Here is a 115343-nt window from a genome sequence, read left to right as displayed (position 1 = left end):
TTTCACATCGCGTCAACAACTTTCCTGCGCAGCTATCAGGTGGTGAACAGCAAAGAGTTGCCATAGCCAGAGCTCTTGCCAAGAATCCTAAGATACTTCTATGCGATGAGCCTACAGGTGCCCTTGACTATGTGACCGGCAAGCAGGTACTTAAGATCCTTCAGGATATGGCAAGAAAGCAGGGGATCACTGTAGTTGTCATAACGCACAACCTTGCTATATGCCCTATGGCTGATCGTGTCATACACATTAGAAACGGTAAGGCTGACAGAATCGATGATAATCTGCATCCTACAGATATAGAGGATATTGAATGGTAATTATAACTGATGCATTTAGAGAGATTAGAAAGTCAATAAAAAGGTTCTTATCACTGCTCCTTCTGGTAATGCTGGCGGCAGCTTTCCTGTCAGGTCTTCGTACTACATCACCTGACATGAAGTATACTGCGTCAAGATATTATAAGGACAGGAAGCTTATGGATATCCGTATGCTTTCTACCCTTGGCTTTATGGAAGAAGACCTTTTAAAGGTGTCTTCGTATGAAGGTGTTGCATATGCAGAAGGCTCAAGACAGGTAGATCTTCTGCTTGGGAATCTTGTAGTATCTGTTTTTTCAAATCCCGGTGATATCAACCTACTGTATCTAAAAGAGGGAAGGTATGCAACCAAGAATGGTGAGTGCGTAATAGACAGTTTACTTGTAGATGAGATGGGCCTTAAGGTTGGAGACGTCATCACGCTGACTGATCCTGATAAGGATGATGAGGATGATGAAGTCACAGAATCTGTGAATGATAATGCAGATACTGCAAAAGACGATCCTGAAATATCAACTGGTGAAAAAGATAAAAATGATAGTGTATCAGAAAATAGCAATACAGAATCCATAGAGACAGACGAAAGCGAAGATACAAACAAGGATGAAGCAAAACCTGCAGATTCAGAAAATGATAATACTATAAACACGGATTTTGATACAGAAGTTGATTCACAGGTAGATACAGATATTGAGGTGGCTTCTACCAGGCTTAATGACTATACCTTTACTATAGTAGGTATAGCGGACAGCCCTTTATTTGTATCTGTTGACAGAGGTACATCCAACATCGGTACAGGTACTATTGCAGCTTTCATATATGTACCGGAGACAGAATATGACTGGGATTACTATACAGCTATATATCTGATGCTGGATAAGACAGCTGATATGGAAGCTTATACTTCCGAATATGAAGACTATACCAAAGATTTTGCCAAGAAGATGGAAAGCTTTGCGGATGGTCTTGTAGAGTCCAGGTATGAATACCTGCATGATAAGAGTCAGAGTATACTTGATGACTGCCAGGCCAAAATTGATGATGGAAGAGTAAGGCTTGATGAAGCCCAGACTCAGATTGACGATGCACAGAGTAAAATAGATGACGGACTAAAAGAACTTGATGACACTCAGAAGATGATCGATGAATCGCCCTATGAGATGCCGGATGTGCAGGAACAGCTTGATGAATCGTATAAAGAGCTGGCAGATGCTCAGGAAGAGGTAGATGATGCCAAAGCAAAGATTGCAGATGCCAAATCAGAAATAGAAGATGGACAGACTAGGATAGACGATGCTCAAAAAGACATAGATGACATGGACACAGGTAAATCCTACGTCCTTTCAAGAAGCGGTAACACAGGATATATGAACTTCAAACAGGATGCTGAGAAGATGGGGGATCTTGCCAAGGTATTCCCTGTTATATTCTATCTTGTAGCAGCCCTGTCATGTCTTACGTCCATGACCAGAATGGTAGAAGATCACAGAGGCGAGATAGGAACACTTAAGGCACTTGGATATGGCTATAGCATGATCTCTATCAAATATATAGGCTATGCTTTCCTTGCAAGTTTTACAGGCGGAATTATAGGACTTATCTGGGGATGTACCCTTCTTCCTGTGCTATGCTTTACTGCATGGAAGGGGCAGTATACACTTCCTGATCTAAAGCTCATAGCACAGCCCGATATCTATATCATGTCTGTAGGTATAGCTGTAGTAGCTGTCACTGGTACTGCCTATCTTGCAAGCCGCGTAGAGCTACAGGCACGTCCTGCCAAGCTTATGAGACCTCGCGCGCCCAAGGCCGGGAAGAGAGTATTTCTTGAAAAAATAGGCTTTATATGGAACCGACTTAAGTTCTCTTCCAAAGTATCTTGCAGAAACCTGTTTAGATATAAGCAGAGATTCTGGATGACAGTAATAGGTATAGCAGGCTGTACATCGCTTCTGGTAGTAGGCCTTGGATTATATGACTCTTTATATACAGTAATAGACAAGCAGTTTGTAGAAGTCACCCATTATGATGCATATCTTGATATATCAGAAGATGTGACAAAAGATGAGCGTAGTGCTATAGACAATGAGATAGAAAACGCAGCTTTAGTAGCTGATCATATGGCTGTATATACCGACATGCCGGCATCAGTATTTGGAGATGACAGCATACTTGGAACATATATCATTGCAGTAAGAGATTATGATGCCTTTAAGAACTTTATCTCCATAGCGCATAGAACTGACAATAAAGAAGTTGTCATGACCAAAGAATCGGCTGATATTCAAAAAGGCACTGCCAAAGCTTTATTTACAGAGAAGCTGGCAGATACCTATGATGCGAAGATTGGAGATGAAGTCGAAGTTGTAATGTCAGATGACAGTGTTGTAAAACTCATTGTGGCTGACATCGTTGAGAACTACGTATACAACTATATATATGTTGATTTTGATGATCTGAATGCCATTACAGATGAGGAACTTTCTGATAACAGATTTATGCTCAAATATAATGAGAATGCCACTGATGAGCAGATTGATGATCTGTCTTCTAAGCTTGTAGCTATGGACGGTGCATCCTCATATACCAGGATCAATTCTGTAGTAGACAGATTCAGTAAATCTCTGGCAGCAGTCAATGTAGCTGTAGGTATCATAATAGTAGCTGCGGCAGCTCTTGCTTTTATAGTTCTTTATAACCTGACCAATATCAATATAACAGAAAGAGTAAGAGAACTTGCAACTCTTAAAGTTCTGGGATTTACTGACAAAGAGACTACCAATTATATATACAGGGAGAACACTGTCATGACTTTGGTAGGAATTGTTATCGGTCTATTCCTTGGAAAATACCTTCTCGTGTGGCTTATGAGTACGGTTGAGAATAATTATATGATGTTCGGAAGAGATGTATCTGTTAGAAGTTATATTCTGGCAGCAGCATTGACCGCAGGCTTTTCACTGTTTGTAAATATCATTGCGCATTTTTCTATACAGAAGATAAATATGGTAGAAAGCCTCAAATCGGTAGAATAAAAAAGCGGGAAGCTATGCTATTGTGCTGCTTCCCGCTTGTATTATTATGCCTCGAGATCCTTGCCTGTAAGGAGTTTATATGCTTCTTTGTATTTCTCGATAGTTTTGTCTATAACATCCTGAGGGAGATTGTAGTCGCTGTCAGGATTGGCCTTGAGCCAGTCACGTACGAACTGCTTGTCAAATGAAGGCTGTGAATGACCTGCTTCATATCCCTCTAAAGGCCAGAAACGGCTTGAATCAGGAGTGAGCATCTCATCTGCAAGAACTACCGCGCCATTTTCATCAAGACCGAATTCGAACTTGGTATCAGCGATGATTATGCCTCTTGTAAGTGCATAGTCAGCGCACTTCTTATAAAGAGCTATTGTATAATCGCGGATCTTCTCGGCGTAGTCTCTGCCATGTCCCGGGAAGTCTCTTTCAAGAACTTCTACGCTTCTTTCGAAATCTATATTCTCGTCATGATCACCGATCTCGGCTTTGGTGGAAGGAGTGTAGATAGGCTCAGGGAGCTTGTCGCATTCCTTAAGTCCTTCAGGGAGCTTTATGCCGCATACTGTGCCGTTTGTCTTATAGCTTTCCCAGCCGCTTCCTGTGATGTAACCACGAACGATACACTCTACAGGGATCATTGTAAGCTTTTTGCAAAGCATGCTGTTGCCTGTAAACTGAGGCTGGTTGAAAAATTCAGGCATATCCTTAACATCAGTACTTATCATATGATTGGCAACTATATCAGATGTATAGTCGAACCAGAACTTGGACATCTGAGTCAGAACAGCACCCTTTTTAACAACCTTGTTTTTGAGAATAACGTCGAAAGCGGAGATACGGTCTGTAGCAACCATAATAAGATTGTCTCCTGTATCGTAGATCTCACGAACCTTGCCTTCCTTAATAGGTGTAAACTCCTTCATTTCATGACCTCTCTTAATATGCTTTATATAGTGGCATATAGCCTTTTTATGTTTCGGTACAAGTATATTACACACCCTTTTCAAAAGTAAACATTCTAGATGTAAAAAATAAATTGAACATTCAGTCAAAAAATTGTGCATGTTTTTTGAAAATATTTTTTGCTCGAAATCGATTTCAATTTCTTCCTGCACACAACATTAACGTGGTGTTCATAATTTCGTCATATTATCAATGTAATATTAAATCATCGGAAGAAGATAAATGATCCGAAGCAACCAATAACTTAACTTTTTCATAATGGGCTGTCTGACTCCCCATCAGATGGCCCTCCTCCCTAAAATCCCCGATGAGATCAGCTCATCGGTTTTTTTGTGACGTATAAAGGGAATGCCTTTTCCTCTTTGAAACTAAACTGATACATGATAAAATAATAATACACACACTTTTTTACGTACATAAAGGAGGAAGACGTATGGCAGAAGATCGTGTTGAACTTATAAATGAGCTTTATAAGAAGACGTTTGGTAAGGAATACAGTAAATATGGCGATATTCTGGAAAGATACGATAAATCTACCGGAACGCTGTACTGTCGTGCGGACAATAGTGAAGTAAAGTATACCCTTGATCAGATTCAGGGAGCTGAGAAATACCTTCGAGAATCTATAGAGAAGGATCAGAATACCGGAAGAGAGACTTATTACAAAATAGCCATGTGTGCAATTAAATTATTGCAGGAGGAAGAACAGCAGGTATAAAAGACGCCGCCGGAAAGGAGCTATCCGTGGAAGTTATCGCAAGCTGCAAAGACTTTTTGGATGATACTGTTAAGTATCAGCTTATAAGGCGATATCAGGACCGTTACTATATACGATTTGAACTTGAAAGCGGATTTATAGCAGAACTTCCGGTTTCTGAGATTCCTACGGGCAAAAATGTTGTAAAGCTTATAACAGACAAGCCGTCTGAGATGATCAAGATAGTGAATGCTTTCAGGCAAAAGGGGGACTGGACAGAGACATCTTATGTGCAGTCAACTATAATAGACTGCTTATTATATAGCGGTGATATGCCCATGACGCAGGCATCCAAAATATGGTCAAAGCTTAGCAGGCACGAAGATCTGGTGCAGGAGATGTACAACATGATAGTGGAAGAAAGTCCCGGCATAAGAAGTGTCAAGGCAGCAGGATTTACAGCCAGAAAGCTCATGGATATAACACAGATGACGCTGATAGGCGCATACCTGTTTATGGTATCACTTCGAGAAGACCCCGAGAAGGCACTTCCGCAGCTCAAAGACATGGTTGTTGATAAACAGACAACCGGATATGACGAAACATAATGCTTTAATAGATAGATATATTAAAAACATCGCAGCAGAAATAATTGGATCAGATAAATAAAAGGAGGCGTCCCACAGCGGGGAGTCTCCTTTTTTGTTGCACAAGACCTACAAATTCATTTGCCGGTCGTAAGAACATGGAGCACTAAGTGCGGAATGTTCGTGTGCGAAATCGAGTAGGAGTCAGCCTACTCGATACAAGATCATACCTGAAAATCCCACTTGGAGATACGGATGAGTCCAAGTGGGAAGGTGTGCATATCACAATACTTCTGTAGGCTCTGATGAGAAATCGCCATAGCCCTTTTCGTAGAGTCCGTTTACAAAATCAATAGCACGCTGGCCTGATTCTTCTATCGGAACTGACTGGCTGTAGATATATTCAAGCATATCGCCGGAAGGTGCAAGTTTGAAGTTGACCTGAGTGCCGATGATCTTGCCATCTCCGATATCCATAGGGACTACTTCTGCTGATATAACTTCCTTTACAACTCCGGGTGCAAATAGAACTCTCATATATACCTCCTTGAGTAAAAATTGGTATCCTTAAAAGAAATATAAATATGCCGATACGTTTATATCCAATTGATGATAATGAATCAGTCCATTAGCTATATCGGAGAGAAAGATAGGTTTGTTAATATCTAAATTCTCACTTGGACGGTGCAGTATCTGATCATTTTCAGTAAGGGCTTTTTCTTTTGACCAAAAAAGATATAGTAATAGATAAGTTTTTTAGAAGCGGTTGATAGTTATCCGCAAATGAAAGGATATAGGATGATCAAAGCAGTAATTTTTGACATGGATGGAACATTATATGATACAGAGGCTGTGTATAGGAAGGCCTGGATCAAGGCAGGAATCCCTGACGAGTTCTATCTTAAGCTTATAGGAAGAAGTCATGTGAGCATAGTGAAGATGCTTGAAGATAATGGATACGACTCAGACAAGATATATGAGCTCAAGAATAAATATACCGAAGAAGAGATAAGTAAGGGTATTCCTGTTAAGGAAGGCACACTTGAAACACTTAAATGGTGCAAAGAAAACGGACTTCTTACAGCTATAGCAACATCTTCTGCCAAGCAGGTTGCACTTAGATATATAAAAGAAACTGGTATGGAAGAGTATTTTGACAAGGTTATAAGCGGCAATCAGCTTGAAAACGGCAAGCCTGCTCCTGATATCTTTATTTATGCAGCAAAGGAGCTTTGTGTAGATACAGATCAGTGCATGGTTGTAGAGGATAGTTTCAACGGAGTAAGAGCAGGCAAGGCTGCTGATATGCTCACAGTAATGGTACCTGATATCATTCCTGCCGATGATGAGATGAATGAACTTGCTGATACAGTTCTTGGAAGCCTTAAGGAGTTTCCTGAATATGCGGAGCAGTTTATAAAAAATTAATCATAGATAATGCAAAAATATGCAAATAACATATTTCATAAATTATAAGCCTATAATATAATTGTTAGGTGCGACTTACAGAACGCAATTAAATTTTGTGACACAAATGTTTTTTTATAATTTAGGAGGAAGAAACAATATGAAGATCGGTATTATTGGTTACGGCAATCTGGGCCGAGGCGTTGAGATAGCTGTTAATGCTGCTCCTGATATGGAGCTTGCAGCAGTATTTACAAGAAGAGATCCAAAGAGCGTATCTATCATCTCTAAGGATGTGCCTGTTGTAAATGTAAGTGAAGTGGCTGACTGGAAAGACAAGATCGATGTTATGGTCATCTGCGGAGGTTCTGCGACAGATCTTCCTGTTCAGACACCTGAGTATGCTAAGCTCTTTAATGTAATTGACAGCTTCGATACACATGCACGTATTCCTGAGCATTTTGCCAATGTTGACAAGGCAGCTAAGGAGTCAGGACATGTTGGACTTATCTCTTGCGGATGGGATCCGGGTCTTTTCTCTCTTAACAGAGTATATGCCAATGCTATCCTTCCTGATGGTAAGGATTATACATTCTGGGGCAAGGGCGTAAGCCAGGGTCACTCAGATGCAGTACGCCGTATCGAGGGTGTTAAGAATGCAAAGCAGTATACTATCCCTGTAGAAGCTGCTCTTGAAGCTGTCAGAAATGGCGAGAATCCGGAGCTTACTACACGTGACAAGCATACAAGAGAAGTCTTCGTTGTAGCTAAGGAAGGTGCTGACAAGGCTCTTATTGAGAAGCAGATCAAAGAGATGCCTAACTACTTCGATGAATACAATACAACTGTACATTTCATAGATGAGGATGAGTTCAACAAGAACCACTCAGGTATGGCTCACGGCGGTTTTGTATTTAGAAGTGGCAGAACAGGCGTTAATAAAGAGAACAATCACATCATCGAGTATAGCTTAAAGCTTGATTCCAATCCGGAATTTACTACAAGTGTACTGGTAGCTTATGCTAGAGCAGTAAAGAGAATGTATGACGAGGGACAGCGCGGATGCAAGACTGTTCTTGATGTTCCTCCTACATATCTTTCTGAAAAGAGCGACGAAGAGCTTAGAAATCACCTTCTTTGATTCTTTCGTTAGATCTGAATTAATAGTATAGACTTATTGCACTTAAACATGACTTCTTGAAAATATTTCAAGGATTTATTAAGGCTTTATATTTATATCCCGGTGTTGTTACATACGAGTACTTATGGTACCGTTTAATTGTGATATGCACCGGGATTTTTTATGCATGGAGGTTTGCTTTTATGAGATTTAAATCCAGAAGCAGCATGGTTATGTTTTTTCTAAGAGGGAGTCTGCATTTCTTTTTTGGCGGAATAGCAGCATCTCTTGTCGTTGCTTTTCTAGATATGATAAACCCCAAGATCATACAGTATACAGTTGACTATTGTATTGGGGATTCCAAGTCCAAGCTCCCCTTTTATATGAGCTTTATCATGAACAGGCTCGGTGGAAGGGAAGTAATAAGACATAACCTTATCTATATCGCTATTGTTATCATTTGTATAGCTTTTATAGCAGCGGTATTCAGATATTTTTCTAAAGTATATAACACTAAGGGTGCTGAGAAGCTTGTTGAGACAATGCGTAATACTTTATTTGAGCATATCTTAAAGCTTCCCTATTCCTGGCATAGTGCCAATCATACAGGTGATATCATACAGAGGTGCACCTCTGATGTAGAGACTATCAAGAACTTCCTTTCAGGACAGCTTGTATCTTTTTTCAGAGTTGTGATCATGATATCTCTGGCCCTTTATTTTATGTTCTCTATTAACGTGAAGCTTTCGCTTATCGCAATGCTTCTTTTCCCGGTACTGATACTCTATTCATTCTTTTTCCATAGGAGGATAGGTGCCACATTTGAAAAGGCTGATGAGCAGGAGGGTAAGCTTTCTGCCATAGCGCAGGAGAACCTTACAGGTGTGCGTATAGTAAGAGCCTTCGGAAGAGAGCAGTACGAGAAGGACAAGTTCGTATCCTATAACGAAGAATATACCAGGATGTGGACCAATCTTATGAAGCTTCTGTCTGCATTCTGGGCTTCCAATGACCTTATATCAGGCCTTCAGGTCATGATCGTAACTGTTATGGGCGCTGTATTCAGCGTAAGGGGACATATAACTGCCGGAGAGTTTATAGCTTTCGTATCCTATAACTCAATGCTCATCTGGCCTGTGAGAATGCTGGGAAGGATCATCTCCGAGATGAGTAAAGCCGGCATATCAATTGACAGGGTCAGATATATCATGAACAGCGAAGAAGAACAGGACGAAGAGGGCGCTCTGGAGTGTCCTATAGACAGGGATATCGTGTTTGATAATGTATCCTATTCTTTTGAACATAAGGACAATGAATCTGACACAGATAGGAATGATGGTGAGCAGATAAAAGAAACAGATTCTGATAAAGAAAAATCTGATAAAGCAAAATCTGATAAAGAAATGTCTGTTAAGGATAACAGATCAGCTAATGAAGTATGCGACAACGAAATATTAAAGAATGTAAGTTTCACCATAAAGAAAGGCTCAACCCTTGGAATCCTGGGCGGTACGGGATCAGGAAAGTCTACTCTTATGTATCTTCTTGACAGACTTTATGACCTTCCTAAGGAAAACGGAACCATCACAATAGGAGGCGTTGACATCAGGAAGATCAAAAGGTCATGGCTTCGCAAGAATCTGGGATTTGTGCTTCAGGAACCGTACCTGTTCTCAAGGACTCTGTCTGAGAATATAGGAATAGCTGCAGATGCTGATGACAAGGGAAGCGTCAGCATGGACAGAATAAGACATGCATCCAAGATCGCAGCGCTGGATGAGTCTGTTGAGAAGTTCCCGTCAGGTTATGATACCTTCGTAGGTGAAAGGGGCGTGACCTTATCAGGTGGTCAGAAACAACGAACTGCCATCGCTCAGATGCTCATAGAAGAGCCGCCTGTAATGATATTTGATGATTCACTTTCGGCAGTTGATACTCAGACAGATGCCCGTATCAGGAAAGCACTGTCTGAAAACATAGATGATGCTACAGTCATACTGATATCCCACAGGATCATGACTCTTATGCATGCTGACAATATCATAGTCCTTGATAAGGGAAGGATCGTAGAGCAGGGAACACATAAAGAGCTTCTTGAAAGGAAAGGCATATATTATACATGTGCAAGGCTGCAGGGCCTTGACGTAGATGCAGTGTGACAACTGACATAGAATTCATGAAGGAATAATATGAATAACAATATTAAAGATAATGAAAATAAAATAAAGACTCTTCCATGGCTTGGCATTCCAAAGCTCCTTCCATATGTCAGGCCTTACAAGAAGATCATAGTTCAGATGGTAACACTTGGAATGCTAAGCTCACTTGCTGACTCTGCATATCCTCTTTTTAACCAGTATGCCATCAACAATTTCATAGGACATGGGACTTTAAAAGGACTCCCTGTATTTATAGCACTTTATGTCATAGTCTTAACCCTTCAGACTATAGACAACTACATAACTGTAGCTATGTGCGGCAAGGTGGAGATGAGCGTTAACAGAGACCTTAGAAATGCATCGTTCTCTCATTTGCAGGAGCTGTCACTTTTTTACTTCAATACCAATAATGTAGGTTATGTCCATGCAAGGGTTATGAGTGATTCCGGCAAAATAGGTGAGATGATTGCTTGGAGATTCATGGATATAGTATGGCAGCTTTCGTATATAATCTTCGTACTTATAATGATGCTGACTATAAACTTAAAGCTGGCACTTATAATCTTCATGCTGATACCTATTGTTGTAATACTTGTTGCTGTATTTCAGAAGAAGCTCCTTGTTATCAACAGGAAGATAAGAGAGATCAATTCCAAGATCACAGGTAACTTCAACGAAGGTATCACAGGAGCTTCATCCATCAAGACTCTTGTAGTAGAAGACAAGATCCAGGAAGACTTTGAGAAAGATACAGGCAAGATGAGAAGTACAGCTGTAAGATCTGTGCGCTACTCAGCATTTTTTACCGCAATAGTAACTCTTGTATCATCACTTGCTCTTGCAATAGTCTTGTGGTACGGCGGATCCCTTTCTGTAGAAGGGCTTATGACTATAGGAACCATCTCTGTATTTGCATCCTATGCTCTTGGCATCATGGAGCCTATACAGAACATAGTAGTTACTATATCTGAGGTTATAGCTATTCAGGTCAATATAGAGAGATTCACCAGGCTTATGGAGACAGAGTCTGACGTATCAGACAGACCTGATGTCATAGAGAAATACGGTGACACTTTTAATCCCAAAAAAGAGAACTGGGAAGAACTTAAAGGTGATATTGAGTTTAAAGATATTACCTTCCGTTATCCTGACGGCGAAGAGAACGTCCTTGAGAATTTCAATCTTAAAGTACCTCAGGGTAAGAGGGTAGCTATAGTAGGAGAGACTGGCGCAGGCAAATCTACACTTGTTAACCTCGTCTGCAGGTTCTATAAGCCTACCAAGGGACAGATTCTGATCGATGGCCACGATGCTGCTGACAGGTCTATAGGCTGGCTACACAATTCTATAGGATATGTGCTGCAGACGCCTCATCTGTTCTCGGGCTCTGTAAGAGAGAACCTTAAATATGGCAAAGAAGATGCAACTGACGAAGAGATCTGGACTGCACTTGACCTTGTGGCAGCAGGAGATGTAGTCAGAAGGATGGAGAAAGGCTTGGACAGTGATGTAGGAGAAGGCGGAAACCTCCTGTCTACAGGTGAGAAGCAGCTATTGTCATTTGCAAGAGCAATCCTTTCAGATCCAAGGATCCTGATCCTGGACGAAGCTACAGCATCTATTGATACTGTTACAGAGAAGAAGATACAAAATGCCATTAAAGTCATGACCAAGGGCCGTACGACTTTTGCTATAGCACACAGACTTTCAACAATCACAGACTATGATGTGATCCTTGTTGTAGATGATGGCAGGATCGTTGAAAGCGGCACCCATGAAGAGCTTATGATAGCCGGCGGAAGGTACTTCGAACTCTTCACAAGACAGTTTAATGACCTCGTTGTTAACAAATCTATAGAAAAAGCACTTGCACATTGACAAGAAAGTATTTACTATAAGAAAAGTTGAAACGTTTGGTCAAAAAATCTTTTTGATTTAAAGAAAAAGGAGTCATATGGAAACATCTGCTAAGTTACCTGAGCTATTCGGAAGCATGGTTTTCAACGAAGAAACCATGAAAGAACGTCTTTCCAGCGCATCATATGAAGCATGGAAAAAATCTGTTACTGACGGAACACCACTTGAGCTGTCAACAGCCAATGAAATTGCGGAAGCTATGAAGCAGTGGGCTGTAGAAAAGGGCGCAACACATTTTACACACTGGTTCCAGCCTATGACAGGTGTTACCGCAGAAAAGCATGACTCTTTTATTGAGCCTGCAGAAGGCGGCAAGATCGTTATGGAATTTTCAGGCAAAGAGCTTGTAAAAGGCGAGCCTGATGCATCAAGCTTCCCTAACGGCGGCATTAGATCAACATTTGAAGCAAGAGGATACACAGCGTGGGATCCCAATTCCTTTGCTTTCATCAAGGACAATTCACTCTATATACCTACAGTATTCCTTTCCTACGGTGGACAGGCTCTTGATAAGAAGACACCTCTTCTTCGTTCTATAGAAAAAGTAAACCAGCAGGCATTAAGGATCCTGCGTCTCTTCGGCGATACTGAGACAAAGAGAGTTATCCCTCAGGTCGGCGCTGAGCAGGAATACTTCCTTATCGACAAGGATGTATATGACAAGAGAGAAGACCTTAGACTTACAGGCCGTACTCTTTTTGGAAATATGCCACCAAGAGGTCAGGAACTTTCTGATCACTATTTCGGTCAGCTTAAGCCTCGTGTATCTGAGTACATGAGAGACCTTGACAATGAACTTTGGAAGGTTGGAGTTCTGTCCAAGACCAAGCACAATGAAGTTGCTCCCGGCCAGCATGAGATGGCTCCTATATACACAGACTGTAACGCATCCTGCGACCAGAACCAGCTTGCAATGGAGCTTATGAAGAAGGTAGCTCTTCGTCATAACCTTGTATGCCTTATCCATGAGAAGCCATTTGCAGGTGTTAACGGATCTGGTAAGCATGATAACTGGTCTCTTGGTACAGATACAGGCAAGAACCTCTTCAAGCCCGGATCAACACCAAGCCAGAACGCTCAGTTCCTTCTGTTCCTTGCAGCATTCATAAAGGGTATCGATGAGTATCAGACAACTCTTAGATGTACTGTTGCAAGCGCAGGCAATGATCACCGTCTTGGAGCTCAGGAGGCACCTCCGGCTGTACTGTCTATCTTCCTTGGAAGTGAGCTTGAGCATGTTATCAAGGCTATCATCAATGGCACACCTTATAAGGACGGCAGCAGGAAGACACTTAAGATCGGTATCGATTCACTTCCTCAGATACGTCAGGATACAACAGACAGAAACCGTACATCACCTATGGCATTTACAGGTAACAAGTTCGAGTTCCGTATGCTGGGAAGTGCTCAGTCTGTATCAGGTCCTAATATTGCACTTAATACTATCATGGCAGAGGAGCTTAAAGAATTCGCAGACAAGCTTGAGAAGAGCAAGAACTTCCAGGCAGATCTTCAGAAGCTCATCAAGAAGACACTTACAGATCATCAGCGTATCATCTTCGAAGGAGACGGATATGACGATGCATGGCTTGTAGAAGCTGAAAAGAGAGGACTTAAGAACTATCCATCTACAGCAGAAGCAATCCCTCACTATGATGATCCTGAGAATATCGCTTTGTATGTTAACAATGACATCTATACAGAAGAAGAGATGCATGCAAGACGCGCTATCCACGAAGAGATCTACAATGCACAGATCTCTATCGAAGCCCGCACTATGAGCGATATGATAAGACGCCAGATCCTTCCTGCAGTATCCGAGTATGCAACAACACTTGCAGATCGTATAGCAGTCAAGAAGGATGCAGGATTCTCAGCAGGATATGAAGCTAAGGTCGGAGCCAAGATCTCTACTCTCTCTGACAAGCTCCAGCTGGCTCAGGAGAAGATCGACAACGATCTTAAGAAGAAACCTGCAGATGCAACAAAGTGCATGAAGTATAGCAGAGATACTATCCTTAAGGATATGAACAAGGCAAGAGAGATCGCAGATCAGCTCGAAGAGCTTACAGATCGTGACTTCTGGCCATTCCCTGTATACTCAGAGATGCTGTTCTCAGAATAAATAAAAATTGTAATTTACTGCACTGTCCAAGTGAGGCATATGTATTACATATGCCTCACTTGTTGAGGAAACTTCCCCCAATCCCCTTGCATCAGATTTTCAATCTGACTGGTAAAGAACAAATGAATTTAGATAGAATCTTTAATATTGCTGTGCTAAGATTAAAGCATGTGTTCTCTTGAAGGGCACATGTTTTCTTTTTTATAAAAAGTGTTGGGAGTTAAATCATTATAATATGCGTATCATTATTTGTGGTTTAAATGGAGCTGGTAAAAGTACTTTGGGGAGAGCATTGGCAAAGCAGCTTCATTATGAATTCAGAGATATCGAAGATTATTATTTCCCGAAAACAGATGATAAATATGAATACAGTGTTCAGAGAACAGAGGAAGAAGTAGCAGCGCTTGGAAAAGTTTGGGATAAGAAAGTACGTAGATGTTATCGTGGCATCAGCAGAAGAAGGTGTTGCAAAGCCAGATAGAAGAATGTTTGAGATTGCTCTTGAAAGAGCCAACTGTTCTGCTAATCAGGCTGTTATGATTGGAGACCGGATAGACTATGATATTGTGCCTGCTAAGAAAATGGGAATGAAAACTATCTGGGTTAAGCAAGGCATGGGGCAATATTGGATTTTCTCTGATGAAAGCGAAAGACCGGATTATGAAATGGATAGTTTATCAGAACTACTGGAGGTACTATGAAAATAGCAGCTTATCAATTTGCAGTATCTGGGAATATCAATGACAATATAGAAACAATTAAAAGAGCTATAGTTGAAGCTTCTGGGCAAAAGGTTGAGCTTATAGTTTTTCCAGAATGCTCTTTGTCAGGTTATCCCCCTCGTGATATTGAAAGTTCGGCAGAGGTGGATGATTGTAAAATACGTGAAATATTAGCTGATTTTCAAAGCATGTCTGAAGGATACGGAATCAGCATTATTATCGGAACAATCGCTTATGAGAACAGCAAATACTATAACAGAGCATATTATTTTTCTCCGGGCAAGCCTATGCAGTGGTACGGCAAAAGAGCTTTGTATGGTTGGGACGCAGATAACTTTAGTGCTGGTGAAGAAGCTGGAATTTTTGATATCGCTGGCCTGCGTGTTGGAGTAAGAATCTGTTATGAAATACGATTTCCAGAATACTTCAGGCAATTGTATTTGGAAAACACAGATTTGAATATATTTCTTTTCTATGATGTTGCTGATAAAGCAGATGATAACAGATATCAGCTTATAAGAAGTCATATTATAACCAGAGCAGTAGAGAATGTAACTCCGTGTTTGACAGTTAATGCAACTTTTCCTAATCAAACTGCACCAACATGTTTTGTAGATGCGTCAGGAAAAGTATGCGCTGAACTTGAACAAGGTAAAGAAGGTATACTTATTTACGGTTTTGAGAAAAAGAAACTTGATTTTGGCGAGCTGGGCCGCAAGAAGTATTCTGATATTCTATTGGGTATATAACACGTAATATATAAAAGGCAAATTATGGTTTATGATGTGGAGTCTGGGAATTTCTGGCTGGGAAAAGATTGTGACCATTTATACTCATATGGCAAATGTGCAATCGAAGATTACAGAGCTGATACCGATCTGCTTGCATATGTAGAAGGCAAGTGGGAGGTTCCGGAATATCAGACTTTTTATGAGTACCTTTGTTCTATGGATTGGCTGTTGTTGATCTAAATGAATATGTGCCAACTGAAGAGTATGATATTGCAATATGCCAGTCTGTACTTAGGCATCTGTCTAATCCTGAAAATATCTTGAAAAATATGGTCGATTCTGTTAAGGAGAATGGATTGGTTATTATCAGAATGATACCTGGAATGTTACTGAAATATATTATTGCTGACTATGAAAGTATAAGACTTGTATCATTGACACCCTACATTGTAGGGTGTATATTGTGATTATGAGATTAGAAGATTATATGTTGAGCAGAACTTTTATAGAAGTTCCCTTATTTACTAAAAGATGGAAAGAAATAGGATTAACGGACAAAGAGCTAACAGCACTTCAATTATGGCTGTTGAAAGATCCGTTATCTGGACCAGTGATGGAAGGTACCGGCGGAATACGTAAAGTAAGATTTCCTTTGGAGAATAGAGGAAAGAGTGGAAGCATAAGGGTATGTTATACAGATTTTGAAGAATATGAAGTGATTTATCTGATCACAGCTTTTACAAAAGATGAGCAGGATAATCTTACACCAAATGAAAAGCAGATTCTGAAGAAACTTGTAAAATCCCTTAAGGAAGAGGCTGCCAAGAACAGGAGGGACAGATCATGAGTTCATTATTTGACGATTTATGTGAAGGATTACAAGAAGCTATAGATTATGAAAAAGGCATTGGTAAGGCTAAGAAGACAGCATTTGTGATCGCTCCTGTAACCAAGTATTCGAATAGTCAGATCAAGAGTATACGTAACAAAGCCGGTATGACACAAACTGTTTTTGCTAATTATATGGGAGTGTCAAAAAAGACGGTCGAGGCTTGGGAACTGGGGCGAACACATCCTACAGGACCAGCTTGTAGACTTTTGAGTATATTAGATAAAGGTGAAGAGTCTGAACTTTCATTTGTTGCTGTTAATGTAGATAAAACATAGGATAATATGTGAATAGATTATCGCAAGACTGGCAAAAAAATGAAATAAAGCGAATAAAATGATTAGGGAGCTGAATCTATATTATGTAGGTTCGGCTCCTTCGAAATTATATAAAAATCTGATATATAACTCTGAATATGGATAAAACTAAGTTTGATCAAAAACAAAAATGCTTTCTTGCTCTTAAAGATGATCAAATCATCTAGTGCGACAGCCCCTTAAAACATTAATCGGAAAGTCTGCCAGGATACTGGTTCTTGAATTCTTCACTAAGCTCATTCTGAAGCATTGTGAAAAACTCAGAATATCGAAGAGCTGTTCCACCTTCATAACGCACTAATTTTACATACAATGAGAGCGGGATTTCTTGTCCATTCCAGGATATAACCTCTTCGTTGTGGCTGATGATCTTTTCGCATATACTTCTTGCATAGTCTTCATCCTTGGAATTTGTCAGGATCACGAATTCATCACCGCCAATTCGAAAAACGATATCCTCGTCGCCGGATGCCTGCTCCATGCGCTTCATGGCAGTTATTATTGCCAGATCTCCTGCTTTATGGGAAATCTCATTTACCGGAATAAGGCTCTTGATATCACCAAGCACCAGATAACAGTCTTTTCTTTCTTTGATGCAATCATAAAGCTTACTTATATCAATCTTTTTCCTATCAGTCATTGTCTTTTCCTCCATTAGCTCCCGGTCAAGTTTGTAACCGGGAAACAGTTCAAATTCAGAGGGATTATTTCTAAACTCTGAAGGTGAGACCTGCCATACGCTGTAGAAAGCTCTTGAAAAGGCTTCATTGCTGCTATAACCATAGTCCAAACCAATATTAAGCAAGGACTTTTCCGGATTATGGACAATCTCTTTTGAGGCCTTACTCATACGCCTTCGAATTATATAATCCCTGATACTGATGTTGTTAATGTACCTGAAAAGCTTCTCAATAGTAGACTTTGAGCAGTACAAATGATCAGCAATAGTATCTGTTTTAAGCGGCTGGGATAGATTGTCTTCTATATATTCCATAGCTTCTATAAGCAGCTGAATATTTTCCATGCTCTTGGTCCTTTCTGTTACGATATCGTAATTTAATTATACAGAAGTATTTGGAGTAGCTCTTGATAAAATGAGTAAAAAACTAAATAGCATAAGCCGGTGTGCTTATAGTTGGGTGCATTGGGAGATGAAAATTCGATGAAGCTTTGAGTCATTACGTATACAAGAAGATATGGGCTGAACAAGATAAGAAATTGTGATGATTTGCGGCAATATATCAAAACGACATGATATATTGCCGCAAAAAGTTTGATATATTACCGTGGAAAATGATATATTGCGGCAAAAATCCTCCAAAACTTGATATATTGCCGCAATATATTTATAATAGTAGTAGAATGTATCGTAAAAACGTCTACTGATTTTGGAGAATATATGAAAACTAGCAAAGAAATCGCAATTGAATGGGGAATATCCGAACGGACAGTTTCATATTTGTGCAATAGAGGCAAGATCCCTGGTGCGTATAAAGAAGGTAGAATTTGGCAGATTCCAGATGATGTTGTTAAGCCGGAAGATAGCAGAGTTAAAACAGGGGAGTACAGGAAAAGTGATAACAAAGCCGTTCTTGTACCAAACACTGATAATTCCACCGCGCCTAATGCTACTATGTTCAGAAAGCCTCTTCCCATCGGAATTTCTGACTATGTTCGTGCTCAATCCGAATACTATTACGTTGATAAAACTTTGCTTATCAAGGATTTTCTCGACAAAAAGCCCTTGGTTTCACTGTTCACCAGACCTAGAAGATTTGGAAAAACTCTCAACATGGATATGCTCAGGGTTTTCTTTGAAATGTCAGAAGAAGACACCAGCATATATTTCAAAGATAAGAGAATATGGGCCTGTGGAGAAGAATATACGAGACATCAGGGTAAATACCCAGTTATATTCTTATCTTTCAAAGATGTAAAGTTTGATTCTTGGGAAGCTACTTTATCAAAATTGTCAGCTCTCCTTCAGACTGAATATGGCAGGCATGACAAGCTGGCTGATAGTCCTAAATTGGCGGATTATGAAAAGGCTTATTACAACAAGATAGTAAATGGCTCTGCAAACGAGGTGGAACTATCCGCAGCTTTGGAGAATCTTTCCAGAATGTTATATAAGCACTACGAAACGAATGCCATAATAATCGTAGATGAGTATGATACGCCAATTCAGGAAGGCTATTCCAAAAATTTCTATGACGAAATAATAGGATTTATGCGTAATCTGTTTTCCGGAGGATTCAAAGATAACAAGTATCTTGCATATGGCTTCCTTACAGGAATTCTTAGCATAGCTCAGGAGAGCATTTTCAGTGGACTTAATAATCTTTCAGTCAATACCGTACTAGACGATGATTTCGAAAGCTTCTTTGGATTTACCTATCCAGAAGTACATCAGATGCTGGAATACTATGGATGTACTCATAAGGAAAAAGAGCTGCAGCAATGGTACGATGGATATATTTTTGGTAATCAGGAAATCTATAACCCATGGTCTGTTATCAATTACATATCAAAAGATTGCAATCCCCAGGCATATTGGGTTAATGCGGGTAGAAATGAAATCATAGAAGATGTTATGAAGGTATCTTCTGATGATGTTTATGAAAGGCTACTTGCTTTAATGCAGGGCGAAAAAGTAGTGGCAAGGATCAACCAGACAACTGTTTACAGATCCCTGTCTGATGATCCAGCAAATATATACAGCATACTTCTTGTTGCAGGCTATTTAAAACCAGTTAAAAAACAGTTGCAGGCAGATGGAAGTTATCTGTGTGAAATAGCAATTCCAAATAATGAAATCTTTGCAGTTTATAAAAGCGAGATATTGTCATACTATACAACAATTGGAGTTATCAAAGATGCTACTTCCAATATTATCGCAGAGAGTCTTTATTCAAATGATAAAGACAGACTTCAGAAGGCAGTTGGCGAATACATGACCAAATCTATAAGCTTCTACGATGCCGGAGCAGAAGGATTTTATCATGGACTTGTTCTTGGCCTGATTGCTCTAATGGATAACCAGTACAAGATCAAATCAAATCGTGAGTCTGGAGATGGTAGATATGATGTCAGTCTTTTCCCAAAAGATAAAAACCATGCCGGGATAATTATAGAAATAAAATGGGAAAAAGATATGGAGCAAAACGCATTATCTAAACTCGCTGATAAAGCTCTGAAACAAATAGATAACAAGCACTATGACTCTGAAATGGTACAAGCTGGGATTCATGATATCATCAAGCTGGGTATGGCATTTTCCGGAAAAGAAGTAGCGATAAAGACTAAGTGAACATTTTTAGATCAGAATCCACAACATGTGCGATTTGCCGATTTTTTTATTTGTCTTTTTACAATAACATGACAGGATGTGTTATTATTATATTAGATAACTTGAATTTAATAAAAACCAGTAGAACCGCTCGTATTGTGGTTTTGACAGATTATTATGTGGGAGTAGAAATAGCTAAAACTTTTTGATATTCCTAGGAAGGGGAAGGTTTCTATGGATTATTTGTCTTCTAATACATATTTAAAGATTACCCGTGCTGACAAGAGTGAAGAAGTCATAAGAAAAGGCATCCTTGTAGCCTTAGAAGAGCCCGCAAGTGCAGGCCGATTTACAATAGATGCTGTAGGAGTCAGTAAGTCCAAGCTTCCCTTTATGCTTATAGTAGATACCAAGTATATGGTAGCTATATTAAATGCATGTATTCATAACATGAAAGATTCTCGTGCGATATCCCAGAATATATGCTATTCACAGACTGCATCAAGATGTAGTGGTGATGAGGTATTTACCTATGACAAAGCTATAGTCCTTGATGATGAGAATGGTAAGATGTGGTTTGCTTCAGTTGCAGATGATACTAATATACTTACTATGTTCCGTGATTTTATTTCCAATCTTTCATCCAATACCAATATTGCAAGCCTTGATGCTATCAAGGCTATCCTTGATGAGGCCGGAAGTGAGTATAATCCCTCACGAGGAATAGACAAGGATGATAACAGAGCCTGGGATGAAGGTTTTGATTATGCCAAGAATCATATACTCCCTATGCTTGAAAGCGGGGCTATGGCTGTTATGTATACAGAAGAGGAGATTCCTGCGATCAACAGATTCTCTAAGCTCTTTGGGCTGTCTACAGAGAGACTTGAAAGAGATATGTACTATTATTATCATTACATCTATCTTCAGGGCAAGTGCTGGATACCGGCGACAGAATCTGACGGAAACTGGGACCGTATCATAAGCCTTCGCAGCATGCTCAAGAATAACGGAGATGTGGTTCTTCAGTGAAAAAAAGTTAGTTAATAATAAGTGCGCCTCAGTTTGCAAAATGCATTCTGAGGCACTTTTCATTACTAACCCAAGCTTGCCATAGAGCCGGTGCAGTATCCCCAGTAAAGCTTTTGGGGATACTGCACCGACTAAGCAGCAATTCAAGTTATATTGCGCTAAGTGTGAATTCATTTGAGCTTTCGCAGGGATAGAAGCGTACCCTGTATATTTCATGTTTCCAGGTCTTTTGAAGGCGTGGATCAGTTACAGGTATTGCCTCTATCTCGTATCTGCCGGCTCCAGTGACCTTAAAGGTGCATAGATCGCCGATCTTAAAGATTCCGTCTGTACTTGGATCTTCTGATAACTTAACTTCCGGCTTTTCATAAGTCATGAAGTTAAGAATGATATCTTTATTGTCAGCATCATCTTCAAATTCCCAGCTGTCTTTGATGACTAGTTTACATTCAGATATTAAAGATGCATACCTTTTGTATGATCTTAGCTTGCATTCCTGCGGATATGCATCCCGGATATCAAGTTCTATGCTGGTAAGATCATCAGATACGTGTACGTTGCTTGCATGATAATCTACTCCCGGAAGCTGGTCGTATCCTGCAATAGTGGGAAGATTGTGATAACCTGACTGCATAGTCCATATCTCGTAGCGTCTTTCTGAGAAGGTCTTGGCAGTATAACTTTCAACACCGACATCTATTAGAGCAGGTTTGTTCTTGGCATATAAAATAACACTTCCCGTATCATTGTGATTGTGACTGTCATCATTGTCACCTGCTTTGACTGACAGCGCTATATCGCCATGCCTTGTTACAAATACACCGGCGCTTTCATAGTATACATTACCTGCGGGTATCTGATCAGGGTTCTCTTTGGCATAGTTTAGGATCTCTTTTTCATACATTATGGTCAGCAGCCTGTAGGAGAGATTGATCTCATCCTTAAGATAGTGCTCATCTAAGACTTTGACAGTGGCAGAACTATCAGTAGATGACTTTGCATGGCTGTCTAATGAAGCCTTGAAATCCAGCGCAGCATATGACATGAGAGACGGACTGTCAACCATTTTGCCAAGAAGGTATTCTCTTGCGCCGGCAGGCTCTAATATTGGAGCGCAGTCTGCATAGTTAAGATAAAAACTACCATGAATATGAACATTGGAGATATATTCTGCGATATTTTTGATCTTGGCATTCTTCATACAGCCTTTGAAAGCGCCATCTGTCATGAGGTCCAGAAGATAAGTTGTGATATACATGCACAGCCCGGCATGATGATAGTACATAGCCCCTTCATCACAGCATCCGTCATCGCCGTAGTCTTTGAGAAAATAATCTACAGATCCTGCAGCTTTGCTTAGAATGTCTTCTAAAGGTATAGTGGGATCGTCCATCTGGGCAGTAGTAAGAAGGATGTTCTGAGTACACCAGATAGTCCAGTTGCACATAGGCTCGTCTTCCCTGCCCATCCACCAGAAATGTTCATTAAGATATGGCTTTATGATACGCTTTGTAAGCTCGGAATTAATACGATGACAGATCTCCTCAGATACACTGTCAAGTTTATCTTTAAGGACATAGGAGATAGTAGCAAGCTGAGCCCCTGTCTCGCAGGCAAAAAGTTCAATTATAGGCCTGTCAGTATCAGGCAGTATATTCTGAGGAGTATCGCGCTTATATGAGTTATGTGCAGGAAGCTGCCAGGCGCTTTCCTCACATATGCTATAGATCCCGTTTATGATATCATCGACAAAACGCCCCTTATCTTCGCACAATTCACCGAGTACAAGCGAATTAAGCACACGTCTTTTGTTAAAATAAACATCTTCAAAACGCACCCTGTTCCCTGTACGCTTAAAGTCCATAAATAAAGTTGCAGGAATAGGAGCAAAACTATATTCAAGATAATGCTCAGCATCTTTGATAAGATACTTCCTGGCATTTTCTGTAATACTCCCCCTTAAATCATCCCAAAGATCAGTTATTGCATGAACATTACCAGCTCTTGACAGAGCATCCCTATACAAATATTCCATATGTATCCCCCATAGATAATAATATGTGTTTTTTAAGATGAATTATACCATTTCGATAATACCAAAACTATAATGCAAAACCACCTTTTGTCCGAAAAAAGATATAGGCTTTAAGTCCCAAATACGGCCTGTTGAGGTGACAATGAAAAAGCTTGGATTCTTAAAAAGATTCATGCCTTGCCTTGCCCTATGCCTGAGTATTATGGCGGGAATGGGACTTTTTGTCATGCACTCATATGCAATCCCTATGATACAGGCCGGAGTAATATCAGGCGTATATGATGACGAAAAAGAGATAAAAGAAAATGAGTCAGATGTTGATAATACAGAATCAGATATAGATTTAATATCAGATACTGATGAAAAAGAAACTGCACCAAAAGACTCTTATGTGGCCGATGACAAAGAATTTACTTATATGCAGTATGCCCGCGAAGATACCAGGATCAATGTTCTCATATTAAGTTCCTATAGTATGAGAGATACTATAGTCGAGCCTGAAATTCAGGGCATCAATAATATCCTTTCTGAATCAAGTTATAACTTGAGCTTTGAATTCATGGATTCAAGGCGTTATGACTCTGAAGAAGATATCAGGATCTACTATTCCTATCTTTCCAACAAACTTTTAAGTGGCAAAAAATATGATTGCATCATATCCCTTGATGATGCTGCACTTTCTTTTTTGCTAGATCATGATGAACTTATCGATGGCGTGCCTGTAGTATATATGGGAATACAGGATGATGCCAATATAAAGGCTGCTAAGGAGTATGATAATGTTACCGGTATTACAGAAAACTATGACTTTGAGGGCAATGTTAAGGCCATCCACAACATGCTTCCCAAAGTTAAAAAGTTTTATGTAGTGACAGATAACAGTTATATAGGAAGGCTGGATCAGGCAGAATTTATTGAACTGGAAAAGAAATATAGCGAATTTGAATGGATATTTGTCAATATCTCTGAGACAGATATGACCATTGCCTGTGAGCTTCTTAAGAATCTGTCATCTGATAGTGTTGTTATATTAAGTGATGCCTACGAGACAAGTGATGGCATGGTCAACAGCTTTTTGTACAATGCACTGATACTTACACAGAGTTCTTCTGTGCCTGTGTTCTGCTTTGCATATGATCTTACAGATAAGGGAGTTGCAGGCGGAATAGTCTATGATTCAGTCAAGGCAGGAGAGATGGCTGCTATCATGGCAATGCAGATAATAAATGGCAGAGATCCAAGGGATATTACTGTAATAGACAAGACACCGACAATCCCTGTATATGATAAGGATATTCTTGATAGATATGGTATAAAAACGTCTTCACTTCCCAAGTGGAGTACCATAAGGAATGCTCCTCTGTCATTTGCCGAATTCATGAAAGAATACCATAACATCATAATACCTTGCATAGTGATCATTGTAGTAATATTCCTTGAGATAATACTTCAGAGCAGACGCCGCCAGAGATTCCTTTCAAGAGACTATCTGACCGGTCTTCCTAACAGAGGATATCTTGATGATAAGATGCGAGGGATATCTGCCGGCAAAGATCATTATGGGTTCATACTTGTAGATATAGATGACTTTAGATCCATCAATGACCTTTATGGCAATAATGCAGGAGACAAGGTCATCGTTGAGACTGCATCAAGGCTTAAGGCAAGTGCTTCTAAAGATAGCATTATAGGAAGACTTGGAGGCGACGAATTCATAATTTTGTTAAAAGAATCTTCTGTAGACAATATAGAAGAATACTGCCGCAGTATCATCAGATCTTTTGACGAGCCTGTCACACTTGATAGTCAAAGCTTTGCAGTTAATGTTACTGTGGGCGCTACGCTTAGAACTCCTTCCATGGACAGTCTGAGTGCGTTTAATAATGCAAGTGAAGCATTAAGATATGCCAAGGACAAACTTCGACACAATTACTATTTCTTCAATCAGGATCTTGGCAAGGCTCAGGTTAGAAGACGCAAGATCAAAGCAACTATAGAAGAGGCTCTTTCTGATGATGGATTTGAGATCTTCTATCAGCCTCAGTTTATAACGGGAACAGATAAGCTCTTTGGCATGGAGGCTTTGGTACGTCTTAAGAATAATATTGCAGGTCCGGGAGAGTTCATACCTGTTGCAGAAGAGAATATGTCTATCATCAAGATAGACAGGGTAGTTACTCACAAGACCATCAAACAGATAGGTGAGTGGCTTGGAAAAGGTTACAATGTGCCTTCCGTATCCATTAATTTTTCTAATCTTCAGTTAAGTGACAGGGGATATCCCAATTATGTATTTGAAAAGCTCTCTTCATATAATATCGATCCTTCGTATATAGTCATTGAGATAACAGAAAGCTCATTCCTTACAACTTCAAGTGCTACGACAGACTATTTTAACCAGTTTACAGAAGGTGGGATAAGGCTTTCCATAGATGATTACGGGACGGGCTATTCATCCCTTAGCTATCTTAACAGGCTTCCATTCTCGTGCCTCAAGATAGATCAGTCGCTTATAAGAACAGAGCCTACCAAGGAGAACCTGTTCATGATCGAGAAGATCGTAGAGATTGCTCATTCAAGGCATTATAAGGTTGTTGCAGAGGGTGTTGAGACAAGTCAGCAGGAAGAATTCCTTAAGAGCATAGGCTGCGATGCAACCCAGGGCTTTATGAGGGGTAAACCTATGAGAGCAGAGGATATAGAGAAGATTCTTGCAAGGACATAATGCTGTATTGTAATGCGTCATATATTTGAAGTTGTACACGAAGGTAAGGAAAGGGGTAATTTATGGGAAAAAAGAAGTTATCTGTAATAGTGTCTGCTATTATGTCTTTTATTCTACTTATGTTCCTTTTGGCTCCTAATACATCTTTAAATGCAAAAGCCAAAGATGTCATGACTCTTAATGCTTCAAGCAGCATAGATACTGAAGTCAGAGCTGTCTGGTTTTCTTTTCGCGACTGGCAAAAATATCTTCAGGGCAAAGATAAAGATTCTTTTACCAAGGCTTTTGAAACTATAACAGACAATATCCTGGGCGCAGGCTGCAATACGCTGATAATGCATGTAAGATCTCACAATGATGCGGTATATCCTTCCAAGATCTATCCCTGGAGTACAGAGATGCTGATGGGGACAGATCCCGGATATGATCCTCTTAAGATCATGGTAGATATCGCTCATAAAAAGGGGCTGTCCATACATGCCTGGATCAATCCTTACGGATTTAGAAACGGCGAATACTGCGGAGATGCAAGTCTTGCCACACATGATAATATTGTTGCGGGTATCGATGAGATACTTAGAAATTATAAGGTTGATGGGATCCACTTTGATGACTACTTCCCGGTGATGGATGCATCTGTTCATAACAGCCTTGTTGCGGATGTGTATAAGACCTGCCACAAATACGGTAAAGTATTCGGAATAAGCCCTACTGGCAATGTTGACAATAACATTGCAAAGGGGGCAGATATCGTAACCTGGATGTCAGTCCCCGGGTATATCGATTATATAGCTCCACAGATTTACTGGACCAACATGTATTCAAGAGATGGCAGTGTTACGCTTTTTTCAAACAGACTGCTTCAGTGGATCACGCTTAATAAGCTTGGTCTTCCTATGTATGTAGGTCTGGCATTATATATGGCAGAGGTTAAGCCTGCATCAGATCTTGGCTGGAGCTTATCTGATGCCAATATCATGTATCAGGTTATGGAGCTTAGAAACAATAATCAGCCGGGTTTTATACTCTATAGCTATAATAGCCTGTTATCTCCTGCGTGTGCGGCGGAGCTAAATCATCTTAAGGGGCTTTACAATACGCCGCCTTTGTATGGCTTCGATACAGCGGGAGATAAAGCAGATGATAAAGAAGTAGCCTATGAAAATGCTTCTGATAATACTTCTGATAATACAACTGGTAATAATGCTGTTGATAATAATGCAACTGATAATGATGCTGATATAAATGCGACTGAAAACTCTCAAAGCGATAATATCTATAATGCGCACATATATACAATTGCTATAGATCCGGGGCATCAGGCAAGGGGGGATTATGACAAGGAACCTGTAGGACCGGGCTCATCTATTATGAAGACCAAGGTAGCAGGAGGAACCAAAGGCGTATCTACAGGGATTCCTGAATACGAACTTACCCTTGATATAGCATTACTTCTTCGTGACGAGCTGCTATTAAAGGGTTATAATGTTGTCTTGGTGCGCGAATCAAACGATGTCAATATCAGTAATGCCGAAAGAGCCCAATTGGCTAATGCATCATGTGCAGATATATTTATAAGGCTTCATGCAGACGGTAGTGATAATAGCAGTGTTACAGGTGCTACAACTTTATGTCAGAGTCCTTCCAATCCATACAATGCAGACCTGTATCAGAGCAGCAGACTATTATCAGAATGTATCCTGTCAGGATATACGCAGGTAACAGGTATTAAGAGCCGCGGAGTATCAGAGACAGATACCATGACAGGTATCAACTGGTCCAGGGTTCCGGTTACCATAATCGAGATGGGATTTATGACCAATGCATCAGAAGATCAGAAAATGAATGATGATGAGTTCCAAAAGCTTATGGTAGAGGGGCTGATATATGGCATAGATATGTACTTTGCGCAGAATTAAAACTTGGTTACAGAAAGAGAAGGTGTTTATTTTGAAAAAAGTTTTAGGCAGTAATAGTATACTTCGAAGAATCGCTATGATGATGGTACTTGTGATCGCAGTATCGCTTGCATATACCAATACTATAGATTCATCAGCAGAAGGTGCTCCTGAAATAGTGTCTTTTGAAGGGATTTATACCTATGAGCGTATGCTTCTTGATGCGCAGGCACTTAGCACGTATTATCCGGATGTTGTCAGCTATGAACTTAGGGCGCAGACTGCTCTTGGACACCAGATACTTGTGCTTAGACTTGGTAATCCGAGTGCTCCCAGACAGATTCTGGTGCATGCTTCAATCCATGGAAGGGAGTATTATGTAACACCTCTTGTCATGAAGATGGCAGAGTATTACGCAGCTAATGAAAAAGAGCTTCTATCTACAACCTGTTTTACCATAGTACCTATGGTCAATCCTGACGGCGTCTCTATAGCTCAGAGCGGCGCAAATGCAGCATCTGATGCTAATTATCAGGCTTTTATAGGTTTCATAGGTCATTATAGTGCCTGGAAGTCCAATGCTAATGGAGTTGACATCAATCGCAATTTCCCGATTGGTTTCGGACTTGCAGAAACCAGGATGCCTTCCAATTCTTATGCCTTTTATGAAGGAATAGCTCCTTCATCGGAAGTTGAGACTACGGTTTTGGAGCAGCTCCTTTCAGAGAATAGCTTTGACTGTTATCTTGCTTATCATATGAGAGGGAATCTTATCTATTTCTATGCACCTACATGTAGCCCTGAAATGTTTGCTATGTCACAGCTTATAGCTGCAACGGTTCACAACTCTACCGGATATAGGATTGATGTGGATCTGTCTGATACGCATCCAAATGGTTCATTTGCAGACTATGCTCAGATCATGTGCGGTGTTCCGGGATGTACTATAGAGTGTGGCACGACTCTTCCTCCGGCAGGCGCGGATCAGGTTGCGGGATTCTACTCAAGGAATCTTTACAGTTGGAAGAATGTTGCAAATCTCTTTGCCGGCGAGGCTTGAGTAATATAACACATATGCTGATAATAGCAGCTGAGACTTATCTTGTAGTCGAAGCTGCTATTATTGTTTTATGGTATTAATTATTAAAATTCTCGAAAATAAAGAATAAAATTATATAAAGTGATCATTGTAAAGTGCGTAAAATGGCGGTAAAATTTTCTAGCTTATGTTTTTGTGACATGAAAGGATCTTTATTTCGAAGAGATTTTAATTATAAAAAGGGGATAAGAACCATGAAAAACGATGCTTTAAAACCTATGCTGTTCACTACGCTCAAAGATTATAATAAAGCGCAGTTTGTTAAGGATGTTGTTGCAGGTATCATTGTTGCTATTATTGCACTTCCTTTGTCTATCGCACTTGCACTTGCTTCGGGAGTTGGTCCTGAACAGGGTATCTATACTGCCGTTATCGCAGGATTCCTTATTTCATTTCTTGGCGGTAGCAGAGTTCAGATAGCAGGTCCTACAGCTGCATTTGCAACAATAGTAGCAGGTATAGTCCAAAGAGAAGGCATGTCAGGTCTTGCTCTTGCTACAGTGCTTGCAGGTATCATACTTGTCATCATGGGTCTATTAAAACTTGGAAGTCTTATCAAGTTCATTCCATATACTATTACAACAGGATTCACAGCCGGAATCGCGGTTACTATCGTGATCGGACAGATCAAGGATTTTCTGGGACTTACATATCCTAAGGGAACTGTGACTGTAGAAACTGTAGACAAGATAGGAGCTATCGTTTCTAATATAGGAACTGTTAATATTCAGGCGCTTATAGTTGGTATCGTATGCCTGGTGGTTCTGATCGTATGGCCTTATATCAATAAGGTAATACCGGGATCTTTAATAGCTGTTATCGTAGGCGTGATCATGGTCAAGGGATTTGGTATGAAGGTTAATACCATAGGAGATCTGTATACTATAAGTTCAGGACTTCCTTCTTTTACAATGCCTCAGTTCTCACTTGCATCTATCAGAAATATACTTCCGGATGCATTTACGATTGCTATACTTGCAGCGATAGAGTCACTTCTGTCATGTGTTGTTGCTGATGGTATGATAGGCTCTAAGCATAGATCCAATATGGAACTTGTAGCTCAGGGTGTTGGTAACATAGGATCAGCACTCTTTGGAGGAATCCCTGCAACAGGAGCTATCGCAAGAACAGCAGCCAATGTCAAAAACGGTGGTAAGACACCTGTAGCCGGAATGGTTCACGCTATAGTTCTTGTACTTGTTCTTGTAGTACTTATGCCTTATGCGGCACTTATACCTATGCCTACTATTGCAGCTATACTTTTCATGGTTGCCTACAATATGTGTCAGTACAGAGCTTTCATTCACCTTGTAAAGACAGCACCTAAGAGCGATATCATAGTTCTGGTCCTGACATTCGTACTTACTGTAGTATTCGATCTTGTTGTTGCTATTGAGATCGGTATGCTTATATCAGGTCTTCTGTTCGTTAAGAGAATGAGTGAAGAGTCTGAAGTAAGAAGCTGGAAATATGTTGATGATGAAGAGCATGACGCTGACGCCATAAGACTTCGTGAAGTACCAAAGGCTGTAAGTGTATACGAAATAAGCGGTCCTATGTTCTTCGGCGTATCTGATATGCTTGCAGACATAACTGTTAGGGAATCAACCAAATGTCTTATCATCCGTATGAGAGGTGTACCTGCACTTGATGCTACAGCTATGAGAGCTCTCGAGCAGACCTATGATAAGATCACATCAGGCGGAACAACAGTCATATTCTCACATGTCAATGAACAGCCAAGACATACAATGGATAAGGCCGGATTCATTGCCAAGGTTGGAGAAGAGAACTTCTGCAACAATATCGATGCTTCACTTGAAAGAGCAGCGCAGCTGATCAAATAACCTCGATAGCCCCTGGGGGCGGAGTCAAGGAACCACCAAAAACAAAGTTTCTGATGGTCCCTTGACTCCGCCCACAGGGGCTATTTTGGCTACCGGTAATGGTCGATCATCCAAGTATTCGCTTTTTCATGTCTTCATCGGATTCGTAGATAGCTCTTTCGCCGCCGATGTATTTGGGCCTTGTCCTTGCTGCAAGGACATTGGCACTTCCTATTTTGTTATTAGTAAGCTTTACAGGCACAGCGACCCTTTTTAGATTCATTCCTATAAGGGTTCCGCCTATATCGATTCCGGCATCTGCCTGAATCTCTTCAAGAGCAACAGGCTCCTTGAAGGTATAATAAGCACAGGTAGCAAAAGAGCCACCGGCCTTGGGCTGCGGAACTACGCATGCAATATGGTTCTTCATACCAATAGAAACTGCGCACTCTTTTTCTACAATGATAGCCCTGTTAAGGTGTTCACAGCACTGGGATGCAAGATAGATCCCCTTTTGGTTTAGCTCATCATATATTGCGCCAAAGACTGCCTTGGCAACTTCAAGACTTGAATTGGAGCCTATCATATCTCCGCAGATTTCGCTGGTAGAGCATCCTACTACGAATACCTGCCCTTTACTTATACCTGAAGCTTCTACGATTTCATTGATACAGGCTCTTGCCTGAGAAGCTATTTTATCAAGGTCAAGTGTCGTGGTTCTGTAAACATCTTCTTTGTTAGTCATTAAAATCATCCTTCTTTCCCAAAAGTCATAAATAGGCATACATTATTGCGCATATAACCTTGTGACTTATGATACTATAAACTGGAACTATTATAATATCCAGTTTTGGTATTTTGCACAAGACCAGCTTGCGGCAGGTGCAGGAGTGCGGGGAATTTGATAATATTTAAGTTATATCTAGTCTTTAAACGAAGGGAATGATCATGATAGATAAATTTGAAAGAACAAAAATACTTCTTGGTGATGAGTCCATGAAAAGACTTTCAGAATGCCGCGTAGCGGTATTTGGCGTAGGCGGCGTGGGCGGCTATGTATGTGAAGCGCTTGCAAGAAGCGGAATAGGTCAGATCGATCTGATAGACAATGACAGAGTCTGCTATACCAACCTTAACAGGCAGATAATTGCGCTTAACTCCACAATAGGCAGATACAAGGTAGATGTCATGGCAGACAGAATCAGGGATATCAACCCGGATTGCATCGTTAATGTTCATAAGACTTTCTATCTTCCACCTGAAGCCAGAAGCATGAAGCAGCTTAGCGTTTCTGCAAATGCATCTGATACAGATAGAAACAAAGGTCAAACAGAAAATGGAAATGCTTCTGATGATACAGATAAGAAGATAACAGGAGAGAAGTTTGATTTTGCTACTTATGATTATGTTGTTGATGCCATAGATACAGTAACAGGCAAGATAGGACTTATAGTAGAGTGCAGCGAAGCAGGAACACCTATTATAAGCTCCATGGGCGCCGGCAATAAGCTTGATCCTAGCGCATTTGAAGTATCTGATATCTATAAGACATCAGTGGACCCTCTTGCCAGAGTTATGAGAAGAGAACTTAAAAAAAGAGGTATCAGGAAGCTTAAGGTGGTCTATTCCAAAGAAGAACCCGTGGGAACAGGTGCTGAGGGTACCGGAAGAAGGCGTAGAACCCCGGGATCTATAGCTTTTGTGCCATCTGTTTGCGGTCTTATCATCGCCGGCGAAGTTATTCGTGACCTATCGGATAAAAGTTGATATAATAGTACAGCTATTATGCAAAAAAATCTGAAATGCCGCTTTTCAGATTATAGAATACAAGGTAAATGAGTTTTTTGCGGCTTTTTATGAAAGGTTTTTGGTTTTATGAGTAGTACCATTACAATCGAAGAGATGCTTCTGGATACCAGAAATAAGCTTGTTGTCGATGTTAGAAAAAAGGATGACTTTGACAAGGAAACATATCCTGATGCCATTAACATATTCTGGGAAGATTTTATGGAGCATAAGGATGAGCTTCCCAAGGATAGGCCTATTTATCTTTTGTGTTATTCAGGACGCAACTCTGAAGATATAGCAGATATCCTTTCTGAAGAGGGATATGAGATATACAGCGTCGAAGGCGGCTATTATTCATGGCTTCGAATAAAGCTTGAAATGTTCATGAAGGACGGCGAAGCATCCGATAAGCGCTGCAAGGATATAGAGCATAGCATTATCAAGAAGTTCAGAAAAGATATCTGGAGTCAGTTCACCAAGGCAATCAATATATATGACCTTATACAGGATGGTGACAGGATAGCTGTGTGCATCTCCGGTGGCAAGGATTCCATGCTTATGGCCAAGCTCTTTCAGGAGCTTCACAGACATGGCAAGCAGAATTTTGAAGTAGTATATCTTGTAATGAATCCCGGATACAATGATATAAACTATCAGACGATTCTTAATAATGCAAAACTTATGCAGGTTCCTATTACTGTATTTCGTTCTGACATATATAATATTGTTGCTAAGGATGATATAGCCAAGGCAGGAAGCCCCTGTTATCTGTGCGCTCGTATGAGAAGAGGCGCTTTGTATCAGAAGGCAAGGGAGCTTGGATGTAATAAGATAGCACTTGGTCATCATTATGATGATGTAATAGAGACAATCCTTATGGGAATGCTCTATTCCGGACAGGTTCAGACTATGATGCCCAAGCTTCACGCTACCAACTTTGAAGGTATGGAGCTTATAAGACCTCTTTATCTTATAAGAGAAGAGGATATTATAAAGTGGCGTGACTACAATGGACTTCATTTCATCCAGTGTGCATGCAGACTTACAGAGAGCTGCGCCAGCTGCGGCGGAACAGAGCAAGGTTCCAAACGCGGTGAGATCAAAGGTCTTATTAAGGAACTTAGGACAAAGAGTCCATATATTGAGAGCAATATCTTTAAGAGCGTAGAGAATGTACATATCAATGCAATCATGGGATATAAGACTCCTGATGGTGCAAGACACAGTTTCTTTGATGACTATGATAATAAATGAAAAGACGCATTTTCCTCTGTATAGCATATAAAGAATTTATATATATTTGGTAATACCAAGGCAATCTTTGCATGGAAACAACATGGAGATAGCATGGAGAGAACTTACATTGCAATAGATCTTAAATCTTTTTATGCTTCTGTTGAGTGTCAGGAGAGGGGGCTTAATCCTCTTACGGCCAGGCTGGTCGTGGCAGACTCGTCCAGAACCAGTAAGACTATATGTCTTGCGGTATCTCCGGCACTTAAGGCTTATGGGATTCCTGGACGCGCCCGCCTTTTTGAAGTAGAACAGAAGGTAAGTCAGATTCAAAGGTCAACAGGAAAAAAGATAGATTATATTGTAGCTACACCTAGAATGCAGCTGTATATGGACTATAGTGCCAGAATATACAGTATATATCTTAAGTATATAGCGCCCGAGGACATACATGTATATTCTATAGATGAGGTGTTCATGGATGTCACAGGCTATCTTAGAACCTATAAGATGACAGCTCATGAACTTGCCATGACTATGGTAAGGGATGTACTTAAAGAGACTGGTATTACGGCAACAGCCGGTATAGGAACCAACATGTACCTGTGCAAGGTAGCAATGGACATAGTTGCCAAGCATATCCCTGCTGACAAGGACGGAGTCAGGATAGCAGAGCTTGATGAGAAGAGTTATAGATATAAACTTTGGGATCATAGACCGCTTACTGATTTCTGGCGCATAGGAAGAGGGTATGCCAGAAAACTTGAAGCACATGGCATGTATACTATGGGAGATGTAGCAAGATGCGCTATAAGAGATGAGGAGCTTTTATACAAGCTTTTTGGTATAAATGCAGAACTATTGATAGATCATGCTTTTGGAATAGAACCCGCGACTATTGAAGAAATCAAAGCTTATAAACCTGAGAATAATTCTGTATCATCAGGACAGGTGCTTCATTGTCCTTATGATTTTGCAGGAGGCAGGCTCATAGTAAGGGAGATGACAGATCTTCTGGTGCTGGACCTTGTTGACAAAAAACTTGTTACAGACCAGATAGTACTGACTATAGGATATGATATCAGTAACCTTACTGATCCTGATATTCAGAAGAAGTACAAGGGAGCTGTTACAACGGACTATCTGGGAAGGACGATCCCTGAACATGCTCACGGAAGCGCTAATATGCAGGAGTTTACATCTTCTACGGCCAAGATCATGGACGCTGTTATGGCTTTATACGACAGGATTGTCAATAAGGATCTTCTCGTAAGACGTATCAATATTACTGCTAACCATCTCAAGGATGAGAAGGACCTGTTACAGGAAGATTCCTATGAGCAGATGGATCTTTTTACAGACTATAAGGCCGTTGAAGAAGAAAGAGCCAAAGAAAAAAAGATCCGAGAAAGAGAAAGACGTGCTCAGGAAGCAGTCCTTGCCATCAAGAAAAAGTATGGTAAAAACGCTATTCTAAAGGGCATGAACCTTGAAGAGGGTGCGCAGACAATTGCAAGAAACTCTCAGATAGGCGGTCATAAAGCCTGATATATGAGATGACAGGTACATACCAATAGAGCGGGATATATGAGCTTTTATTGTTTTCTTTAGAAAGAAGCATTTTATGGATCATGAACTTACTGAAAAAGAAAAACTAACAATAAAAAAATATTCTGATATAATAGATGCGCAGCGCCCTGTGTCACTAAAGCATCCTGCTATGGACAAGATGAAGAGAGCTGCGCAGTTTTCGCCCTTTGCTGCTCTCACAGGCTATGAGGATACCGTTGAGAGTGCCAGGGATCATTTCGTCAAAGACCTGGAGCTTTTGGGGGAGCATATGGAGAATATTGACGATTAAGATATAAAAAATAACTGATAATAAGGACTGCTTTGATAATTATAGATACTAATACACATTATAAGGAGAACTAAAAAACTATGGGAATGAATCCGGCAATCATGATGAAACTTATGCAGAGGCTTAACATATTTAGGACACAGCATCCTAAATTTCAGGCATTTCTTGGAAGCGTAACACAAGGTGCGATAAGAGAGGGAAGCGTAATAGAGATCAAGGTAACAGATCCTGATGGTGGAGAATATATTTCCAATATAAAACTTACAAGAGAAGATATAGAAACAGTAGACATGCTCAAAAATATCAGAGAATGATTGTATACGACACTCCTTAGGGCAGTGACGTATGTTTGAAAAATGCGAAGCTTCAGATTATAAGATCCTATGACAGTTGCGTTTTTTGATTGAGATATGAATTGTTTTTGAATAGGAAATAGTTTAAAATAGAATATTGTAAGCGCTTACATGGAGGTGATGCGTCAGGGGTATTTTAGTGATAAGGATAGGAGATCGGTATTGTTTTATGTCGTGGGATATCAAAAAAGTTTTTCTTTTTTTTCTTGTAGTCTGTTTTTTTAGCGGTTTTCTTATGAATGATATTCCGGTATTTGCGGATGACAACAAGACTGTACGAGTCGGATATTATGAGAATGAGATATTCCAGGAAGGATCCGGCGAAGGCGTAGTCAAATCAGGCTATGCATATGAGTATTATCGCAAGATGTCCGAGTATACCGGATGGAAATATGAGTATATATATGGAACATACGCAGAGCTTTATAAGCAGCTTATTGATGGTAAGATAGATCTTCTTGCAGGTCTTGCAAGGACCGACGAAAGGGAAGAGATCATAGCCTATCCGGATGCTCCTATGGGAAGCGGTCTTTATAATCTTATCAAGCATGACTTTGATAATAGTGTAACTTCTGATCCGGCATCATTTGAAGGTCGCAAGATCGGAGTTTTGGACAGTATTCTTGTAAATGCTCTTAACGATTATCTTAAGGATCAGGAAGTCAGCGCTGATATTGTCTTATATGATGACTATGTGTCTTTGTTTGAAGATTTTGATAACGGAGAACTTGAGATCATCGCTGTTGAAGGTAATGGCGCATACAGTAGAGAAAATTCGGTGGTACTGTGTACTTTCGGATCTGCTGATTTCTATCTGTGTGTGAGTAAAGACAGACAGGACCTTTTGTTTGAGCTTAATAATGCTCAGACAATGCTTGCAAGCGAGGAACCCAATTATATCACCAATCTTCGTAATAGATATTTCTCTGGAAGTGTTTCAAGCCTTGCTTTTTCTGATACAGAAAAAGAGTGGATTATGGAAAATGACACTCTTGATGTTGGTTATCTTGAAAATCTAATGCCATACTCTGACACGGATGAAGATGGCAATGTTACAGGGCTGGTGAAGGACATGATTCCGCAGCTTTTCAATGATCTTAATATTAATGGAATAAGTATAAGATATCATGGATACAAGTCCTATGATGATATGATACAGGATATGGATGATCAGATCATAGACCTTGCATTTCCGGTAGAAGGAAGCCTTTTTTATTCCGAGGAAAATGGTATGTATCAGTCCAGTACTATACTATCTACCATCAATGAGCTGGTCTACAGGGGTACATATGATAGCACTTCTGAGAATATAATTGCGGTCAACAGAAACTGCGGACTTCAGTATTATTATATTATGGCAGTTCTTCCGGAAGCTAAGATCAAATACTATGATACTATTTTTGAATGCCTTGATGCTGTTATAAGCGGTGAAGCAGATGGTACGGTTCTAAATGGTCTTAGATCATACGATATTCTTAAGAATAGTAAGTATCATGATCTTTCGACAATGAAGATCGGTACTAAGGATGAGATATGCTTTGGTATAGAGATTGGTAATAAGGGACTTCTAAAGCTTGTAAACAGAGGATTAAGTGTAATAGATGAAGATTATGCCCTTAATATGGCATCCCGTTATACTGACAAGCTATATTCATATACGGTTAGTGATTTTCTAAAGGATAATTCAGAGATAGGTGTAACTATCCTTATCATAGCATTTCTTGTGATCCTTTTTATCCTTGTACTAGGGTATCAGCAGAAGATCGAAGAAGAGAAAAATCAAAGGGCATCTATTCAGAAAATATTCGATCAGATGATCATGGCTTTTGCCAAGATGATCGATAAAAAAGATGAATATACTAGCGGACACTCCTTCAGAGTTGCAGATTATTCCAGAAAACTTGCATCCAAGATCGGATACAGCAAGGCTCTTTGCCAGAAAGTCTACAACGTAGCTCTTCTTCATGATATAGGCAAGATAGCTGTGCCTAGCAGGATCCTTCATAAGCCCAATCCGCTTGATGATAAGGAGTATTCGATTGTCAAAGAGCACGCAAGCCTTGGAATGGAGATCCTTCAGGAGATAGATGCGTTTCCGGAGATATCTCTTGGAGCAGGTTACCATCATGAGAAATATGACGGAACCGGTTATCCGGAAGGCCTTAAGGGAGAGGAGATTCCAAAGATAGCACAGATCATATCCGTTGCAGATGCTTTTGATGCTATGTATTCGACAAGGCCTTACAGAAAGAGGATGAAACTTGAGGATTGCCTTGAAGAGATCAGAAAAGGAGAAGGAACTCAGTTCAATCCAAATATAGCAGAGGCTTTCATAGAACTGGTCCATGAAGGAAGGCTTGATGTTGATGAAGAGTCGTACGAAGATGTGCTATGGCGGTGATACTGCATCGGTGCTGCGTTAAATGGTGACGTATGCTTGGTAAGAGCGAAGTTTGATAAATTATAAAAATACTCGGCATAAGATGCTATATATGATAAGATGAAGTCAGGGGTATATGATTATTGCGCCTGACTTTTTTATTACAGATCTATATTCAGGTAATATCCATATCATGATGTATGGAGTATTCTGAATTGATCAATATAGTTCTATGGAGACTGGATATATGGCTTATGTGACACAATTTCTTGATATTGTACATGGATTTTCTTTGCTTGGTATTACAATAAGATTTATATTTGTAACTATAGTTGGTACTGTTGTAGGAATAGACAGAGAGATGAAGAACAGGTCAGCAGGTATCAAGACACATGTTCTTGTATGCATTGGAGCCTGCATGGTCAGTACTACCAGCCAATATGTAAGCATCATGTTTCAGGGAGTAGCCGGAGATATCAACAGACTTGGTGCCCAGGTAATAAGCGGTGTGGGTTTTCTTGGAGTAGGTACCATCCTCATAACAGGTAAGAATCAGGTTAGAGGACTTACAACTGCAGCGGGGTTGTGGGTATGCGCCTGTGTGGGCCTTGCAGCCGGTATGGGTTTTATAGAAGGAGCTACTATCGCTCTTTTATTTATTATTTTCACTCTGAAAATTTTGAATCTTGTAGACAATAAGATCCATATGTATGCCAAGAACTTTGAATTATATATTGAATTTGAGAATACTAAAAGTGTAAGATTCTTTATAGATGATATGCATAAAAAAGATATAAGTATCTATGAACTTAGCGTCAATAAAAGTGATATAAAAGGGCAGGGACCTATCGCTATAGTGAGAGTCGGCGTTAGCAATATCAAAGACAGACCCGCTTTTATAGATAATTTAAGAGAATATGAGTACATAAGTTTTGTTGAGGAACTCTGAAACAATATCATACTAAGATGGGAGAGAGTATATGCATCAGTCAGGAATCAACATGGAGCAGGTCAAGTCTTATAACAGGGCTATGATCATCAAGTACATATGTGAGCACAAGACGGCATCAAGAATTGATATAGCATCTGAATGCGGCCTTACACCTGCTGCAGTAACTCAGATAATAAGTCCTCTTATCAGAGATGAGATCATAGTAGAAGTAGGTACAAGCGGCAAGCAAAAAGGCGCCGGAAGAAGAAAAGTACTTCTTTCCATGAACTATGAGAATATATATTTATATTCGATCAATATAGGCCGCATAGAATCGTCTATAGCTATAACTGATATAAATGGCGATGTGGCAGCAATGACACATATACCTACAGATAACAAGGCTACGCCGGAACAATATCTAAAGGTAATTGCCAATGCTTGTGTCAAGCTTTCGGATGGTGTCAAGGAGCCGATCAGGAACAAGATAAAGGGAGCTAGCGTTGGGATTCCCGGTGTAGTTGATATTGAGAATGGAATAGCTGTAAGGGCATACGGAGTTTGGGAACAAAGCGTTTTAGTAAAACAGATCCTAGCCAAAGAGCTTGGCATGCCGGTTATAATTCAAAATGATGTCAATGCCTTTGCAAGAGCAGAACTCTTATTTGGAGACGGAAGATACAAAGATAATCTTCTTATCGTCAAATGGGGGCAGGGCGTTGGCGGAGCGATAGTCATAGATGGCAATGTATATGGTAATAAAGAGCGTAACACAGCAGAGATAGGTCATATGATAGTCGATCCACAGGGAGATATATGTAGTTGTGGCAAAAGAGGCTGTCTTGAAACAAGGGCTTCTTATAAGAAGCTAAATAGCATTATTCCTTTTGAACTGGAGGATTTTGCAGGTGCTTTTGAAAAAGGAGACGAAAAGCAGAAAAAAGAGCTTGAGGAAGTTATTTCACTTTTTGCCCTTGCTCTTGTGAATGCCTGCGAACTTGCAGCGCCTGAGAAAATAATTCTGTGTGGACCATTATTCAAGGATGAGCTTGTAAGAAATAAATTAAAACAGAGTATGAGCTTGATCGATCCGTCTTTTAAGAACGATAGGCTTATATTCACAAAATTCTATGACAAAGAAGAATATCTGGGACCTGTTGCGGAATTCTTGCATAGAGCGGTATTTGGTTTGAAGTTTTAGTTATTAACAGTTTTATCTGTATTATAAAAGCCCTGCGACAATTGCCGCAGGGCTTTATAGTCGGTGCACCATAAGGCACACGTAGTTGGCATATTCAGATTCTAAGTTCCTGACCATGGTCGTTTAGCCACTTACGATGTTTCTCATAATCAGGCATAACACTTTCGACAGTAGACCAGAAAGCTTTGGAGTGGTCCATATGCGTAAAGTGAGCCAGTTCATGAACCACTACATAGTCAAGAACTTCCGGAGGAGCCATGATAAGTCTCCAGTTGAAAGATAAGGTTCCGCTTGTAGAGCAGGAGCCCCATCTGGTCTTTTGATCTCTTATGGCGATCTTCTTGTGATGAACACCCATGATCTTTTCAAAATGTTGAACACGAAGAGGAAAATATTCTGAAGCGTTCTTTTTATATCTTTTTTCAAGAAGAGCACGTTGAGTATCGGTAAGCTCCGGCATATGCTTCTTAAGAGCTTCTTCCTTGACTTTCATCTCTTTGTGCTTCTCTACGATCCATCTTGCACGTCCTTCAAGCATATCATTGATAGTAGAATCGCTGGTACGAAGTGGTATTCTAAGCTCTGCACTTCCATCTGCGTTGACGATCACTGAGCCGGTCTTCCTCTTAGAGCGGATCACACTTACAGGAAGGCTGTGATGGCCGGATCTGTCAGAGTAATTGATATACTTGGTTACAGCTGCCTCACTATTTTTTTTCATATCCCAATAACCCTTTGAAACTCCTCACTATATGTAATGATAATCTCCCTGCAAGTAGTATAGCATAATGAAAAAATAGGTTAAGGCTTGACTTTTGCAAATCTTTATGAAGAACGAATAACATCGGTATAAGATGCTGAAAAATACAGGAAGATTGCGGGAATAATTCAGAAATGAAAAAATAGTTAAAAACAGTATTGACATCAAAGGAAGGGAAGAGTATTATTTTTTATAATCCTACTGAAAAAGTATGAATAGTATGAAAACAAAAATATTAAATAAATGACGGTCGAAGGGAGAATAGTATTATGGCTAACATCAAGAAATCTGCAACAGAACTTATAGGACACACACCTCTTCTTGAGCTTGTTAATTATCAGAACAGCGAGAATATCAAGGATGCAAAGATCATTGCAAAACTTGAATATCTCAATCCTGCAGGAAGCGTGAAAGATCGTGTAGCATATGCTATGATAGTAGATGCTGAAAAAAGCGGTAAGATCAAACCCGGGGCAACTATCATCGAACCTACATCAGGTAATACCGGTATCGGTATTGCTTCTGTAGCAGCAGCAAGGGGATACAGAGCTATCCTTACACTTCCGGATACAATGAGTGTAGAAAGACGTACTATCCTTCAGGCATATGGCGCTGAGCTTGTACTTACAGATGGCGTTCAGGGTATGAAGGGTGCTATCGCTAAGGCTGAGGAACTTCACAAGGAGATTCCGAATTCTATTATCCTTGCTCAGTTTGATAATCCGGCCAATGCTACAGCTCATAGAACTACTACAGGACCTGAGATCTGGGAAGATACAGACGGACAGGTTGATTATTTTGTAGCAGGTGTTGGTACAGGTGGAACACTTACAGGTGTTGGTGAGTTCTTAAAGAGCAAGAATCCTGATATCAAGATCATTGCTGTTGAGCCTGATACATCAGCTGTTCTTTCAGGTGAGAAGCCCGGACCTCACAAGATCCAGGGTATCGGAGCAGGCTTTGTTCCTTCTGTTCTTAATACAGAGATCTATGATGAGATAATCAGAGTACCTAATGAGAACGCTTTCGAAACAGGCAGAGCTTTTGCTAAAACAGAAGGTATCATGGTAGGTATTTCTTCAGGTGCGGCTTTATGGGCAGCACAGCAGGTTGCATCAAGACCTGAAGCTAAAGGTAAGAACATCGTGGTTCTTCTTCCTGATTCAGGAGACAGATACCTTTCTACACCTCTTTTTGCAGCAAAATAATTCAAGAGATATGATTCGTTATAGCCTCATGACGTGAGTAAAACGAGCGGCTGATGGTTCGGATTGATGGAGCCTTAGACATTAATTCGGGTTTTAAAATGGATCATTTTAAAACTGATCTCTTGAAAAATAATAGATAGGGATGGAATGAATTATGTCAGAATCTTTAATACAGGTCTTGAATGTCAGTAAGACATTTAAGACCAAGGAAGGCTCCGTAGAAGCTTTAAAGAATATAAGCCTTAATATTGAAAAAGGTGATATATTCGGAATCATTGGCATGAGCGGTGCGGGCAAGTCTACACTTGTCAGATGCCTTAATTTTCTGGAGAAGCCTACCGATGGTGATGTCGTTATTGATGGTAAGAGTCTTGGAGGTATGACTGAGAAAGAGCTTCGAAAGCAGAGAACGGACGTAGCTATGATATTCCAGCACTTCAATCTTCTAATGCAGAGTACAGTGCTTGATAATGTCCTTTTTCCTATGCGAATCAATAAAAAGCCTAACAAGAAAAAGGCTATGGAGCTTCTTAAAGAAGTCGGACTTGAAGATAAGGCATCAGCTTATCCGGCGCAGCTTTCCGGTGGTCAGCAGCAAAGAGTTGCTATTGCAAGAGCTCTTGCTAATGATCCGAGGATTCTTTTGTGTGACGAAGCAACAAGTGCGCTTGACCCCAAAACTACGGGTGAGGTGCTGAATCTTCTTAAGAAGATAAATGAAACTCATGGCATTACTATAGTGATCATCACTCACTCAATGTCTGTAGTTCAGGAGATCTGCAACAGAGTAGCAATTATTGACAAGGGACGTGTTGCTGAAGTTGGAGATGTATTAGAAGTATTTAGTAATCCGCAGTCAGAGGCTGCTATGAGACTTGTGCTTTCATCAGGCAATGGTGAGATACCGGAGATGAAAGGCGAGCACCTTGTCAGAATAGTATTTACAGAGAACTCCTCATATGAACCTGTTGTAGCTAACATGGTCTTGAAATTCTCATCACCTGTTAATATTATGTTCACCAATACAAGAGATATAGGCGGAATTGCACAGGGACAGATGGTTTTACAGCTTCCGGATGATGAATCTTTAAGGAATCAGATGATTCAGTATCTCAAAGACAGGAAGCTTGAAGTACAGGAACTGTCTTCTATGAAAGAATTTGAGGAGGCTTTGAATTGATGAGTATTGTAGATTTTTGGAATGAGTATGGTAATCTCCTTTTACAAAATACCGGAGTTACCTTATATATGGTATTTGTATCAACTGTTTTTGCCTATCTTATAGGAGTGCCTATAGGTATAGGTCTTGTGATCACATCAGATAACGGACTTAGACCTAATAAGATAATATATGGAATTCTTGATTTTGTAGTTAATATAGTAAGAAGTATTCCGTTCCTTATCCTGCTTATCCTCATAATGCCTATTACTAAAATGATGGTAGGTAAGACCTGGGGTGCGGAAGCTACTATAGTACCTCTTGTATTTGCAGCAGCTCCATTTATCGCAAGAATGGTTGAGTCTTCTCTTATGGAAGTTGATCATGGAGTTATAGAGGCGGCTCAGAGTATGGGAGCTTCAAACTGGACTATAGTATGGAAAGTAATGGTATCTGAAGCCAGATCTTCTCTGATAGTAGGAGCAACTATAGCACTTGCAACTATACTGGGGTATTCTGCTATGGCAGGATCTGTAGGTGGCGGAGGACTTGGTGACGTAGCTATCCAGTACGGTTATTACAGATATCAGACGGGCGTTATGATCATTACAGTAGTACTTCTTGTAGTAATGGTTCAGGTAATGCAGGGATTTGGCATGTGGCTTAGTAAGCTTCTCGACAAGAGGATCACTAAGTAAAAAGATTGAAAATGTTCCGTTTTCAGAAATTCTATAAAATGAACTGTCAGTAATATATCGTTTTTAGAAAGTATATACAGATTTATGGATTTTTAGTATATACTTTTTGAATAGATTGATACACTTTAAGTATCTGAGGAGAAAAATCTATCATACGAGGAGGACTTTATTATGAAAAAGAAACTGTTTGCAACCCTTTTAACATCAGTACTTGCAGTATCTGCAATCACAGGATGCAGCAAGGATGCATCTAATTCAGAGCCTACTGAGAATACTCAGAATACAGAAGATGCTGCCAAGGAAGGTGACGGCGATCTTGAAGTTATAACTGTAGCAGCTACAGCCGTACCTCATGCTGAGATCCTTGAAAGTGAAGTCGTAACCAGCGCTCTTGCAGCTAAGGGATACAAGGTTGAAGTTACTGTATTTGAAGACTATGTTCAGCCTAATAATGTTGTAGATGCGGGCGAATTTGATGCCAACTACTTCCAGCACATTACATATCTTAATGATTTCAATGACCAGAACGGAACATCACTTGTAAATGCAGGCGGGATCCACTATGAGCCATTTGGAATCTATGGCGGAACCAAGAAGAGCCTTGATGAGATCGCTGACGGAGATACAATCGCTATTCCTAATGATACAACTAACGAGGCAAGAGCACTTCTCCTTCTTGAAGCAAATGAACTTATCAAGCTTGAAGATGGAGTAGGCCTTACAGCTACTGTCAACAATATTGCAGAGAATCCTTATAACCTCAAGATCGTTGAGGTAGAGGCTGCGCAGGTTCCTCATCAGATCGACAGCGTAAGCTATGCAGTCATGAATGGTAACTATGCTATGGAAGCAGGATTTACTGTAGCTACAGATGCTCTTGCATATGAGTCACAGGATTCAGAAGCTGCTGAGAAATATGTTAACGTTATCGCAGTTAAGGAAGGCAATGAATCAAACCCTGGAATCGTAGCACTTGTAGAAGTTCTTAAGTCTGATGAAGTTAAGGCATGGATCGAAGAACAGTATGAAGGTTCAGTAGTTCCTTACGAAGGAAAATAATAATTATTTAAAAAACATACTTGATATTATTGCAGTAAATAGGTATAGTATCATAATATAAAGGCAAGGGCGCCGATGTTTATTCGTGCTCCTTGCCTTTTTTGTTATTAATATCTGTAAACGGTCAGAAAGGAAAGAAGAAATGACTAAGTATACCAGAGAAGATATTTTTCGAATTGTAGAAGATGAGGATGTGGCTTTTATAAGACTGCAGTTCTGTGATATATTTGGCAATCCAAAAAATATTGCGATCACACCTTCGCAGCTTGAAGTGGCTCTTGACAGAGAACTTACATTTGACGGTTCTGCTGTAGAAGGATTTGTTCGCAAAAATGAAAGTGAGATGTATCTGTATCCGGATCTTGACTCTTTTGAAATATATCCCTGGAGACCACAGTCAGGCAAAGTTGCCAGAATGTTCTGCGATGTATACACACTTGACAGAAAGCCTTTCGAGGGAGATCCTCGCAATATCTTAAGACGTGTTCTTCAAAAGGCTGAAGATATGGGGATAACTTTTAAAGTTAATCCCGAGATAGAATTCTTCCTTTTTGGATGTGATGATTCAGGCAATCCTGTTCCTGAAACAAAGGAGACTGCAGGATATTTTGATGTGGCTCCTGCCGATATGGGGGAGAATGTAAGACGTGATATCATTCTCAACCTGGAAGATATGAATTTTAATATTCTTTCATCACATCATGAGATCGCTCCTGCACAGCATGAGATAGATTTTGAAAATGATGAAGCAGGTCGTATCGCAGATATGATACAGACTTTTAAGATGGCTGTTAAGACTATAGCCAAGAAACATGGATATTATGCTACATTTATGCCAAAGCCTTTAGAAGGTGTCAACGGCTCCGGAATGCATATTAGCTTTTCTGCTTTTGATAAGGATGGTACTAATATCTTCACAGACAGCAGTGATGAACTTGGCCTTTCTAAAAAGGCATATTCATTTATTGCAGGTCTTCTGGATCATATGGAAGGCATAAGCCTTGTTACCAATCCTTTGATCAACTCATATAAGCGTCTTGTTCCGGGCTATGATGCACCGGTTAATATGACTTGGACAGCTTCAAGTGCCAATCGTACTTCGCTTATAAGAATTCCTTATAAGAGAGGCAACAAGACCAGAATTGAGCTTAGAAATCCGGACGCAACCTGTAATCCTTATCTTGCACTTGCTCTTTGCATAGCAGCTGGTCTTGACGGTATCGAAGAAGAAATGCTTCCGCCCAAGCAGCTTTCTATGCAGCAAGCTGATGATAATGAGAATGCAGAACGTTTTGATACGCTTCCTCAGACCCTCGGGCAGGCTATTACAGCTTTTACCAAAGATCCGCTTGTTAAAAAAGTCCTTGGAGATGATGTATATGCTAAGTTCCTTGAAGCAAAGGAAAGTGAGTGGAAGAGATTTAGAAGTTGTGTAACACAGTGGGAAATGAAAGAATATCTTGGGAAATACTGATATATGGCCAATGTTGTTGTTGCATTTGCTAAGGATACAGATGCACTGAATTTTAAAAACATATTGGTACGAAGAGGCTTTAATGTAGCAGCTGTATGTAATTCCGGAGCACAGGCTCTATCGGCGATGGAAGATCTTGGCAATGGTGTTATAGTCTGCGGATACAGACTAGGTGACATGATATGCCAAGAGCTTGCCGAGGATCTTCCCTCTTATTTTCAGATGCTGCTTATTGCTTCTCCTGCCAAGCTTGAATCGATAGATCTTCCGGACAATGTGATATCGCTTCAGACTCCCTTACAGACGGATACTTTGATCTCGACTCTTAATATGATGCTTGACGGTGTCAGTAAAAAGAGACGAAAAGCCAGAGATGGTGCAAAGAATAAACGCTCTGACAAAGAGCTTGAAACTATTAAGAAAGCCAAAGAGCTTCTTATGGACAGACATCATATGACTGAACCGGAAGCACATCATTATCTACAGAAGTGTTCCATGGATTCGGGAACAGGTATTGTAGAAGCAGCAGAGATGATCATTTCTCTTAATAGTATATGAAAACTGTGTTGTTTTGTTTCGTACATAGAAATACATCCCTGTATTTCTAAGCATGTACTAGATACATCCTTGTATCCGTACATAGAAATACATCCATGTATTTCTGGACATGTACTAGATACATCCGTGTATCTCAAAGCAATGCAGTTTTTTTTGAGCCTCAAAATATTTATTTGACCCTTTGTTCAAAAAATATTAGGGATTTGCAAACAAATAGTGTGACATTTAGAAATTCTATGATATTATATAAACTGTTTAAGGTCATGTACCTTGTTTAAAACTTAGAAAAAAGAGGATAGTATTCATGATTCAGAAGCTGATATCAGCTATTCAAAGGACAGATGCTCCTATCGTAGTGGGACTGGATCCGAAGCTTTCGATGATTCCGGATCGCATCAAAAACAGATCGTTCGAAGAGTTCGGACAGACACCTGAAGGCGCAGCAGATGCCCTTTGGCAGTTCAATAAGGAACTTATTGATAATATTTATGATGTGATACCTGCTGTTAAGCCGCAGATCGCTATGTATGAGCAGCTTGGTATTGAAGGTCTTATTGCTTTTAAAAAGACCGTTGATTATTGCCATGACAAAGGACTGATCGTCATAGGTGATATTAAAAGAGGCGATATTGGCTCTACTTCAGAGTCCTACGCTATCGGACATTTAGGTAGTGTTACAATTGGTTCTAACAAGTATTCCGGTTTTAATGAAGATTTCGCAACTGTCAACCCTTATTTGGGCAGCGACGGTGTTAAGCCATTTATTGATGTTTGTAATTCTGAAGACAAGGGAATCTTTGTCCTTGTCAAGACATCTAATCCTTCAAGTGGTGAATTCCAAGATAGAATAATAGACGGTAAGCCTTTATATGAGCATGTAGGTGCCAAAGTCGAAGAGTGGGGCATGGGTTCCATGGAAGGTGACTATTCAAATGTTGGAGCAGTAGTTGGTGCTACATATCCTGAAATGGGTGCTAAGCTTCGCAGTATCATGCCACATGCATTTATCCTGGTTCCCGGATATGGAGCTCAGGGCGGTAAGGGAAGCGATCTTAAGGGATTCTTCAATAAAGACGGTCTTGGTGCGATTGTTAACTCTTCAAGAGGAATAATCGCTGCATGGCAGAACGAGAAGTATTCGAAATTTGGCGACAATGTCGGAGAAGCTGCAAGACAAGCTGTATTTGACATGAAGGAAGACATTAACGGCGCTATCAGATAAAATCATAATATACCGCTATAAGCGGAATAAATAAAAAAACAGAGGATGGATTACATGGAAAAGTACAAGGAAGAGTTTATAAATTTCATGGTGGACAGTAATGTCCTGAAATTTGGAGATTTTACACTTAAGAGTGGAAGAAAGTCTCCGTTCTTCATGAATGCAGGAGCATACGTTACAGGAACTCAGCTTAGAAAGCTTGGTGAGTTCTATGCAAGAGCCATTCATGAAACTTTTGGCCTTGAGTTTGATATTTTGTTCGGACCTGCTTATAAGGGAATCCCGCTTGCAGTATCAACATGCGCTGCTATAAGCCAGCTTTATGGAAGAGATATCAAATATTGTTCCAATCGTAAAGAGATCAAAGATCACGGTGATAAGGGAATCCTTCTTGGAAGTAAGATCAAGAACGGAGACAGAGTCCTTATCATTGAAGATGTTACAACATCAGGTAAGTCAATCGAAGAGACTTATCCGATAATCCAGGCTCAGGCAGATGATGTAGATGTAGTAGGTCTTATGGTATCCCTTAACCGTCAGGAGAAGGGACTTGAATCAGATATGTCTGCACTTGACGAAATTCATGAAAAGTATGGTTTTGGTACACATGCAATCGTAACTATGTCAGATGTAGTAGAGTATCTTTACAATAAGCCGATTGATGGCGAAGTGATACTGAACAAAGAGATCAAGAAGAAGATCGATGAGTACTATAAAGAATATGGCGCTGTTAAGGCTTGAATATAAGGAATCACAGTCGTCTTTAAAACTCATTGTTATGTAAATAATAATGTAGGAGGTTTTATACATGGAAGAAAAGACATACAAGCTCATGGGAGGCACGGGAGCTATCAATATCACTTTTGGTATTGTTGCTATCATATCGGGAATAGCTGCAGGAGTTCTGCTTATAGTAAGTGGAGCAAAACTCCTTAGCGGACGTAAGAAGATTTTGTTTTGAAGAATAATAGGATACAGCCGTGGGGTCAAAGACCATGGGAGAAAAATCCTTGGGGGATCAATCCATGGGAGAAGGATACCGAAGAGACCTATCACGCACATAAGAACAAAAAGAAAAAGAAAAAGCACTTCCGTCTTAGAACACTTATCTTTAAAAGACGTTATATCTTTACAGATAATGTGCATCCAAGGAAGGGTATCCTGTCTTTTATACTGGGTGTCATTGCTGCCGTCGCGCTTATCATGTGCGTGAAGGCTGCTTTTGATGCCGGCGGAGTGGCCAATATCAAGTACGGCGTAGCAACGCTTCTTGCATTTGGATATAGTATTGCCGGACTTGTACTTGGCATTCTTGCATTGAAGCAAAAAAAGATTTTCAAAATTTTCCCGGGTCTGGGAATCATCATTAATACTCTAAATATACTGACAGTAATATTTCTGACAGTAATGGGATCTATATAAGAATAATATTTTTAAGGAGCAGTACAGATGGCACAGGTTGGAATTGTAATGGGATCGGATTCTGATATGCCGGTCATGGCTAAAGCAGCGGATATTTTGGAGCAGCTCGGTATTACTTATGAGATGCATATCATATCTGCACACAGAGAACCTCAGGAGTTTTTTGATTATGCAAACAGCGCTGAGGAGAAGGGATATAAGGTTATCATAGCCGGTGCTGGTATGGCAGCTCATCTTCCGGGTATGTGTGCGGCTATTTTTCCGCTTCCTGTAATTGGAATCCCTATGCATACAACATCTCTTGGCGGACGTGATTCGCTCTACTCTATCGTTCAGATGCCAACAGGCATTCCGGTAGCTACAGTTGCAATAAACGGAGGCACCAATGCAGGAATCCTTGCAGCTAAGATACTTGCTACAAGTGATCCTGAGCTTCTTAAGAAGTTAAAAGAATACTCAGCTTCTTTGAAAGAAAGCGTTGTAGCCAAAGACGAGAAACTTTCTAAGGTTGGATACAAGAATTATTCTAATTGATCTGATCAATGGGTGATAATTATTATGATGTAAGGTTCAAATAGTTCTTTTGACACCTGCTTCATTATTATTTATAAAAGGTATATTTTAGGAGGAACAAGAAGTGGCACTGAATTACAAGAATGCAGGCGTAGACATTGAGGCTGGATATGAGTCTGTAGAGTTAATGAAAAAGTATGTTAAGCAGACAACACGTCCTGAGGTTATGGGAGGCATCGGAGGATTCTCCGGAGCATTTGATCTTTCTGCTATCAAGAACATGGAGGATCCGGTTCTTCTGTCAGGTACAGATGGCGTTGGTACTAAGATCAAGTTAGCATTCCTTTTGGATAAACATGATACTGTTGGTATAGATTGTGTTGCCATGTGCGTAAATGATGTTGCCTGTGCAGGCGGCGAGCCACTCTTTTTCCTGGATTATATTGCTTGCGGTAAGAACTATCCTGAAAAGATCGCTACAATAGTTAAGGGCGTTGCAGAGGGATGCAAATTATCTGATTGCGCCCTTGTAGGTGGTGAGACAGCTGAGCACCCGGGTCTTATGCCTGAAGATGAGTATGATCTTGCAGGATTCTCAGTAGGTGTTTGTGAGAAGAAGGATCTTATAGACGGAAGTACTATTAAGGCCGGTGATGTTCTTATTGGAGTTGCTTCCAGCGGCGTTCATTCTAATGGATTCTCACTTGTCCGTAAGATATTCGATATGACCAAGGAAAGCCTAGGTACTTATTATGATGAACTTGGCAAGACTCTTGGCGAAGCTCTTATCGAACCTACACGTATCTATGTCCACATGATGAAATCTGTCAAGAATGCAGGCGTTAAAGTTAAGGGCTGCAGTCATATTACAGGTGGCGGATTCTATGAGAACGTTCCTCGTATGCTTCCTGAAGGTAAGAGAGCAGTCATTGAGAAAAACAGCTATGAGGTTCCTGCTATTTTCAAGCTTATGCAGAAAAAGGGTCAGATTGATGATCAGATGATGTACAACACATATAATATGGGTCTTGGAATGGTTCTTTGTGTTGATCCTGCGGATGTAGATAAGACTCTTGAAGCTGTTAAGGCATCAGGTGAAACACCTTATGTTGTCGGCAAGATCGAAGATGGTGAAAAGGGTGTTACATTATGCTAAAAATTGCAGTATGTGTATCAGGCGGAGGAACAAATCTTCAAGCCATAATTGATGGTATAGAATCAGGGATAATAAAGGATACACAGATCGTATTAGTGTTCTCCAATAATCCCAATGCCTATGCTCTTGAAAGAGCAAAAAAAGCAGGAATTAAAGCTGTATGCAAATCTCCCAAGGAGTATCCTTCAAGGGATGATTTCAACAAGGACTTTCTTGCTACACTTAAAGAGGCAGAGCCTGATCTTGTTGTACTTGCAGGCTGCATGGTTGTTATACCAAAAGAAATAGTAAGAGCATTCCCTAACAGGATCATCAATATCCATCCTGCTCTTATCCCATCTTTCTGCGGACAGGGCTATTATGGACTTCATGTACACGAGAAGGTTCTGGAAAGAGGAGTAAGAGTTACTGGTGCGACAGTTCATTTCGTGGATGAAGGAACTGATACAGGTCCTATCATCTTGCAGAAGCCTGTAATGGTAGAACAGGGGGATACACCTGAAGTTCTCCAAAGGCGTGTAATGGAGCAGGCAGAATGGAAGATCATGCCTATGGCTATTAATCTTATCGCTCAAGGCAAGATCAAAGTTGAAGATCGCAAGGTGATCATAGATGAATATGATCCTATGGGATTATGATATTTAATTTATTAAAGATATATAATGATGCAGGTGTCAAAGATAGTGTTTGACACCTGCGTCATATGATACAAAATAGCATAAAATGTGATGTTTAGTGCATTAATAGCACGAATTGGCATTGTAATATGCCAAGATCACGGATATAATTGATTTGAGCAATCGGAGGAGATTCTAATGAAAGTCCTGGTAGTCGGTGGGGGCGGCCGCGAACATGCGATGGTCGAGGCAATTTCCAGAAGCAAACATGTTGATAAGATTTATTGTGCACCTGGTAATGCAGGTATTGCAAAACTTGCAGAGTGCGTTCCTTTTGGAGTTATGGAGTTTGACAAGATTGGAGAATTTGCCAAGGATAATGGTGTAGATCTTGTTGTATGCAGTCAGGACGATCCGCTTTGCGCAGGTATTGTAGATGCCCTTGAAGAAAAGGGACTTAGAGTATTCGGCACAAGGAAGAATGCGGCTATTATTGAAGGCAGTAAAGCTTTTTCCAAAGATCTTATGAAGAAGTATGGTATCCCTACAGCTTCTTATGAGACATTTACTGATGCCGACAAGGCAAAAGAATATCTTAGAACTAATGCAAAATTCCCTATTGTACTTAAAGCAGACGGACTTGCGCTTGGTAAGGGTGTTCTTATATGCCAGAGTCTTGAAGATGCTATATCAGGCGTTGATGAGATAATGCTTGATAAGAAGTTCGGAAGCGCCGGCAATGAGATGGTCATCGAAGAATTCATGACAGGAAGAGAAGTATCTGTTCTTGCATTTGTTGATGGAAAACATTACAAGCTTATGAGCTCTTCTCAGGATCATAAGAGAGCCGGAGACGGAGATACCGGTCTTAATACAGGCGGAATGGGAACATTCTCTCCAAGTCCTTTTTACACAGATGAGATCAATAAGATCGCTTGCGAAACTATATATCAGAAGACAGTTGATGCTATGGCGGCAGAAGGAAGAGAATTCAAAGGCGTTTTGTATTTTGGCCTTATGATGACTTCAGAAGGACCAAAGGTCGTAGAGTACAATACAAGATTTGGCGATCCTGAAACTCAGGTTGTACTTCCTCGTATGAAAACTGATATAATAGATGTCATGAATGCTGTAATAGATGGCACTCTTGACAAGATAGATCTTGAATTTGAAGACAAAGCAGCCGTTTGTGTTGTACTTGCTTCAGAAGGATATCCTGTCAAATATGAAAAGGGTAAAGTTATTTCAGGACTTGAAGCATTCGATGAGATTGAAGATGGGTACTGCTTCCATGCAGGAACTAAGTTCGATGAACATGGTAATGTTGTAACAAATGGGGGCCGGGTGCTTGGTATTACAGCTAAGGGAAATACACTTAAAGAAGCCAGAGAAAACGCATATAAGCTTACAGAGCTGGTAAGTTTCGATGGTAAATATATGCGTCACGACATCGGTAAGGCACTTGATGAGATCTGAATACTTCTTGGGCCTTATGTATCCGGCAGAAAGAAAGAGGTAAACTATGGAAAAAAATCGTGGGAGAATAACCGCATTGGTAGTTGTGTTTGCAACTATCATTACTCTGGTATTTGGAGGCCGATATATTGCAAGCGCTGAGACTGTAACTTATGCAACAGTTACGGCTTCATCTGCAAAGGTGCGTTCTAATACTGACACTTCTAGTGAAGTAGTAGGAAGTCTTAAGAGCGGAGATCAGGTTCAGATTCTTTCTGAAGTTACAGATGCAAATGGCCAGGTTTGGTACAAGGTCAATGTAGTAGGCGGTACAGGTTATGTAAGAGGAGATCTTGTTACTAAGGGAGAGCCTCAGGAGGTAGATACTACAAATACTACTACAACAACTGAGACTACACCTTCTACAGATGCTAATACTACAACTAATACCGAAACAACCACGGCACAGGATACACAGACAACGGTAGATCTTCCTGATACACAGGTTACAGCTATGGATTCTACATCTGCAACTGTAACAACAAGTAAGGCTAATGTACGTTCAGGCGCCGGTACAGCATATTCTGTAGCAGGAAGTGTTGCAAGCGGAGATGTTGTAACTATAACAGGTACAGCCAATGATTCTGCAGGTAAGCAGTGGTACTATATCACTCTTTCAAATGGCGTTCAGGGCTTTATCCGTGCAGATCTCGTACAGCTTGGTGCTGCTACACCTGCAGATCAGACAGGAGATACAGGTGAACAGACTGATGGCGGCGAGAATACTGAGAACCCGGAGAATCCGGAGAATCCTGATAATACCGAGGGCACAGATACTCAGGAGACTACTGAGCCTGCTCAGGAACAGACCAATACAGGTAATGCTATAGTAGCAACTACATCTAGTGATTCTTATTATGTTTTTATCGATACTGACGGAACATATCAGCTTGTTAAGAATACTGATGGCAGTCCTGTAAAGTACAGCGTTGAAGGCATACTTGCAGCCAACGATTATATCCAGACACATGGAACTCAGAAAGCCTTTGGTCTTCTTGATATAATCCTTATCGTTCTTGTAATAGTCCTTGCAGGAGCTGTTATATTCCTGTTCATCAGACTTAGAAACCTTCTTTATTATGATGATGAAGGCGGCAATTACGAAGATGATAATATGCAGTACGATGAAGAGCCAAGACCACGTAAGGCAGGTTTTTTTGAAAAGCTAAGATCCAAGAAGAATGATGGATATGATGAAGGTTATGAAGATGGCTATCCTGAAGATGGTTATCATGAAGACGGTTATCCGGAGGATGGCTATCCTGAAGACTATCCTGAAGAAGAACCTGCTCCTGATAACGGAAGAGGCTCTGCTGTTAATGGCTCTACAGTAAGACCTGAGAGAGACTCAAGACCGACTCCTCGTAAATCAAGAAATTTTGCAGATGATGATGATTTTGAGTTCGAGTTCCTTGATCTTGACAACGATAATGACGGAAAAAGACGTTGATTATAATAAACGGATTATAATGTTTGACTGTTTTGGTCATCAGAGGGGTTTATCAACAAAACTGTTTGAAATTTCTGGACTTCATATTCAGATTAGTATCTGATAGGTGACATAAGATAAATTCCAAAGACGTTTACTATAGTTTAGAAAACCGGATTGAACAATGACTTTCAATCCGGTTTTTTATACTTTTTTGATTGTTGGAAAAATGGTACCTATCTGAAGTCTTAAGATGGAAGTTCTCAAAATTGGACTGTAAATGGTCTTGTTATATGGATGACATGATCCGATATTTAATAAAAGCTTAATAAAACTTCCAGTCATATTTATTGACACCAATACAGCTACTGTTATACCATTTATATAACAGTGGTTTAGAAACATTAGCCGCTCGCTTTGCTCGCGACATGAGGTTAAATATGACTATAGAAATTGATTTTAACAGTGATGATGCCATATATCTTCAGCTTTGCAATCAGATCATACTAGGTATAGCTACTTCACAGTTTCATGAAGGAGAGCAGCTTCCAAGTGTGAGAACACTTGCAGAAGCAATTGGTATTAATATGCATACGGTCAATAAAGCTTATTCGATATTGCAAAGGGAAGGCTTTGTTAAGATTGACCGTAGAAAAGGTGCTGTGATAGCAGTGGATATAGATAAGCTGCAGGCACTTGAAGAAGCCAAGCAAGGGCTTGAAGTCGTTTTGGCAAGAGCTCTATGCAAGAATATATCAAGAAATGAGATTCATAATCTTATAGATCAGATTTACGATGATTACAGCGGAATCTGATCAGACTACTGAATCATTGTCTTTCGAAATCTACAGTTTGAGCGGATTTCTTAAGATGTATTCAAGAAGTCTTTTTTCTTTTTGATTCAAAAAATAAAGAGCAGGAGGGAATGTAAATATATGAATTCACAGTTTACAGATAAAGCCGAAAACGCGCTTAAAACAGCTCGCAAGGCTTCAAGAAGTCTGAAACTGAACTATGTGGGAACGGAGCATATATTGCTCGGTCTTATCAGAGAAGAAGGAAGTGTCGCATCCAGAATTTTAATAGATAATGGAATAGATGAAAAACGTCTCATGGATCTTGTCAAAGATCTTATAGTCCAGGATGGAAGTGTTACTACTATGGACCGTGACGGTTTTTCACCAAGAGCACAGCAGGTCCTTAATGAAGCTCACCGTCAGGCGGACAGATTCCGTGCGTCCAAGACAGGAACAGAGCATATCCTTCTGGCTCTTATCAAGGATGGCGAGAATGTAGCTGTCAGACTTATCTCTACTCTTAATGTTCCGGTTCAGAAGCTCTATGCAGAGACTCTTGCAGCTATGGGCGAAGATCCTAATCTTGTCAAAGAAGATCTTGGAAAGCGCCAGTCAGGTCGTAAGAAAGGAAGTGCTCTTGCGCAGTACAGCCGTGATCTTACAGCACTTGCAGCTGCAGGTAAGCTCGATCCTGTTATCGGACGTGAGTCTGAGATCAAACGTGTTGTTCAGATTTTGTCCAGAAGGACCAAGAACAATCCGTGTCTGATAGGAGAACCCGGAGTAGGTAAGACTGCAGTTGTTGAAGGTCTTGCGCAGAGTATCGTATCCGGTGATGTTCCGTTTACAGTTCAGAATAAGCGTCTTCTTACTCTTGATTTATCCGGTATGATCGCTGGATCTAAGTATAGAGGCGAGTTCGAGGAACGTATCAAGAAGGTCATCCATGAAGTTGCAGAAGATGGCAATATCATCCTCTTTGTAGATGAGATGCATACACTTATCGGAGCAGGTGGTGCAGAAGGTGCTATTGATGCTTCTAATATTTTAAAGCCATCTCTTGCAAGAGGTGAGATTCAGATAATAGGTGCTACTACTATATCTGAGTATAGGAAATATGTTGAGAAAGATGCTGCATTGGAGCGTCGTTTTCAGCCTGTAACGGTAGAAGAGCCTACGATGGAAGAGACTCTTAATATTTTAAATGGTATACTTTACAAATATGAAGAGCATCACCATGTACGTATTCTTCCTGAAGCTGTTAAGGCTGCTGCAGAACTTTCCAACAGGTATATCAATGATAGAAATCTTCCTGATAAGGCTATTGACCTTATCGATGAAGCTGCATCCGCAGTGAGACTACACTCAATGGGAGATACATCCAAAATGCGTGACCTTGATAGTCAGATCAAGGATCTTGATGATCAGGTTGAGGAAGCTCTTAAGAGTGAAGACTATAGACAGGCAGGAGAGCTTAACAGACAGCAGGCACTTCTTATCAAGAAGTACAACAGGATGAAGGCTGCTAATGAGCGCAAAGAACAGACTGGTTCGATCACTGTTGATGCTAATGATATAGCTGAAGTTGTTGCCCTTTGGACCAAGATCCCTGTTAAGAAGATTGCAGAAAAAGAATCTGAGCGTCTTCTTAAACTTGAATCTACTCTTCATAAGAGAGTAATAGGTCAGGCAGAAGCTGTTCAGGCAGTATCAAAAGCTATAAGAAGAGGACGTGTCGGCCTTCAGGATCCAAATAGACCGATCGGGTCATTCCTCTTCCTTGGACCTACAGGTGTAGGTAAGACAGAGCTTTCCAAGGCTCTTGCAGAAGCTATGTTCGGATCAGAGAACTCTCTTATCCGTGTAGATATGTCCGAATATATGGAACCACATAGTGTGTCCAAGATGATCGGATCACCTCCAGGATATGTAGGATATGATGAAGGCGGTCAGCTTTCTGAGAAAGTAAGAAGAAATCCTTATTCCGTAATCCTTTTTGATGAGATAGAAAAGGCACATCCGGATGTGTTCAATATCCTGCTTCAGGTACTGGATGATGGTCATATTACAGATGCAAAGGGACGTAAAGTAAGCTTCAAGAATACTATCATAATTATGACATCCAATGTTGGTGCCCAGAAGATTGTATCTCCTAAGAGACTTGGCTTTGATACTAAGGTTGATGCCAAGAAAGATTATGAGACAATGAAGAGCGGCGTTATGGATGAAGTTAAGCGTCTGTTCAAACCTGAATTCATCAATAGAATTGATGAGATCATGGTATTCCATCAGCTTTCTAATGAAGAGATGATGCAGATTGTGACACTATTGTCATCCTCTCTTGCAAAGAGATGCAAAGAGCAGCTTAATATTAAGCTTACTATATCATCTGCTGTTAAAAAGCACCTTGTTGACAAGTATTCAGAGCAGAAGATGGGCGCAAGACCGCTTAAGCGTGCTATTCAGACAGTTGTCGAAGATTCGATGGCAGAAGAACTTCTCAAAGGCAATATTAAGCGTGACAGTGAAGTTGTTGTAGGAATTAAAGATGGTACTATTGTCTTTACAAGCAAGGCAGAAAAAGCTGCAAAGGCTGCAAGTAAGGCAAAGTCATCTGCAAACAAGAAGGCTAAAGCAAAGAAAACGCCTGCCAAGAAGACTGCAGAGGCTAAAACTAAAAAGAAGGTCGGAAGACCCAAAAAAGTTGCAACTGTTTAATGTGATTTGATTTTAGAAATGTTTTATTGTTAATCATGGATGTTTAACATATTTTGAATTTTAGTATGGTATAATGGTTATTACCCAAAAGGGATAATGCACTTTGAAAAAAACTTTTTTAACGTACCAATAGGAGGTTCCATATGGCTGTAGTAGAACAGTTGCTGCGGGCAGAAGCTGACGGTACAATCAGCTTTGGTAACTACGAGCTTCCATCTAAGTCGAAGCTTGAAGATTTCAAGCACGGCGGAGATTTGCTCAAGGTCAAGACGTTCAAGGATATCACAAGACTTGAGGCAAATGATATGTTTGTCTACGAATCTGTTCCGGGAACGGCAGTGACTCACTTCAAAGAGACCGAAAAAGGTGTGACATTCATAGTTGAAGGTAACGCAGATGCTCAGATCACATTAGGTATGGAGGACAATACAGAGTACAATGTACTCATAGATGGCTCCAGTGAAGGAAAGATGAAAACTGGTCTTGGCGGTAAGCTGTCAATCAGTGTTGAACTTTCCGGGAAGCCGGTGACAGTAAAGGTCGAAGAAGTTTAAAAATTTAATATTAAGGGCACAGATATACAAAGGAGTATGTCTGTGCTCTTTTGTTATGCGCAAGGCGTGGAGGCAGAGGGCCTATATTTATGTTAGAATTAAAGATAGTTATTGCAATGATCGGGGGACTTTTTTATGCCTGCTAAGATTAAAACAGCATTTTTTTGTCAGAACTGCGGATATGAATCATCTAAGTGGATGGGACAGTGTCCGTCATGTCATGAATGGAATACGATGGTTGAGGAGATGGTCAAGCCTGAGCCCAAGAATAAAAGAGTAGCACTTGGGAGTGGGATGTCTGTTCATGCAGCTTCATCTGTAGATGCTGCTCCAAAATCATTATCTCAGATAGAATTAGGTCAAGAAGACAGAAGTGATACACATATAGGTGAACTTAACAGAGTACTTGGAGGGGGACTTGTAAGAGGTTCCCTTACACTTGTGGGAGGAGATCCGGGAATAGGCAAGTCAACACTTCTTTTGCAGGTTGCCAGGAATATGTCTGATGACGGACATGCTATCTTGTATATATCAGGAGAGGAATCATTAAGGCAGATAAAGCTAAGAGCCAATCGTATCGGAACTTTTACAGATAATCTTAAGTTTTTGTGCGAGACCAACCTTTCTACAATAGAGGCGGTTATCACCAAGGATAAACCTGAGATAGTGATCATAGATTCTATTCAGACTATGTTCAATGAAGATGTATCATCCGCGCCGGGAAGCGTATCACAGGTAAGAGAGACAACGGCAGTTCTTCTTCGTATAGCCAAGAGCATGAATGTATCAATATTTATAGTAGGGCATGTCACCAAGGAAGGAACAGTAGCCGGTCCCAGAGTTCTTGAACATATGGTTGATACTGTGCTTTATTTTGAAGGTGATCGACATGCATCCTATAGGATACTTAGAGGAGTCAAGAACAGGTTCGGTTCGACCAATGAGATAGGTGTATTTGAAATGAGACAGGACGGTCTTGCAGAAGTTGCCAATCCGTCTGAATTCATGCTGGACGGAAGACCAGAAGATGCCAGCGGAAGCATAGTTACATGTTCAGTAGAAGGTACAAGGCCGATACTACTTGAGATACAGGCGCTTGTATGTCGTACAAGTTTTGGATTCCCAAGAAGGCAGGCCAATGGTACAGATTATAACAGAGTAAACCTCCTTATGGCTGTTCTTGAGAAAAGAGTCGGACTTCAGATGGCAGATTGCGATGCATATGTAAATCTTGCAGGAGGAATGAAGCTTCAGGAGCCTGCGCTAGACCTTGGAATATGCCTTGCGGTTATATCAAGCTTTAAGAATAAACCTATAGATTCATCTGTTGTTGCATTTGGTGAAGTGGGACTATCCGGAGAAGTCAGAAGCGTAAGTATGACTGAGCAAAGGGTTATGGAAGCTAAGAAGCTGGGATTTAAAACCATAATCCTTCCTAAAGCTTATGAGAATAAGCTCAAAGATACAAAAGGGCTTGAGATCATAGGCGTAAGATCACTTCAGGATGCAATGAAGATATTCTAACTGACATATGACTGACAATTACCCCTGGGGACGGAGTTAAGAGACTATTTGGCTTATTATTGGAAGTTTAAAAAAAGTCTCTTATCTTAGTCATCAAGGGTTATTTTGTAAAAGAAGAAACGTCATTAAATGTGCATAGAAACGATATAACGATTCTTTGAAAAATCTTCAAAAAACGCTTGCATACAGTAATATGCTTTGCTATAATTACTTTCGTTGACGGCGATAAGTCAGCAGAGCCAAAGGGGAATCATACAATGGCTAGTATCACGGTCTCCAAAACCGTTCATGGGAGTTCGAATCTCTCTTCCCCTGTTTCATAGAGTAACAGGTAAGCATCGGATGTTTCCGATGCTTTTTTATTACCATAAAAGTGCAGTTGTTAGAGAAATTAACTCTGACACCTGCACTTATTTTTATTGCCAAAAGAAGAACTTCATTAACAAAAAACTCTGGGGATGCAGTCTCCAGAGCTTAGAGCTCTATTTATTGACTACATCCTCAGAGGTCTTTTGCTAAATGTCATCTGATCTGTCTGTGCTGCTGGAACTGTGCATATAGTTCGGGATTAGCACTTATAACAGAATCTTTGTCCAAACTGTGGCGCTTTGCAAGTCTTGGCTTTGCAATAGCTGTTGATGATCTTACAGAAAGAGATGGTCTTAGCAGGTTCTTGGAAAGAGATATGTGTTCATTCATAGCTCTTAATATATAGAATCCGCATTTTCCGATTTCAATCCTGTCCTGTTTGACTGTTGTAAGTGGAGGATCAAGGTGCTGCGCCAGAGGAAGATCATCAAAACCAATAACACTTATATCTTCCGGAACTTTATAGCCGCTTCGCTTGCATTCTTCTATAACACCTGAAGCTATAAGGTCATTGCCGCACAGTATCGCTGTAGCGCCAAGATCCAAGAATGTAGGTACATGATAGTGAGCAGCATCCGCTACGAAATATCCATATACAGCAAGATTAGGATCTACCGGTAAGCGGTGACTTGACATGCTATCAAGATAAGCTATCATTCTAAGGTCGGATACCATTGATCCTCTCGAACCATCAAGAAAGGCTATTTTCTCATGCCCTAATTTGGTAAGGTGCTCTATAGCAATGGCGATGCCTTCTTCAGAATCTGTTCCTATATATCCGACATTGGGATTTTTCTCAATGAAGTTATCAAGAAGGACAGTACTAAAAGCTGTAGATTTGATCTGTTCCATCCAGGGATCTTCTAAAGAAAAACCAAGAAGAAACGCTCCCGAAAAACCATTGCCAAGCATGTAGGTATCATAATTTTCACTCACCTGAAATTCATGGCTTACCGGCTGTATTACAACTTCAAACTGTTCCTTATATGCAGCCTGTCTGAATCCGAGTACTATATCATAACCGAAGGTGCCTGTGGATTCATAATCCATGTTTTCTATAAAGATGCACAGACGTTTCTGACTCTGCCTTTTGGTCTTTCGACCGGTATATCCCATCTCGACAGCAGTTTCTAATACTTCCTGCCTTAGAGAAGCGCTGATGTCTTTGGCACCATTCAATCCTTTGGAAACGGTGCTGACTGAAATGCCAAGCTTATTGGCAATATCTTTTATGGTAGCCATGTTATCCTTTCATTTAGCCTATTTTCGCAAATACTTATGTAAAATCTCCAGAATATATAGAATAAAGCATAATACGAAAAACTGCAAATCATCCTTAATTCATCTTTTTACATTATAAGGTTACCAAAGAGCAAAAACAAGATAATACGAAAATAAACGAAAATTTTTTGAAAGATATGCAAAAATGGCGACTTGATAATTTGTATAATATGACGAATAAATAAATAACACGGTGGAAATATTGACAAATATCCACAAAGTGTGTTAAAACATAATTGTCAAACGAAAATTTCGGAAATTTTCGATTTTCTTGGTTTTGGGTATTATGCTTTAGAATTTGAGGTGCATTGGCACTTTAAATAAAAAGTTTAAAAAGGAGAGGAAAACATGAAAAAGAAAGTTTTAACCGTTTTACTGACACAGGCTCTCGTGGCTTCCATGCTTGTTGGTTGTGGTGGTTCAGGTACTGACAACAACGAGGGTGGCACTACAGACAACACACAAAGTACTGATAACTCAACAGATAATACACAGGCAACAGATGGCGATCAGAGCACTGCAGAAGCTCCTGCAATCGATTATGGTTCAGGTGAGATCACAATCTGGGTTGCTGAGAACGTAGTCGATCTTACACAGAAACTTGTTGATGATTTCGTAGCTTCCAACGATGCATATTCAGGATATGCCGGCAATATCACAGTAGAAGCTGTTGGCGAAGGTGATGCTGCTTCTAACATGATCACAGACGTATCCGGCGGTGCTGATATTTATGGATTCGCACAGGATCAGCTTACACGTCTTGTAGCAGCAGGTGCTCTTCAGCCTCTTAATGACAATATGACATCATGGGTTACTTCTAATAATGATGAAGGTGCTATCGGAGCAGCTACATCAGGTGATACTCTTTATGCATTCCCTATGACATCTGATAACGGATATTTCCTGTACTATGATAGCTCAGTAGTTACAGATCCTACATCTCTTGAGCAGATCATCGCTGATTGCGAAGCTGCTGGTAAGGGATTCTATGCTGATCTTGATTCTGCATGGTACAATGCAGCATTCTTCTTCGGTGCAGGATGTACATGTTCTTTTGAAACAGATAAAGACGGTAACTTCACAGGCGTTACAGCAGACTATGCTTCAGATGCTGGTCTTGTAGCTATCAAAGAGATGGCTGAGGTTGCTTCTTCTAAAGCATTTGTTGATGGCTCATCAGCTGGTGAAGCTACAAATGTAGGTGCTATCATCGATGGTACATGGGATAGCGCAGCTCTTGAAGATATGCTTGGTGACAACTATGCATGTGCAGCTCTTCCTTCATTTGAAGGTGTTGATGGACAGACATATCACCTTAGCGGATTCTCAGGCAACAAGCTTCTTGGTGTTAAGCCTCAGACAGAAGGCGGCAAGCTTGCTATGTGCTATGAGATAGCTAAGATGCTCACAGATACAGATGCTCAGCTTGAGAGATTCACAGCTCAGGGTTGGGGACCTTCAAACCTTGCAGCACAGGGTGATAGCAAAGTTCAGGCCAATGTAGCTCTTGCAGCTCTTCAGGAGCAGATGCCTTACATGATCCCTCAGGGTCAGTATCCTGGAGAATGGTGGGATCTTGCAGGTTCTCTTGGAGCAGACGTTGAGAACGGAACTCTTACAGTAGATTCTTCTGACGATGACTTCATGGCAGAGCTTAAGACACACGATGACACATGCGCTACACTTGTACAGTAAATAGCTGAATATTTGTTACAAATATCAGGTTGAATATTCAGGGGAGAGGTTTTCCTCTCCCTTGTTTTTTCGGGAGTGCTTTTATGGAAAAAAACAAAAACAATGTGCTAAGCATTATCGCAGGTAATATCAAAAATATTGGTGTTACTTTTAAAGAGGGAGATTGGAAAACAAGGCTTTCTTTCCTTATCATGGGATTTGGTCCTATTATGAGGAAATCCTTTGCAAGAGGAATCGCTTATCTTCTTATCGAAGTTGCTTTTATCGCATATATGGCAACCTCAGGCATAGCTAATCTGTCTAAATTATCAACACTTGGTACTGAAGAGACACATATGGATCCGAATACTTTCCTTACTACATATGGAGACAATTCGTTCCTTATACTTCTGTATGGTGTGCTTACAGCAGTACTGTGCGTACTTTTTATCACTTTCTGGAGAATGAATATCCAGGAAAATCAAAACGAAGAGAAGATCATTAAAAATGGAGGACATATTCCTACTTCTTCTCAGGATTTAAAATCACTATTGGATCAGAAATTTCATGCAACACTTCTTGCACTTCCCGTGCTGGGCGTTCTTGTATTTATGGTAGTGCCTATTATATTCATGATATGTGTTGCATTTACTAATTATGATTCCACCCATCAGGCTCCAAGTAAGCTCTTTACATGGGTTGGATTTGAGAACTTTACACAGCTTCTTAAATTTGGCGGCAACGGTATGGGATCTACCTTCACAACGATCCTTATCTGGACTCTGGTATGGGCTTTCTTTGCAACATTCTCCACATATTTTGGAGGAATCGCACTTGCTCTTCTTATTAACAAAAAAGGTGTAAAGTTCAAAAAGTTCTGGCGTACTATTTTCGTAATGACTATAGCTATTCCACAGTTTATATCTTTATTGTATGTATCCAAGATGTTTGCAGCTGATGGTCTTATTAATACATATTTTGTAAAATGGGGCATCTTCGAAAGATCTTATAACTTCTGGGCACATCCTATGACAGCCAGAGTCCTTATCATAGTGATCAATCTCTGGATAGGTATCCCTTATGTAATGCTCATGGCAACAGGACTTCTTATGAATATTCCTGCAGATCTTTATGAAAGTGCAAGAATTGACGGAGCAAGTCCATGGCAGATGTTTAGAAAGATCACAATGCCATATATGCTCTTTGTTACAGGACCTTACCTTCTTACATCATTTACAGGCAACCTCAATAACTTCAACGTTATATACCTTCTGTCAGGAGGCGGACCAACATCCATGCAGCTGTATGGAGGATCAGGTTATACCGACCTTCTTGTAACATGGCTTTACAAACTTGTTCTTAACAGCACCAACTACAAACTGGCAGCCTGTGTAGGTATTATTACTTTCGTTGTTGTTGCATTTACATCTCTTATTGCATATAGCAAACTGCCTTCAATTAAAGATGAGGAGGGATTCCAGTAATGGCTGAACCAAAATTACACAAACAACATAACGCTTTAGGTAATGCTATAGCGTATATACTTTTAGTAATACTTAGTATAATATGGCTGTTTCCTTTTGTATGTATCGTATTACAGAGTTTTAGAGCCCCGACTGAAGGCGGCGGAGGAATGGTAGCATATCTTATGCCAAAACAGTTCTCGCTTGACAGTTACAGATGGCTGTTTTCGGCAGATTCTAACTTTGTAAGATGGTTTGGAAACACATTCATCATTGCTTTCTTTATAGCAATCGGTCAGACCTGTTTTGTACTTATGGTTAGTTATGCGCTTTCACGTATAAGATTTGCAGGAAGAACACTTCTTATGAAGTTCTGGCTTATACTTGGAATGTTCCCGGGATTTTTATCCATGATCTGTCTGTATTTCCTTTTGAAAAATATAGGACTTACACAGGCAGGAGCTATTCCCGGCCTCATCCTTGTAGGTGTTGCAAGTTCTGGTATGGGATACTATGTATGCAAAGGATTTTTTGATACTATTCCTAAGACACTTGATGAGGCAGCAAGAATTGACGGAGCATCCCGCGCAAGGATATTCTTCACAATGCTCCTTCCTCTTTCAAAGCCTATCATCATCTATCAGGCACTTATTGCATTCATGGCACCATGGTGTGACTATATCTTCGCTTCATACATTGCCTTTGGTTACAGTAAGAGCTATAACGTAGCAGTTGGTCTCTATGACTGGGTCAACACCAATGACTATCAGGGATACTTCACAAGATTCTGTGCAGGCGGCGTTCTTATAGCAGTTCCTATCACAGCACTGTTCATGTCACTTCAGAAGTATTATGTAGAAGGTGTAACAGGCGGAGCAGTAAAGGGCTGATATTCATCTATATAAGTGAATGTTTTTTCAGCTTATTGATATCGATCCAAGAAGCTGAATACCTTTTGGCTTTTAAAGGCAGAGGCAGAATTATCTGTCTTTGCCTTTTTATTTCTTGAACGTAAATTACAAAAAACGCGCATTTTTTTTTACCGGCTTAGTAAATACAGAGGATTTATATGAAAAATACTTTGAGTATAATAAAGAAATTTTTGATATCAAACATTGTCATAGCACTGGCGGTATCAATGCTTGCAGGGTGTGGCAAAAAAGATGAAAGTGAAAAGCTCAATATCATAGATGATAATTACAGGAATTATTATGAGATATATGTACACTCATTTTATGATTCTAATGGAGATGGTATAGGTGATCTGAACGGGGTGACTCAAAAACTTGACTATCTCAAAGATCTTGGGATCAATGGCATATGGCTTATGCCTATAATGCCATCACCAACTTATCATAAATATGACGTTGTTGATTATATGGATATTGATTCTGAATATGGCACAATGGAGGATTTTGATAAGCTTGTAGAAGAGTGCCATAAAAGAGGAATAAACATTATCATTGATATGGTAATGAATCATTCTTCATCCCAAAATGAGTGGTTTGTAAAAGCCTGCGACTATCTTAGAACACTTAAGGAAGGTGAAGAGCCTGATAAGAACGTATGTCCATATGTATCTTATTACAATTTTTCCAAAGAAAAGAAAAATGAAGCCTGGTATAGCGTAGAAGGAACTGACTGGTACTACGAAGGTGTGTTCTGGTCTGAAATGCCGGATCTTAACCTTGAAGATGATAATCTAAGAAAAGAATTCGAGACTATATCTGATTTCTGGATAGAACATGGAGTTGACGGATACAGAATGGATGCAGCGATGCATTATGAGGATGATGATCAGGGCGCAACTCTTGAGATAATGAACTGGATATATAATTACTGCCTTTCCAAAAAGTCAGACTTTTATATGGTATCAGAAGTCTGGGCCAATAAGGCGACAATTGCAGCTTTTTATAAGAGCATGACTCCCAGTATGTTCAATTTTGCAGCAGCAGGAGCTGAGGGAACGATTGAGAAAGCTGCAAGGGGACAGCTATCTGCTGATGGCCTTGTAAATGCAATGATTGATTATCAGACTACATATTCTGCGTCCAATCCTGATTATATCGATGCTCCTTTTATCACCAATCATGACCAGGTCAGGGTAGCCAACAATCTAAACTGTGATGCGGGTGATATGAAGATGGCTGCAGGAATACTCATGACTATGAGCGGAAGTACTTTTATATATTATGGCGAAGAAATCGGTATGAAGAGTCAGGGCAAGGATGATCCTAACAAAAGACTTCCTATGAACTGGTCCTATACAGATCCTACGGGAGTATGCGATGTCCCTGAAGGCGCTGACAATGATGTAGAGCAGTCGTTTGAGGCAGTAGATGCGCAGCTTGGGGATGAGATGTCCTTACTAAACTACTATAAGAGGGCATTAAAGCTTAGAAACATGAACCCTGAGATTGCCAGAGGAACTATCACAAGAGAAGATGATCTATGCAGCGACTCTTATGCAGCTATAAAGAAGACCTGGACAAGAGATGATGAAACGGGCACGACAGTGACGTCAGCAGTCATAATCTTATATAACACATCAGATGAAGCAGTAGTAGTCGACCTGACAGCTGATGAGTATAAAGAACTGACTATAGCAGGATATCTGACACTTGATGATGCTCCAATATCAATAGACAATGGCAAGGTAACAATGCCGCCCCAGTCTATATGTGTGTTTAGATAAAAAGTTATGATCCATATGTACAACTGATACCATGCGACAATGCGCCGCATATACGCGAAAGGATTAGTTATATATGAAATTAAAATATGACAATTATATTTTTGACTTATATGGAACTTTGATAGATATACACACTGATGAGAGTAGTCCGAAGTTTTGGAAAAAGATTACCGAATTTTATTCATGTTATGGAGCAGATTATACCCCGGAACAGCTGCAGCAGACCTATTTTGATCTTGTAAGACAGCAGGAACATGAACTTGCCTATAAACTGGCAATAAGCTTCCCTGAGATAGAGCTTGAGAGAGTCTTTGTAAAGCTTCTGCTAAAAGCTCCTTTTCATCATGAGACATATAGCTCTGTATATCAAATGAATGAGGAAGAGCTTGTGCATAGTCAGTGGGTTCAGGATCTGTCCAATATGTTCAGGATATTATCAAGAGACAGGCTTAAGGTATATCCGGGAGTTATCGACACTCTAAAGACAATTCAAAAAGAAGGCGGAAGGATATTCCTTTTATCCAATGCCCAGGGCCTTTTTACAAGACCTGAGCTGGAGATAACCGGCCTCGCAGGGTATTTTGATGATATTTATATCTCTTCTGAGAATCAAATGAAAAAGCCCCAGCCCCAGTTTATGAAAAAGCTCCTGGATGAGCAGCAGATCACAGCATCAAGCGCTGTTATGATAGGCAATGATTTTCAAAGTGATATAGGAATTGCTGCAGCCTGCAAAGTTGATAGTATATTCCTTAATACAGATGGCCTTAGCCAGCTTGAGATGCGTGCCAGATTATCAAGAGTAACAGATGACTATTACAAAGGCTATAAACCGGAGATAGTAATGTCCGGCGATATCAGGGAAATTCTTGATATATGCACTGATAATTAATTAACTGATTGAAACTTCGCACTTGCCAAACATCGGCGCTGTCTCAAATGATGGCTCATGTTTGGCAAGTGCGAAGTTTATGCAGCTTTTTGCTCCTCGTATTCTTCTGAGAGAGATCTGAATACAGTCTTACGTCCTATAAATCCTATTATCCTAACTATGATAACTCCGGCTATGATGCCTATGGAATCGATGGCTACATCTCGAAGCTGTGGTGATCTTCCATATGAAAATGACTGATGATACTCGTCGAGGAAAGCGTATAATACACAGAACAAAGTAGCCAGGAAAGATAACTTAAATCCTCTTATCTTATATACATATAGAGGCAGGGAAACTGACATTGCAAGAAGGAAATACTCTGTAATGTGAGCTGCCTTTCTGATATAAAACTGGTTGTTTAAAGCATAGTTTGCAATCTGACTTGATGACAGGTCCAGAGCGAATAGGTTGTTGATTAGATCATAAAAATGAAATCCAACATCATAACTTAAAGAACTTGATTCTGTACCGCTCTGACCTGAAAAAGAATAGATCAGGTACATCATCACAAGTGCAGGAACAAATGATAGTGGTTTAAGTGTGTATCTTAATGTGTATTTGATATACATTCGTAAATATTTCATAGTTAACCTCATTATTATCTGGTGTACTGACTTATTCATATTTGATCAAATATGAATGAGTCAGTACACCAAGGATATAAATATCTATAAATCTTCTTGTAAGATAAGTCAAGTTGGAGATTATCATCCTAAATTACGATCATAACATATTGATATTAAGTATAGATAATCATTATAATCTATAGTATAGGGGCGAAACATAAAACTAACTTAAAATGGGACTTATATTAAGATTGTTTGCTAGCGTTGCCCAGGATATGAGGTTGTACTTGAAAGGCAGTAGGTTTGAAAATGGCAACTTGATGACGTTTTAGAACGTTTGTTCAAAAATATCATCGAAAATGGCAAAATATTTGGAGAATCGCACTCTGTACAATTTGTGACACTGTTGTTATAATTTATCAGAATTGCGGAGTTGCGTTGTTTTGTAACTATCATTACTAAAAAAATGAGGTGAAGAACATGGCAGATGTAACTGAGAATAGCCCGCAGGATATTGTTAACCGTTATCGTGGTATGGTAGAGACTCTATCTAAGTATTTGAAGTGGTTCAAAGAAAATGATAGCAAAGCAGTCGATCAGAAGTATAATGGATCGAATATGGATACTACCATGATATTTCCGGTATATGATTCTACAGTCCTTTCTTTTGTAAAGGATGCGCAGGCTTCCGGTCTTATGGACCGCAATTATGTGTATTTATATAGTAGGAAGAATCTAAAAACCTGGAAAGACGAACTTGAATATATATCAAATGTAGACATTATGCATTTGGACGATGTCAATCGTATTTTATCTAAGTATGTTCTGGGTGGACAGGTCAAAGCCGGAATGTGGTCAGAAGCTGTTCAGCATGGGATCTTTGAACATGCTGTCAGGAAGATGCAGGAACTTATTGAATTGTGGGATCATGAGAACTGATCCCGTAGTAGAACGCTTTTTCATGCGGGGAGAAGTATGGGAGCCAAGGCAAGCAGAACTGAAAAGCATATTTTAGCTAAGGCTAGGGAGATTTTTTCCAAAAAAGGCTTTAAGAATGTTACTATGCAGGATATCGTAGATGCCTGCGATATAAGTCGTGGTGGATTATATCTTCATTTTTCAAGTGTCGAAGATATATTCCTGGCTGTTCTTAAAGCAGAAGATTCTATTGGATCAGATAACGAAGCTTCTTCTGAGAATGTTGAAGGCGAAGGTGACTATTTAGATGGCATCAGTGTCAGCACTAAACTTTCTGCATCTGACAGATTTGCAGCATTTTTGAAGGAGCAGAAACGCTTTATCCTTCGCAGAAAAGACGGTCTTAGTCTTGCTCTTATGGAATACTATTCTGGTCACAATTCATCCCCTGACAACAATTATATTAAGGGTCGTTTTGACGATTGCGTTCACACCATCGAAGAGATTGTTTCTGATGGTGCTTTAAGTGGCGAATTTGAGTGTGAGGATGTAGCTGGTTTTGCCAGAAATCTTGCATACGTATTGGAAGGACTTAAGACTATGGCAACAGTTGTATCTATATCTGAACAGACTGTGGACAAGGAGATGTTTTATATTCTGCAGGGCATTGTACCTGTAGATCAATATATTAATAATTAATGAAAATGTGCTTCGAAATTCGGAGCACATTTTTTTAAAAAAGAAAGAGGAGAATTATGGTCAGAAGAGTCTATGTAGAAAAAAAGAAACCTTTTGCAGGCAAGGCAAAAGACCTGCGACATGAGATAAGAAGGTATCTTGGTATCATGTCATGCGAGGATGTTCGCGTACTTATAAGATACGATATTGAGAACGTATCTGATGAGGTATTTGAGAAGGCTTGTACTACAGTTTTTTCAGAGCCTCCTGTTGATATACTTTACAGAGAGTCTTTTGACGTTAATGAAGGTGAGCGCGTATTCAGCGTTCAGGCCCTTCCCGGACAGTTCGACCAAAGAGCTGACTCAGCTGAGCAGTGCGTCCGCTTTATACGAGGCGAAGAAGAGCCTATCATCAGAAGCGCTGATACATATGTGATCATAGGCAATGTATCTGACGAGGAGCTTGATAAGATCAAAGAGTATGTTGTAAACCCTGTAGATTCTCGTATAGTAGATGAGACCAAGGCTGATACTCTTGCAACCACATATCCTGAGCCTGAAGATGTCAAGATCTTCGATGGCTTCAAGGATATGAGTCAGGAAGAGCTTAGAAAGCTCTATGATTCACTTGGACTTGCCATGACTTTCAAGGATTTTGAATGGATCCAGACTTATTTCCATGATGAGGAAAAAAGAGATCCTTCCGTTACAGAGATCCGTGTTCTTGATACATACTGGTCTGATCACTGCCGTCATACAACATTCGGCACTGAGCTTAAGACTATAACATTTGGCGAAGGCGATTACAAAAAGCCTATCGAGAATGCATATAATGAATACCTTATCGCACGTGATGAGCTCTACGCTGATCCTGCTAAGAAAAAAGAGAAGTTCATCTCCCTTATGGATCTTGCTCTTGTAGGAATGAAGAAGCTCAAAAAAGACGGTAAGCTCACAGATATGGAAGAATCTGAAGAGAACAATGCCTGTACAGTAGTAGTTCCTGTAGAAGTTGATTACGGTCAGGGCAAGACAACTGAGAACTGGCTTGTATTCTTCAAGAATGAAACACACAACCATCCTACAGAGATCGAGCCTTTCGGCGGCGCTGCAACATGTCTTGGCGGTGCTATCCGTGATCCGCTTTCAGGAAGAGGTTATGTATATCAGGCAATGCGTGTAACAGGTGCTGCAGATCCTACAGTTCCTGTATCCCAGACTCTTAAAGGTAAGCTCTCACAGAAGAAGCTCGTAAGAGGCGCTGCTCAGGGATATTCATCCTATGGTAACCAGATAGGTCTTGCTACAGGATATGTTAAGGAAATATATCACCCTAACTACGTAGCTAAGAGAATGGAAATCGGTGCTGTTATGGGCGCTGCTCCTCAGGCCAATGTAATGCGTAAGAGCTCAGACCCGGGAGATATCATCGTACTTCTTGGCGGACGCACAGGCCGCGATGGAATAGGAGGAGCTACAGGATCTTCCAAGGCTCATACAAATGCCTCACTTACAACATGCGGAGCTGAGGTTCAGAAGGGTAATGCTCCTACAGAGCGTAAACTTCAGAGACTCTTTAGAAGAAAAGAAGTATCATCCATCATCAAGAAGTGTAACGACTTTGGTGCAGGCGGTGTATCAGTAGCAATCGGCGAACTTGCAGATGGTCTTGATGTAAATCTTGATCTTGTACCTAAGAAATATGCAGGTCTTGATGGAACAGAGCTTGCTATATCAGAGTCTCAGGAGCGTATGGCAGTAGTGGTTGATCCTAAGGATGTCGATCAGTTCCTTGCATATGCAGCAGAAGAGAACCTTGAAGCTGTAAAGGTGGCGGTAGTAACCAAGGAACCTCGTCTTGTACTTAACTGGAGAGGCAAGAAGATAGTAGATATCTCCAGAGCATTCCTTAATACTAATGGTGCTCACCAGGAGACAGATGTAGAAGTGGAGATTCCTTCAAAGGCAGATAACTATTTTAACAAGGTTGCTTGTGAGAAAGCTGGCGAAGCTCTTTCAAAGGGCGATGTAAAGGCTGCATTCCTTGAGGAGATGAAAGACCTTAACGTATGTTCTCAGAAGGGTCTTGTAGAAAGATTTGACTCATCTATCGGAGCTGCAACGGTTGAAATGCCTTATGGTGGTAAATACCAGCTTACAGAGACTCAGAACATGATAGCAAAGCTTCCTGTTCTTGATGGCGAAAGCGATACAGTAACAATGATGGCTTACGGATTTGATCCATATCTTTCATCCTGGAGCCCATATCACGGCGCTGTATATGCAGTAACAGAGTCTGTAGCAAGAATCGTAGCAGGCGGCGGCGAAGTTAAAGACCTTCACTTCACATTCCAGGAGTATTTCAAGAGAATGACAGAAGATCCAAAGAGATGGTCACAGCCATTTACAGCTCTTCTTGGTGCTCTTGATGCTCAGCTTGGATTTGGCAAGGCTTCAATAGGTGGTAAGGACTCTATGTCAGGATCATTTAATGACATCAACGTACCACCAACACTTGTATCCTTCGCTGTAGATGTAGCAAAGCTTTCAGATGTTGTAACACCTGAACTTAAGGCAGCAGGAGATAAGCTTGTAGAAGTAAGAATCGCAAGAGATGAATATGATCTTCCTGTATATGAGAAAGTTATTGCTCTTTACAATAAGGTTTCAGAGCTTATGAAGAGCGGCGTTATAAAGTCTGCTTATGCTCTTGACGGATACGGAATCGCTGCAGCAGCTGCAAAGATGTCCTTTGGTAACAAGCTTGGAGTAGCATTTGATGATGCTGTAAGTGCAAAAGATCTTTTTGCAAACGGAATGTGTAATCTCCTTGTAGAAGTTTCTGAAGCAGACCTTTCCAAGGTACTCGAAGTTGAAGGCGCAAGACTTGTAGGAAGCGTAACAAGCGAAAATGTCTTCACAGTAGAAGGCATCAAGGTAGACGGTGAGGAGCTTCTTAGCGCATGGACAGGAACACTTGAAAAGGTATTCCCTTCAAAAGCAGGAGATGACGAGACTGTTATCGAAACAAAGCTTTATGATACAAAAGATATATATGTATGCAAGAACAAAGTTGCAAAGCCTACAGTATTCATTCCTGTATTCCCGGGAAGTAACTGTGAGTACGACTCTGCAGCAGCTTTTAAGGCAGCAGGCGCTGATGTAGATATCAAGATATTCAGAAACCAGAATGCACAGGATATCTACGAATCAGTTGAAGAGTTTGAAAAGTCAATTGAAAAGGCACAGATCATCATGTTCCCAGGCGGATTCTCAGCAGGCGATGAACCGGATGGATCAGCTAAGTTCTTTGCAACAGCATTCCAGAATGCTAAGATCAAAGAAGCTGTAGAAAAGCTCCTCAACGAAAGAGACGGACTTGTACTTGGTATCTGTAACGGATTCCAGGCTGTCATCAAGCTTGGACTTGTACCAAACGGCAAGATCACAGGTCAGAACGTAGATTCACCTACACTGACATTCAATACAATAGGACGTCACATCTCCAAGATGGCATACCTCAAGGTTGTATCCAATAAGAGCCCATGGCTCCAGGAAGCAAAGCTTGGCGGAGTATATACAAACCCTGCTTCACACGGTGAAGGAAGATTCGTTGCTCCTGAAAATGTTATTGATGATCTGTTTGCAAACGGTCAGGTTGCATTCCAGTACTGCGATGTAGATGGCAACATCTCTATGGACAGCGAATGGAACATCAACGGATCCTACAGAGCTATCGAAGGTATCACATCTCCTGACGGAAGATGTCTTGGTAAGATGTGCCATGCAGAGCGTCGTGGCAAGGGCGTAGCTGTTAATATCTACGGTGAGCAGGATCTTAAGATCTTTAAGTCAGGTGTAGAGTACTTTAAGTAATCAGATATCCTTCGGGCTCTTACAGGGTCCGAAGGTTAACTTTAGTAAAGACAATTATTTTCTTCTTTTTAGAAGCGGAAGGGACAGATAGTTTATGAAAAAAGCCTTTTTAATCCTTGAAGACGGAACAGTGTTTGAAGGACAGGCAATTGGCGCTGATAAGGAAGTTGTCAGTGAGATAGTATTTAATACAACTATGGCAGGCTACACAGAAGTATTTACCGATCCTTCATATGCAGGTCAGGCGGTATGCATGACATATCCTCTTATCGGTAACTACGGAGTATGCCTTGACGATATGGAATCCGAGAGAATCTGGCTTGACGGCATCATAGTCAGAGAACTCTCTGAGGTAGCATCAAACTTCAGATGTGATATGACTTTGGAAGAGTTCCTTGTAAGGTATGATATTCCCGGAGTACAGGGAATCGATACAAGAAAGCTTACAAGAATCCTTCGTGAAAAGGGAACCATGAATGGCGTCATCACAACTAATGAAAACTACAACCTTGATGAGCTGATCAAGAAGATGAAAGCTTATACAACAAAAGGCGTGGTTGAGAAGGTTTCCTGCAAAGAAAAGTATGAGGTTAAGGGCGCAAGAGACCTTTCTGATAACGGACCTGTATCAGGAAGTGCTGTATTTAACGAGGATAACTATAAAGCAGATCTTGCGGGAGATCACTCAAAGAGAGAAAAGAAGCCTTCACTTGTAAGAACACTTAACGGCATAAAGGCAGACGGAACCCACCTTAAGGTAGCTCTTCTTGATGTAGGAGCCAAGTACAATATAGCAGGCTCACTTGCGGCAAGAGGATGTGATGTAACAGTATATCCATATAATACAAGTGCAGAAGAGATCCTTGCCGGAAATCCTGACGGAATAATGCTTTCTAACGGCCCCGGAGATCCAAAGGACTGTGAATCAGTAATTAAGGAAGTTAAAAAGCTCTATGATTCAGATGTTCCGATCTTTGCTATCTGTCTTGGCCATCAGCTCATGGCGCTTGCAACAGGAACAGATACACATAAGCTCAAGTATGGTCACAGAGGTGGTAACCATCCTGTCAAAGAGCTTGCTACAGGCAAGGTTTACATCAGTTCTCAGAACCACGGCTACGTAGTAGATACTGATAAGCTTGATCCTAAAGTTGCAGTACCTGCCTATGTAAATGTTAACGATGGCACTAATGAAGGACTTAGATATACAGGCAAGAATATATACACTGTCCAGTTCCATCCCGAAGCCAGCGCAGGCCCTCAGGATACGGGAACACTTTTTGACAGCTTTATACACATGATGACAGATGGAATGTTTAGCTAAGATCAGATGAAATGCGGGAACATTTTTTATCTGAAAATATGACCTGATAAAAAGTGTTGTAAAAACTATTGATCGTCAGCTGTTTAAATCATATATAGGAATTGAAAGGAAGTTATTAAATGCCTAAGAATAAAGATGTCAAAAAAGTTTTGGTCATTGGCTCCGGCCCAATAGTAATAGGTCAGGCAGCAGAGTTCGACTATGCCGGTACACAGGCTTGTCGTTCACTTAAAGAAGAGGGAATTGAAGTAGTACTTGTTAACTCAAACCCTGCTACTATCATGACAGACCGCGACATTGCAGACGAAGTTTATATAGAGCCTCTTACAGTCAAGGTTCTGGAACAGATCATAGAAAAAGAAAAACCGGATTCAATCCTTCCTACACTTGGTGGTCAGGCAGGACTTAACCTTGGTATGGAACTTGCAGAATCAGGATTCCTTGATAAGCACGGAGTCAAGCTCCTTGGAACAACTGCTGAGACTATCAAGAAGGCAGAAGACCGTCAGGAATTCAAGGACACCATGGAAAAAATCGGTGAGCCCTGCGCAGCTTCTCTTGTAGTAACAGATGTGGAATCCGGCGTAGAGTTTGCAAGAAAGATCGGATACCCGGTAGTACTAAGGCCTGCCTTCACTCTTGGAGGATCAGGCGGCGGTATCGCTCACAACCAGGTAGAGCTTGAAGATATTCTTGCTAACGGACTTAGACTTTCACGTGTACATGAAGTACTTGTAGAAAGATGTATCTCAGGATGGAAGGAAATCGAGTACGAAGTAATCCGTGACTCAAACGGTAACTGCATCACAGTATGTAACATGGAGAACATTGACCCTGTTGGTGTTCACACAGGTGACTCAATAGTAGTTGCTCCTTCTCAGACACTTACTGACAAAGAGTATCAGATGCTCAGAAGCTCTGCTCTTAATATCATCAATGAGCTTGAGATCACAGGTGGATGTAACGTGCAGTTTGCACTTCACCCTACATCTTTTGAGTACTGTGTAATCGAAGTTAACCCTCGTGTAAGCCGTTCATCAGCGCTTGCATCTAAGGCTACAGGTTATCCTATCGCCAAGGTTGCAGCCAAGATCGCACTTGGCTATACACTTGATGAGATCCCGAATGCTATCACAGGTAAGACTTATGCTTCATTCGAGCCTGCACTTGACTACTGCGTGCTGAAGTTCCCAAGACTTCCATTTGATAAGTTCATCACAGCTAAGAGAACTCTCTCAACTCAGATGAAGGCTACAGGTGAAGTTATGTCCATCTGCACCAACTTCGAAGGTGCCATGATGAAGGCTATAAGATCACTTGAGCAGCATGTAGACTCACTTACAAGCTATGACTTTACAGAACTTTCTGATGAAGATCTTGCAGAAGATCTTAAGAAAGTTGATGATATGCGTATCTGGCGTATAGCAGAAGCTTTGAGAAGAGGCGTAAGCTACGAAGAGATCCATGATATATCTCAGATTGATATATGGTTTATCAATAAGATAGATAATCTTGTAAAGGTAGAGAAGGCTATTAAGGCTGAAGGTAAGAATCTTTCAGTAGATACACTTCTTAAAGCCAAGAGACTTGAGTATCCTGATAACGTAATTGCAGAGTATACGGGCCTAACAATAGATGAAGTCAAAGAGCTTCGATACAAGAACAATATCGTTGCATCCTACAAGCTCGTAGATACCTGCGCAGCAGAATTTGAAGCTCAGACACCATACTACTATTCAGTATATGATGGACCTGATTCTGAGGATGAAGCAGCACTTAAGAGAACTGACAAAAAGAAGATCCTGGTACTTGGTTCGGGTCCTATCAGAATCGGTCAGGGTATTGAGTTCGACTACTGCTCAGTACATGCTACATGGGCATTTAAGAAAGCCGGATTTGAGACTATCATCATCAACAATAACCCTGAGACAGTATCAACAGACTTCGATATAGCAGATAAGCTCTATTTCGAGCCTCTTACACCTGAAGATGTTGAGAATATAGTACGTCTTGAAAAGCCAGACGGAGCTGTAGTTCAGTTTGGTGGTCAGACTGCTATCAAGCTTACTCAGGATCTTATGAAGATGGGTGTTAAGATCTACGGAACTGATGCAAAAGACGTAGATGCAGCAGAAGATAGAGAGATCTTCGATGAGATCCTTGAAAAGACTCAGATAAAGCGTGCGGAAGGTGCTACAGTATATACAGCAGAAGAAGCCAAGGAAGTAGCTAACAGACTTGGATATCCTGTACTTGTACGTCCTTCATATGTACTTGGCGGTCAGGGAATGCAGATAGCACTTTCTGATCAGGAGATAGAAGAGTTCATGAACATCATCAACAGATATGCTCAGGATCATCCTATCCTTGTAGATAAGTATCTTCAGGGTATTGAGACAGAGGTTGACGCTGTATGCGACGGCGAAGATATCGTAATCCCAGGTATCATGGAGCATATCGAAAGATCAGGTGTTCACTCAGGTGACTCTATATCAGTATATCCTTCCCAGTCCCTGTCCCAGAAGGTTAAGGATACTATCGCAGAGTATACAAAGAGACTTGCTAAGGCCCTTAATGTAATAGGTCTTATCAATGTTCAGTTTATAGCAGTTGGAGATGAAGTATACATCATCGAGGCTAACCCAAGATCATCCCGTACTGTTCCATACATCAGTAAAGTAACAGGTATACCGATAGTAGACCTTGCAGCACAGGTTATGATGGGTAAGAAGCTTAAAGATCTTGGCTATACACCGGGACTTCAGCCGGAAGCATCACATGTAGCTATCAAGATGCCTGTATTCTCCTTCGAGAAGATAAGAGGTGCTGAGATCAGCCTTGGACCTGAGATGAAGTCAACAGGTGAGTGTCTTGGTATAAGCACAAACTTCAAAGAAGCTCTGTACAAGGCTTTCCTTGGAGCAGGAGTATCACTTCCCAAACACAAGCAGATGATCATCACAGTTAAGGATGCCGATAAGGGCGAGATCATCGATATCGCAAGACGCTATGAGAAGCTTGGATATATCATCTATGCTACACTTGGAACAGCAGATGTCCTGAACCAGAACGGCGTCAAGGCACGTAAGGTCAACAACATCCACCAGGAATCACCTACAGTCATGGACCTTATCCTCGGCCACAAGATCGACCTTGTAATCGATACACCTACTCAGGGACGTGACAAGAGCCGTGACGGATTCCTTATCCGCCGTACTGCCATAGAGACAGGTGTAAATGTTATCACAGCTCTTGATACAGCTAAGGCACTGGTATCCAGTCTTGAGAATGCGTATAACGAAGAAGGTCTTGAGCTTGTAGATATCGCTAAGATCTGAAAATTATAAATGATTGTTTTAACAAGGGGCTGCTATGCAGCCCCTTAATTAGTATATGAACAGCGCAAAGCATAAACTTTTATTCAATAGGAAATAGCTATTTTTGCTTGAAAGTTGGTGTATTTATATATATAATGATTTTACCGAAATAGATTTAGGCGAAATTAACTTCGGCAAAAATGATTTCGCCTTATGGAGGTGCTGTATGAAGGATATATTTAGAGGTAGAACAACAGAATTAAGAATTCTTGATAAGAAATTTAAACAGAGTGGTTTTGTAATGACAGTTCTATATGGGCGCCGTCGAATTGGCAAGACGAAACTTATTAATAAATTTATGCATGATCATGATTGCAAGAGTATATCTTTCACAGCAGTTGAAAGAGGTGAGGCAGAGTTATTATCTTTGATGACAGAATCTGTTTTAAACGCCTTGTCACCGGAATTAGTAGGAACTATAAGCTTTAATAGTTTTGAAAATTTATTTGATTACATAGGAAAGCAAGCGGAAAAGGAAAGAATCGTATTTTTTATAGATGAATATCCTTATCTGGCAAAACAGTGCCCTTATATTCAATCTGTTCTTCAGAAGCAGATTGATACAAAGTGGAAAAAAGGCAATCTGTTTTTTATAATATGCGGCTCATTAGTCAGTTTTATGAAGGATGAAGTATTAGCAGAATCAGCTCCTTTACATGGACGAAGCGACTTGGAATTAAAGTTACGTCCTTTTAATTATATTGAAACGGCAGAATTTCTGGATGGATATACTAATGAAGAAAAGGCTATTTGCTATGGGCTAACAAATGGTGTTGCAAAGTATATCGAGCAGTTTGATGTAAATGAATCTTTGGAAGAAAATATAATAGACCAGTTTTATTCTGTTGGTGGATATTTTTCGGAAGAGCAAATTAAAACTGTAGTTAGCAATGATAAAAAAAATCCGGCATTATATAATTCCATTATTTCTGCAGTAGCAACTGGACACACAAAAAATAGTGAAATTGCATCGTATGTTGGCGTCGATGAAGTGACTTATCCATTAAAAGTGCTAGTTAATGCGGAATTGCTGGAAAGACGAGTTGTAAAAAAACCTTATTACATTCTTAATGATAGTATGCTTGAATTCTGGTTCCGATATGTAAATAGAGCAACAAGTCTTATAAATGCAGATAATGGTGAAGCATATTTCCATTCAGCGGTAAAAGATCATTTACATGATTTTATGGGGAAAGTATTTGAAAAAATGGCTAAGGAATATCTTTTATCGCATGCAGGTGTAGATGATTTTCCTATTCTTACAGATATTACAGATTACCAGGATATAGTATTAGATGAAAACAGGAAACAAAAGCAAATTGAAATAGATTTACTAGGAAAAAATGGAAAACAAATTATTCTAGTTGGAGAATGCAAATTTAAAAATTCTCAGTTTGACAAAGCTGAATATGAAAAGCTATTGGATAAAATAAAATATATTCCTTCAAACAATCCTGTAATATGCGTGTTTTCTCTTGGTGGATTTTCAGATTATGTGAAAGAGAATGCAAGTGCTTTCAAATTGATCACATTGGACGATATGTATAAATAACTCAAACTTCGCACATATAAAATGCGGAAGGCATCGTGTATTCCTGAGGCTGGCAGTAAATAAATGATTTTCTTGTCATGAAAATTATTTAAAATTCAAGGCATGATATCTGGACTAATATATTCTGGGATTTATAAACTCGCTTCGCTCAAACAGATAAATCCCAAACAGAATATATTAGTCCATCTATCAAGCTCTTGAATTTAATATAATTTTCGAAGACAAGAAAATTATTTATTTACTAACAGCCTCAGGAATATTCAAGGTCTTGGTGTTTTTTATATGTGCGAAGTTTAAAAACTATAATAAAAAGATTTACGAAACAGATGCAGTTCATCGGATGAAAAATGCATTTCGTCAGATTTTAAAGTATTTAAAAATGATATTAGTATAATTTTATTGGATATAGTAGAAGCTTTTGTGAAAACGGAATACATATAACACAAATGGATGGGGAGAACTTTAATGGGAAAAAGAATTTTTATGGATGTGTCACAGGTGTTTGCTATTGCAGATAAGCTGAGTAATTACAGTGACACTCAGACTTCAATGATTGATAAATATCATCTTACAGCAATAAAGATGATAGATAGTATGGAAGGTGCATCTAAAAATAGCCTTGAAATGGCTGCCAATCATATCAAAGCTGAGACGTGTGATGCAATTGGGAGAATGACAGGATTTAATCTAATATATAAGATTACTGGAAATAATAGACTACTAATTGATAAGGAAGGTGCAGAAGCAGCAAAAATAAAAACACTCCAAAATAGAACAGAATTAAGTGCTTCGAGAGATAAATTATGTAAATATTGAAAGAAGAGTTGATGAAAATGGTGATGTTAAATATGTTGTTCATAATTCAGGTTACTATAGTGATGATAATAAAAATAATAGTCCAGATAAAGATGAATTTGTCGAAATGGAATATGACTCTTTGGATGAAGCAATAGAAAATGTTGGTCATGATCATGATTCAGAACCTGTTATGATTATTAAAATCACAAAGCCGGAATATAATGATGCCCCAGAGAAAGAGGAAAAGCCGTGTTAAAAAAGCTTATATCAATATGTGTAATTATGATCATTATGCTTACAGGATGTATGAAAGCAGCAGATGGATATGTTTCTTACATTGAGGATTTTGGCCCTAATGATATAGAATGCCATTCGTATTATCACTATATGCGTGTTGAAGGTGGAAGGTATGATTCGTGCCTTGCGCGATATGACTTGATTACGGAGTCTGATCAAGAAATATATATCGTTGATGATTTGGAAAAACAAAGAATTACGAGCTTTTGCGGAGATGATAAGGGTGTGTTTTATGTAGTAGAGACATTTCAAGAAAAGAATGAAGAAAGAGTTCTTTTCTATTATGATCTTAACTCGCAGGAAACAGAAACATTACTTACTTCAAATGATCATTTGACTGTATATAAGGACTCCAGTACAAATCGAATAAGGGTTTCAGATGGTACGCAAAAATATAATATTGATAACGGCAGTTTACAATTGGCGGAAAATGAAGAAGTTGTTGTGAGTTCGATTAATAGTGATGAAAGTTGCATTGAACTTGTAAATGATGATGGAACTGAAATAAGTATTAGTAAAGAATATGGAAATAAGGAATTTACTTATAGCATAGGGGATACGACAGGTGTTATCAGCGCACTATCAGATTGTGGTGGTGAAGAATCAGGGGTATCATATAACTTCATTATAGAAGAAAATAATGTGGTAGGTGTTGTTCAGATTACAAAAGGCGGTAGTGGATATGGCGGCTTGGGTATAATTCCTAAAAATATTCTTCCGGCTAGTAAATTAAAAAGGGAAGTGCTTGTTTCCTTTGACTACACTACTGGTGAAAGTGAAATACTATTTGAGACCAAAAATAATTCGATAAGAATTATTGGATATAGAGATGACAATGTATATTTATTGAATAAAGGAAATATAATCAAAAGAAACCTGGCAGATGGAAGTGAGACGGAACTATGCACATTGTCATATGAAGGAGATAATCAATTATCATTCTCATGGATTGGTAGTAGTCTGGTAATCTTTGATGAAGATGATTATCAAGTGATCGCTAGTGTTCAAACTTAAACTAAAAATGGATTGCCGGGCTAGGGTAAAGTTTTTGTAGGATTAATAGATAATGGTAAAATAATTGTACGCAATAAAAAAGGACAACCTTCTGTGTTAACATATTTGTTGGCAAAAACAAAAAATGCAGGAGGTGTCCTTATGGACAGTATAAAACAAATTTGGGAAGAAGGGAAGAAAAACTTGTAAAAATTAAGGAATCTTTTGCAAAGAAGTTACAGTTCAGACGCAATGTCATTTAGTTAACATCACGAGTTAGACCCTAAATAAAGAATCTAACTCGTGATGTTAACTAAATGACATTGGGTATGAACTGTAGCGAGATGCTGGACAGACTATTTGAAAAGGCAAAAGCAGATGAAGATCTTAGAAAAAAGCTGATTGATACTAAAAAATCAGATAATTCGCTGGCTGATTTTTGCGCTATTGCGACAGAAAATGGTCTTGAATTATCTGTCATGGATATGATCAATCAGGGCGAAGAATTCTATGCGGAGATCAAGAGAAGTACTAATGGCGGCGGCGAGAACTCTCCGGAACTTGATGAGTGGAATGATGAGTATAATATTTTTATGATGAGGCTCGAAGCACTTTGATCTGCTGTGCTAAGCTAATCATTTGCAGAGCACTTTAGGTTATCAATAGAATTAAAAATGTGTTATTTGTAAAAGTTATTTTTAGGGGAGTTTATGGTTATTTTTGAAGAAACAAAAGATGATTATCATGTTATATTCAGCCTGTTTTGGTTCTTGGTTTTGATTACAATATGGGCAATTTTTGGCGTTTTAATAGACTATACAGGCGGAATTAATTCAGAATTAAATTATCCTTTTTATATAATATTAGTAATTGGCTTTTTCTGGAGCATTATATTGTTGATAGCCAATTTAAAGCGATGTATTTCTAATTTAAATAAAAAGAAATTCATTTTTGATGATCATTCTTTTACCATCAAGCATTTTATTTTCAAGAAAAGATATGAATACAGCGGACTTCGTAATGTGAGTATAAATTATGAATTTATAGCTTTTGTATATTATGATAAGCAGAATACTATTGAAATTAAGGAATATGAAATTGCATATAATGTTGCAGCAGAAATAGAAAAACATCTTAAGGCAGGAGACATGGCAGACTGATGAGTTTTTGTGACAAATGTATTGATAGTACTGATATAAGAATCTAAAGAACATTTAGGTAGTCTTAAGCAGTTTATGATGCTGGATAAGGTCTATAGTATTTTTCTTGTCGTGTATCCTGATGAAACTGTTGTTATTGGGTACGGGGAATTTGAGTCGTAGAATATGCAGATGTTATATTTCGTTTATTCTTTGGTTTATAGAAGGGGATGAATATAATGGATATTGTATATAAAAAGCTAACTGAAAATGAACTTGACCAGATCATTGAAATGAGAATTAATCAGCTGACAGAAGAGTATACTTCGGAAGGTAAGACTGTTCCTGAAAATGTGGATCTTAAGAAATCGCTGATGGATTTTTATACCAAGAATATGGCTGCTGGTACATATGTATCCTGGCTTGCTTTTGACGGCGATAAGATAGTTGGCACAAGCGGAATGTCTTTTGCAGAAAAGCCTCCGTACTTCACTTGTCCTACAGGGAGACTTGGAATCTTATCAAGTATGTATACGGATCCTGATTATAGAAGGATGGGCATAGCAACGCAGCTTCTGGACAGAGTTGTCAAGGAAGCTAAGGACTATGGATGCGGAACAATCTATATTACAGCTTCTAATATGGGTGTTAAATTATACGAATCATATGGATTTAAGCAAAATGGTAATTTCATGCAATATAATTTCTGAGAAAATATAAAGGTTAGAGATATTTATTTTTAATAAAGATGTTATGCCGGTCACTGTTAGATATTTGTAACAGTGACCGGCACGTTTTTTCTCATTAGTGAGAAGTTTAGTAATAGTATTGTTTTTTAGGGCACAAAAAATGGATCCGAAGATCCATCTGGAAGTATTATTTAGGCCATTCTTGCGAAGGCTGCAGTACATTTGTTGAAGATGTCATCTGCGAGATCGTCGAGATTATCATTATCTTCTTCAGTAATGTTATCAGTTGCGGAAGTGGTTGTTGTACCCTGCATGCTCAGAAGCCCGTTGATTACGTCAACTGCTTTGATGTAGTTGTCATCTGATAACATTTTTAGTTTTTCTAAAGTTGTGTCAAGCGCCTGCATTACTAATAAATCCTTTCATATATCATCCTTAATAAAAAATCAACTTTTATATAATAGACCGAAAAAAAGCCATTTTCAAGCTAAAACTTTAATTCGCATAGTGCTAGACGGCATTTGGATTATGCCTTAATTTTATTTAGTTTTCTTGATTAAAATTCATGTTTTGGGCCCATGTTTTTGACGAAAATTTTGAGTAAAAAAGCCTTGCAAAAAGGTATGGTTGGGTGTATATTGAATACAACATATGAACAAATGCTCATTTAATTAAAAATAAATCAAGGCCATGGTGCCGGAAAGAGGAATAATATGAAGAAAACTTACGCTATTGATGTTGATTGTGCTAACTGTGCAGCTAAGATGGAAGATGCTACCAAGAAGACAGAGGGTGTAAAGGACTGCGTAGTTAACTTTATGGCTCTTAAGATGAAGGTTGAGTTCGAAGAGGGCGCTGATCCTGCAGTTGTAATGCCTGAAGTACTTAAGAACTGCAAAAAGGTAGAGGATGACTGTGATATTACATTCTAAGTCTTGTAATTTATTGAATGTTAGGGAATTTTAGATATTAGGATATCTCTTTTGGGTAGAAAAGGAGATGTTCGATTAAGAGTAGCCGTTTAAATGAATATATACTTTAAAGGCTATTAAGAAGGAATGCTTATGAACAAGAAACAGAAAAAGACACTAATCAGGATCATAATATCAGCAATACTTATGATAGCCGGAATATTCATTCCGCTCGAAGGCATTGCGCTGTTTGTTTTTTACCTGATTCCATATTTTATCATTGGATATGATGTCCTTTTGAAGGCATGGAAGGGTATTTTAAACCGCCAGCCTTTTGATGAATGCTTCCTTATGGCTGTTGCAACCATAGGAGCTATAGTCGTAGCTATCATGGGTAAGGGCGAATATACTGAGGCGATTGCGGTTATGCTTTTTTACCAGATAGGAGAGTGGTTCCAGAGCGTGGCTGTAGGTAAGTCAAGGCGCAATATCTCAGAGCTGATGGATATAAGACCTGACTACGCTAATATAGAAAATGAGGATGGAAGCCTTGAAAAGGTTGATCCTGATGAGGTAGAAGCTGGAACTGTTATAGTTGTGGAGCCTGGCGAGAAGATTCCGATCGATGGAATCGTAGAATCAGGTAGATCTACTCTTAATACAAGTGCTCTTACGGGTGAGAGCATTCCTACTGATGTAGAAGAGGGCGATGAGGTGCTTAGCGGCTGCATCAATATGTCTGGTATCCTTCGCATTAGAACTACTAAAGAGTTTGATGAATCTACTGCTTCCAAGATTCTTGATCTTGTTGAGAATGCAAGTTCAAGAAAGTCTAAGTCAGAACAGTTCATTACTAAGTTCGCAAGAGTTTATACTCCTGTAGTTGTATACAGTGCTCTTGTGCTTGCAATCCTTCCCCCACTTGTAAGGATGCTTTTCATGGGACTTGATCCTATGTGGCCTGAGTGGATCTACAGGGCGCTTACCTTCCTTGTAATCAGCTGTCCTTGTGCTCTTGTTGTTAGTATACCTCTTAGCTTTTTTGCCGGACTTGGCGGATCAAGCAGAGAAGGCGTACTTATAAAGGGCTCCAACTATATGGAGATGCTGTCAAAGGTTAGAACTGTTGTTTTTGATAAAACAGGAACTCTTACAAAGGGCGTATTTGAAGTTAACGGAATTCATCATTCAAAGCTTCAGGACGAGGAGCTTTTGTATTTTGCAGCACATGTTGAGAGTGCTTCTTCACATCCTATCAGTAAGAGCCTTCAGAAGGCATTTGGTAAGGATATTGACAGAAAGCTTGTTTCTGATATTAAGGAGATAAGCGGTAAGGGCGTAACGGGAATAGTTGATGGCAAGAAGGTTGCGGCAGGTAACGAAAAGCTCATGAAAGAGCTTGGAATCGACTTTATACCATGTCATCATACCGGCACAATAGTGCATGTTGCAATTGATGATAAATATGCAGGTCACATTTTGATCTCTGATGTGATAAAATCAGAGTCAGGCGATGCGATAAGGTCTCTTAAGGGAAGCGGCATCAAAAAGACTATCATGCTTAGCGGCGATGCCAAAGCTGTTGCTACGGAAGTTGCGGAAAGCCTTAAACTTGACGAAGTCAGAAGTGAACTTCTTCCAGGAGATAAGGTATCTGAGATCGAAAGAATCATTAATGAAAATGGTAAAGATGGCAAAGTTGCTTTCGTTGGTGACGGAATCAATGATGCACCTGTACTTTCAAGAGCAGATATAGGAATCGCCATGGGAGCTCTTGGTTCAGATGCGGCTATAGAAGCTGCAGATGTAGTTCTTATGAACGATGATCCAAGACTTATAGCAAAAGCAATAAAAATATCGCGTAAGTGTATGAGTATCGTTTATGAAAACATAGTATTTGCGATTGGTGTTAAGGTAATATGCCTTATCCTTGGAGCAGTTGGTATTGCAAATATGTGGCTTGCGGTATTCGCTGATGTAGGCGTACTCATTATCGCAGTTATAAATGCTATCAGAGCTCTCTTTGTAAAGAAGTTGTAAAAAGAGATAATGGATATGGTGTGACTATAGATGGTACAGTCTACATCGATAGTGTTATAGATCAGAAAATGGAGAATTATTATGGCAGAACATTTCAAAATACCACAGAACATAAATGCAGATGATGAAAAGCTTTTAGATCTTGCAGATCTGTTCAAGGCATACGGAGATGTTACAAGACTTCGCATCATGTTCAGACTTTCAGAAGGCGCTTGCTACGTTAATGACCTTGCTGATGATCTTGGCATGACACAGTCAGCCATATCTCATCAACTTAAGCTCCTTAGACAGGCAGGACTAGTGGGAGCAAAGCGTGATGGAAGAAATATAATCTACAGCCTTGCGGACGAGCATGTCAGCACTATAATCTCACAGGGCTGGGATCATATTAATGAATGATATTAAAGGATGACCAGACATACTACTAAAGCACATATAGTACCGGTTATGACTCCGGCAACTATCTCAGGGAATGTATGTCCCATCTTTTCATCAAGATTTTTATCGTAAAGAGGTTCTTTATTTTCAGCAAGATCTCGTTCTCTGAGCTTGTTGAGGATATAGGCCTCTTTTCCTGTTGTAAGGCGAACGCCCATTGCATCGTACATTACGACCATTGCAAAGAAGAATGCGATAACAAATTCAAAAGAAGAAACGCCGTATACGATACCTGTAGAAATAAAAAGTCCTGTAACGAGAGATGAATGTGTGCTTGGCATGCCGCCACCGCCTACAAGGCGCTTAACACTAAAACCGTCACGTATAGAATCAATTATTACTTTGACAAGCTGAGCTACGAACCATCCTGAACCGGCTGATACGAAAACTTTGTTGGTAAAAAGATCTGTAAGAAATGAAATCATTGTATATTCCCCCGAAATACTATCCCTATATTTTGTATGCAGGTATATAAGGTATTTTTGATACCTGCTGAAGATCAGATTACGATCATAATCCTCACGTCATATAATAACACAGAAAAAATCAAGTACCCAAAACGAATTTCCGCATATTTGTGAAAAGTGTTTAAAAGAATCTAATAAGTATACCCTAAAATAAATATTTCACTTCACAAAGTGGCGTAAAATCTAGCAAACCACATTTTGTGGAAAAAATATCTTTTGTAAACACAATATATAGTGGTATAATTTCTGTGGGGATATTGGATATTAATTCATTTTATTTCGTTTATATATTTTTTCACTGATAATAACAACAATGAGAATAGCCGGAACGATCAAACATTCACTGGTCAATGGACCAGGTATACGTTTTGTAGTCTTTTTTCAGGGGTGTATTCATCACTGCAAGGGTTGCCAGAACATGGACACCTGGGACCCGGACGGTGGCGAATCCATAGAACCTGATGAGCTAATAGAGATGATCAGAAATACAAAACATCTTGACGGAGTTACACTATCCGGAGGAGATCCTTTTATGCAGGCACAAAGCGCGGCGTATGTTGCTAAAGCCTGCCATGATATGGGACTTTCTGTATGGTGCTATACAGGATATACCTACGAAGAGATCATGGAAGGAAAGGCTCCCGAAGGGGCAGTAGAGCTTCTTGGAGAGACAGATGTTCTTGTGGACGGAAGGTTTGAAATTGATCTTAAATCCGAAGAGTGTCTGTACAGAGGAAGTACCAACCAAAGGCTTATCGATACGAAAGAAAGTATAGCAAAAGAATATGTGTGTGATTGGAGGCAGACTGACTGATAGAGCTGGCTTACATCTTATAGGGGCCGTTTCTGCCTTTTGGACTGTTTAAATTTATAAGGGGGTTTACAATGATCAACACTATCGTAAAACGTGACGGTACACAGGTGAAATTTGATGAGGCCAAGATCACCTCAGCCATGCAGAAGGCACTGGATTCAGTCAAGGCCGACTATTCTGATAAGGATCTCAAGACGCTCACAGGTGCGGCTGTAGTAGATCTTTATGTCAACAGTGCTGACAAGAACCTGTGTGTATCTGTCGAACAGGCTCAGGATGCGGCAGAAGCAGCTCTTATGAGGGGCGGCTATTATACTGCTGCAAGATCTTTTATCCTTTACAGACAGACTCACAAGGTTATAAGAGGTATAACCAAAGAGGTTAAGAATTTTGCTGTAGGTATGGTAGATGGTTCACTTGGTAGTGCTGATGATATGACAGATGCTGATCCTTGTCAGGCTATGGATATCATAAAGAACCAGAACGCTTCTACAGCAGGTGGCACCATGGGTGCGGCTATCCTTGCAGAGTCAGAAGCTATCACCAAGATGTGGTGGGAGAATATATATGATCCTGAGATAAGATCTCTGTGCCAGATTGATGGCGGCAATGGTGAGATATATATCCATGATATGGGTATGGCAGCAGGATACTGCGCAGGATGGTCACTTAAGGATCTTCTGCTTAACGGTCTTGGCGGCGTTCCTAACAAGATTGCATCAAGCCCGGCTTCACACTTATCTACTGCAGTTATGCAGCTTGTGAATTTCCTTGGAATTATGCAGAATGAATGGGCCGGTGCTCAGGCTGTATCTTCTTTTGATACATATCTTGCACCTTTTGTTAAGGCTGATGATCTGTCCTATGCAGAAGTCAAGCAGTGCATGCAGTCATTTGTCTTTGGCGCCAACGTATCAAGCAGATGGGGAAGCCAGTGTCCTTTTTCCAATATAACTCTGGACTGGACTGTTCCGGAAGATATGGCTCCGCAGAAGGCTATAGTAGGCGGCAAGGAGCAGGAATTCACCTATGGCGATTGCAAGCGTGAGATGGATATGATCAATAAGGCATTCCTTGAAGTTATGATTAAGGGTGATGCCAACGGAAGAGGCTTCCAGTATCCTATTCCCACATATTCAATTACCAGGGATTTCGACTGGTCTGATACAGAGAACAACAGACTCTTGTTCGAAATGGCTGCCAAGTATGGAACACCATATTTTTCCAATTATATTAATTCCGATATGAAGCCATCAGATGTCAGATCTATGTGCTGCAGACTACGCCTTGATCTTAGAGAACTTAGAAAACAAAATGGCGGTAATTTCGGAGCCGGAGAAAACACAGGATCGATAGGTGTAGTAACTATAAATCTTCCGCATATAGCATATATATCTGCAACTGAGGAAGATTTCTTCAAAGAACTTGAATATGCAATGAACATTGCGGCAAGAAGCCTTGATATCAAGAGAAGAGTAGTGACACAGTACCTTAATAAGGGAGCATATCCTTATACCAAGGTATATCTTAAGGCAGGATTCAAGAACCACTTCTCGACAATAGGACTTGTAGGAATGAACGAAGCGTGCCTTAATGCAGGATGGATAGGCGAAGATCTTACATCCGACAGGGCGCTTGAATGGGCCGGAAAAGTTCTTGATTTTATGAGAAATAAGCTCTCTGATTATCAGGAACAGTACGGGTGCCTTTTCAACCTTGAGGCAACTCCTGCAGAGTCAACTTGCTATACACTTGCCCGCATGGATAGAAGGAACTTCCCTGACATCATTACAGCAGGCAGAAGCGGCGAAACTCCTTACTATACAAATTCATCACATCTTCCTGTTGGAGCAGTTGATGATATATTCGATGCTCTGGACAAAGAAGATGACCTTCAGTGCAAGTATACAAGCGGAACAGTATTCCACGCATTCCTTGGGGAGAGACTCCCTGACTGGAAGCAGGCAGCTAAGTCTGTAAGGACTATCGCTGAGAACTACAGACTTCCATACTTTACACTTTCTCCTACATACTCAATCTGTGAAGATCACGGATATATTAATGGAGAGACCAGTATCTGCCCTGTATGCGGAGGCAAGGCTGAGACTTATTCAAGGATCACGGGATATTATCGTCCTGTAAGTAACTGGAATGCCGGTAAGGCTCAAGAATTTGAAGACAGGAAGACCTACAATATGAGCCGTATTGTAAGTAAGAGTGCATCTGAGATCCTGAATCATGTTGATGCAAATAATGATGCGACTCAGAATGCTATCGAGAAGGAATTCGAGCAGGCCAAAGTTGCAAGAGAAAACCTGGCATCTTTCTTGTCAGGAGACAGCTCAGTTTCGAAGGAACCTGTTCTTGAAGTTATCGAAGAACATAGCGATGAACCGGGGATCATGGTCACAGATGATCAGATAACTCTTCTGACAACCAAGGACTGTCCCAGATGCCGCATGGCCAAGGAAGCTTTGGATCAAAGAATGGTAGAGTATTCTATCATCGATGCTTCCTTTGATGAAGGAAGAGATATGGCACTCAAATACGGAATCATGTCAGCACCTGCCATGTTCGTAGATTATGGAACTTCTGAAAAGGTCATTACTGACTTTAACGAGATAATGCGATTCATAAAGACAATTGACGTAGCTGAGAAGGTTGGGTATTAATTGGTAAAGCCAAACTTCCCGCTTACGATAAGAGGTTAGAAAATGCATACCCCTGATTGTTCCTTGATGATTATATACAAAGGAATATATCAGGGGTATTTCTGTGTTAGAATAAATGGTGCAGTATACTCGAAGACTTTGCGAAAGTGTGGAAGTTTTTTGACAAGATGAAGAGGTTTAAGGTGCAGATAGAATATATTAAAGATTTTGATGACGACAGATTGTCGGTATATAAGGATCTTAATGAGTCGCAGCTTCGCCATTATTATGAACCTGATGGCGGAGTTTTTATTGCGGAGAGTTTGAAAGTCATAGACAGGGCGTTTAGCTTTCCATGCGTACCGGAGTCTATCCTTGTGGAAGAAGAGAAGTTAAGCCATCCGGAATATATGGAGCTTATAGAGCGCATTACTTCTTATAATGAGGGTCTTTCATCCGGTGATAGCAATGTATCTGTATATGCCGTAGAGCATGACAAACTATCAGCTATAACAGGATATAATCTAACAGGCGGGATACTATCAGTTATGAAAAGGCCTTCTATGCCAGAGGTCATTGATCTTATCAGAGATACAAGAAGGATCGCAATCCTTGATACAGTTGTTAATCCTACCAATATAGGTGCCATATTCAGAAGTGCTGCAGCATTCAATATTGAAGCCATCCTTCTTACCAAGGGCTGCTGTGATCCTCTTTCAAGAAGAGCTATCAGAGTCAGCATGGGCAATGTGTTCCAGATCCCCTGGACTTATCTTGATTCTGACGAAGATGAATATAATGATGAAAGGCAGAGATCTGCAGGACTTGTAAGAGGGAACTTTGAACTCCTTCATAATCTTGGTTTCAAGACTGCTGCTATGGCTCTAAAGCCGGAGTCTGTAAGACTTGATGATGAGAGATTAAAGCAGGAAGACAAGCTTGCCATAATAATGGGCAATGAAGGCGACGGATTATCAGATGCAGCCATCAAGATGTCAGATTACAAAGTCATAATCCCCATGGCTCATGATGTGGATTCTCTAAACGTGGCTGCTGCAAGTGCTGTTGCCTTTTGGGAGCTCGCCAGATCATAGATCAGAAACTAAAAGCTTTCCATTTGGAGATGCCGGTCCGTCCAAGTGGGAAATCGGCATCTTTTTTATATCGACAATAGGACAGTTTTTTGGTATAACGTAATGTGCCCCAAAAAGTTTTGTAAGTATATAGGCAGGTATTATGAATAAAGTTAATTATGCCAAAGAGCTGGAAAATTACATAAAAGAAAGGCAGAAGGAGGGAGTATATCCAAAGCTTCTTCTCCATGCCTGCTGCGCGCCGTGCTCATCATATTGTCTTGAGTATCTAAGAGAATATTTTGACATAACGCTCTTTTATTATAATCCCAATATAACTTCTGAAGCAGAGTACGTAAAGAGAGTGGAAGAGGAAAAGAGGCTGATAGAAGCCTACAACAGGCAGATAGATGACAATGACTTTGAAGGGATGAATTCAGATTCTAATGCAAGGAAGATATCTTTCCTTGAAGGTGAATATGATCCTTCCAAGTGGCTTAGTGCAGTCAAGGGACTTGAAGAGTGCCCTGAAGGGGGCAACAGGTGCATCAGGTGCTTTGAACTAAGACTTGATGAAACCGCCAGAATTGCTAAAAAACTGGGATTTGACGGTTTTACTACAACTCTTACCATAAGCCCTTTAAAAAATGCTGATAATTTAAACAAAGCAGGGAAGGAAGCTGCAGATAAGTACGGCACCGTTTTCCTTCCATCTGATTTTAAGAAAAAGAATGGATATAAGCGTTCTATAGAGCTTTCTAAGATGTTTGGCTTATACAGGCAGGATTATTGCGGTTGTTCTTTTTCCAAAGCGCAAAGAGAGCGCGAGAAACAAATGCAAAAGGAGAATGAATAATGGCAAGGCATCTTGTAGCAGATCTATATGGCTGCACAGATATGATCGACGATCCTGAGGCGATAAAGGAGGCTGCGCACAAAGCAATAGATTTTGTAGGAGCTGAAATAGTAGAAGAGTGTATACATGAGTTTGAACCCATCGGAGTTACATATTTTGCCGTGATAACTACTTCACACTTTTCGGTTCATACATGGCCTGAATACGGGTATGCGGCAATAGATGTCTTCTCATGCTCAGATACTGTTACAGAAGGCATTACAGACAAACTTAAGGAACTGTTTAAGGCCACGCAGATCAAGACTCAGATTATTGAAAGGAATATTAGTAGTTTATAGTTAGATGAATATAAAAGTTGGTTCTATTTTAAAGATAAAAAATGTTGAAGCACATGTAATTGGATGGATAACTTATAAGAATACTTATGATGGCAATAAAACCTGGACAGAATACAGACTTATGACCAATAGAGGCGAAGTGTGGCTGTCTATGGATGATTTTTATTCAGAATACTCTGTTTCATGGCCGGCCAATGATGTTCGTGGAAGGATAAGTTCAAAGTGGCACGAGGTTGACAGAGGTCATCAGGTAGTTACCGGATGCTCAGGAGATGTAGACGTAGAAAGAGGCGATGAGGCTGATTTTATAGAGTATGAAGATATAACTGAAGAGAATACTTTGTCTGCAGAAATTTGGGATGATGGAACAGAATATTCCAGGGGCGAATATATTGAGCTTAGTGATATTCAGATAACAGGATATAAAAAGCCTAAGTTTAATATATATAAACTGCTTGGCAGTCAAACTTTTTGGGCTTTTGCCTTTTTTATCTTTATATTATTGTTTGCCATTGCGGATTCATTACCGCCTTTACCCAAATATATAGATAAATATCTTAAGAAAAGTCAAAGTTATGAGTATGTAACTTCGATAACAGGCAATGAAAAGCAAAAAGCTGATGTATATGAATATACAGGTGCAGGTAATACTAGTGTAAGCATCTCATATGGTTCATATAAATCCGGCGAATCATCTTCGTATTCTACAGACTATGTTGCCAAAGATATCATAGATGGTATTGAAGGTCAGACAGAATCAGTAACCCAGGAAGATGGTGTAAGCGATGCTCCTATTGCCATAGTTACTAAGTCGGAGTACTGCCTTATATATCATCCGGAAGATGATGCTGACAAGGTTTATATCCAGATATCCAAAAGAAAGTATAACTATGCTTCGGACAACTCTCCATATAAGAGCTCGGAGAGTACCACAAGATGGTACAGGAGTCATTATTACAGTTCAAGCTATAGCTCGGATTCCAAGAAATACAGTCATACTCCGTCTGCCTATGAGTCCTATACCGGAGAGACTATTTATGACATAGGTGGCAGCTATTATGATAGCTACTCCTCTTCAGTAAGGCAGTCCAGTATCAATTCCAGAAGATCTTCCAGCGGAGGGGGCAAATAAGGGATTGTGGTTTTAGATATATTTTGTATTAGAGGTTATTTATGAGTAAGAAGTACAGACTACTGATGCTGACGACCCTGATCATATCAGGATGCTCTATGTGCTATGAGCTTATCATCAGTGCGGTGAGTTCTTATCTTTTGGGCAATAGTACACTGCAGTATTCAGTGACTATTGGCCTATATATGGCGGCGCTTGGATTTGGTTCATATATTTCCAAGTATTTTACCAAAAATCTTTTTAATGTATTTGTAACTATAGAGCTGGGAATAGGTGTTATCGGCGGTATCAGTTCACTGGTATTGTTTCTTGCTAATATATACATATCAGGCTATGCAGTTGTTATGTACCTTGAGATTATCATAATAGGAGCCTTTGCAGGTGCAGAGATTCCTGTTATGACCAGGATCATAGAGCAGGATGAGAACAATCTTAAGGTTACTCTTTCATCTATCTTTAGTTTTGACTATATTGGCGGACTTGTAGGAGCTGTGGCATTTCCTCTTATCCTGCTTCCTAAGCTGGGATATTTTGCCACATCTTTTTTGTGTGGATTTATGAATATAGTTGCAGCCCTTCTTATCATGTGGAAGTTTGGCAAGAGGATAGAGAGGATCCGTGTCTATCGCATGCTTGCTATCATCCTGTCAGGTATTATGCTTCTTGGAATGATACTGGCTGATACGATATCTAATTCTGTAGAAAGCGGCCTGTATATGGACAGGGTTATCCTTATAGAGCAGACACCGTATCAGAAGATAGTCATGACCAAGCACAGGGATGATGTAAGGCTCTTTATAGATGGTAATTGTCAGTTCTCTACTGCTGATGAGTACCGTTATCATGAAGCTCTTGTACATATACCTATGAATGAAGTAGATACAAGGCAGAACATACTGATCCTGGGCGGAGGCGACGGACTTGCAGTCAGAGAAGTCCTAAAATATCCTGAAGTCAAGAAGATAGACCTTGTAGACCTGGATGCAGAGATGATCAGGATATGCAGCACTGACAAGAATATCACGGATATCAATGAGAACAGCCTTCTGTCCGATAAGCTGAATATCCTTAATATGGATGCTTATGAATATCTTGAGAACTGCAGTGAGAGATATGATGTTATCATAGTTGATCTTCCTGATCCTAATACGGAGGTTTTGAATAAACTCTATTCTAATATCTTCTATAGGATGTGCGGCGGGTGCCTGACTGACAGCGGCGTATTGGTAGTTCAGTCCACAAGCCCATATTATGCTACCAAGGCATTTTGGTGCATAAATAAAACAATTGAAAGCGAAGGCTTTAATGTCAAAGCTTATCATATAGAAGTTCCGGCTTTTGGGGACTGGGGATTTAATATGGCAAGCAAAAGAGAACTTTCAGAAGAGATCACTTTTGATGTTGAGACCAAATATCTTACAAGTGACAATGTGGCCTCTTTATTTACTTTTGGCAAAGATGAAGTGAATCTTGATGTTGATATCAATCAGCTGACCAGGCCTGTTTTGATGGATTATTATAACAAAGCTGAGGAAGTCTGGGATTAGTGACCTGTATCCGTTTATCGGCGCATGTTTGGCAAGTGCGAAGTATGAGTAATATGACTCTTTGAAAATTGCGGATGAATATTTGATACGATAATATTTTAATATTGCTATATTTTGATAAATGAAATAATAACGTTTGACTAACATATATTTCTTTATTATTATACATTAAGAGATTTTGAAAGCTTAATTTCATATATATACAGATTTTAATAGTTTTTTATTGAAAGGACAAAGTTTTGGAAAAGATATTAGACCTTATTAGTAAAGAAGTATCTGATGCCTTTGAGGCAGCAGGATATGACAAAGCCCTTGGTAAGTGCGGCGTTTCTAACCGTCCTGATCTTTGTGAGTTTCAGTGCAATGGTGCTATGGCAGGTGCCAAGCAGTATCACAAGGCTCCATTTATGATTGCAGATGAAGTTGCAGCTAAGCTTTCAGGCAATGAGATGTTCGAGAAGGTAGATTCTGTAAAACCCGGATTTTTAAATCTTACACTTAGCCGTGAATTCGTTCGCTCTTATATAGTTAAGATGCTTCATGAGAAGAGATTTGGTGTTGATCTTCCTGGTCATGAGCCTACAATAGTCCTTGATTACGGCGGACCTAACGTAGCTAAGCCTCTTCATGTAGGACACCTTCGTAGTGCTGTAATCGGTGAGTCTTTAAAGAGAATCTTAAGATATACAGGCAATAAGGTAATTGGTGACGTTCATCTTGGTGACTGGGGTCTTCAGATGGGCCTTATTATCACAGAGCTTAAGCTTCAGAAGCCGGATCTTCCATACTTTGATGAGTCATATACAGGAAGCTATCCTAAGGAGCCGCCATTCACTCTTTCAGAGCTTGAGACTATCTACCCTCTTGCATCCGGTAAGTCCAAAGAGGATGAAGCTTATAAGGCAGCAGCTCTTGAAGCTACCAAGAAGCTTCAGGACGGAGACAGAGGATACCGTGCTCTTTGGCACCATATCCTTAATGTATCAGTATCTGACCTTAAGAAGAACTATAAGAACCTTAATGTTGATTTCGACCTGTGGTGGGGCGAATCCACTGTTCATGACATAATCCCTTCTATGGTAGATTATTTCAAGGACAACGGATATGCTCACGAAAGTCAGGGCGCACTTGTTATAGATGTTACAAGAGATGATGATGCCAAGGAGCTTCCTCCTTGTATCGTACTTAAGAGTGATGGTGCAGCACTTTATGCTACAACAGACCTTGCTACTATAAAAAAGCGTATGGATGAGTATCATCCTGATGCTATCTATTATGTAGCTGATAAGCGTCAGACTCTTCATTTCACACAGGTATTCAGAAGTGCTCATATCTCTAAGCTTGTTATGCCTGAGACAGATCTTCAGTTCGTAGGCTTTGGTACTATGAACGGAAGCGATGGTAAGCCATTTAAGACTAGACAGGGCGGCGTAATGCGTCTTGAGAGTCTTATAAGCGAGATCGATGAGAAGATGTATAGCCGTATCAAGGAAGGCAATGCCGATATCAGCGATGAGGAAGCAAGGAAGACATCACATCAGGTAGCTCTTGCGGCACTTAAGTATGGTGATCTTTCTAACCAGCCTTCTAAGGATTATATCTTTGATATAGACAAGTTCACTTCATTCGAAGGAGATACAGGCCCATACCTTCTGTATACTATCGTTCGTATCAAGTCTATTCTTGCCAAGTACGAAGAGCAGTCAGGCAAGAAAGCCAAGGATGCACGCCTTGCAGTATCAGGATCTGATAATGAGAAGGCACTGTGCCTTGCACTTACAGGCTTTGCAGAAGCAGTAGAAAGCGCAGCCAAGGAGCTTATGCCTAATAGGATCTGTGCATATATCTATGGACTTTCTAATACATTCAACAGCTTCTACCACGAGACAAGAATCCTTGCAGAAGAGGATGAAGCCAAGAAGGAGAGCTATATAGCACTTCTTTATAACACGCTCAGAATTATGGAGACTGGTATTGATCTTCTGGGATTTGATGCTCCTGAGAGAATGTAATTATATATGATGTAGTAGTCATTAAATATATCTGATACCTGCATCATAATATGAGATGTATTCTTGAACTATATGTTCAGGAATGTATGAATTATAAGCAGGTTCTGCTGGGATTATCCACAGAACCTGCTTTAATGATAAGGGAACTTAAAAACTTTTGACTATGAAAGTGTGCAGCTTTTGAAAACTAATAATATAAGTAAGTCAAAGACCGATACTGGTCATATCTTTAGTAATCACGCTCTTTTGATGCTTATAATCCCTGTGATCGCAGAGCAGTTTCTGACATCTCTCATGGGTCTTGCAGACTCTATGATGGTCAGCAATGTTGATGACTATTCACTTGGAGCTGTTCAGCTTGTAGATTCTATCAATATACTTGTCAATCAGGCCTTTGCAGCTCTTGCTACAGGCGGCGTTGTCATATGTTCTAATTTTATAGGACAGAAAAATAAGGACAAGGCACAGGAAGCTGCAAGGCAGGTGTCATTGTCAGCACTTATACTGTCTGTAGCAATAACAATTATATGTCTATTGTTCAGGAACGGGATCCTGAATACGGTATTTGGTAAGGTTGAGGATGCGCTTATGGTCAAGGCGCAGGTGTACTTTTTCATCACCATATTGTCTTTTCCCGGGATTGCTTTGTATAACGCGGGATCGGCCATATACAGGGCTCAGGGCAATACCAGAAGGCCTCTTCTTATATCTATCGTATGTAACTTTATCAATATTGTCGGCAATGCGGTATTCATCTATGTATTCGGACTGGGAGTTGCAGGCGCTGCGCTTTCTACTTTTATCTCAAGATGGCTGTCTGCAATTGTAGTTTTTGCCTATCTTCATAACAAGGATCAGATGATAAGCATAAGAGACTATAGAACTATCAGACCTCAGGGATACCTTATCAAAAGAGTTCTGGCCCTTGGAATCCCTAATGGAATAGAGAATTCTATGTTCCAGTTTGGTAAGCTTGTGATCCAGTCTACAGTCTCCACTATGGGTACCGTGGCTATTACAGCTCAGGCTATGACCAATATCATGGAGAATGTTAACGGAGTTGCAGCCTGCGGCGTAGGAATAGGTCTTATGACTGTTGTGGGACAGAGTCTTGGCGCCGGAAGAAAAGATGAAGCAAGATATTACGTTAAGAAGATGGCGATATGGGCTGAGATTGCTATTATATTAAGTTGCCTGTTTATATTTGCGCTTAGAGGACCTATCACGAGTCTTGGTGGCATGAATTATGAAAGTGCCAAGCTTTGCATGTATATGTGCGGCCTTATAACAATTGTAAAGCCGCTGTTCTGGGTTCCTGCCTTCCTGCCGGCTTATGGTATGAGGGCAGCAGGAGATGTGCGATTTTCTATGATATTGTCTGTAATAAGCATGTGGACGGTCAGAGTCGGTGTTACTATAGCACTGGTACATGTATTTGGATTCGTATCACCTGTTGCTGTATGGTGCGGAATGTTCTCTGACTGGTTTGTAAGAGGAGTATTTTTTACTATAAGATTTATGAGTGGCAAGTGGCTTGATCATAAAGTGGCTTGATGTGTGTAAATATCTGTATGCTTAAGTGAAAATGATTCTTACTCATATGATGTGACTTTTGTAAGTGGAATAAATGCAGTAAAATAGCGCCCGGAAGGCTCCTTTAAGGAAGAGTCTCCGGGCGTGCTGTTATCGTAAAAACGGAGCAAAATAAACCTTAAAAAATTTTATAATTTTTTGAAAAAATGTGTTGACATTAAACTTGATTCGAGGTATATTATACGAGTCGGTTGTGAGTGACACCGCTTCACACCACTGATAAATACTGACATGGCGAGATAGCTCAGTTGGCTAGAGCACGCGGTTCATACCCGCGGTGTCGAGGGTTCGAATCCCCCTCTCGCTACTAATAAAACCCCAGACTTTTGAGTCTGGGGTTTTTGCATACAAGAAGTAAATTAAATCAGAAACTATCATGGTGGAGAGGGGGCTCTAGTCATGAAAAATGATGAGTTTCAAAATAAGGAGTTAACACCTGCGCAGATTGATATGATTCGCCAAACTATGGCAACGCTGTCTATAGAAAATCTCAAAATTGGTAAGGTAGGGACAGAGGCTATGGGAAGTATGCTAAAGGGCGATATTTCCATACAAGACTACCAGAAAATGTTAAAGGAGAACTACAAGGCTAGCAATCAGCAGTAACCAAAGTGTTTTGATGGTAAAAAAATGAAATACCACATTAAAAATAGGCAAGCAATATGGATGAAGTATTTATAAATGCAGTGAACGATTATTACCACATTATCGAAGATGCATGTTTAATTCTGATTAATTACATCAATGAATCGGAACAAATGAATATTACGAACAAACGAGAATTACTCGATTATATTTATTCTCACCATATTATCAATAAGAAAATATGTGAGAGGACATACTATTTTCATGGCGTAGGATGTACTGTTGAAGTAGATGGAATACCCAAAATCGATTGGGATTTTGGGTACCTTCATTTCTGGTGTGGAATTGATCCATTTAAGATGGCTCGTACATTGAATAATACATCTGGATCAGGGTGCAAGATTTGGGACGGTAAAGATATATTCGAACAGTGTGAAAAATATCTGAAAGAAGATGGTTATTTGTATAAATATAAGAACCAGTATTATTTTGATTGGACCCAGCAGAGTCTTAAAAAAGAGTCTTTACAGCAAAAAAGTTTGATTTTAGAGAGTTACGATAAGTAGTTGAAAAGGAGAATAAATAACATGGATTCAAATATAAATATGCCGCTTGAAACTTATGTTAATAGTACCTATAAAACATTTAAAGAAGCGGAAAGAACGTATTATAAAAGCAAAAATAAATTAATGGTTGTTATATATATACTTGTTATATTTATGATAATTTGTAGTCTGCTCCTGCTTATGTTGGGAAGTGATGTAACAACTTCAATTACCTTCCTTGTAATTAGTGTCCTATATTTACCGGGAATCTACTTGATTAGATTATTACTTATTAAGAAAATGTACAAAACAAATGCTGCTTTACATGATTCTACAATTCATTATATTTTCTATGATGAATACTTTGAGCTTTCTACGCCTTTAACACAAAGTAAAGTAAAATATGAAGCAATCTATTCAACAATAGAAGGGGACAATTACATTTTGCTTTTGCCATCAGCTAAGAAATTTTTCATAATTGACAAGAGAAATTGTAGCGAAGAACTTATCAATTTTCTTCACATAAAGATGGAAGAAATCAACGCCAGAAATTCAAAGAAATAATTATTCTACAGATATATTTGAAGATTAATTTAAATTAACGTCAAAAATTTTAACTTTACTATATCCTAATCCCCACAAATAGAATATAATTTAATCTTGCAAAAGCAGTTCATTACAGGCCATTACAATGATGACCTGTTCTATTTGTGGGAGGATATATGGCTAAGAAGAGTAATGCAAGCATCGAAACAAATACAGGAAAGCAGACTTATTCCTCAAGGGAGCTGATAGGTAGATTTCTTCCCTACATCAAGAAATACCGCGGGCTTTTATACCTGGACCTTTTCTTTGCATCACTTACAACGCTGTGCGATATTGTCCTTCCTATGATCATGAGAAGGCTTACCAATTCTGCCCTTGGTAATACACAGCCGCTTACGGTAGCTATTTTACTAAAACTTGTCGTTTTGTATGTTCTATTAAGACTCGTTGATGCCGGAGCTAACTTCTTCATGCAGTCTCAGGGCCATATCATGGGCGTATATATAGAGACTGATATGAGACGTGATGCTTTCGAGCATCTTCAGAGGCTTTCTGCCACTTATTATTCCAATCACAAGATAGGCCAGATCATGGGCCGTATAACCAATGACCTTTTTGATGTTACTGAGTTCGCTCATCACTGTCCAGAAGAGTTCTTTATAGCGGGCATCAAGATGGTTGTGTCATTTATAATTCTGTCAGGATCATCACTTCCTCTGACACTTATGATCTTCGCCTGCCTACCGGTTATGTTCGTTGTATCTGTGAAAATAAATCACTGGCTTCGTCAGACACAGAAGGCGCAAAGAGTACAGGTCGGTGAACTTAATGCGGCGATTGAAGAAAGCCTTCTTGGAGAGCGCATAGTCAAGGCTTTTACCGGCGAGGACGAGGAAAAGAGGAAATTCGAAGAAGGTAATATAAAGTTCCAGACTATCAAGAAGAGATTCTACTACGCTATGGCAACCTTTGGTACATCCACAAGGCTGTTTGATGGCCTTATGTATACTGTAGTGATACTAGGAGGAGGTCTTTTCCTGATCCATGATCTGATAAGCGCAGGCGATCTGGTTGCATATATTCTATATGTATCAACGCTTATTGCCACCATCAGAAGGATAGTGGAGTTTGCAGAGCAGTTCCAGCGCGGAATGACAGGTATCGAGCGTTTTATAGAGATAATGGATACACCTATTGATATTAAGGATTCTAAAGATGCAGTAGATATCCATGTCGCAGATGGCGGCATAAGTTTTAACAATGTTAATTTTGAATATCCGGATGATCACAACAAGGTCCTTCATGATTTCAATCTTAATGTAAGCCCTGGCGAGAATCTTGCTATTGTAGGTTCTTCAGGCGGCGGTAAGACTACTATCTGTAACCTTATTCCAAGGTTCTATGATGTCACTAAAGGCCATATAGATATTGACGGTCAGGATATCAGTAAAGTGACTCTGAAAAGCCTTAGACAGTCAATTGGAATAGTTCAGCAGGATGTTTATTTATTTAGCGGTACTATTCGTGATAATATAGCTTATGGAAGACCGGGGGCCAGTGATAGAGAGATTGAGGAAGCTGCTGTGATGGCAGGAGCCAATGAGTTTATTGACAGACTTCCTAATGGCATGGATACTTATATAGGCGAACGAGGCGTTAAGCTTTCGGGAGGTCAGAAGCAGAGAATATCAATTGCCAGAGTATTTCTCAAAAATCCTAAGATATTGATACTTGATGAAGCAACTTCTGCACTTGATAATGAGAGTGAGCTTTATGTAACTCATAGCCTTGAAAAGCTTGCTAAGGGCAGAACTACCATAACCATAGCGCACAGACTTACAACTGTTCAAAATGCTGACAGGATCATAGTCCTTGGTAAAGAGGGAATCATGGAAGAAGGAACCCATGAGTCTCTATTGGCAAAAGAAGGAACATATTATAAGCTGTGGAATCGTATGGCGCAGCTTGATTAATGCAGCATAAGGCGTCAAAAGGAACTCTTGACACCTACCTCATAAAATAAGAAATATAAAGGGAAAATAATGAAAAAGCTAAACGATGATAATAAGCTTGCTGAAGATATAAAGAATCTGGAGAAAGAAACAGAAGATTTGGATACTAAAGTTTTGGATATTAATATTGTGGATAATAATATGTTGGCTGATAATACGATGAACACTAATATGTCAGATACAAATGTATCAAATACTAATATATCTGATGAAAGAATATCTGATAATAATGAGAATTCAGGTACCAGATCAAAGGTAGCTGATTCCAAAAATGATGATGATATTTTACGCAAGAACCCTGTAGATATGATCAAGGAGTTTATAGTGATAACCCTTGCAACAGTTATTATTGCTGCTGCGGTATTTTTCTTCCTGATACCAAGCCATACAGCGGTTAACAGCGTATCCGGACTATCTATAGTACTATCCAATCTGATTCCATTTTCAATAGCTCAGATTACTCTTTGTTTAAATATCATTCTTTTGATAATAGGCTTTCTTACCTGTGGTCATGAGTTTGGTATTAAGACTGTATATACCTCGATACTGCTTCCTGTACTTCTTGGGGTATTTGAAAAGGTATTTCCTGATAACCAGTCACTTACAGGAGATATGGCCCTTGACGTAGTATCATATATATTTACTGTTAGTATAGGTATCAGTATCCTCTTTTCCTTAAATGCATCATCAGGAGGTACTGATATCCTTGCAATGATCCTCAATAAATACCTTCATATGGAACTTGGCAGGGCAGCTACGATAGTAGGCGTTACAATAGCCTTCTCTGCAGCACTATGTTATGATTCCAAAACTGTCATCCTAAGTATCCTTGGAAGCTATTTCAACGGAGTGATACTGGATGAATTCATATTCAACCGCAATCGTAAGAGACGAGTGTGCATTACATCGCCCAAAGAAGCTGAGATCAGGAAATTTATAATTGAGAATCTCCACAGCGGCGCGACCATCTACGAAGCCTATGGCGCATACAGAATGCAGAAGCACAATGAGATAATCGTTATAGTTGATAAAAGAGAATATCAGCAGCTTATGAACTACATGCAAAAAGTCGATCCTCAGGCCTTTATGACAATCTATGATGTCAACGAGGTTAGATACCGCTCTAAGTCTCTTTCTGAAAGAATATTCTAAATACTAAAATACCCACTTGGATGTTGGTTTATCCAGGTGGTTTTTTGATTAATTCAAACTTCGCACTTGGATGGTGTAGTTGCTAAAAAAAATCCGGCCGTTTGGGGAAAACGGCCGGTGTAGTGGGGTATTACTATACGGATATCATGCAGTTTCCTGCATAGGGGTAATGGCTGGATTAAGTTCGAAGTTTTCAAGCTTCGAAGCATTGTTAACAGATTCCTGGCCTGACTTTGCATTGGCCATAGCTACTTCATTGCGAACAGGATCGTTGTCTGTCTGCTGTGGGGATAGCTGCTTAACTGTTCCTTCCGGGAAAGTTTTGGTTGAAGGATCCTGAGAACTTGACTGGTCTTTGGACGCGTCGGATTCACTGGACTGTGCAACCATCTGACTCTTCTGATAAGCATCCTTGCCTTCCTGACTTAAAGAAACAACGGCATCGGCCTCCTTGGAAGCGACATCCTGTTTTTCCTGAAGTTTGGTCTGCTGGCTTTGTGCTTGCTGGACTTTGTCATCTCTAAGAGCCTTCTGATAGGACTGAATCGCTGTTGACAGATCAGCATTGTTCATAGTTACTGATGATACTTGCATATGAACTCCTTTCCGGAGCGGATATCCATATCCTTGAAAGGCTCCTTGAAAAGCATGAAAGGAATCAAAAAGGCGTCCTTGCGAATTTGAATTCCCGGTTATCTAAATCTAAGTCAATACTTATGTAAGATTTCTTGCAAAAACATATTATGAGGTAGTCTTATATTATCATAAAAACGTCAAAAAATAAAGCCTTTTTACAAAAAATATAAAAAAATATGATTGTTAGATGATAAACAAACTTTCTGATGCTGTTGTATCTTCAGTGCATTATTTTGTTTTATAATGATCTTAGCAATTAAATCTTTGCATCATTTTCAAATTTATATTAGCCTTAAATAATGATCTTCCGGTGGTACTGCCTTGGAGGTGTATATGAGTATAGTTGGTGGCATTATGGTTCCTCATCCTCCGCTTATTATTCCAGATGTGGGAAGGGGCGGTGAGAGTGTTATCAGTAAGACTACGGCTGCTTATAAGGAGGCTGCTGATTTTGTGGCATCTCTTAAGCCTGATACGATCGTGCTTTCGTCTCCTCACAGCGTTATGTATTCTGATTATCTTCATATCTCTCCCGGATATGAGGCTTCAGGAGACATGGGAAGATTTGGTGCACCTAATGTCAAGATAAGTGTTTCGTATGATGCTGAGCTTAGCTCTAAGATATGTGAACTTTCTGAAGATGAGGACATTCCTGCAGGGTACATGGGCCAGAGGGATAAGTCTCTTGATCATGGAACGATCGTTCCGCTTTATTTCATAATGCAGAAATATACTGATTTTAAGCTGGTGCGTCTTGGTATATCCGGGATTTCTTTTGCTGACCATTATAAGTTTGGTAAGCTTGTTCAGAAAGCCAGTGATGAACTTGGAAGGCGGGTATTATATGTTGCAAGCGGAGACCTGTCCCACAAACTCAAAGATGACGGGCCTTACGGCTTTGATGCAAGCGGCCCTGTCTATGATGAAAAGATCATGGACTGTATGGGAAGGGGAGCTTTTGGAGAGCTACTGTCTTTTGATCCCTATCTGTGTGATAAGGCGGCTGAGTGCGGCCACAGATCTTTTGTCATAATGGGAGGAGCATTAGACGGCCTCAAAGTTAAGACTCATAAGCTGTCACATGAGGATGTAACGGGAGTTGGATACGGAATCTGTACATATAAGGTAGTAGGCGATGATGACGATGCCAGATATCTTGATAAGTATCTGGAAGCTGAAAAGAAGACACTTTTGGAGAAAAAAGCTATGGAAGATCCTTATGTAAAACTTGCAAGAAAGACTATTGAGACCTATATAAAAGATGGATACGTGATAGATGTGCCGGATGATCTTCCGCCCAAGATGTATGAGCAAAGTGCAGGAACTTTCGTATCTCTTCATATAAGGGGCGGTCTTAGAGGGTGCATTGGAACTATATCTGCAACCTGTGACTGCGTGGCCGGGGAGATCATTCAAAATGCCATATCTGCAGCAACCAAAGATCCGAGGTTTGAGCCTGTTACGCAGGATGAGCTTGATAAGCTTGAATACAGCGTTGACGTACTTGGAGAAGCTCAGGATATAGATTCTAAGGCTATGCTTGATGTAAAAAGGTACGGAGTGATAGTTACAAATGGCTATAGGAGAGGACTTCTTCTTCCTGATCTTGACGGAGTTGACAATGTCGATGATCAGATAGCTATTGCTAAGCGTAAGGCAGGAATCGGAGAATATGAGAAGGTGGATCTTCAAAGATTTGAAGTCATAAGACATCATTGATAGTAAATTATCGCTTTAAAGCGCGGTATGACCACTGATTTTATAAAGCAAGGCCCCATAATAGGTGGTGCTGCACTATGGGGATGGTAAGATCAGGCGAGTTATAAGAAGAGCCAGATGAGCCGGCGCAATGTTTATGAGGTTTGGTATGGATGTTAACTGTGATGTATGTTTTCATAAATGCAGGCTTTCGGAAGGTCAGACTGGCTTTTGCAGAGTCAGGAAGAACGAAGGAGGCCAGATAAAGTGCATAAATTATGGGGTGCTTACATCGATAGCGCTTGATCCTATTGAGAAAAAGCCTCTTGCAAGATTTCATCCAGGGTCTCTTATTCTATCTGTTGGAAGCTTTGGATGTAATCTAAGGTGTCCTTTTTGCCAAAATTATGAGATCGCTCAGGCAGGGATGGACTCTGATAACAGGGTGATGGCTGGGAGCATATCTATATCAAAAAGAGAGCTTGATACGAAGATACTAATGCCGGATAAGCTGTGCGAACTTGCTGAGTATTACGTTCCAAGAGGCAATATCGGTCTTGCTTATACCTACAACGAGCCGCTTACTTTCTGGGAGTATATTGTAGATACGGGCAGGCTTGTACATCAAAAGGATATGGTCAATGTTCTTGTTAGTAACGGTCATGCGGATATACATATTTTGGAAAAAGTCCTTCCTTATATCGATGCTATGAATATTGACCTTAAATCTTTTTCCAAAGAGATATATAAAGGGAAACTTGGCGGAGACCTTGAACAGGTGATGGATTTTATAAAAAGAGCTGCAGCCGATACCCATCTTGAGATCACAACTCTGATAGTCCCCGGGATAAGTGATAGTCTTGAAGATATAGAGAAAATGGGCAGATGGATCGCTTCGATCAAGTCTAAGGACGATATCGTGTGGCATATCACAAGATTTTTTCCAAGGTACAAGATGGAGAGCGAAGTTCCTACGGATATAGATCTTGTCTATAAGTGCGCAGAGGTTGGAAGAAGATATGTAAAGTATGTTTATACCGGCAATTGCTGATGATAATAGCAGATGAGCTTCAAAGCATTATTTTTGTAAAAAGGTAATGTTTTGGGGCTTTTTTTACGATAAAAGTAATGTACGGTTCTATGTACGTTTATTAAGGTCGCAGGTTATGGGCCGGGAAGCTTTGCTTGTTTTGGATTCTAGGAGATAAGCGGCTATCTGTATCGGCTTGGTTTTCTTGGTAAGTGAATGAAAGGAGTCTCCATGGAAGGTGTAAGTGTTCAGGATATGCTCGGAAAAGATTTGTCGGAAGCTAGTGTTGATGATCTTCTTGCTGCAATGAAAGAGAACGAGGGCGGCGAAGCAGTTGCAGAGGCAGCCGATGATATTGCTCAGGCTCAGGCCGCGGTGGAAGCTGCGATGGCTCTTGATAATATACCTTTGGATCAGCCTATTCCTGATATGCCGGTGGCAGAAGCACCGGCAGTGGATGCTGCACCTGTAGTAGAAGAGATGGTAGCTCCGACGGTAGAAGAAGCTGTGGCAGCACCACCAGTAGAAGAGGCAACGGCCATGCCAGAGATGCCGGTTATGGAAGAAGCACCGGCAGTAGATGCAGTGCCTCCAGTAGAGGAGATGGCAGCACCACCGGTAGAAGAGGCAGCAGCCATGCCAGAGATGCCGGTTATGGAAGAAGCACCGGCAGTAGACACAGCGCCTCCAGTAGAGGAGATGGCAGTACCTCCGGTAGAAGAGGCGGCAGCACCTCCGGTAGAAGAAGCAGTTGCACCACCGGTAGAAGAGGCAGCGGCAATGCCAGAGATGCCGGTAATGGAAGAAGCACCTGCAGTTGATGTAGCGCCACCAGTTGAAGAGATGGCAGCACCTCCGGTAGAAGAAGCTGTTGCACCACCGGTAGAAGAGGCAGCAATGCCAGAGATGCCGGTAATGGAAGAAGCACCTGTAGTTGATGTAGCGCCACCAGTTGAAGAGATGGTAGCACCTCCGGTAGAAGAAGCAATTGCACCACCGGTAGAAGAGGCGGCAGCAATGCCAGAAATGCCGGTAATGGAAGAAGCACCAGCAGTTGATGTAGTGCCACCAGTTGAAGAGATGGTAGCACCTCCGGTAGAAGAAGCAGTTGCACCACCGGTAGAAGAGGCAGCAATGCCAGAAATGCCAGTAATGGAAGAAGCACCTGCAGTAGACGCAGCACCACCAGTAGAGGAGATGACAGTGCCACCGGTAGAAGAGGCAGCAGCCATGCCGGATATGTCAGTAATGGAAGAAGCGCCGGCAGCAGACGTAGCACCACCAGTGGAAGAAATGGCAGTACCACCTATGGAAGAAACCATGGCACCGCCAGCAGAAGAGGAAGCAACTCCTGTAGAAGAGCTTTCTCTTATGGATGAGTCCGGTGCATCAGAGGATACTGAAAATACAGATATCTCAGGATTCCTTAACGAAAATGATTATGAATATGTTGCTGTTACAACAGGCAATGTAACTAAGTATATAGTCAAGAAAGTAGGCGGAGCTATGTGCGTTCAGTATGAGGACGGTGAATTCGTAGCTTTTAACCGCAACTATGAGCATGAGGACTACAGCACTTATGGCGGTATATTGTTCTCTTTTATCAAAGAAGCTATACAGGGAACTGGTTGCGAGAACCTGATCCGTCATAAAGGAACCAATATTAATTAAAAGATGATCTTTAAACGGGCCGTGTTACTACGCGGCCCTGAAAGGATTATATGGTAGTTAGAGACTATAAATCAATAACACAAGATGTTCTCGAAACAGACAGACTGATATTAAGACCATGGAAAGAGTCGGATGCTCCGGCTCTTTTTGCGATAGCAAGTGACCCGGATGTTGGGCCCAATGCCGGATGGCTCCCACATGAAAGTGTAGAGTATAGCCGCACAATAATAAGAACTATCTATTTAAGAAGAACTGTATTTGCGATAGTTCCTAAGGCTGGACTATATGATAATATGGGGATGCCGATTACTGCCGGAATTCCTATAGGCAATGTAACTCTGGCAATGGGTCCTAACAAAGCCAGAGGAACCAAAGAGAATCAAGCTGAGCTTGGCTACTGGCTTGGACGTAGGTACTGGCATATGGGACTTGCATCAGAAGCGGCTTTCAAGCTAATTTGTTACGGATTTCGTAATTTAAATCTTGACCAAATATGGTGTGCATATTACAAAGGAAACACTAGATCTAGGAGGGTTATGAAGCGCCTTGGGTTTTACTGGCATCACACGATAAAGAGCTCTTACAATCCTATGCTTAAAAGGTCTCAAACCGAGTATTATAACTGCTTTACGCGTGATGACTTCGAACAATTATATGGAGAAAAAGGCATAATTTACGAATAAAAAACAAAAGCCGGAAGGTTTTTGTACAATTTGTCCATATATTCAAAACGAAAATTTTTTGCGTATTTTCGTATCAAAAACTATTACATTTTCATTAAAAATGTGCTATAATCTTTTTATGATTTGACCTGCAAATCATCCTTGCAGGTCATTATTATTAAAGTTTATAGTAAACGCTTACATATTTCGTTCGGATGGTCACAAAGAGAGGTGGAAATGCTTAGTATAGGAGATGTTGCAGTTTATGGAAATCATGGGTTGTGCAAGGTAGCAGACACACTTGTTCCATCATTCCTTCCTAAGGGAAGCGAGAAGATGTATTACCAGATGATTTCTGCTATTGACAGCGGTGGTGTTTTGTATGTTCCTATGGACGGCGCTGAGGACAAGATGCGTGAGGTTATTTCAGCAGAGATGGCTGCTGATCTTATTGACGGACTCGATGATATGAGCCTTACAGATCTTCCTGTTGGAAAGAAGGCTGAGGCTGTTATTTCAGATATTTGTAAGAAGAACGAGGCTGAAGATATGCTGAGTCTTATCAAGACTTTATACCATATCAAGGCTGTTCGTGCTGCAGAAGGCAAGAAGTTTGCTTCTGTAGATGAGAGATATCTGGGAGTTGCTGAGAAGCTTTTCTATTCTGAGATTGCATATGCACTTGATATGGAATTCGAAGAAGCTCGTGAGAAGATCACAGGTATTCTTGCACAGCTTCCTCTTGAAGCAGACAAGTAAATATATATTTAATATATGGCCGGCAGAGCTTTTCGCTTTGCCGGTTTTTTATTGCCTAGGGCGCATACTGATATCTGGTAGATTTTGACCTTAAGCATATACCTTCAAGGATAATACTAAGGTTGAGTAGGAAGTTATAGATAGTTTACATGAATAGTGCGTTAAAGTGTGATAAAATAGATGCAGTTTTAGAAGGGAAAACATAAACTTATGATAAGTCCGATAATTAAATTATATGATGAAGATGCCTATACTACCTCGTTTGAAGCAGTAGTTGTTAAGAGTGATGTGATCACAGAAGGCGATCACAAGGGAGCAAGGAAGCTCCTTCTTGACAGAACAGCTTTTTTCCCTGAAGAGGGAGGACAGGAGGCTGACTTTGGAACCATAAACGGAGCTCAGGTTCTTGATGTTCAGATTGAAAAAAGTGAGGAAGGTGAGCTGATATTCCACACAGTAGTTGCTGATATTGAAGCCGGTGAAAGCGTTCATGGCGTGGTTGACTGGGATCACCGTTTTGATCAGATGCAGCAGCATTCAGGAGAACATATCTTCTCCGGGACAGTTCACAATAAATATGGCTATGACAATGTTGGCTTTCACCTTAGCAGGCAGGTAGTTACAATGGATTTTAACGGTCCTTTGGATGATGAACAGGTGCTTGAGATAGAGAGAAAAGTTAATGAAGTTATAGTCCGAAATCTTGATATAGAAATCTCATGGCCTTCAAAAGATGAGCTTGATAAGCTCCAGTACAGAAGTAAGAAAGAACTTGAAGGTGATGTAAGGATAGTCACGATCCCAGGAGTAGACGTGTGTGCCTGCTGTGCTCCCCATGTCAGAAAGACTGGAGAGATTGGATTTTTGAAGGTGCTAGGCCGTCAGAACTATAAAGGCGGTGTCAGGATCTTTATAGAATGCGGATTGAGAGCCTTAAAGACTCTTGGAAGGGAACATACGCTTATCCAGGATCTTGCCGGATCTTTGACAACTTCTATTGAGAATGTCCCCGGACAGGTATGCAAACTTAAAGACGAATTGTATGAAGTAAAAGGCAGTCTTCAAAAGGCTAAGGCAGAGCTTTTAAGTTATAAACTCAAGGAGATTCCTAAGAATCAAAAGAATGTCACGGTCTTTGTACAGGATATGGACAATAAGTCTATTCAGAATGCTATCAATGATCTTACAGTGTCTCATGCGGGTTTTTGCAGCTTTTTTGTCTTGACAGAGAATGGATATAGGTTTGTAAGCGGCATTGCAGACGGCGATGCCAGGAAGGTTGCGGCAGCTTTAAAACAGAGATTTGGTGCTAAAGGCGGTGGCTCTGACAAAATGGTTCAGGGAAGTATGCCCTATGCACCGGAGGATGAGATCAGAAAAATTATTGATGAAATAGAGGACTGATATGGATAATGCTTCAGAATACCGCAGGGGACTTAAAAACGGCATACCGATCTGCACAGGATATATAGCGGTTTCTTTTGCTTTTGGAATAGCTGCCGGAAGTAAGGGCCTTACAACTCTTCAGGCAGTGATCATGTCTATTACTAATGTAACTAGCGCAGGACAGTATGCATCGCTTGATTCTATAAGAGATGGGGTGTCTCTTGTGGAAATGGCGATACTGCAATTTATCATAAATCTTAGATACATGCTCATGTCTACAGCGCTTACTCAAAAGCTGTCTCCTAAAACAGGCATCATTCACAGGATGTGTATTGCTTATGGTGTGACAGATGAGATATTTGCGCTGAGCGTACTTAATAAAGGAGAGCTAAAGCCTGCATATTCATACGGACTCATCAGCATTTCTGTTTTTGGATGGATACTTGGGACGTTTTTGGGAGCCTTTGCCGGACAGATTCTTCCGCCGATACTTATCGCTTGCCTTGGTCTTGCGATATATGGGATGTTCATAGCGATCATCATTCCGCCTTCCAGAGATAACAAGGCTGTGATGTGCGTAGTAATATGCGCTATGCTCTTTTCCTGCATTATGACCTTTGCACCGGTTCTTAAAAATCTCAAATCAGGCATGAGGATCATCATTGTAACAGTGATCATAAGTACGCTTGCGGCAGTATTTTTCCCTGTCAGAAGTGCGGAAGACTAGACTGCTTAAAAAAGAGGACAACTATGTACAATGTATATGTTTATATTTTGGTTATGGCTATAGTTACTTATCTTATCAGGGTAGTTCCACTTGCTCTTATAAGAAAAGAGATCAAAAGCCCATTCATAAAGTCATTTCTTTTTTATGTTCCGTATGCTACACTAGCAGCGATGACTTTTCCTTCTATACTTATGACGCAGGGACTTAGCCTTGCAGCAGGGATAGCCGGACTTGTAACAGCACTTGTTCTTTCCTATCTAAGGAAGAATCTTCTGACTGTTGCTGCATGTGCCTGCGGAGCAGCTCTTGTAATTGAAGTACTTATTAATGTATTATGAAGGGAATAGACATTTATCCATGAATGGTTGTTTTAGAAAGGATTTTAATATATGCGTATAGGAATGGGATACGATGTTC

At 40.1% G+C, this 115343-nt stretch carries 103 protein-coding genes and 2 tRNA genes (2 of these 105 cut by a window edge); 94 read left to right on the top strand and 11 right to left on the bottom strand.

Features of this window, described 5'->3' with window-relative positions; translation table 11 throughout:
- Positions 1 to 320, top strand: the 3' portion of a protein-coding gene (locus I7804_RS16460) for an ABC transporter ATP-binding protein (RefSeq protein ID WP_022756059.1). Its footprint begins 388 nt before the window's first position; the window shows 320 of its 708 coding nt (coding positions 389-708); its start codon lies beyond the left edge, outside the window; it ends in the stop codon at positions 318 to 320.
- Positions 314 to 3355, top strand: a complete 3042-nt coding sequence (locus tag I7804_RS16455; RefSeq protein ID WP_248404213.1) for an FtsX-like permease family protein — start codon at positions 314 to 316, stop codon at positions 3353 to 3355. Before I7804_RS16460 ends, I7804_RS16455 begins: the two co-directional genes overlap by 7 nt.
- A gap of 44 nt (positions 3356 to 3399) precedes the next feature.
- Here I7804_RS16455 and I7804_RS16450 read toward each other — a convergent pair whose 3' ends face one another.
- Positions 3400 to 4275 (bottom strand): phosphoribosylaminoimidazolesuccinocarboxamide synthase, encoded by an 876-nt coding sequence (locus I7804_RS16450; protein ID WP_248404212.1) that lies wholly within the window; start codon positions 4273 to 4275, stop codon positions 3400 to 3402.
- 473 nt (positions 4276 to 4748) lie between these two features.
- Here I7804_RS16450 and I7804_RS16445 point away from each other — a divergent pair, with 473 nt between their 5' ends.
- Together I7804_RS16445 and I7804_RS16440 are read left to right on the top strand one after the other, a co-directional pair.
- Complete coding sequence (locus tag I7804_RS16445; RefSeq protein WP_022756055.1) at positions 4749 to 5033, top strand: hypothetical protein; 285 nt, start codon at positions 4749 to 4751, stop codon at positions 5031 to 5033.
- A gap of 26 nt (positions 5034 to 5059) precedes the next feature.
- Positions 5060 to 5620: a hypothetical protein gene (locus I7804_RS16440; RefSeq protein ID WP_022756054.1), complete on the top strand. Its 561-nt coding sequence runs from the start codon at positions 5060 to 5062 to the stop codon at positions 5618 to 5620.
- A 261-nt stretch (positions 5621 to 5881) separates the two neighbouring features.
- Here I7804_RS16440 and I7804_RS16435 read toward each other — a convergent pair whose 3' ends face one another.
- Positions 5882 to 6136: a hypothetical protein gene (locus I7804_RS16435; protein ID WP_022753429.1), complete on the bottom strand. Its 255-nt coding sequence runs from the start codon at positions 6134 to 6136 to the stop codon at positions 5882 to 5884.
- 261 nt (positions 6137 to 6397) lie between these two features.
- Between I7804_RS16435 and I7804_RS16430 the strand changes: the two genes are divergently transcribed.
- The 12 genes from I7804_RS16430 (at position 6398) to I7804_RS16380 (ending at position 16947) form a co-directional block, all read left to right on the top strand.
- Positions 6398 to 7027, top strand: coding sequence for an HAD family hydrolase (locus I7804_RS16430; protein WP_248404211.1), 630 nt, complete (start codon positions 6398 to 6400; stop codon positions 7025 to 7027).
- A 139-nt stretch (positions 7028 to 7166) separates the two neighbouring features.
- On the top strand, positions 7167 to 8147 hold the full coding sequence (locus I7804_RS16425) for a diaminopimelate dehydrogenase (protein WP_022757990.1): 981 nt from the start codon (positions 7167 to 7169) through the stop codon (positions 8145 to 8147).
- Positions 8148 to 8329: 182 nt separating this feature from the next.
- A complete protein-coding gene (locus I7804_RS16420) occupies positions 8330 to 10285 on the top strand; it encodes an ABC transporter ATP-binding protein (protein WP_248404210.1) in 1956 nt (651 codons plus the stop codon).
- A 30-nt stretch (positions 10286 to 10315) separates the two neighbouring features.
- Positions 10316 to 12163 carry an ABC transporter ATP-binding protein gene (locus I7804_RS16415; protein WP_248404209.1) on the top strand — a complete coding sequence of 616 codons (1848 nt, stop codon included), beginning with the start codon at positions 10316 to 10318 and terminating at the stop codon, positions 12161 to 12163.
- Between the two features lie 76 nt (positions 12164 to 12239).
- A complete protein-coding gene (locus I7804_RS16410; RefSeq protein ID WP_022757993.1) occupies positions 12240 to 14327 on the top strand; it encodes a glutamine synthetase III in 2088 nt (695 codons plus the stop codon).
- 235 nt (positions 14328 to 14562) lie between these two features.
- Positions 14563 to 14808 carry an AAA family ATPase gene (locus tag I7804_RS19440; RefSeq protein WP_248404208.1) on the top strand — a complete coding sequence of 82 codons (246 nt, stop codon included), beginning with the start codon at positions 14563 to 14565 and terminating at the stop codon, positions 14806 to 14808.
- Positions 14732 to 15028 carry an HAD family hydrolase gene (locus tag I7804_RS16400; protein WP_248404207.1) on the top strand — a complete coding sequence of 99 codons (297 nt, stop codon included), beginning with the start codon at positions 14732 to 14734 and terminating at the stop codon, positions 15026 to 15028. The genes I7804_RS19440 and I7804_RS16400 overlap by 77 nt, the downstream gene beginning before the upstream one ends.
- Complete coding sequence (locus tag I7804_RS16395) at positions 15025 to 15798, top strand: carbon-nitrogen hydrolase family protein (RefSeq protein ID WP_248404206.1); 774 nt, start codon at positions 15025 to 15027, stop codon at positions 15796 to 15798. The genes I7804_RS16400 and I7804_RS16395 overlap by 4 nt, the downstream gene beginning before the upstream one ends.
- 24 nt (positions 15799 to 15822) lie before the next feature.
- Entirely contained in the window at positions 15823 to 16020 is a 198-nt protein-coding gene (locus tag I7804_RS16390; protein WP_248404205.1) for a hypothetical protein, read from the top strand.
- 8 nt (positions 16021 to 16028) lie between these two features.
- Positions 16029 to 16247: a methyltransferase domain-containing protein gene (locus tag I7804_RS19435; protein WP_420314868.1), complete on the top strand. Its 219-nt coding sequence runs from the start codon at positions 16029 to 16031 to the stop codon at positions 16245 to 16247.
- A gap of 2 nt (positions 16248 to 16249) precedes the next feature.
- Positions 16250 to 16627 (top strand): type II toxin-antitoxin system RelE/ParE family toxin, encoded by a 378-nt coding sequence (locus I7804_RS16385; RefSeq protein ID WP_242830753.1) that lies wholly within the window; start codon positions 16250 to 16252, stop codon positions 16625 to 16627.
- Positions 16624 to 16947, top strand: a complete 324-nt coding sequence (locus tag I7804_RS16380) for a helix-turn-helix domain-containing protein (RefSeq protein WP_022753442.1) — start codon at positions 16624 to 16626, stop codon at positions 16945 to 16947. The genes I7804_RS16385 and I7804_RS16380 overlap by 4 nt, the downstream gene beginning before the upstream one ends.
- A gap of 226 nt (positions 16948 to 17173) precedes the next feature.
- Here the strand turns inward: I7804_RS16380 and I7804_RS16375 are convergent, their stop codons facing one another.
- Positions 17174 to 18010 (bottom strand): helix-turn-helix domain-containing protein, encoded by an 837-nt coding sequence (locus I7804_RS16375; RefSeq protein ID WP_248404204.1) that lies wholly within the window; start codon positions 18008 to 18010, stop codon positions 17174 to 17176.
- 375 nt (positions 18011 to 18385) lie between these two features.
- Here I7804_RS16375 and I7804_RS16370 point away from each other — a divergent pair, with 375 nt between their 5' ends.
- On the top strand, positions 18386 to 20296 hold the full coding sequence (locus I7804_RS16370; RefSeq protein WP_248404203.1) for an AAA family ATPase: 1911 nt from the start codon (positions 18386 to 18388) through the stop codon (positions 20294 to 20296).
- A 213-nt stretch (positions 20297 to 20509) separates the two neighbouring features.
- Positions 20510 to 21307, top strand: coding sequence for a hypothetical protein (locus I7804_RS16365; protein ID WP_248404202.1), 798 nt, complete (start codon positions 20510 to 20512; stop codon positions 21305 to 21307).
- Between the two features lie 148 nt (positions 21308 to 21455).
- Here I7804_RS16365 and I7804_RS16360 read toward each other — a convergent pair whose 3' ends face one another.
- Entirely contained in the window at positions 21456 to 23342 is a 1887-nt protein-coding gene (locus I7804_RS16360; protein WP_248404201.1) for a heparinase II/III domain-containing protein, read from the bottom strand.
- A 142-nt stretch (positions 23343 to 23484) separates the two neighbouring features.
- On the opposite strand from I7804_RS16360, the gene I7804_RS16355 reads away from it, so the two are divergent.
- The 4 genes from I7804_RS16355 (at position 23485) to I7804_RS16340 (ending at position 30911) form a co-directional block, all read left to right on the top strand.
- Positions 23485 to 26067: an ABC transporter substrate binding protein gene (locus I7804_RS16355; RefSeq protein WP_248404200.1), complete on the top strand. Its 2583-nt coding sequence runs from the start codon at positions 23485 to 23487 to the stop codon at positions 26065 to 26067.
- Positions 26068 to 26129: 62 nt separating this feature from the next.
- Positions 26130 to 27986: an N-acetylmuramoyl-L-alanine amidase gene (locus tag I7804_RS16350; RefSeq protein WP_248404199.1), complete on the top strand. Its 1857-nt coding sequence runs from the start codon at positions 26130 to 26132 to the stop codon at positions 27984 to 27986.
- Between the two features lie 31 nt (positions 27987 to 28017).
- Entirely contained in the window at positions 28018 to 29025 is a 1008-nt protein-coding gene (locus I7804_RS16345; protein ID WP_248404198.1) for a M14 family zinc carboxypeptidase, read from the top strand.
- A 233-nt stretch (positions 29026 to 29258) separates the two neighbouring features.
- Entirely contained in the window at positions 29259 to 30911 is a 1653-nt protein-coding gene (locus tag I7804_RS16340) for a SulP family inorganic anion transporter (protein ID WP_248404197.1), read from the top strand.
- A gap of 106 nt (positions 30912 to 31017) precedes the next feature.
- Here the strand turns inward: I7804_RS16340 and I7804_RS16335 are convergent, their stop codons facing one another.
- Positions 31018 to 31635 (bottom strand): TIGR01440 family protein, encoded by a 618-nt coding sequence (locus I7804_RS16335; protein ID WP_022753451.1) that lies wholly within the window; start codon positions 31633 to 31635, stop codon positions 31018 to 31020.
- A 203-nt stretch (positions 31636 to 31838) separates the two neighbouring features.
- Here I7804_RS16335 and I7804_RS16330 point away from each other — a divergent pair, with 203 nt between their 5' ends.
- From I7804_RS16330 to I7804_RS16295, 8 genes are all read left to right on the top strand, one after another.
- Entirely contained in the window at positions 31839 to 32657 is an 819-nt protein-coding gene (locus tag I7804_RS16330; protein ID WP_027205369.1) for a tRNA threonylcarbamoyladenosine dehydratase, read from the top strand.
- A 108-nt stretch (positions 32658 to 32765) separates the two neighbouring features.
- Positions 32766 to 33932: an ATP-binding protein gene (locus tag I7804_RS16325; RefSeq protein ID WP_248404196.1), complete on the top strand. Its 1167-nt coding sequence runs from the start codon at positions 32766 to 32768 to the stop codon at positions 33930 to 33932.
- Between the two features lie 93 nt (positions 33933 to 34025).
- Positions 34026 to 35459 carry a DNA methylase gene (locus I7804_RS16320; protein WP_248404195.1) on the top strand — a complete coding sequence of 478 codons (1434 nt, stop codon included), beginning with the start codon at positions 34026 to 34028 and terminating at the stop codon, positions 35457 to 35459.
- A gap of 76 nt (positions 35460 to 35535) precedes the next feature.
- A complete protein-coding gene (locus I7804_RS16315) occupies positions 35536 to 35772 on the top strand; it encodes a hypothetical protein (protein WP_248405988.1) in 237 nt (78 codons plus the stop codon).
- A gap of 80 nt (positions 35773 to 35852) precedes the next feature.
- Positions 35853 to 36086 carry a hypothetical protein gene (locus I7804_RS16310; protein WP_248404194.1) on the top strand — a complete coding sequence of 78 codons (234 nt, stop codon included), beginning with the start codon at positions 35853 to 35855 and terminating at the stop codon, positions 36084 to 36086.
- 274 nt (positions 36087 to 36360) lie between these two features.
- Complete coding sequence (locus I7804_RS16305) at positions 36361 to 38526, top strand: HD domain-containing phosphohydrolase (RefSeq protein ID WP_248404193.1); 2166 nt, start codon at positions 36361 to 36363, stop codon at positions 38524 to 38526.
- A gap of 226 nt (positions 38527 to 38752) precedes the next feature.
- The gene (locus tag I7804_RS16300) at positions 38753 to 39454 is read left to right on the top strand and encodes an MgtC/SapB family protein (RefSeq protein ID WP_248404192.1); all 702 of its coding nucleotides are present in this window, start codon (positions 38753 to 38755) and stop codon (positions 39452 to 39454) included.
- Between the two features lie 31 nt (positions 39455 to 39485).
- Complete coding sequence (locus I7804_RS16295) at positions 39486 to 40637, top strand: ROK family transcriptional regulator (protein ID WP_248404191.1); 1152 nt, start codon at positions 39486 to 39488, stop codon at positions 40635 to 40637.
- Between the two features lie 94 nt (positions 40638 to 40731).
- On the opposite strand, the gene I7804_RS16290 is transcribed toward I7804_RS16295, so the two are convergent.
- Positions 40732 to 41358, bottom strand: coding sequence for a M48 family metallopeptidase (locus I7804_RS16290; protein ID WP_022758021.1), 627 nt, complete (start codon positions 41356 to 41358; stop codon positions 40732 to 40734).
- A 308-nt stretch (positions 41359 to 41666) separates the two neighbouring features.
- Here I7804_RS16290 and cysK point away from each other — a divergent pair, with 308 nt between their 5' ends.
- The 20 genes from cysK (at position 41667) to I7804_RS16190 (ending at position 61335) form a co-directional block, all read left to right on the top strand.
- Positions 41667 to 42605, top strand: a complete 939-nt coding sequence (gene cysK / locus I7804_RS16285; RefSeq protein ID WP_248404190.1) for a cysteine synthase A — start codon at positions 41667 to 41669, stop codon at positions 42603 to 42605.
- 154 nt (positions 42606 to 42759) lie between these two features.
- Positions 42760 to 43785, top strand: a complete 1026-nt coding sequence (locus I7804_RS16280) for a methionine ABC transporter ATP-binding protein (protein WP_248404189.1) — start codon at positions 42760 to 42762, stop codon at positions 43783 to 43785.
- Positions 43785 to 44462: a methionine ABC transporter permease gene (locus tag I7804_RS16275; protein ID WP_248404188.1), complete on the top strand. Its 678-nt coding sequence runs from the start codon at positions 43785 to 43787 to the stop codon at positions 44460 to 44462. Before I7804_RS16280 ends, I7804_RS16275 begins: the two co-directional genes overlap by 1 nt.
- 171 nt (positions 44463 to 44633) lie before the next feature.
- Positions 44634 to 45521: a MetQ/NlpA family ABC transporter substrate-binding protein gene (locus I7804_RS16270; RefSeq protein ID WP_022753464.1), complete on the top strand. Its 888-nt coding sequence runs from the start codon at positions 44634 to 44636 to the stop codon at positions 45519 to 45521.
- Positions 45522 to 45663: 142 nt separating this feature from the next.
- A complete protein-coding gene (glnA, locus tag I7804_RS16265; protein WP_248404187.1) occupies positions 45664 to 46995 on the top strand; it encodes a type I glutamate--ammonia ligase in 1332 nt (443 codons plus the stop codon).
- Between the two features lie 3 nt (positions 46996 to 46998).
- Positions 46999 to 47553 carry an ANTAR domain-containing response regulator gene (locus I7804_RS16260; RefSeq protein WP_022753466.1) on the top strand — a complete coding sequence of 185 codons (555 nt, stop codon included), beginning with the start codon at positions 46999 to 47001 and terminating at the stop codon, positions 47551 to 47553.
- A gap of 304 nt (positions 47554 to 47857) precedes the next feature.
- Positions 47858 to 48775: an orotidine-5'-phosphate decarboxylase gene (pyrF, locus tag I7804_RS16255; RefSeq protein WP_248404186.1), complete on the top strand. Its 918-nt coding sequence runs from the start codon at positions 47858 to 47860 to the stop codon at positions 48773 to 48775.
- A 54-nt stretch (positions 48776 to 48829) separates the two neighbouring features.
- Entirely contained in the window at positions 48830 to 49516 is a 687-nt protein-coding gene (gene pyrE, locus I7804_RS16250) for an orotate phosphoribosyltransferase (RefSeq protein ID WP_022753468.1), read from the top strand.
- A 67-nt stretch (positions 49517 to 49583) separates the two neighbouring features.
- Entirely contained in the window at positions 49584 to 49736 is a 153-nt protein-coding gene (locus I7804_RS16245; RefSeq protein ID WP_248404185.1) for a hypothetical protein, read from the top strand.
- Positions 49733 to 50197, top strand: a complete 465-nt coding sequence (locus tag I7804_RS16240; RefSeq protein WP_051199696.1) for a DUF6142 family protein — start codon at positions 49733 to 49735, stop codon at positions 50195 to 50197. The genes I7804_RS16245 and I7804_RS16240 overlap by 4 nt, the downstream gene beginning before the upstream one ends.
- Positions 50198 to 50224: 27 nt before the next feature.
- Positions 50225 to 50731 (top strand): 5-(carboxyamino)imidazole ribonucleotide mutase, encoded by a 507-nt coding sequence (gene purE, locus I7804_RS16235; RefSeq protein WP_248404184.1) that lies wholly within the window; start codon positions 50225 to 50227, stop codon positions 50729 to 50731.
- A gap of 109 nt (positions 50732 to 50840) precedes the next feature.
- Positions 50841 to 51866, top strand: coding sequence for a phosphoribosylformylglycinamidine cyclo-ligase (gene purM, locus I7804_RS16230; protein ID WP_110074274.1), 1026 nt, complete (start codon positions 50841 to 50843; stop codon positions 51864 to 51866).
- Positions 51860 to 52504, top strand: a complete 645-nt coding sequence (gene purN, locus I7804_RS16225; RefSeq protein ID WP_248404183.1) for a phosphoribosylglycinamide formyltransferase — start codon at positions 51860 to 51862, stop codon at positions 52502 to 52504. The genes purM and purN overlap by 7 nt, the downstream gene beginning before the upstream one ends.
- 177 nt (positions 52505 to 52681) lie before the next feature.
- Entirely contained in the window at positions 52682 to 53959 is a 1278-nt protein-coding gene (gene purD, locus I7804_RS16220) for a phosphoribosylamine--glycine ligase (protein WP_022753474.1), read from the top strand.
- 46 nt (positions 53960 to 54005) lie between these two features.
- Positions 54006 to 55448: an SH3 domain-containing protein gene (locus tag I7804_RS16215; protein ID WP_248404182.1), complete on the top strand. Its 1443-nt coding sequence runs from the start codon at positions 54006 to 54008 to the stop codon at positions 55446 to 55448.
- Between the two features lie 419 nt (positions 55449 to 55867).
- Positions 55868 to 56242, top strand: coding sequence for a GntR family transcriptional regulator (locus tag I7804_RS16210; protein ID WP_027205356.1), 375 nt, complete (start codon positions 55868 to 55870; stop codon positions 56240 to 56242).
- A 120-nt stretch (positions 56243 to 56362) separates the two neighbouring features.
- Positions 56363 to 58942: an ATP-dependent Clp protease ATP-binding subunit gene (locus tag I7804_RS16205; protein ID WP_248404181.1), complete on the top strand. Its 2580-nt coding sequence runs from the start codon at positions 56363 to 56365 to the stop codon at positions 58940 to 58942.
- Between the two features lie 143 nt (positions 58943 to 59085).
- Positions 59086 to 59496, top strand: coding sequence for a hypothetical protein (locus I7804_RS16200; protein WP_027205354.1), 411 nt, complete (start codon positions 59086 to 59088; stop codon positions 59494 to 59496).
- A 135-nt stretch (positions 59497 to 59631) separates the two neighbouring features.
- Positions 59632 to 61020: a DNA repair protein RadA gene (gene radA / locus I7804_RS16195; RefSeq protein ID WP_022753479.1), complete on the top strand. Its 1389-nt coding sequence runs from the start codon at positions 59632 to 59634 to the stop codon at positions 61018 to 61020.
- A 243-nt stretch (positions 61021 to 61263) separates the two neighbouring features.
- Positions 61264 to 61335: transfer RNA gene (locus tag I7804_RS16190), tRNA-Trp, on the top strand.
- 207 nt (positions 61336 to 61542) lie between these two features.
- Here I7804_RS16190 and I7804_RS16185 read toward each other — a convergent pair.
- On the bottom strand, positions 61543 to 62631 hold the full coding sequence (locus I7804_RS16185; protein ID WP_022753480.1) for a LacI family DNA-binding transcriptional regulator: 1089 nt from the start codon (positions 62629 to 62631) through the stop codon (positions 61543 to 61545).
- Positions 62632 to 63018: 387 nt separating this feature from the next.
- Here I7804_RS16185 and I7804_RS16180 point away from each other — a divergent pair, with 387 nt between their 5' ends.
- From I7804_RS16180 to I7804_RS16160, 5 genes are all read left to right on the top strand, one after another.
- Positions 63019 to 64365 (top strand): extracellular solute-binding protein, encoded by a 1347-nt coding sequence (locus I7804_RS16180; RefSeq protein ID WP_248404180.1) that lies wholly within the window; start codon positions 63019 to 63021, stop codon positions 64363 to 64365.
- Positions 64366 to 64448: 83 nt separating this feature from the next.
- On the top strand, positions 64449 to 65828 hold the full coding sequence (locus I7804_RS16175; RefSeq protein WP_248404179.1) for a carbohydrate ABC transporter permease: 1380 nt from the start codon (positions 64449 to 64451) through the stop codon (positions 65826 to 65828).
- Positions 65828 to 66697, top strand: a complete 870-nt coding sequence (locus I7804_RS16170; protein ID WP_022753483.1) for a sugar ABC transporter permease — start codon at positions 65828 to 65830, stop codon at positions 66695 to 66697. Before I7804_RS16175 ends, I7804_RS16170 begins: the two co-directional genes overlap by 1 nt.
- Before the next feature lie 179 nt (positions 66698 to 66876).
- Positions 66877 to 68502 carry an alpha-amylase family glycosyl hydrolase gene (locus I7804_RS16165; protein WP_248404178.1) on the top strand — a complete coding sequence of 542 codons (1626 nt, stop codon included), beginning with the start codon at positions 66877 to 66879 and terminating at the stop codon, positions 68500 to 68502.
- A 73-nt stretch (positions 68503 to 68575) separates the two neighbouring features.
- Positions 68576 to 69394 carry an HAD family hydrolase gene (locus I7804_RS16160; RefSeq protein WP_248404177.1) on the top strand — a complete coding sequence of 273 codons (819 nt, stop codon included), beginning with the start codon at positions 68576 to 68578 and terminating at the stop codon, positions 69392 to 69394.
- A gap of 77 nt (positions 69395 to 69471) precedes the next feature.
- On the opposite strand, the gene I7804_RS16155 is transcribed toward I7804_RS16160, so the two are convergent.
- Positions 69472 to 70020, bottom strand: coding sequence for a VanZ family protein (locus tag I7804_RS16155; RefSeq protein WP_022753486.1), 549 nt, complete (start codon positions 70018 to 70020; stop codon positions 69472 to 69474).
- A 462-nt stretch (positions 70021 to 70482) separates the two neighbouring features.
- Here I7804_RS16155 and I7804_RS16150 point away from each other — a divergent pair, with 462 nt between their 5' ends.
- From I7804_RS16150 to I7804_RS16095, 12 genes are all read left to right on the top strand, one after another.
- A complete protein-coding gene (locus I7804_RS16150) occupies positions 70483 to 70941 on the top strand; it encodes a DUF6508 domain-containing protein (protein ID WP_022753487.1) in 459 nt (152 codons plus the stop codon).
- A 36-nt stretch (positions 70942 to 70977) separates the two neighbouring features.
- Entirely contained in the window at positions 70978 to 71619 is a 642-nt protein-coding gene (locus I7804_RS16145; RefSeq protein WP_027207746.1) for a TetR/AcrR family transcriptional regulator, read from the top strand.
- A gap of 56 nt (positions 71620 to 71675) precedes the next feature.
- On the top strand, positions 71676 to 75476 hold the full coding sequence (locus I7804_RS16140) for a phosphoribosylformylglycinamidine synthase (protein ID WP_248404176.1): 3801 nt from the start codon (positions 71676 to 71678) through the stop codon (positions 75474 to 75476).
- A gap of 94 nt (positions 75477 to 75570) precedes the next feature.
- Positions 75571 to 76800, top strand: coding sequence for a carbamoyl phosphate synthase small subunit (locus I7804_RS16135; protein ID WP_092045602.1), 1230 nt, complete (start codon positions 75571 to 75573; stop codon positions 76798 to 76800).
- 119 nt (positions 76801 to 76919) lie between these two features.
- Positions 76920 to 80138: a carbamoyl-phosphate synthase large subunit gene (carB, locus tag I7804_RS16130; RefSeq protein ID WP_248404175.1), complete on the top strand. Its 3219-nt coding sequence runs from the start codon at positions 76920 to 76922 to the stop codon at positions 80136 to 80138.
- A 205-nt stretch (positions 80139 to 80343) separates the two neighbouring features.
- Positions 80344 to 81729: an ATP-binding protein gene (locus tag I7804_RS16125; RefSeq protein ID WP_248404174.1), complete on the top strand. Its 1386-nt coding sequence runs from the start codon at positions 80344 to 80346 to the stop codon at positions 81727 to 81729.
- Positions 81730 to 82194: 465 nt separating this feature from the next.
- Complete coding sequence (locus tag I7804_RS16120) at positions 82195 to 82545, top strand: hypothetical protein (RefSeq protein ID WP_248404173.1); 351 nt, start codon at positions 82195 to 82197, stop codon at positions 82543 to 82545.
- The gene (locus I7804_RS16115) at positions 82514 to 82783 is read left to right on the top strand and encodes a hypothetical protein (RefSeq protein WP_248404172.1); all 270 of its coding nucleotides are present in this window, start codon (positions 82514 to 82516) and stop codon (positions 82781 to 82783) included. The genes I7804_RS16120 and I7804_RS16115 overlap by 32 nt, the downstream gene beginning before the upstream one ends.
- Before the next feature lie 50 nt (positions 82784 to 82833).
- Positions 82834 to 83838, top strand: coding sequence for a hypothetical protein (locus tag I7804_RS16110; RefSeq protein WP_248404171.1), 1005 nt, complete (start codon positions 82834 to 82836; stop codon positions 83836 to 83838).
- Between the two features lie 308 nt (positions 83839 to 84146).
- Positions 84147 to 84434 carry a Nif11 family protein gene (locus tag I7804_RS16105; RefSeq protein ID WP_248404170.1) on the top strand — a complete coding sequence of 96 codons (288 nt, stop codon included), beginning with the start codon at positions 84147 to 84149 and terminating at the stop codon, positions 84432 to 84434.
- A gap of 93 nt (positions 84435 to 84527) precedes the next feature.
- Positions 84528 to 84977, top strand: a complete 450-nt coding sequence (locus tag I7804_RS16100; RefSeq protein WP_248404169.1) for a hypothetical protein — start codon at positions 84528 to 84530, stop codon at positions 84975 to 84977.
- Positions 84978 to 85195: 218 nt separating this feature from the next.
- Positions 85196 to 85666 carry a GNAT family N-acetyltransferase gene (locus I7804_RS16095; protein WP_092045594.1) on the top strand — a complete coding sequence of 157 codons (471 nt, stop codon included), beginning with the start codon at positions 85196 to 85198 and terminating at the stop codon, positions 85664 to 85666.
- A 170-nt stretch (positions 85667 to 85836) separates the two neighbouring features.
- On the opposite strand, the gene I7804_RS16090 is transcribed toward I7804_RS16095, so the two are convergent.
- Positions 85837 to 86052 (bottom strand): hypothetical protein, encoded by a 216-nt coding sequence (locus tag I7804_RS16090; protein WP_027215783.1) that lies wholly within the window; start codon positions 86050 to 86052, stop codon positions 85837 to 85839.
- Positions 86053 to 86358: 306 nt separating this feature from the next.
- On the opposite strand from I7804_RS16090, the gene I7804_RS16085 reads away from it, so the two are divergent.
- From I7804_RS16085 to I7804_RS16075, 3 genes are all read left to right on the top strand, one after another.
- Entirely contained in the window at positions 86359 to 86577 is a 219-nt protein-coding gene (locus I7804_RS16085; RefSeq protein WP_022759278.1) for a cation transporter, read from the top strand.
- A gap of 132 nt (positions 86578 to 86709) precedes the next feature.
- Positions 86710 to 88596: a heavy metal translocating P-type ATPase gene (locus I7804_RS16080; RefSeq protein ID WP_248404168.1), complete on the top strand. Its 1887-nt coding sequence runs from the start codon at positions 86710 to 86712 to the stop codon at positions 88594 to 88596.
- 81 nt (positions 88597 to 88677) lie between these two features.
- Complete coding sequence (locus I7804_RS16075; protein WP_022753495.1) at positions 88678 to 88995, top strand: ArsR/SmtB family transcription factor; 318 nt, start codon at positions 88678 to 88680, stop codon at positions 88993 to 88995.
- Positions 88996 to 88997: 2 nt separating this feature from the next.
- Here the strand turns inward: I7804_RS16075 and I7804_RS16070 are convergent, their stop codons facing one another.
- A complete protein-coding gene (locus I7804_RS16070) occupies positions 88998 to 89459 on the bottom strand; it encodes a divergent PAP2 family protein (RefSeq protein ID WP_051199693.1) in 462 nt (153 codons plus the stop codon).
- Between the two features lie 355 nt (positions 89460 to 89814).
- Between I7804_RS16070 and nrdG the strand changes: the two genes are divergently transcribed.
- The 15 genes from nrdG (at position 89815) to I7804_RS15995 (ending at position 106357) form a co-directional block, all read left to right on the top strand.
- Positions 89815 to 90315, top strand: a complete 501-nt coding sequence (nrdG, locus tag I7804_RS16065; protein ID WP_022753497.1) for an anaerobic ribonucleoside-triphosphate reductase activating protein — start codon at positions 89815 to 89817, stop codon at positions 90313 to 90315.
- A gap of 71 nt (positions 90316 to 90386) precedes the next feature.
- Positions 90387 to 92987: a ribonucleoside triphosphate reductase gene (locus I7804_RS16060; protein WP_331477825.1), complete on the top strand. Its 2601-nt coding sequence runs from the start codon at positions 90387 to 90389 to the stop codon at positions 92985 to 92987.
- Positions 92988 to 93154: 167 nt separating this feature from the next.
- Positions 93155 to 94060: a TrmH family RNA methyltransferase gene (locus tag I7804_RS16055; protein ID WP_248404167.1), complete on the top strand. Its 906-nt coding sequence runs from the start codon at positions 93155 to 93157 to the stop codon at positions 94058 to 94060.
- 142 nt (positions 94061 to 94202) lie between these two features.
- The gene (locus tag I7804_RS16050; RefSeq protein ID WP_248404166.1) at positions 94203 to 94895 is read left to right on the top strand and encodes an epoxyqueuosine reductase QueH; all 693 of its coding nucleotides are present in this window, start codon (positions 94203 to 94205) and stop codon (positions 94893 to 94895) included.
- Complete coding sequence (speD, locus tag I7804_RS16045) at positions 94895 to 95233, top strand: adenosylmethionine decarboxylase (protein WP_022753501.1); 339 nt, start codon at positions 94895 to 94897, stop codon at positions 95231 to 95233. The genes I7804_RS16050 and speD overlap by 1 nt, the downstream gene beginning before the upstream one ends.
- 4 nt (positions 95234 to 95237) lie before the next feature.
- The gene (locus tag I7804_RS16040) at positions 95238 to 96365 is read left to right on the top strand and encodes a DUF4178 domain-containing protein (RefSeq protein ID WP_248404165.1); all 1128 of its coding nucleotides are present in this window, start codon (positions 95238 to 95240) and stop codon (positions 96363 to 96365) included.
- Between the two features lie 41 nt (positions 96366 to 96406).
- Complete coding sequence (locus I7804_RS16035) at positions 96407 to 97912, top strand: polyamine aminopropyltransferase (RefSeq protein ID WP_248404164.1); 1506 nt, start codon at positions 96407 to 96409, stop codon at positions 97910 to 97912.
- 239 nt (positions 97913 to 98151) lie between these two features.
- Positions 98152 to 99924 carry an arginine--tRNA ligase gene (gene argS / locus I7804_RS16030; RefSeq protein WP_248404163.1) on the top strand — a complete coding sequence of 591 codons (1773 nt, stop codon included), beginning with the start codon at positions 98152 to 98154 and terminating at the stop codon, positions 99922 to 99924.
- Between the two features lie 249 nt (positions 99925 to 100173).
- Positions 100174 to 101478, top strand: coding sequence for an MATE family efflux transporter (locus I7804_RS16025; RefSeq protein WP_248405983.1), 1305 nt, complete (start codon positions 100174 to 100176; stop codon positions 101476 to 101478).
- A 272-nt stretch (positions 101479 to 101750) separates the two neighbouring features.
- Positions 101751 to 101824: transfer RNA gene (locus tag I7804_RS16020), tRNA-Met, on the top strand.
- Positions 101825 to 101916: 92 nt separating this feature from the next.
- Entirely contained in the window at positions 101917 to 102123 is a 207-nt protein-coding gene (locus I7804_RS16015) for a hypothetical protein (RefSeq protein ID WP_074755028.1), read from the top strand.
- Positions 102124 to 102179: 56 nt separating this feature from the next.
- A complete protein-coding gene (locus I7804_RS16010) occupies positions 102180 to 102668 on the top strand; it encodes a DUF6896 domain-containing protein (protein ID WP_248404162.1) in 489 nt (162 codons plus the stop codon).
- Positions 102669 to 102689: 21 nt separating this feature from the next.
- Positions 102690 to 103211 (top strand): YcxB family protein, encoded by a 522-nt coding sequence (locus I7804_RS16005; RefSeq protein ID WP_248404161.1) that lies wholly within the window; start codon positions 102690 to 102692, stop codon positions 103209 to 103211.
- Positions 103212 to 103369: 158 nt separating this feature from the next.
- Entirely contained in the window at positions 103370 to 105166 is a 1797-nt protein-coding gene (locus I7804_RS16000; protein WP_248404160.1) for an ABC transporter ATP-binding protein, read from the top strand.
- A gap of 345 nt (positions 105167 to 105511) precedes the next feature.
- Entirely contained in the window at positions 105512 to 106357 is an 846-nt protein-coding gene (locus tag I7804_RS15995; RefSeq protein WP_034464749.1) for a YitT family protein, read from the top strand.
- A gap of 144 nt (positions 106358 to 106501) precedes the next feature.
- Here I7804_RS15995 and I7804_RS15990 read toward each other — a convergent pair whose 3' ends face one another.
- Entirely contained in the window at positions 106502 to 106951 is a 450-nt protein-coding gene (locus I7804_RS15990) for a hypothetical protein (RefSeq protein WP_248404159.1), read from the bottom strand.
- A gap of 375 nt (positions 106952 to 107326) precedes the next feature.
- Between I7804_RS15990 and amrA the strand changes: the two genes are divergently transcribed.
- The 9 genes from amrA to ispF all read left to right on the top strand — a co-directional run.
- Complete coding sequence (gene amrA / locus I7804_RS15985) at positions 107327 to 108712, top strand: AmmeMemoRadiSam system protein A (RefSeq protein ID WP_248404158.1); 1386 nt, start codon at positions 107327 to 107329, stop codon at positions 108710 to 108712.
- A gap of 136 nt (positions 108713 to 108848) precedes the next feature.
- On the top strand, positions 108849 to 109742 hold the full coding sequence (amrS, locus tag I7804_RS15980) for an AmmeMemoRadiSam system radical SAM enzyme (RefSeq protein ID WP_248404157.1): 894 nt from the start codon (positions 108849 to 108851) through the stop codon (positions 109740 to 109742).
- A 210-nt stretch (positions 109743 to 109952) separates the two neighbouring features.
- On the top strand, positions 109953 to 111392 hold the full coding sequence (locus I7804_RS15975) for a hypothetical protein (RefSeq protein WP_248404156.1): 1440 nt from the start codon (positions 109953 to 109955) through the stop codon (positions 111390 to 111392).
- Positions 111393 to 111442: 50 nt separating this feature from the next.
- Entirely contained in the window at positions 111443 to 112075 is a 633-nt protein-coding gene (locus I7804_RS15970) for a GNAT family N-acetyltransferase (RefSeq protein WP_022756234.1), read from the top strand.
- 216 nt (positions 112076 to 112291) lie between these two features.
- Positions 112292 to 112813: a CarD family transcriptional regulator gene (locus I7804_RS15965; protein ID WP_027205337.1), complete on the top strand. Its 522-nt coding sequence runs from the start codon at positions 112292 to 112294 to the stop codon at positions 112811 to 112813.
- A 210-nt stretch (positions 112814 to 113023) separates the two neighbouring features.
- Positions 113024 to 114217 (top strand): alanyl-tRNA editing protein, encoded by a 1194-nt coding sequence (locus I7804_RS15960; RefSeq protein WP_248404155.1) that lies wholly within the window; start codon positions 113024 to 113026, stop codon positions 114215 to 114217.
- Position 114218: 1 nt separating this feature from the next.
- The gene (locus I7804_RS15955; RefSeq protein ID WP_248404154.1) at positions 114219 to 114926 is read left to right on the top strand and encodes an AzlC family ABC transporter permease; all 708 of its coding nucleotides are present in this window, start codon (positions 114219 to 114221) and stop codon (positions 114924 to 114926) included.
- Positions 114927 to 114949: 23 nt separating this feature from the next.
- Positions 114950 to 115264: an AzlD domain-containing protein gene (locus I7804_RS15950; protein ID WP_022754545.1), complete on the top strand. Its 315-nt coding sequence runs from the start codon at positions 114950 to 114952 to the stop codon at positions 115262 to 115264.
- Positions 115265 to 115315: 51 nt separating this feature from the next.
- Positions 115316 to 115343 carry the beginning of a 2-C-methyl-D-erythritol 2,4-cyclodiphosphate synthase gene (ispF, locus tag I7804_RS15945; protein WP_248404153.1) on the top strand. 539 nt of this gene lie beyond the right edge of the window, so only the first 28 of its 567 coding nucleotides appear in the window; its start codon is at positions 115316 to 115318; the stop codon falls past the right edge of the window.

The sequence above is a fragment of the Butyrivibrio fibrisolvens genome, from assembly GCF_023206215.1.
Taxonomy (GTDB): Bacteria; Bacillota; Clostridia; order Lachnospirales; family Lachnospiraceae; genus Butyrivibrio; species Butyrivibrio fibrisolvens_C.
The sequence above is the reverse complement of the archived record's forward strand: the minus strand, read 5'-3'. Positions and strand labels throughout refer to the sequence as shown.

Bases quoted from the DNA above. Each gene is read 5' to 3' on its own strand.
- I7804_RS16175 (WP_248404179.1), top strand. From the start codon at position 64,449: ATGGAAAAAAACAAAAACAATGTGCTAAGCATTATCGCAGGTAATATC.
- I7804_RS16370 (WP_248404203.1), top strand. From the start codon at position 18,386: ATGAAAACTAGCAAAGAAATCGCAATTGAATGGGGAATATCCGAACGG.
- amrA (WP_248404158.1), top strand. From the start codon at position 107,327: ATGAGTATAGTTGGTGGCATTATGGTTCCTCATCCTCCGCTTATTATT.
- I7804_RS15955 (WP_248404154.1), top strand. From the start codon at position 114,219: ATGGATAATGCTTCAGAATACCGCAGGGGACTTAAAAACGGCATACCG.
- I7804_RS16035 (WP_248404164.1), top strand. From the start codon at position 96,407: ATGAGTAAGAAGTACAGACTACTGATGCTGACGACCCTGATCATATCA.
- I7804_RS16090 (WP_027215783.1), bottom strand. From the start codon at position 86,052: ATGCAGGCGCTTGACACAACTTTAGAAAAACTAAAAATGTTATCAGAT.
- I7804_RS16005 (WP_248404161.1), top strand. From the start codon at position 102,690: ATGGATTCAAATATAAATATGCCGCTTGAAACTTATGTTAATAGTACC.
- I7804_RS16185 (WP_022753480.1), bottom strand. From the start codon at position 62,631: ATGGCTACCATAAAAGATATTGCCAATAAGCTTGGCATTTCAGTCAGC.
- I7804_RS16305 (WP_248404193.1), top strand. From the start codon at position 36,361: ATGAATGATATTCCGGTATTTGCGGATGACAACAAGACTGTACGAGTC.
- pyrF (WP_248404186.1), top strand. From the start codon at position 47,858: ATGATTCAGAAGCTGATATCAGCTATTCAAAGGACAGATGCTCCTATC.
- I7804_RS16385 (WP_242830753.1), top strand. From the start codon at position 16,250: ATGAGATTAGAAGATTATATGTTGAGCAGAACTTTTATAGAAGTTCCC.
- I7804_RS16435 (WP_022753429.1), bottom strand. From the start codon at position 6,136: ATGAGAGTTCTATTTGCACCCGGAGTTGTAAAGGAAGTTATATCAGCA.
- I7804_RS16340 (WP_248404197.1), top strand. From the start codon at position 29,259: ATGAAAAACGATGCTTTAAAACCTATGCTGTTCACTACGCTCAAAGAT.
- I7804_RS16375 (WP_248404204.1), bottom strand. From the start codon at position 18,010: ATGGAAAATATTCAGCTGCTTATAGAAGCTATGGAATATATAGAAGAC.
- I7804_RS16360 (WP_248404201.1), bottom strand. From the start codon at position 23,342: ATGGAATATTTGTATAGGGATGCTCTGTCAAGAGCTGGTAATGTTCAT.
- I7804_RS16215 (WP_248404182.1), top strand. From the start codon at position 54,006: ATGGAAAAAAATCGTGGGAGAATAACCGCATTGGTAGTTGTGTTTGCA.
- I7804_RS16415 (WP_248404209.1), top strand. From the start codon at position 10,316: ATGAATAACAATATTAAAGATAATGAAAATAAAATAAAGACTCTTCCA.
- I7804_RS16335 (WP_022753451.1), bottom strand. From the start codon at position 31,635: ATGACTAACAAAGAAGATGTTTACAGAACCACGACACTTGACCTTGAT.
- I7804_RS16140 (WP_248404176.1), top strand. From the start codon at position 71,676: ATGGTCAGAAGAGTCTATGTAGAAAAAAAGAAACCTTTTGCAGGCAAG.
- I7804_RS16280 (WP_248404189.1), top strand. From the start codon at position 42,760: ATGTCAGAATCTTTAATACAGGTCTTGAATGTCAGTAAGACATTTAAG.
- I7804_RS16420 (WP_248404210.1), top strand. From the start codon at position 8,330: ATGAGATTTAAATCCAGAAGCAGCATGGTTATGTTTTTTCTAAGAGGG.
- I7804_RS16145 (WP_027207746.1), top strand. From the start codon at position 70,978: ATGGGAGCCAAGGCAAGCAGAACTGAAAAGCATATTTTAGCTAAGGCT.
- I7804_RS19440 (WP_248404208.1), top strand. From the start codon at position 14,563: ATGCGTATCATTATTTGTGGTTTAAATGGAGCTGGTAAAAGTACTTTG.
- speD (WP_022753501.1), top strand. From the start codon at position 94,895: ATGGCAAGGCATCTTGTAGCAGATCTATATGGCTGCACAGATATGATC.
- I7804_RS16445 (WP_022756055.1), top strand. From the start codon at position 4,749: ATGGCAGAAGATCGTGTTGAACTTATAAATGAGCTTTATAAGAAGACG.
- I7804_RS16085 (WP_022759278.1), top strand. From the start codon at position 86,359: ATGAAGAAAACTTACGCTATTGATGTTGATTGTGCTAACTGTGCAGCT.
- I7804_RS16410 (WP_022757993.1), top strand. From the start codon at position 12,240: ATGGAAACATCTGCTAAGTTACCTGAGCTATTCGGAAGCATGGTTTTC.
- I7804_RS16075 (WP_022753495.1), top strand. From the start codon at position 88,678: ATGGCAGAACATTTCAAAATACCACAGAACATAAATGCAGATGATGAA.
- I7804_RS15965 (WP_027205337.1), top strand. From the start codon at position 112,292: ATGCTTAGTATAGGAGATGTTGCAGTTTATGGAAATCATGGGTTGTGC.
- I7804_RS16455 (WP_248404213.1), top strand. From the start codon at position 314: ATGGTAATTATAACTGATGCATTTAGAGAGATTAGAAAGTCAATAAAA.
- I7804_RS16000 (WP_248404160.1), top strand. From the start codon at position 103,370: ATGGCTAAGAAGAGTAATGCAAGCATCGAAACAAATACAGGAAAGCAG.
- glnA (WP_248404187.1), top strand. From the start codon at position 45,664: ATGACTAAGTATACCAGAGAAGATATTTTTCGAATTGTAGAAGATGAG.
- I7804_RS16270 (WP_022753464.1), top strand. From the start codon at position 44,634: ATGAAAAAGAAACTGTTTGCAACCCTTTTAACATCAGTACTTGCAGTA.
- I7804_RS16310 (WP_248404194.1), top strand. From the start codon at position 35,853: ATGGGAATGAATCCGGCAATCATGATGAAACTTATGCAGAGGCTTAAC.
- I7804_RS15975 (WP_248404156.1), top strand. From the start codon at position 109,953: ATGGAAGGTGTAAGTGTTCAGGATATGCTCGGAAAAGATTTGTCGGAA.
- I7804_RS16040 (WP_248404165.1), top strand. From the start codon at position 95,238: ATGAATATAAAAGTTGGTTCTATTTTAAAGATAAAAAATGTTGAAGCA.
- I7804_RS16315 (WP_248405988.1), top strand. From the start codon at position 35,536: ATGGATCATGAACTTACTGAAAAAGAAAAACTAACAATAAAAAAATAT.
- I7804_RS16165 (WP_248404178.1), top strand. From the start codon at position 66,877: ATGAAAAATACTTTGAGTATAATAAAGAAATTTTTGATATCAAACATT.
- nrdG (WP_022753497.1), top strand. From the start codon at position 89,815: ATGAGAATAGCCGGAACGATCAAACATTCACTGGTCAATGGACCAGGT.
- I7804_RS16245 (WP_248404185.1), top strand. From the start codon at position 49,584: ATGGAAGAAAAGACATACAAGCTCATGGGAGGCACGGGAGCTATCAAT.
- I7804_RS16395 (WP_248404206.1), top strand. From the start codon at position 15,025: ATGAAAATAGCAGCTTATCAATTTGCAGTATCTGGGAATATCAATGAC.
- I7804_RS16095 (WP_092045594.1), top strand. From the start codon at position 85,196: ATGGATATTGTATATAAAAAGCTAACTGAAAATGAACTTGACCAGATC.
- I7804_RS16260 (WP_022753466.1), top strand. From the start codon at position 46,999: ATGGCCAATGTTGTTGTTGCATTTGCTAAGGATACAGATGCACTGAAT.
- I7804_RS16325 (WP_248404196.1), top strand. From the start codon at position 32,766: ATGAGTAGTACCATTACAATCGAAGAGATGCTTCTGGATACCAGAAAT.
- purN (WP_248404183.1), top strand. From the start codon at position 51,860: ATGCTAAAAATTGCAGTATGTGTATCAGGCGGAGGAACAAATCTTCAA.
- I7804_RS16430 (WP_248404211.1), top strand. From the start codon at position 6,398: ATGATCAAAGCAGTAATTTTTGACATGGATGGAACATTATATGATACA.
- I7804_RS16160 (WP_248404177.1), top strand. From the start codon at position 68,576: ATGAAATTAAAATATGACAATTATATTTTTGACTTATATGGAACTTTG.
- purD (WP_022753474.1), top strand. From the start codon at position 52,682: ATGAAAGTCCTGGTAGTCGGTGGGGGCGGCCGCGAACATGCGATGGTC.
- I7804_RS15970 (WP_022756234.1), top strand. From the start codon at position 111,443: ATGGTAGTTAGAGACTATAAATCAATAACACAAGATGTTCTCGAAACA.
- I7804_RS16080 (WP_248404168.1), top strand. From the start codon at position 86,710: ATGAACAAGAAACAGAAAAAGACACTAATCAGGATCATAATATCAGCA.
- I7804_RS16425 (WP_022757990.1), top strand. From the start codon at position 7,167: ATGAAGATCGGTATTATTGGTTACGGCAATCTGGGCCGAGGCGTTGAG.
- I7804_RS16135 (WP_092045602.1), top strand. From the start codon at position 75,571: ATGAAAAAAGCCTTTTTAATCCTTGAAGACGGAACAGTGTTTGAAGGA.
- I7804_RS16450 (WP_248404212.1), bottom strand. From the start codon at position 4,275: ATGAAGGAGTTTACACCTATTAAGGAAGGCAAGGTTCGTGAGATCTAC.
- I7804_RS16365 (WP_248404202.1), top strand. From the start codon at position 20,510: ATGGATTATTTGTCTTCTAATACATATTTAAAGATTACCCGTGCTGAC.
- I7804_RS16350 (WP_248404199.1), top strand. From the start codon at position 26,130: ATGGGAAAAAAGAAGTTATCTGTAATAGTGTCTGCTATTATGTCTTTT.
- I7804_RS16120 (WP_248404173.1), top strand. From the start codon at position 82,195: ATGGGAAAAAGAATTTTTATGGATGTGTCACAGGTGTTTGCTATTGCA.
- purE (WP_248404184.1), top strand. From the start codon at position 50,225: ATGGCACAGGTTGGAATTGTAATGGGATCGGATTCTGATATGCCGGTC.
- I7804_RS16055 (WP_248404167.1), top strand. From the start codon at position 93,155: ATGAAGAGGTTTAAGGTGCAGATAGAATATATTAAAGATTTTGATGAC.
- I7804_RS16390 (WP_248404205.1), top strand. From the start codon at position 15,823: ATGGTTTATGATGTGGAGTCTGGGAATTTCTGGCTGGGAAAAGATTGT.
- I7804_RS15995 (WP_034464749.1), top strand. From the start codon at position 105,512: ATGATCAAGGAGTTTATAGTGATAACCCTTGCAACAGTTATTATTGCT.
- I7804_RS16275 (WP_248404188.1), top strand. From the start codon at position 43,785: ATGAGTATTGTAGATTTTTGGAATGAGTATGGTAATCTCCTTTTACAA.
- I7804_RS16290 (WP_022758021.1), bottom strand. From the start codon at position 41,358: ATGAAAAAAAATAGTGAGGCAGCTGTAACCAAGTATATCAATTACTCT.
- I7804_RS16205 (WP_248404181.1), top strand. From the start codon at position 56,363: ATGAATTCACAGTTTACAGATAAAGCCGAAAACGCGCTTAAAACAGCT.
- I7804_RS16010 (WP_248404162.1), top strand. From the start codon at position 102,180: ATGGATGAAGTATTTATAAATGCAGTGAACGATTATTACCACATTATC.
- I7804_RS16200 (WP_027205354.1), top strand. From the start codon at position 59,086: ATGGCTGTAGTAGAACAGTTGCTGCGGGCAGAAGCTGACGGTACAATC.
- pyrE (WP_022753468.1), top strand. From the start codon at position 48,830: ATGGAAAAGTACAAGGAAGAGTTTATAAATTTCATGGTGGACAGTAAT.
- I7804_RS16380 (WP_022753442.1), top strand. From the start codon at position 16,624: ATGAGTTCATTATTTGACGATTTATGTGAAGGATTACAAGAAGCTATA.
- I7804_RS16060 (WP_331477825.1), top strand. From the start codon at position 90,387: ATGATCAACACTATCGTAAAACGTGACGGTACACAGGTGAAATTTGAT.
- I7804_RS16330 (WP_027205369.1), top strand. From the start codon at position 31,839: ATGATAGATAAATTTGAAAGAACAAAAATACTTCTTGGTGATGAGTCC.
- I7804_RS15960 (WP_248404155.1), top strand. From the start codon at position 113,024: ATGATAAGTCCGATAATTAAATTATATGATGAAGATGCCTATACTACC.
- I7804_RS16295 (WP_248404191.1), top strand. From the start codon at position 39,486: ATGCATCAGTCAGGAATCAACATGGAGCAGGTCAAGTCTTATAACAGG.
- I7804_RS16125 (WP_248404174.1), top strand. From the start codon at position 80,344: ATGAAGGATATATTTAGAGGTAGAACAACAGAATTAAGAATTCTTGAT.
- I7804_RS16105 (WP_248404170.1), top strand. From the start codon at position 84,147: ATGAACTGTAGCGAGATGCTGGACAGACTATTTGAAAAGGCAAAAGCA.
- I7804_RS16210 (WP_027205356.1), top strand. From the start codon at position 55,868: ATGACTATAGAAATTGATTTTAACAGTGATGATGCCATATATCTTCAG.
- I7804_RS16180 (WP_248404180.1), top strand. From the start codon at position 63,019: ATGAAAAAGAAAGTTTTAACCGTTTTACTGACACAGGCTCTCGTGGCT.
- I7804_RS16110 (WP_248404171.1), top strand. From the start codon at position 82,834: ATGAAAGCAGCAGATGGATATGTTTCTTACATTGAGGATTTTGGCCCT.
- I7804_RS16300 (WP_248404192.1), top strand. From the start codon at position 38,753: ATGGCTTATGTGACACAATTTCTTGATATTGTACATGGATTTTCTTTG.
- I7804_RS16170 (WP_022753483.1), top strand. From the start codon at position 65,828: ATGGCTGAACCAAAATTACACAAACAACATAACGCTTTAGGTAATGCT.
- I7804_RS16070 (WP_051199693.1), bottom strand. From the start codon at position 89,459: ATGATTTCATTTCTTACAGATCTTTTTACCAACAAAGTTTTCGTATCA.
- amrS (WP_248404157.1), top strand. From the start codon at position 108,849: ATGAGGTTTGGTATGGATGTTAACTGTGATGTATGTTTTCATAAATGC.
- I7804_RS16025 (WP_248405983.1), top strand. From the start codon at position 100,174: ATGCTTATAATCCCTGTGATCGCAGAGCAGTTTCTGACATCTCTCATG.
- I7804_RS16355 (WP_248404200.1), top strand. From the start codon at position 23,485: ATGAAAAAGCTTGGATTCTTAAAAAGATTCATGCCTTGCCTTGCCCTA.
- I7804_RS16015 (WP_074755028.1), top strand. From the start codon at position 101,917: ATGAAAAATGATGAGTTTCAAAATAAGGAGTTAACACCTGCGCAGATT.
- carB (WP_248404175.1), top strand. From the start codon at position 76,920: ATGCCTAAGAATAAAGATGTCAAAAAAGTTTTGGTCATTGGCTCCGGC.
- I7804_RS16050 (WP_248404166.1), top strand. From the start codon at position 94,203: ATGAATAAAGTTAATTATGCCAAAGAGCTGGAAAATTACATAAAAGAA.
- I7804_RS15990 (WP_248404159.1), bottom strand. From the start codon at position 106,951: ATGCAAGTATCATCAGTAACTATGAACAATGCTGATCTGTCAACAGCG.
- I7804_RS16150 (WP_022753487.1), top strand. From the start codon at position 70,483: ATGGCAGATGTAACTGAGAATAGCCCGCAGGATATTGTTAACCGTTAT.
- I7804_RS16320 (WP_248404195.1), top strand. From the start codon at position 34,026: ATGGAGAGAACTTACATTGCAATAGATCTTAAATCTTTTTATGCTTCT.
- I7804_RS16100 (WP_248404169.1), top strand. From the start codon at position 84,528: ATGGTTATTTTTGAAGAAACAAAAGATGATTATCATGTTATATTCAGC.
- I7804_RS15950 (WP_022754545.1), top strand. From the start codon at position 114,950: ATGTACAATGTATATGTTTATATTTTGGTTATGGCTATAGTTACTTAT.
- I7804_RS16155 (WP_022753486.1), bottom strand. From the start codon at position 70,020: ATGAAATATTTACGAATGTATATCAAATACACATTAAGATACACACTT.
- radA (WP_022753479.1), top strand. From the start codon at position 59,632: ATGCCTGCTAAGATTAAAACAGCATTTTTTTGTCAGAACTGCGGATAT.
- cysK (WP_248404190.1), top strand. From the start codon at position 41,667: ATGGCTAACATCAAGAAATCTGCAACAGAACTTATAGGACACACACCT.